Below are 112,936 nucleotides of genomic sequence, written 5' to 3' on the forward strand. Positions count from 1 at the left end.
AGGAAGAGATGCGCCGCGCCATTAAGCTTAACGCCAATCTTATTGGTATAAACAACCGGAATTTAGCGACTTTTGCGACCTCTCTTGATACAACATCGAGGCTCGCCGCGCTGGCGCCGGCCTCCGCGCTGCTTGTCAGCGAAAGCGGAATCAACAGCCACGCCGACCTCGTTCGGCTCGCTGGCGACGGCGCCAAGGGGTTTCTCGTTGGAGAAAGCCTCATGCGCCAGCAGGATGTAAAGGCCGCAACAAAAGCGCTCCTCCACCCTGTTTCCATTGCCTGATTCCTTTTCGCCTGTTGACGGCCCCCAAGAACAACCATAGAACATCGTTGTCGTTTTGTTCTTCTGTCGTTTCGGGCGTGCAAACAGCCTTTGGTTGAATGCCCACCGTCAGAGGAACCTGCAACGGGCTTGGGTCCGGGGAAAATCTCCCTGGAGTCGCGGTCCGCAAAAAGAAGTGCGAGGGCGGAAATGCTCACCAAGAAACAACATGAGCTGCTGGTTTTCATCAATGACCGGCTCAGCGAGACCGGCGTCTCGCCATCCTTTGACGAGATGAAAGAGGCGCTGGATCTGCGCTCCAAATCCGGCATCCACCGGCTCATCACGGCGCTGGAAGAACGCGGCTTCATCCGCCGCCTGCCGCACCGCGCCCGGGCCCTTGAGGTCCTGAAAATGCCGGAAGACGCGAAACCGAGTGTCAAACCGAGCCCTGCGCAAAAGGGCTTCCGCCCGGCCGTGGTGTCGAGCCCTGATTTTCAGCGCGGGCGCCCCTCCACATCAACCAGGTCCCCACAGGTCTCGGCGGCCGCAGCCGGCGTTGTCGATCTGCCGGTTCTTGGCCGCATCGCCGCCGGCACGCCGATCGAAGCCATCCAGCATGAAGTGGACCGCTTCTCAGCCCCTGAAGCCTTTATCGGCAAGGGCGATCATTACGTGCTCGAGGTGCAGGGCGAATCCATGATCAACGCCGGCATTGAGGATGGCGACTTTGTCGTCATCAAGCGCTGCTCCGACGCAGAGAACGGCGCTATTGTCGTCGCCCTCGTGGATGATGAGGAAGCCACCCTGAAACGCTTGCGCCGCAAGGGCGCCTCCGTCGCGCTCGAAGCCGCCAACCCCGCCTTTGAAACGCGCATCTATGGTCCGGATCGCGTCGCGGTGCAGGGCAAGCTTGTCGGGCTGATGCGTCGCTACAATTAGCGCGCGCCCGTCCAAGGCCTTATCCCGCGCAGTTCATTGGCGGACTGAACCTTAAGTCTTCCATCGGGCTCAATCCAGAGCGCATGGGCTCCGCGTTTCCAGGCTGAGCGGCGGTCGATCAGAAAAGCTTTGCAGGCCCGCCAGTCTTTGTTGCTGACCGGGAAAAAGGCGACCACCAGATCGGCGCGCTGGCAATCTTCTGCAAGGCTCGCCTTATCGCTCACAAATGCGGCGGTGATATGGGCGCGGTCCTTGATGTCGCCAGCGCAACCCGCCGCGTCGCAGGTGAAAATCTCCGAGATCGCCTCGGGTCTGACGCGCTCGATGTCTAAGCCCGCCGCCTCTTCCCACATGCTCGCGGCGAATTTTTCCCGGCGCGTGGAGTGAACGAAGAGCGTCGGCTCACCCTCTTCGTTCTGCGCAACAACGCCGGCGTTAAGTCCTGTCGGAGAGACGAATAGCAGCGGCGGGCGCGCATGGGCGACCAAGAGAGCGGCAATCGGGATCGCGGCGAGCCCCGCCAGCCGCCATGGCGCGCGGGACAGGCACAGCCAAAGCCCGCCAGCCGTCAACGCCAGCATGGCCGATTGCGGCCATTGCGGCGTCGTGGAGACGGCCCCTTCAAGTCCGGACACCCAGCTTGCGATATTGAGGACAACTTCCATCCACCAGGCGGCGATGCGCCAGGCCCATGCATCGAGACCAAAGGGCGTGAGGACGAGGGCAAGAACGGCGAACGGAACGATCAGGAACCCCATCAGCGGCATCGCCGCCATATTTGCCGGCAGCGAATAAATCGCAACCCGGTTGAAGTGAAACAGCGCGTAAGGCGCTGTCGCCAACGCCGCGATAGTGTCAGTCAGGGCCAATGCAATTAGGTATGTGCGCAGACGCGACGCCCATGACGGATCAAAGGCCGGTTTTGCACGGGCGCTGAACCATTCATATGCGGCGATCAGCGCCGTCACGGCCGCGAACGACATCTGAAAGCCGGGATGGAAAAGCGCTTCCGGTGTCGTCAGGAGAATAATCACCGCCGCAATCGCGACATTGCGCAAGGACAACGCGCGCCGGTCGACAAGGATCGCGAGAAACATGATCGCCGCCATGATGAAGGCGCGCCGCGCTGACCATCCGCCCCCGGACAATATGAGATAGAAAAGACCGGAGAGGAGCGCCGCCCCCGCCGCCCATTTCTTGATGGGAAACCGCAAGGCGACGGGTTCGATCGCGGCGAGGCCAAAGCGCACGGTGAAAAAGACGAGCCCTGTCGCAAGACCCATATGAAGGCCCGAAATCGCAAGCAAATGGGCGAGCCCGGCATCGCGCAAGGCGGCTTCCGCGCGGTCCGAAATCGCCCCGCGTTTGCCCGTGACGATCGCAGCGAGGATCGCCCCGCCTTCCTTGTGGTTGCGCGTCGCCTCAATAATGCGCGCGGCGAGATTGACGCGCATGGTTTCAATATCGGCCGCCAGCAATTGCCTGAAGCTCTTCTCCGCCGCCGGATCGGCAACCGGCGCCGACACGGCGATCCCGACGGCGCCGATGCGCTGAAAATAGAGCTGGCGCGCAAAATCAAACGCGCCGGGCGCAACGGGCGGCGGCGGCGGAGACAATCTTGCGCGAACGCTGATGAGATCGCCGGGCCGGGCGTCAAAGCCTTCGCCGCGCCAGGTGATGCGCGCCCGCGCCGGCGTTTCATCAGGCGGGAGATCTTCAATGCTGTTGAGCGCGACCACATAACGCCTTTGGCGCTCGCTTTCCTCAACGGAAAGAAGCCGCCCGGTGGTCTCCACAATGCCAAGCTCGCGGCCAAGCTGCGGCGCGGCCACTTGCGCCGTGCGCCAGTCCGCGGCGACAAAACCGAGCGTCACAAACATGAGCGCCGTCATCGCGCGTTGAAATGAGCTTCGCCACAAGGAAAGGCAAACGAGAAGAACCAGCGCCGCGGCGCCGATGCGCCAATCCGGTTCCGCCTTGAGCCCGAAATAAAGCCCGGCGCCGAGCCCGATCGCTGCGGGCGTCCACAGGGAAAGGCGGGCGAAGTCCAGGGCCGCCCAGCGCTGTAGCGCCCGCCATGAAAGAAACGCCATGCGCGACAGGGGCGGCGCTTCGGCGAAGGTCTCACCATGCGCTTGCGTCTCAGGACCGGTTTTCGCCAGTTCAGCGACCATCCGTCATCGCCCCGCCAATGCGCCCCCCAAGTCCGGGCATAGGCGCCGGAGCCCCCTCATGCTATCCCGCGCCCGCCAAACCGAAACGCAACAAGAGGAGCCGGTCTTTTTAGTATGGCCGATAATCAACAGCCTGTCGTCACCCGCTTCGCGCCCTCGCCCACTGGATATCTGCATATTGGCGGCGCGCGGACGGCGCTTTTCAACTGGCTCTATGCGCGCGGGCGCGGCGGCAAGTTTCTGCTGCGCATCGAGGACACGGATCGCGCCCGCCACAATGAGGCGGCGGTTGACGCCATCATTGACGGGCTCAAATGGCTGGGCCTCGATTGGGACGGCGATCCCGTATCGCAATTTGCACGAGGCCCGCGCCATACGGAAATCGCGCAACAACTCCTCGCGGAAGGCAAGGCCTATCGCTGCTACCTGACGCCGGAGGAACTCACCGCCGCACGCGACAAGGCGCGTGAGAACAATGTCCGGTTTGAAAGCCCGTGGCGCGACGCCGATCCGTCGAGCGCGCCTGACGCACCCTATGCCATCCGGTTCAAGGCGCCGCGCGACGGCGAGACGATTGTCGAAGACGCTGTGCAGGGGCGTGTCGCCTTTCCGAACACGGCGCTCGACGATCTCATTATCCTGCGCTCGGATGGCGCGCCAACCTATAATCTCGCTGTCGTCGTCGACGATCACGATATGGGCGTGACCCATGTCATTCGCGGCGACGATCATTTGAACAATGCGGCGCGCCAGACACAAATCTATAAGGCGCTCGGCTGGCCCCTGCCTGTCTTCGCTCATATTCCGCTGATCCATGGCAGCGACGGCGCGAAGCTTTCAAAGCGGCATGGCGCGCTGGGCGTCGAGGCGTACCGGGATGACGGCTATCTGCCGGAAGGGCTGTTCAACTATCTCCTTCGCCTCGGCTGGGCCCATGGCGACGAAGAGATCATCTCTTATGAAAAGGCCAAGCAGCTTTTCGATCTCAAAGGCATCAACAAGGCGCCTGCGCGGCTCGACCTCGACAAGCTCAACCATGTGAATGCGCATTACATTGCGGCGTTGAGCGACGAAGAGTTTGTACGCTGGGCGACGCCGTTTCTTGAAAAGGCCGGGGTCGATCTGACAGCGGAGAACAAAGCCCGGCTTGAGCGTTCAGCGGCGTTTTTGAAAACACGCTGCGCGACGCTGGCCGATGTGGTTCCGGCGTCGGAATTCCTGTTTTTGGAGCGTCCCCTCAGCGTGGAAGGCAAGGCCGCAAAACCGCTCCGCAAGGAAGGCGCGCCGGAAATCCTTAACGATCTTAACCAGGCCCTCGAGGATGAGGCGATTTGGGCGTCGCCGGAGGCCCTGGACCGGACGCTTCAGGCCTTCGCCGCGGCGAAAAACGTGGGATTCGGGGTCGTCGGTCCGCCGGCCCGGGCGGCGCTGACCGCCGGGCGGCCTTCGCCGGGGCTAGGCGAAGTGCTATACGGGTTGGGTAGAGTCGAATCGCGCGCCAGGCTTGGCGATCAGGCTGGCTGACGCGGGACTGGAAACCCTTGATTAAACTGGCTAGTGTGCGCCGCAAAATGCGTTGACGCGCTGCGAAAAGAAAAGGCTATATCCATGAAAAGTGATCTAAAACAATCGGATACGGCGAGCTTCACGGTCAATGGGGTAACCGCTGAACTGCCCGTTTTTAAAGCGACTCACGGGCCGGATGTGGTCGATATCAGGGCCCTCTACAAGCAAACCAAGGCGTTCACATTCGACCCCGGCTACACCTCAACGGCGAGCTGTGAGTCAAAGATCACTTTTATCGATGGCGATGAGGGTGTGCTCCTGTATCGCGGCTATCCCATCGATCAGCTCGCGGAGAATTCCGACTTTCTGGAAGTCGCTTACCTCCTGCTCAATGGCGAGCTACCGAGCAAGGCGGAGCGTCAGCGCTTCGACACCTCCATCACGCACCACACCATGGTGCATGAACAGCTGAAGAATTTTTACTCAGGCTTCCGGCGCGACGCGCATCCCATGGCGATCATGGTTGGCGTCGTCGGCGCGCTTTCCGCCTTCTACCACGACTCAACGGATATCAACGATCCTTATCAGCGCCGGGTCGCGATCCACCGCATGATTGCGAAAATGCCGACCATTGCAGCGATGGCGTATAAATACTCGATCGGTCAGCCTTTCGTCTTTCCACGGAACGATCTCGATTTCACGTCAAACTTCATGCGCATGTGCTTCGCCGTGCCAGCCGAGGAATACGCTCTCAACCCCGTCCTTTGCGATGCGCTCGACAAGATCTTCATTCTGCATATGGATCACGAGCAGAACGCATCGACGTCGACGGTGCGGCTTGCCGGCTCGTCCGGCGCCAACCCATTCGCCTGCATCGCCGCGGGCATCGCGTCGCTGTGGGGCCCGGCGCATGGCGGCGCCAACGAAGCCGCGCTCAACATGCTGGAAGAAATCGGCTCGGTCGATAAAATCCCTGAATATATCAAGCGCGCCAAAGACAAGGACGATCCGTTCCGCCTGATGGGCTTCGGCCACCGGGTCTATAAAAACTACGACCCGCGCGCGAAAGTCATGCGCAATGCGTGTCACGAAGTGCTTGACGCACTTAACGTCAAGGATGAGCCGCTTCTCGAGGTGGCGATGGAGCTCGAACGCATCGCCCTCGAAGACGAGTATTTCGTCGAGAAGAAGCTCTATCCGAATATCGACTTCTATTCCGGCATCACGCTTCGCGCGCTCGGCTTCCCGACGGACATGTTTACGGTCCTGTTCGCTCTTGCCCGGACCGTCGGCTGGATCGCGCAATGGCGCGAAATGATTGAAGATCCGAACCAGAAGATCGGCCGCCCTCGGCAGATCTATACTGGAGCCCCGAAACGGGATTATCTCGATCTCGACAAGCGCTAAGGGCGAAACCGGGCGATTAGGGAGAAGATGCGAGGATGCTTTGGCTGGCCTTGCATATGTGGGCGCTTTTGCTGGCGGCTTTTGTCATCGGCCTCGCTGTAGGCTGGTGGATCTGGGGCCAGCGTCAGCGCCCGCCTGCTCCCGCCGCGACCGGCGAAGCCGCGCCCAAAACGCTGGAACTGGGGTCCCTCGATCTTGACGGCGAGCCAACGCCTTCCAGCGGCCCCAACGCGATTTAACGGAGACACTGATGATCCCCCGCTACACCCGTCCGGAAATGGCCGCGATCTGGTCAGATGCGTCCAAATACCGGATCTGGTTCGAGATCGAGGCCTATGCGGCCGACCGGCTGGCGGAACTGGGCGTCATTCCGGCAAGCGCCGCGAAGACGATCTGGGAAAAAGGCGGCAAGGCCGAGTTCGACGTCGCCCGCATTGATGAGATCGAGCGCGAGGTGAAGCATGACGTCATCGCCTTCCTGACGCATCTCGCTGAATTCGTCGGCGAGGACGCCCGCTTCGTTCACCAGGGAATGACATCTTCGGACGTGCTCGACACATGCCTTTCCGTGCAGATGACCCGCGCGGCGGATCTTCTGCTTGGGGATATGGACCGGGTGCTCGCGGCGCTGAAGAAACGCGCCCTTGAGCACAAGAACGATGTCTGTGTCGGGCGCAGCCACGGCATTCACGCCGAACCCACAACCTTCGGCGTCAAACTTGCGGGCTTTTATACGGAGTTTGAGCGCGGCAAGAAGCGGCTCGAGGCCGCGCGCGAGGAAATCGCCGTCTGCGCCATTTCCGGCGCCGTCGGCACTTTCGCCAATATCGACCCCTCGGTTGAAGAATATGTGGCGGAGAAGATGGGCCTCAGCGTCGAACCTGTCTCGACGCAGGTGATCCCCCGCGACCGCCACGCTGCTTATTTTGCGGCCCTCGGCGTCATCGCCTCCTCGGTCGAGCGTCTTGCGGTCGAAATCCGCCATCTTCAGCGCACCGAAGTGCTCGAGGCCGAGGAGTTTTTCTCCAAGGGGCAAAAAGGCTCCTCCGCGATGCCGCACAAGCGCAATCCGGTTTTGACGGAAAACCTCACCGGCCTCGCGCGGCTTGTGCGCATGTCGGTGATCCCCGCCATGGAGAATGTCGCGCTCTGGCATGAGCGGGACATCTCACACTCCTCCGTTGAGCGGGGCATCGGGCCGGATGCGACGGTGCATCTCGACTTCGCGCTCAACCGGCTCGCCGGCGTCGTTGAGAACCTTGTGGTTTATCCCGAGCGGATGCTCGACAATATGAACAGCCTTAACGGCCTCATCTTCTCCCAGCGCGTGCTGCTGGCGCTGACGCAAGCCGGGGCCTCGCGCGAGGATGCCTATTCCCTCGTTCAACGCAACGCCATGCCGGCCTGGCGCGGGGAAGGCCTCTTCCTCGATAATCTCAAGGCCGACATGGATGTGACGACGCATTTGTCCGAGACTGATCTCGAAAAGCTTTTCGACCTCACCTACCACACCAAGAATGTGGATGTGATTTTCAAGCGGGTCTTTGGTTAGATCCGTGGATCGTGATCCCCCGCGCGCTTTGGGCGCGTTGCAGTGAGCCTGCGCGGTCCCCATAAAACGCCTATGACACAAGCAGTTCAGACCTTCGGCGGCGATCGGGACAGGCGTTCCTGGGCGTCGGCCATGGCCCGGGGCGCGGCCCATAAATGCCCGGAATGCGGGCGCGGAAAGCTCTTTTCCGGCTATGTGAAAACGAAGCCCCAATGCGAGTCTTGCGGCCTCGACCTGTCGGGTCATCGCGCGGACGACGCCCCGCCCTATATTACGATCATCATCGTCGGCCATGTGATGATTCCCCTCGCCCTCGCCGTGAAGCAGCTCTTCGATCCGCCGATCACGCTGCAATTTGCGATCTGGCTGCCGCTGATCACCCTCGCCTCCTGGGCTTTGTTGCCGGCGTCGAAGGGCGCCATGATCGGACTGCAATGGGCGAATCGCATGCATGGCTTTGCAGGCCCCGACGCCGATCCGGAAGCGGATGTTTAACGCTTGCTAAAGGCGAAAAAGCGCGGCGATGGCTTGACACCCCAAAGACCATGAGTATGGTCCGCGCTCATTTTGCGCGAATAAAGGTCCCAAGGAGCGACCCATGGCCAAGCCAACCACCGTCAAAATCCGGCTGAACTCCACAGCCAACACGGGCTATTTTTACGTGACCAAGAAGAACACCCGCACGATGACGGAGAAGCTCGTACTGAAAAAATACGACCCCGTCGCGCGCAAGCATGTGGAATTCAAGGAAGGCAAGATCAAGTAAGATCGGCCCTCCTCACCGGAATGAAGAAGCCGCCCTCGAAGGCGGCTTTTTTGTTGTCTTTTCAAGGTTTTTAGAGGGTTACGCCGCGCTCTGGATCACGCGATTGCGCCCGCCATTCTTGGCTTCGTAAAGCGCTTCGTCGGCGCGTTTGATCAGCTTCTGGGCGCTGTCGTCTTCCGGTCCGTTTTCGGTTGACGCAAGGCCGATGGAAACGGTGACGTTCAGTTCATCGCGGCCATTGTTGAACATGAATTTCGAACCGGCGATTTCCTGGCGCAGACGCTCGGCGACGACAGACGCGAAGGCGAGATCCGTATCCGGCATGGCGACCAGGAATTCCTCCCCGCCATAGCGGCAGGCGAGATCGATGCCCCTTATCGCTCCTGAGATGCGTTCGGCGAACTCTTTCAACACAAGGTCGCCCATATCGTGGCCGTGCTTGTCATTGACCTCTTTGAAATGGTCGATGTCGAGAATCATCACGGATAGCGGACGGCCGGTCCAATAGGCGCGGTCGAACATCGCCGAGAGATGACTTGCGAGATAGCGGCGATTGTAAAGGCCGGTCAGCTGGTCGGTGACCGCCATTTCAAGGCTCACCTGGAAGGATGAGCGCAACTGGTCCACATAGCGTTTCCGGCGCAACTGGGTGGAGACCCGGGCGGTGAGCTCGTTCTTGTCCACAGGCCGGGTCACATAGTCATTGACCCCGATATCAAGGGCGCGCACGAGCTTTCTGGTGTCCCCGTGGCGCACCACAGCGAGGATCGGCGTCAGGCGCGTTTCCTCAAAAGACCGGATGGTTGAGCACAGGCGCAGCGGGTCCATGGCCTCAATGGAGAGATTCACCAGGATCAGGTCGAACTCGCCTGAGCGGGCGCGGCTGAGAGCAATCTCCGGATCGGCCTCGTGAACGACCTGATAGGCGTCATCATCCAGCGCCGCGATCAGGCGCGCCGCCTGGTCTTCATTATCATCGATAAGGAAAACGCGGGTCTCGCCCATTTCCGCATCGGGATCGATCTTGCCGACAATGCCGAGATCTTTGCCGGTGGCGTAGCGGGCGCGCAGCTCATCGGTCATCATCTTGAGACGCGTCAGCGAGCGCACGCGCGCAAACAGCGCGAGGTCTTCAACGGGCTTTGTCAGGAAGTCATCGGCGCCGGCTTCCAGACCGGCGACGCGATCCGCCTGCTGGTCGAGCGCGGTCACCATGACGACGGGAATGTGCATGGTTTCAGGATTGGCCTTGAGCTTCCGGCAGGCCTCGAAACCGTCCATACCGGGCATCATCACATCGAGCAGGATGATGTCAGGCTTTTCGGCGGCGGCGAGGTCAATCGCTTCCTGACCGGAATAGGCGCCGAGTACGTCGAAATACTCCGCCCGAAGTTTCGCTTCGAGCAGTTTGACGTTCGGTTCCAGATCATCGACGACCAATACGCGCGCCGTCATGCAGCCCCCATGGCTTTAAAGGGTTATTAAGACCCCTACAGCCTAGTCCAAATACCTTTTCACTTTCTCAAGAAACGTCGCCACGGAGATCGGTTTTGCGATATAATCTTCGCAACCGCCCTGACGGATCCGTTCTTCGTCGCCTTTCATGGCGAAAGCCGTAACGGCGATCACCGGAATATCGGCGAGATCGGGACTGTTCTTGATTTCACGCGTGACCTCGAGCCCCGAAACTTCGGGAAGCTGAATATCCATCAAAATGAGGTCCGGATGATTGTCTTTCAGCGCTTCCAGCGCTTCCGGCCCGGTGCGGGCCTCCAGCGTCTGATAGCCGTGGATTTCCAGAAGATCCCTGAACAGCTTCATGTTCAGCTCGTTGTCCTCAACGATCAGCACCGTTTTCGGTTCCGCTGAATAATCAAGCTTTTCCATGGCCGACATAGTACGCCTTTTTGTCCGTCTTTCGGGGCCCGAACGCGAATCGGCCCCTGAGATGGAAAGTTTTGCGCAAAAGGTCTTAATTGATTGTTTATCCTGAACGCCCCGGAGCCTTCTCCGGGCGGATTTTAAAGGGTTTTCGGCCTCTAAATGCCTGAAAATGATGAAATTCCCGGTTTTTGCCGCGATTGCGGCGAGACGCTGACGGTGACCGGGGGCGGCGCGCGCCCACGCTGCGCCCGCTGCGGATCGGTGCGAATCACCGCGCATCCGGAGATTTTCGAGCTTTCCATCGCCCATCTCGATTGCGACGCCTTTTATGCGGCGATCGAAAAACGGGACAATCCCGAGCTTGAGGACCTTCCCGTTATTATCGGCGGCGGGGTCCGGGGCGTCGTCTCAACCGCCTGCTATGTGGCCCGGACCTATGGCGTCAAATCCGCCATGCCCATGTTCAAGGCGCGCGAGGCCTGTCCGAACGCCGTCATCATCAAGCCGAATATGGCGAAATATGCCGAGGTCGGCCGCGCCGTCAGACAGATGATGCTGGACCTGACGCCGCTCGTCGAACCGCTCTCTATCGATGAAGCGTTCATGGACCTGACGGGCACATCGCGCGTTCATGGCGGGCCGCCGGCGTTGACGCTCGCGAAGCTTCAGGCGCGCGTTAAAGACGAGCTTGGCGTCACCGCGTCCATCGGTCTTTCCCACAACAAGTTCCTCGCGAAGATGGCGTCCGATCTCGACAAGCCGCGCGGCTTTTCAGTGATCGGCAAGGCGGAAACCAAATCCTTTCTCGCCCGTCAGAAGGTGACGATGATCTGGGGCGTCGGCAAAGCCATGGCGACGAAGCTGGAACAGGATGGCGTCGCCACTATCGGTCAGTTGCAGACCATGGATGCGGGAACGCTCGCCAAACGATATGGCGAAATGGGCCTCAGACTCGCCCGCCTCTCGCAGGGCGACGACAAGCGCGCGGTAAAACCTGAACGCGAGACCAAGAGCGTTTCCTCCGAAACGACGTTCAACGAAGACCATCGTGACGTGAAATGGCTCGAAGACGTTCTGTGGGAGCTTTGCGAGAAAGTCTCGGCGCGGATGAAAGCTTCCGGCTTTGAAGGGCGCACCGTGACGTTAAAGCTCAAATCTTCCGATTTCAAAACCATTACCCGGCGGACAACCCTCGACGCGCCCGCCAATCTCGCCCGCATCGCCTTTGCGGCGGCCAAGCCCATGTTGCACGACGCGGCGCAGGGCAAAGCCTATCGTCTGATCGGCGTGGGCTTTTCCGGCTTGTCTTTCGCCGGCGAAACGGCGAGCGCGCCGGACCTCTTTGGCGACGGCAACGAAAAAATCGCCAAAACCGAAAAGGCCATTGATGCGATCCGCGAAAAATTCGGCAAGAACGCCGTGCAGGCTGGCCGCGCATTGCGGCGGGAGCGTTAGCGCCGCCCGCCCCGCAACTAGGCGAGACGGGCAGGCGCAACACACCCCAAATAAATTCACACTGTCAAAGAGCCCGGACCAGACGAGCTTTCGCTCCCTAGCCCATAGCGCCCTCAAGAGTCTGTTTGGGGATTGCGTTCTCTTATCTGCGAAGACGAACGCAGTTTCGTCGGACTGCATGACGGCGCAAAAGCCATCATAAGCGGGCCCGGGAAGTGGTGGATAACTTTGCACCAACGCTCAAAAAAGCGGCCGAATTCAACAGATGTGAGGTATTTTTCGCCTTATGGGGGTGACGCTGTTTTCCCGATTGCGCCTTTGACCGGACGACCTCGGCGCCATTCCTAAAACATCGAATTGTCATGGAGGGTCGACACCACGACAGGCTGCCCCACGCCCCAGTGTTCAGCGAATTTTCCATTCTCCATCCGGAAAATGTGCATGCCGGCGTTTCCTTCGGACTCTGGCGTCGCTTTGAAATGGATATGCATCCAAACCAGATCACCGTCGGCGCCCGCGCGTTTTATATCGCCATGCATTTCCGGAAAGCGCTCGAGCTGCGCTGCAAAATAACGAAGCAATCCGTCCTTTCCATCGGGCACACGGGGAGAATGCTCGATATGCCCTTCCGCCACACATTCTTCGCCAAACTGGTCGACGTTCAATTCGACCTCAAGAATTTCCATGCAACGGACAGCTTTTCTGAGATTCTCCTGTTCCATCGCTTCGCGCGCCAGAATGTCGGCGTCGCTCATTTTTGCGAAAGCGGCGCCGTTTAACCCCAGGGCAATAGAACCAAAAACGCAAATTGCGACGGCGTGAGCAGCATGATTTTTCATGTCATCTTTTTCCCGGTTTGAACTAAGCAATGTGCATTAAGCCGAAGGCGCAATGCACCGTCAACGCTCACCAACTGAACGGGGAGCCAGATAGGCGGCCATCCATTTGTCTTGAACGCATGAAGGATCGGCGCCGTTACACCACGCGGTCCAACGCGTCGCCCGTCTCGAAAAACGCATCGATATTAGCGAGAACCCGCATCGCCATGGCCGAGCGGCTCTCCCACGTCGCAGAAGCGATATGCGGCAAACAAAAAACATTCGGCAGGGAATAGAGCTCTTCACGAATAGGGTCGGGTTCGGTTTCAAACACATCAAGCCCGGCCGCGAAGAGACGTCCGGACTTCAACGCTGAAATCAGCGCCAGCTCATCGATCACCGGGCCGCGGGAGATATTGATGATCACCGCCGAGGGTTTCATCTTTTCAATTGCGGCGGCGTCGATCAGGTGATGCGTTTGCTCTTTCAGGGGGCAATGGAGTGAGATGATGTCTGCTTGTTTCAAAAGCTCGTCGAAGGAAACAGCGCGGGCGTTGTATTTTGTATCGATCTCCGCCGAGGGACGCGGCGTGGTGTAAATAATATTGAGATCGAAGCCTTGCGCCCGCTTCGCCACCTCCTTGCCGACATTGCCCATGCCGATAATGCCGAGGGTGCGCCCTGTGACGCGCTGGCCCCATGTTTCCGGCGTCAGCATCCCGCGGCCTTCGCCGGTGCGCGCAATATCGAGCCCTTCGCGAAAACGACGGCAGGCGGCGATGATGAGCCCCATCGTCGTGTCAGCAAGACAGGCGGTTGTCACTTCCGGCGTATTGGAGATGGCGATGCCGCGGCGCTCCGCGGCCTTAAGATCGATATGATCGACGCCGACGCCGATGGAGGCGATCAGCTTCACGCTGTCCGGCAATGCACGGATAAGCGCATCGTCCATGTCATCGAAAGCGGTGACGAACACTGCTTCAGCGCCTTGCGCCAGGGAAACGAATTCATCCGGCGCGGCGACGCTTTCGGCCGGCTCGCGCACCTCATATTTGGCGCGGAGCATACCGGCCAGAGCGCCCGGCAGCTGACGGGGGCTGGCGATCATCCTTTTGTCCGTCATGTCGGCTTCCGGAGCTCCTGTTCACGTTTTCAGGGCCACCATGTACGAAAAACCCCCGAAAATCCAAGCGACTGGCGCAGAAGGACCCGCTGCGTTAGACTATTGAGGGGCATGCATGCGCCGCTTTAGCCCGGAAGGGCTGGCGCGGCGGGGTGAGGCGTAAATGCGGATACTTCTTTGGGCCTTGGGCATCCTGGCGGTCATCGCCGTCGGACGCATGGTCTATCATCTTGTTCCGGCGTCCGGCGCCATGGCCAAGCTCGAGACTAAACTCGTCGACCAGTGCCGCCATGTGGAGATCGCGCCGGGAACGGAAGATGTCACCATCGATCCTGACCTCAACCTCGCCTTCATCTCCGCCGCTGACCGCCGCGCCTGGTACAACGACACCGGCGCCGAAGACGTCAATCCGCTGAATGGCGTTTACGCCATGAGCCTCGACGGCTCCGACGCGGTGCGACGCGTCTCTCCGGCGATGGACAATTTCCTGCCGCACGGGATCAGCCTTTGGAAAGGCGCAGACGGAACCAAGCGGCTTTTCGTCGTCAATCACCCGACAACGGGCGAAGAAATCGTCGAAATCTTTGATGTGGATGAAGTGGGCGAGCTCAGTCATCTCGACAGCGTTTCTTTCCCGGCTATGTATTCGCCTAATGACGTTGTCGGCGTTGGGCCACTGCAATTCTACGCGACCAATGACCGGCGCTTTGAAAGCGGCCCCTTGTCCGCCTTCGAAGCCTATCTGGCGCTGCCGCTTACTGATGTCGTTTATTATGACGGCACTGAAGGCCGTTCTGTGGTCGGCGGCCTCACCTACGCCAACGGCATCAACAAGTCCGCTGACGGCGGCACGGTTTATGTCGCAGAGCTGTTAAAGCGCCGCATCGGCGTTTTCTCGCGCAATCTTGAAAGCGGCGCCTTGAAGCGCGTGAAAAACCTGCGCGTCAACACCGCGCCCGACAATATCGAGGTTTCGCGAGACGGCGCTTTGTGGGTGGCCGGTCATTCAAAGATCTTCGATTTTATCAAACATGCAGAAGATCCGGAGGCGATCGCACCGTCGCACGTTATTCGCCTCAATCCGCGCAACGGCCTCGCCTCGGATGTCCTCATCTCCGTCAACGGCGAGATCAATGGCTCGTCTGTCGGCGCCGTGTGGGACAACACGCTGATTGTCGGCGCCGTCTTTGACAGCCATGTGGAGGTTTGCCCGATGCTGGAGATTCTCCTGCGCGGGCCCACCCCCAACACGTCAGGCAATACGCACTAATTACCCGGCGAAAATCGCGTCGATCCGGCGCTGGGCGATGGGGTGATAACGCGGACGGGCGCGTTCATAGACGGCGCTCGCCCATTCCCGGCGGCCATTATCCACTAGCGTCTGATAAAGCGGGTAAATGAATTTACCGCGTCCGACCTGCATCAGGAACGCATCCAGCGGTTCGAAGGCAGGTTCATAACCGGCCTTGATCGACGTCTGGTACCAGACATTCGCGATCTCGGCATTCTGCGCGGTTGAGAGTGAAAAGCGTTCATCCAGCGCCGCCATCTGGTCGACTGAAATATTCTCCGGCAGGGTGCGAATGAAATGCAGCCACTCATGGGTAGTCCAGGCGCCGGTCACCAGCCCGTCGACATCGCCGCCGCCGAGCCAGGCGTTCATCTGCGCCGTCACCTTGTCAAACGCGTCCGATTGCGGGTCCTCGATGGTGTCGGGAAATCCCGGCTCGTAAACCCAGGCGTTAATTTCGGCCTGGCTTACAGCGTCAGGGTGATCCGCCCACAGATTATCCTCGAAGTAAGCGAGGAAGTCTTCTGTCGTGATCGACTGGAAAGCAAAATGGTCGAAATAGTCTTTCAAAAACGCATCGAACGTGTCGCGCCCGAAGCGCGTTTCGAGAAACTTCAGAAAGAACATGCCGCCGGCATAGGAAACATCCGAGAACGCGTCATCGGGATGACCGAGATCGGCCGGCATCTTGAGCGCCGTCAGTTCAGGGCGCGCAGCCGCGGCGACATCCTCCATCAAGGATTTCTTGTCGAGGGAGCGCTCCATTGTCGCCCGTTCCTCGCCATAGAGCGCTTCCATGGTGCGGTTCTCCACATAGCTCGTGAAGCCTTCATTGAGCCACGCGTCGCGCCAGGTGGAGTTGGTGACAAGATTGCCGGACCATGAGTGCGCCAATTCGTGGGCGACCACATTGGTGAGGCTCTTATCCCCGGCGATGAGCGTCGGCGTCATGAAAGAAAGCCGCGGATTCTCCATGCCCCCGAACGGAAAGCTCGGCGGCAGAACGATCTGGTCATACCGGCCCCAGCGGTAAGGCCCGTATAGCGCCTCAATCGCCTCCTCCATCTTCGGCGTGTCTTCAAACTCTTTGGCCGACGCGTCGAGAATATAGTCCTCCGCATAAACGCCCATGCGGTCACTGATCGCCTTGAACTCGATATCGCCGATCGCCAGCGCCAACAGATAGGACGGGATCGGCTGCGACATGCGGAAAGAATAATCGCCGTCGCGGTCGCCATCCTCGTCCTGACGCGCGCTCATCACGGCGAGAAGCTGCGGCGGCGTCGTGATATGCGCGTCATAGGTGATGCGCACCGCGGGCGTGTCCTGCAACGGGATCATGGTGCGCGCATGGATCGCCTGAAGCTGCGTGAAGAGATAGGGATGCTCGTTGCCCGCCGTCTGTTCCGGCGACAACCATTGAATGCCTTCCGCGTCCGGGCTGGTGGCGTAGGTGACGCGCACCTGATCGGCGCCTTGCGGCAATGTAATTGCGAAGCGTGAGCCCAACACGTCATCATCAGGCCCCATGGTGTAGCCGGCGGTGAGCCAGTCGCCGCCCACATGCGCCTCCACCATTTCAATCGAAAGGTCATTGGCGTCGAGCACCAGGGTGTCGGCGCCCGTTTTCTCCCGCTCGAAATCGAGCGTCGCCGCGCCGGAGATAACCTTGGCGTCAAAGTCCACATTGAGGTCGAGGTCCACATGGGTGACCCGGACTTCGTTGTAATTGGCGTAGGTGAATTTGTCGGCGGCGTCGTCTGCTGTGGCGGCGCGCCAGACGGCTTCGGCTTCCTCGCCGGGCTCGGTCGAGCTTGCATCGTCTTCGATATAGGTCGTCTCGCCTTCGGTCTCGCCGCCTCTTGAACAGGCCGCCAGCACGGCGAAGGAGGCGGAAAGCAGGAGAAAACGGGGGAGAGTCATGAGGGGAGATCCTTGTCCGTTACAGAACTTTGGCTGAATTGGCGCGGACCCTACCGGGGCTGCCGGAGGGGGGCAAGCGCCCTACTCCGCGGCGGTTTCTCCAACACGGCCGTAATCAAGCCAGTCTGCAATCGGCGTGACGTCTCCAACGACAGGTTCGGCTAAAGGTTCAATCAATTTGAGCCCATTCATCGCGTTCGCAAAGAAAACGACGCCATCACGGCTCGAAGTATTGAACACGGCGAACGCCTTGAACTGCTCATTGTCGCCCCAGTGGAAATAGATTGGGGCATCACCTGACAGTTGAACACCCCAGCCCAGCGCCCATGAAATATCGTCATCGTCTGTCGGCGATTGCGGGCGCAGCATGTCGCCGCGCGCATCTTCGCTCATCCCCGCCCCATCGCACAGGTGAACAAGAAAGCGCGCATAGTCTTCCGCATTGGTGAGCACTGAATAGGCGGCGCCGGCGCGCGGCGATGGTTTCACGGCGCGTCCCTTTTCCTTGCCGCCGTCTTTGTCATGTCCGAACGCAAACGCGGCAGTGCCCGACGCGGAGAGTGATGTTTTCGCCATCACGTCGCCCAGGCGTTGTTCGAAAAGGTCGTCGAGACTTTGGCCGGTTTTTGCTTCGACGAAAGCTTGCAGCAATTGGTAAGCTTCGCCGGAATAGCCGAACTTAGTGTCCGGCGGATATTTGAACGCGATCTCGCCCCATGTCTCCTGGTCGAGCGGATCGCTCGCCCAGTTTGGAAAGCCGGAACGGTGTTCAAGAATGATGCGCGGCGTCAGCTTGGCGTAAGCGTCTTTATCCGTCACGCGCGGATAGTCGAAACTCGCCGCCAGCGGTTCGTCGAGATCGATGACGCCCTCATCCGCCAGTTGATTGACGATGACCGAAAAGATCGTCTTGGTCAGCGAGGCGCCTTCGAAGATGGTGTCGGCGTCGACCGCCTCACCGGTCTCGACGTCATCGACGCCGTAATAAGCGATGTCATCAAGCTGGCAATCGTCGATAGTTGCGATGGCGAGCCCCGAAACATTGGCGGCGGACATGAGGGACGGAATGTCTTCCTTGTCCGCCTGTTCTTGCGCGCACCCCGCCAGCGCAATGGCAACCGCCATGACGCCATATGTCACCAAAACTGTGTTTCGCATTCGCCGCCCCTTTTGTCTCAGCCCTATTGGTAGCGCAGCCGGAGGGGCGAGCAACTCGCTTCGTCGCGTCGGGAGTGCGTTTCGACGCCTATTCCTTAGCCTCCGTCTCCAGCGCCAGCGCGTGAAGCTCGCCGCCCATGCGTCCTTTGAGGGCGCGATAGACAAGCTGATGCTGTTGCACGCGCGACTTGCCGTTAAAGGCCGATGAGATAATACGCGCGCGCCAGTGGTCATTATCGCCGGCGAGGTCTTCCAGTTCGATCTCGGCGTCGGGCAGCGCCTCAAGGATCAGCTTTTTGATGTCGTCTCCGGCCATGGGCATGGGTGTCGTCTCCTGCTTTAGCGGCCCCTTCATGTAGTCAGGCAGCGCAGATTCAAAAATATCAGACAAATCAAGGAGCGACAGCGCGTCCCTGTTATCGAGGAGCAGGTCCGGCCCGCCAAAACGGCCGATTTTGGACGCCTGCACACCCGCCATGGCCGCCTTGAGCAAGAGCGTGTCGGCGGCAGCCGGCGCCGCGGCGACAAGGTAGCGCCCCTGATCCTCACCGAACCAGAAGGCGGCCTTGCGCGCTTTCACCGGCGTTGTGAGATTGAGGCCGCGTCCCGCGGCGAGCGCCATTTCAGCGGAAGCGACGAGGAGGCCGCCATCGGCGACATCGTGACAGGCGGTCACAAGCCCTTCATCGATCAGCTTACGGACCAATTTGCCGGTCTTGCGCTCAAGCTCCAGATCGACCGGCGGCGGCGCGCCTTCTTCCCTGTCAAAAAGTTCGCGCAGATAGAGCGACTGGCCAAGCCAGCCCCGCGTCACGCCAATGGCGATCAGTTCTTCACCGGCTTCCGCGCCGCCGACGCGCACAGCCTTCGTCACATCTTCAAGAACGCCAACACCGCCAATCGCCGGCGTCGGCGGGATCGCAGCGCCGTTGGTCTCGTTATAGAGCGACACATTGCCGGAAATGACCGGATAGTTGAGCGCCTCACAGGCCTCGGCCATGCCTTCAATGGCGCCGACAAACTGCGCCATGATTTCCGGACGTTCGGGATTGCCGAAATTGAGACAGTTGGTGATGGCGAGCGGCGCGGCGCCGGTCGCACAGATGTTGCGATAGGTTTCCGCCACCGCCTGCTTGCCGCCCTCATGGGGATCGGCCTTTACATAGCGCGGCGTCACATCCGTCGTGATGGCGAGCGCGCGGGCAGTGTCATGAATGCGCACCAACGCGGCGTCGCCGCCCGGCAAAATCACCGTATCGCCCATGACGGTGTGATCATATTGCTCCCAGATCCAGCGGCGCGAGCAGAGATCGGGCGTTCCCATAAGCTTGGCAAGCGCGGTCAGCATAGTGTCGCCGCCCGGCGCATCGGCGAGCGACAATTGCTCCTCGCACTGTTCTACTTCTGCAGTCTCGACCATGCCGCCGGCCGCGAGATTGCGCGCCGCCTCCTCAAAGCCGGAAAAGCTGACGCCTTCCGGTTTCGAGCGGGCGTAAATCCGCGCCTCTCCGGCCGTGACGGTCATGCCGATCGCATCGACAAGGTCGCCGTCTGAAAGCCGGTCAGCGATCAGCGCATCGGCGATGGTTCGCATTTCTTCTTCGGACTTGCCCGGCGCCCGGAGGACCGCCTCGGCCTCACGATAGGAAACGGCCGGATCAGCGAGCGGCGCCGGTTTCGGCTGCGGCTCATAAGGCCGGTCGTAATTCGGCGCGTCGTCTGCAAGCGGCGGCACCGGCATATCGGCGACGGTCTCGCCCTGATGTTTGATGACGAGACGCCCGCTATCGGTCGTCACGCCGATCACCGCGAAATCGACGCCCCATTTTTCGAAGATCGCGCGGGCGGCGTCTTCCCGGCCCGGCTTCAGCACCATGAGCATGCGTTCCTGACTTTCAGAAAGCATCATCTCATAGGCGGTCATGTTTTCTTCGCGCTGGGGCACATGATCGAGATCGAGCTCAAAGCCGCCGCCGCCTTTCGCCGCCATTTCAACGGAAGAGGACGTCAGGCCCGCTGCGCCCATATCCTGAATGGCGACGATGGCGTCAGACGCCATCAGTTCAAGACAGGCTTCGAGCAACAATTTCTCCGTAAACGGATCGCCCACTTGCACCGTGGGGCGTTTTTCTTCCGAGGCGTCATCAAATTCGGCGGAGGCCATGGTGGCGCCGTGAATGCCGTCGCGGCCGGTTTTCGAGCCGACATAGACGACCGGGTTTCCGGCGCCGCGGGCGGCCGAATAGAAAATCTTCGCTTTTTCGGCGACGCCCACGGTCATGGCGTTGACGAGGATGTTGCCATTATAGCCGGGATGGAAATTGGTTTCGCCGCCAACCGTCGGCACGCCCATGCAGTTGCCATAGCCGCCAATGCCGGAAACGACACCACCAACCAGGTGACGGGTTTTCGGATGGTCCCATTCGCCAAAGCGCAGCGCGTTCATATTGGCGACCGGTCGCGCGCCCATGGTGAAGACGTCGCGCATGATGCCGCCGACGCCGGTTGCAGCCCCCTGATAGGGTTCGATGAAGCTCGGATGGTTGTGGCTTTCCATCTTGAAGATGGCGGCGAGCGGCACACCGTCTTTATCCGTCCCAATGTCGATGACGCCGGCGTTTTCGCCCGGCCCGCAAATCACCCAGGGCGCCGATGTCGGCAGTTTCTTCAGATGTCGGCGCGATGATTTATAAGAACAGTGCTCCGACCACATGACCGAGAACACGCCGAGCTCCACGAGATTGGGCTCGCGGCCCATATGTTCCTTGATGCGCTCATACTCATCAGGCTTCAAACCGTGGTCGGCGACGATTTCCGGGGTGATCGCGGTCATAAGGGGCCTTGAGAATTCCTGTTCACTGACAGGCGCTTCCATAGGCCGGTTGGCTCCGAGAGGCAATCTAACGCCTCTCTGGAGGGCCTATTTCCCCTGCTCCAAAACGGCATTCACGATTTCAAGGCATTCCGCCCCGCTCGCCTGTTCGGGGCAGATAATTTCCTGCTCGATCTCGCCCGGGCCATTCAGCACCAACCAGAGCGCGGCAAGGACCGTGACGCCGCCCGCGCCGGTGACAACACCCGTCAGAAACGAACGGTGTTTATGAAGATGATCCAGCAAGACCGTCAGCGCGGGGCGCCCCAAACTTTCCCCAGCTTCATGAGACGTCTCATCCGACAGCGTCATCTGCCGGGCGGTGTCTGTTTCATCGCGACGCAGCCGATAGCCATATTTGGGCGCTGTCTCGATTATCCTGTAGGGCCGGCTGGTGTCGCCAAGCGCCCGCCGCAGCTTCGAAATCGCCTGGGTCAGCGCCTCATCCGAACCCTCATCGCCCCAGACATCGTCGAGCAGCGTCTCGCGGGAGACCGGCCCCCCGGCGCTGGCGAGGCGCATCAGCAAATCGCCAAGCCGCGGCTCCAATAGCTGCCTCTCGCCATTGGCCTCAAGCTGGCGCGCCTCGGGATGATAAATCGCCCCGCCAAGGCGCAAGGCCCCGTAAGGAAGGGCGGGTTTCATCTCAGGCGCAGGCAGATCCGTGACGGTCATGAATATCTCGAAACATCTCTTCAGGACTTCAGGCGCGGATTTTGGCCAAAGTTTGCCAGAATCAACCTCCACCCCCAAACAGCCAAGGATAGGTCAATGAAAACAGGGAACCAACCCACCCTCCGGCGCCGCATCGCGTGGCTCCACCGGCTCGCCGCACTGTGTCTGGCGTTTTCGCCCATCACGGCCTGCGCCGCCGAGGACGCCGCCCCCGCCATCGAGTCGGATCAAAAAGCGCAACGCATTGAAGCGGCGAAAGCTAGATTAGAGGAAATGGGCTTCAAGGGCGTGATCGCCATCGCCTATGAGGGCGAACCGCCCGTCTATGCCGGTTTCGGCGAAGGGGCCGCCAGCGGCGCGCCTGACGAGACGACCCAGCTCGACAGCGGTTCCATAACAAAGACCTTCACGGCCGCCGCCGCGCTGAAACTGATCGACGAGGGCAAGCTTCAGACGTCGGACAGGCTGAGGGATTTCTTCCCGGATGCGCCCGCGGACAAAGCGGGGATCACGGTCCACCAAATGTTGACGCATTCCGCCGGGCTGCCGCCGGCTGTGGGTGAAGATCTCGACTATCTGGCGAAGGACGAATTTTTGAAACGCGCCTTTGCGGCGCCGCTGCTTTTTGAACCGGGCACCGCCTACGAATATTCCAATGTCGGCTATTCGCTGATCGCCGCCATTATCGAACAGCTCAGCGGCAAAACCTATGAAAGCTATATTCGCGAAGATTTGCTCGGCGATATTGAAACGCCGGATATTGGTTATGAGGCGGTGTTCGACCCTGCCCGCTCGATGGTGACGGCTGACGGCGAAACCATCGACAAGGCGAGCTGGGGCGGGCGCTCTCACTGGGCGTTGATCGGCAATGGCGGCATAATCATCACCGCGAAAGACATGATCGCCTTTCGTCGCGCCTTCACAGCGCGCAGACTGCATTCGAACGCCGCCGTCAATCTCGCGCAGACGCCCATGGTCCGCGAGGGCGAAGGCGCGCCGACCTTTACGGGCTACGGTATGGTGGTCGACGATCACCCGCAATTCGGCCGGGTCTATTGGCATAATGGCGGCAATCCGCATTTCATTTCCAACTGGTCGGATTTCGCCGATCACGGCGTGATTATTTTCGCCTCTTCCGATGGCGTGGAGATGAATGGCGACATGGCGGTTGAAGCGATCGCAGTAGAATTGCTGCTAACTGACCAAGAATAGGACAGTTTTTCAGGGCCGGACATGGGAACCAACGAACGGCGCTCATGTTCGGTCATCATGGACAATTCCAAACCCAGATTGAAGATCCTTACGCTCGCGATGGTTTCAGCGGCGGTCGCCGCTTGCGGCGAACGGGGCGGCGATGAAAAGCTCGACGCGAAAGTAGAGCCTGCGCCGGAAGACAAACCCGAAATGGCCGAAGCGGCTCCCGGCGAATGGTTTTACAAGGACAGTAACGGCTATCCATGGGCGGGCTTTGGTCCGCCGCGCAGCGAAGCGCTTTTTGTGATTGCCTGCCGCCAGGGACAGGTCGTCTTTCAACACGCCAATCGTGATGTCGGCGAGATTTCAGTCGAATTCGCTGACGGCGCCCAGACAGTGATGATGGAGGCCAATGGCGACGGTCTGCCCATGAGTGAAGGCGCGCTGCCTGCCAATGATCCCTTCATTCACAAGCTGGCGCAATCGCAAGGGCCGCTTCGGGTGTTTGCCGGCGGACGCGCCATGACCATGCAGTCGGATGTTTCCTACCGGCGGGTCGCACGGTCTTGCATTGACGGCGTTTAGGCGGCGTTCGAGGCCGCGGCAGCGAGATGCTCCGCGATCTTTGACGTGAGCGTCGCCGGAGAGACGGGCTTGGGCACATAGTCATCCATCCCGGCGGTCAGGCATTCCTCACGGTCGCCTTTCACCGCATGGGCCGTGACGCCGATGATCGGTGTGTGCGCCATCCCATCAGCCTCAATCCGGCGAATCTCGGCGGTCGCTTCATGCCCGTTCATCTCGGGCATGGAGACATCCATGAGAACGATCCTGGGCTTCAGCGTCTTGAACTTTTCTACAGCTTCCCGGCCATTCACCGCCATCTCGTAGCTGTAACCGCTCCCTGTCAGGATATGAGAGATCACGAGCCGGTTGACTTCATTGTCTTCGGCGACAAGCACATCGACGCGCTTATCCGTTTCAGCCGCCGCGGGCGCGGGCGTGTCCGATATTTGCGGCGCGGCTGTCGTTGTTGATGTGGCTGTTCCGTGAAGCGCGCCTGATATTGCCCGTTGTAAAACCGAAGAACGCGCCGGTTTGGTGAGATAGGCATTCACGCCGATATCCGCAAAGTGATCGCCCGCGCTCGCCTGATCCACCGAGGTGAGCATCACGATGGGCGTCGAGGCGATCTGTTCATCATGACGAATGAGCTGAACCGCTTCGGCGCCGTTCATGGCCGGCATGTGATAATCCATAATCACCACATCGAAAGGCGCATTCCTCTTCGCCGCCTCCCGCAAAAGCGTCAGCGCTGCGGCGCCGCTTTCGCAGGATTGGGAGGGACAGCCCCAGGCCGCGGTCTGTTCTTCCAGAATGCGGCGGTTCACGCCATTATCGTCAACAATCAGCACGCGCGCGCCAGCGGCGTCTTCATATTCTTCCGTTTCCGGCAGATCTTTCGTGTTCACCGCAAGAGCGATGGTGAACCAGAATGTCGATCCTGCGCCAGGGGTCGATTCAACGCCGATCTCACCGCCCATAAGTTCGACCAGCGCCTTGGCGATAGCGAGACCGAGCCCCGTGCCTTCATGCGCGCGGGTCGATGAATTATCAGCCTGGCTGAATTTTTCAAAAATATCCGCCCGTTTGTGCTCCGAGATGCCGACACCCGTATCGACGATGGAGAATTTCAGCGCCACCCGTTCTTCATCCGCCTCGGAAGCCGGCGAAACATCAATCAGGACATATCCCTTGTCCGTGAACTTGACGGCGTTGCCGGTGAGATTGATCAGAATCTGGCGCAACCGTCCCGCATCGCCGACAAAACTGTAAGGCAGCTTTGGATCGACCCTGACCGCAAGCTCTACATTCTTTGTCGCCGCGCGCGCCGCGATCAGCGCCGAGACATCTTCAACCACATCCGCAAGAATGAAAGGCGCAGGGCTCAGTGACGCCATGCCTGCGTCGAGTTTGGAAAAGTCGAGAATATCGTTGATAATCGTCAGCAAGGCGTCGCCCGATTTGACGATGACGTCGACAAATCCCTTTTGCGTCTCTGTGAGTTTCGTGCTGGCGAGAAGATCGGCCATGCCCATGACGCCGTTCATGGGTGTGCGAATTTCATGGCTCATATTCGCCAAAAAATGAGTCTTGGCGCGTTCAGCCGATTCAGCCGCTGTCAGTGCATTGGCCAGTTGCCGCGTATGATCGTCGATGCGGGAGAGAAGGTTTGTGAAAGTGGAATAAAGAACGCCCACTTCGTCCTTACGATCAGCGAGGTCATCGACAATCACAAGTTTTTCGGCGTCGGCGTCGTTCATGATCGCCGTCAGCTTTTCAATGGGATGGATCGCGAGTTTACGCAAAAGCACACTGACGATGGCGATAAAAATTAACGCCGCGATTGCCAGAAAAACAAATGTTGAAAGGATCGTGCGTTGTCCAATAACTGTGATGTCGCAAGGGGTCCGCGCCGTCAGCATGGCGATAGCGGCGCCATCAACACCAATGATCGGCGCGGAGACAGTGACAAATCCGTCCGCCCTGACGACAGACTTCATCGCAGCCGCCGCCACGGGCTTCCCCATAAGCGGCGTCACTTCCATTTCAACACGGGTCTGTTTTTGCAGATCGGCGACAAACGCCTCGTTGATAATGCGTCCGGTGAGAATATGGCCTATATAAGCGCCGCTTCCATCGGTATTGGTGACAGGCGCATAAGCAACAAGCATCAGGCCGGCGCTTGTTTCGATCACCGACTGCACCGCATCCGTTGGCGTCAAAGACGCCTGGAACCCGCGCCAGCCGCTAAATCGAGACGGCGCATAGGCGTTGATGCCGACTTCATGTTCCATCGCCCCGTCTATGGCGACGCCGTCGATAAGGGCGCCGTCTTCACTCAAATACACATAGATGTTGAGGCCAAGTTCCTGAAGCAGGGACAGGGGCAATTCCTCTTCGAGAAATTCAGGATATTCGCCCGTTAAAAATTCATAAGCGTCATCCCACACGCCGTAATCGCGCCGATAGGCTTCAAGCTGATTAAGCTCGCGGTCGAGAATATTTTGGGCGCGCTCAAAATTGTCTTCAGCTTTTTGCAATTCAAATGCAGTGAATTGCGGCGCGACACTCATTTGCAGCGCCGCCCAAAGCAGCGCGCAGAGTGCGGTGAACGCCATGATAAGCGCAAGCGAGACTTTTTGCGTGATGCGCATGACTCTCCCCGAAAGAGATCGATACATCTACGCAGAATAAATTAACCGAGGCTAAACTTTTGCCCGCAGATTTCTGAAAATTGCCGGTGATTGTGTCCCGAAAAGGAACATCCTGTTATGGTCGGCGATAAAGATAATCATCAGGCAGACCGAGCCGCCGGGAGGCTGTCGCCGCAGGGCCCGATCGCAGGACAAGACGGTCAGCCCGCCGGGCCATGCGCTTAACGACCCTGCCTTCGAACGGCCTCAGCCCATACCGCCTGTCGAGACCCAGAATACTGCGGATGTTTCCCGGAACGAGCTCGACCGCGGCGCGCACCAGAGAATGCTGGGCGATCTGCGCCGGTTGAGGAAAGGCTTCGGCTTTTTTCATGATGGTCAAGAATTCAAATACGATGTCGGAGGCCTCAAGCTTTGAGGTCATGACATCGAACAAGGCCTCCTGCCCTGCGAGCGATCGCGGCGCCGCCGAAGCGCCGTAAAGCGCTGCCGCCTTGACGCTTTCTGCGTAATAACGATTGCGGTCAGCATCGCTTAAGGGGAAGGCGTAGGCGCTGTAGGCTTCGAGGAAACCAAACGCCGCCGTCGCCTGCACCCAGGTCAGAAGCTCCGGATCGTTTGCGTGATAGGGTGCGCCTGACGGGGTTACGCCCGATATCCGGTCGTGGACAGTATTGATGCGCGCGATCATGGTTTCCGCTTCGCTGCGCGCGCCATAAACCGTAATCATGGCGGCGAGCCCGGTCCGTTTCAGCCGCCCCACCGGATCTTTCCGGAAATTTGAATGCTCCCATACGCCGGAGCGCACGCGCGGTTCAGCGAGTTCCAGAATGACCGCCGCAACGCCGCCGATAAACAGCGTCACCGGATTTTTGAAAATCCGCCAGGAAACGGAGTCCGGAGATGATAGCGACGCCTCACCCGCCGGCGCGGAAAAGTCAGCGCGCGCAAGCGCGCGATCATCAAGATAAACCTGCGCCGCCCGGTCGAGGCGGTCCTCAACTTTGCGCCGGATCTTCGACCTCAACTCTGCTACTGGCATGCATGCTCCTGATGAACCAGCGCCATCATGAACGCCTATCGTAGCAGGAAAATGACAGAAACAAGACCGGCCGGGGGCTTTTTGCCTATGTCTCCTGCCTATGTCTCCTGCCTGTGTCTCCGGCGGATCACATCTGCGCGCGGCAAAGCCCCATATGATTGCCCCCGCCGCCAATATGCGCGAACAAGCGTCTTTCAAGTGCAGAGGCAATCGCAGAGGGCCGCATGAAAATACAGGATAATGTGAAAGACTATTACGGAAAGGTGCTGACCTCTTCGGCGGATTTGCAGACCGACGCCTGTTGCACAATCGCGGACACGCCTTCCTATTTAAAAACATTACTCGCCAATATTCACCCCGAAGTGCGGGCGAAATATTATGGCTGCGGCCTGATCGCGCCGCTGGCGCTTGAAGGCGCACGTATTCTCGATCTTGGCTCCGGCTCGGGCCAGGACGCCTACGCACTCGCCCAACTCGCCGGGCCCGATGGCGACGTGATCGGTGTTGATATGACGCCGGAACAACTCGCCGTAGCGCGGGAGCATCAAGGCTGGCATGCGGATAAATTCGGCTACGCCAATGTCCGCTTTCTTGAAGGTGATATCGAACGTCTTGGCGATCTCGATCTCGCCCCCGCCTCTTTTGATGTCATTGTCTCAAACTGCGTGATCAATCTGGTTGAAGACAAGGAAGCGGTTTTCCGCGCTGCGTATAAGCTCCTGAAGCCTGGCGGCGAATTCTATTTCTCCGATGTCTATGCAGACCGGCGGCTCGCCGAGGACTTACGTCACGACCCGGCGGCGCAGGGCGAATGCCTTGGCGGCGCGCTTTACTGGAACGATTTTCTGAACATGGCGAAGCGCGCCGGTTTCGCCGACCCGCGCCTTGTCACCGATCGCCCCCTCGCCATCAACAACGCTGATTTGCGCGAAAAACTGGAGCCCGCAAAATTCCATTCCGCAACCTACCGCCTGTTTCGGATCGACGGGCTGGAGCCGGCCTGCGAGGATTATGGACAGGCGGTTGTTTATAAGGGCGGCGTCCCTGAGAGTGAAAAAGCCTTCACGCTCGACAATCACCATGTCATTGAAAAAGGGCGAGTCTTCGCCGTGTGCGGCAACACATTCCGCATGCTGAAAGAATCACGCTTTGCGCCCTGGTTCGACTTCATTGGCGACTGGTCAACCCATTACGGCATTTTTCCGGGATGCGGGACAAGCTCTCCTTTCGGCGAAAATACTGAAGAAGTCGCATTAAGCGGGGGGTGCTGTTAGGCCCCCGCTTGCCACGCGAAATGAAACAGTACGACTATTCGGCGCGTTCGGCGTAGACGGCGCGGTTCATCACCAGCCCGCCGCACTGAGGCGCATCCGTCAGCTCCGCCCAGATCGTCGCGTCCTTGCCCAGCATTTCGACCGGCGCCAGCGGCACGCCCAAGCGCCAGACCATGTTGTCGTCTGTGCGCAAGGTGATGCACTCCGCGTCGGCGCTGACCACATAGCCTTTCAGCACCGTGAAGACGGCGTCCGGCGATATCGCTTCAAATTCCGAATGAAGGAAGTCACTCGTCGTGATGCGCTGCTCTGTTTTCAGCGGCGCAGCCATGGAAACATCTGTGATTTCAGCGCAATGCGCCGGCGTTTCACGGCCTTCCGGCACCGGCTTGAATTCACGCACCTGTTCGATCTTGCCGCTCGGCTGACGGCGCAGGACGGCGCATTCCATCAGCGGCGATACGGGCTCGCCCGTCACAAGGTCTGTATTCGACGAGATCGTCACCGCTTCCGGCGCATAAGAGCGCATGGGAGATATATTCACCGGACTTGTCCGGATGACGCCGGCGTTGCGAATGCGCGCCGCAGATTTTTTCTGATAGCTCAGCCGTTCATCGTCAGCGATGTACGGCGCCGTATAGCTCACCTGAACAAAATAGGGGTCGTTCGAGGTGGAGACGTAAACCGGCTCCGCGGGTTTCGCAGGCTTCGGCGCAGGTTCGGTATATTCCGCATACCGATAAATCGGGGCGGAATAACCGCCATTATCGACGCCAAGATTGGCGCCGCCTGAAGGAACGTCCGTCGCGCTTGCGATTTCGTCCGGCACGGCGAGATGTTCGCCGGGGCGAACATAAGCGGGATCGACTCCCGTATTGGCTTCCTTGAGCGCGGAAAGCGACACATTGCAGGCGCGCGCCACCTTGGCGAGGGTTGTCGGCGCGTCGACGGCGTAAGAATGCCCGCAGCGTCCGGCCATGGCCGGCGTCGCCATCACAAGCGCGGCTGCGCCCGCGGCCCCCGCCGCGATCATTGTCCTGCTGATGTTCTTCGTCATATTCCCCCTCCGTGCCGGTCGCTCCAATATGGTTAATAACACGGATTCAGGCCCGATGTTCAATGAAATCGGCCCCATTTACGGGCTTTCGGCAAAGCCGCCGCCAGCGCCGGAATTTCAGATGTTACGCGCGATTAAGCTCTTATCCATTTGTTTTTTAATGGATTTAAGAGGGGTTTCTACTCGTTTTTGTATACTCCGCCTGCTTTCATGACAAAATCGACGCTTTCAAGCGCCGAGACATCAGACAGCGGGTCGCCGGAAATCGCGATGATGTCCGCCGCGCAGCCGGTCGAGACGCAACCAAGCTCGCCGGATTTCCCTAGGGCTTCGGCCGCAACGCTGGTCGCGGCCTGAATCGCCTGCAGCGGCGTCATGCCGAACTGGACCATGCGGGAAAACTGCTTTGCATTGTCGCCATGGGGGAAGATCGCCGCGTCTGTGCCGAACACCATTTTCGCGCCGGCCTTGACCGCCTTGGAGAAACTCTCGCGCTGAACGCCGCCAACCTGTCGCTCCTTGTCGAGCGATTCCTGCATCACGCCGTTCTTTTCACCTTCTGACAGCGTGTATTCAGTGTTGTAGATGTCCATGGACAAATAAACGCCATTGCGCTTGGCGAGGTTGATCGCCTCATTATCGAGATAACTGGCATGTTCGATGGTGTCTGCACCGGCGCGGATCGCGTTCTTGATGCCGACATTCCCATGCGCGTGAACAGCGACTTTAAGCCCCCGCATATGGGCTTCCTCGACAATCGCGGTGAGTTCTTCCAGCGTGCCCTGCGGCGCCCCGAGCAGCGTTCCCTTGGAGAAAACCCCGCCGGTAGAGCAGGTTTTGATGAGGTCGACGCCGTATTTGATATTCTGGCGCACCTTGGCGCGCATTTCCCAGGGACCCGTCGCGACGCCAAGGCCCGTCGCCTCTTCCTCCGGCGGCAGATAGTTGTTGTCGGAGCAGTGCCCGCCCACAATGCCGACCGGCGGCCCGGCGGCGAAAATGCGCGGGCCCGGAATCTCCCCTTCATTGACGGCGTCACGCACAGCCAGGGTCTCGTAGCCGTCTGACCCGGTATTGCGCACTGTGGTGAAGCCCGCCATCAACGTCTTGTTGGCGTTGTTTACAGCCCAGATGACAAAGCGCTCGCTCGGATAGCCGAGGATCGAATATCCGCCGCCTTTGGTGGGATCGCCGGTCAGATGCACATGCATGTCGATGAGCCCTGGCAGCAGCGTCTTGCCCGGCAGATCGATCTCCGTCGCCCCCTCAGGCGCCGCAAGAGACGAGGCCGTGCCAGCCTTTAAGATCTTGCCGTCTTCAATCACCAGCGCCGGAGCCTCGGTGAACCGGCCCGACACCGGATCAAGCAGTCGGCCTGCGGTCAGGTAAATGGTTTCCGCCGCCGCCGGCGCCGCCGACATGAGCGAAACGGCGATCGCCGCGGCAAAACCCTTCTTCATAAAGCCCCCGTCTTTCATATTTTGATTGTTGATGGCGGCATCGTCATCATTAACCACGAGACGCGTCAACCAGAAAAAGGGCGCCTGTCTACAAGTTGTGAACGCCGGTTAAACTTACTTTCAAGCTTTTTTCCGATCCGGGAAAGGTCCTCATTCGCGCGCCAACTGGCGTCCGGCGCCATCATTTCATTTTTAACAATTACCAGCCGCTTAACCACGTTTCCTTACTTCCTTTTAACGTCAATCCCCGCAATCTGGCGTGTGCATCAGTAGCGTTTCGGGGAGTTCCCTATGCTGGTTAGAGATACCGGTGTAGTCGGCGAAGATAAATCGGCGAAGCGTTCGCCTTTCGATCTAAGACCGACGATCAAAAGTTTCGCAGGCAACAGAGATGGCAACATCTTCTTTCTGTTCGCCTTCATGGCGACGGTCCTCTTCCTGTTCGCAGGCGGCGCCGTCGATTACACCCGATGGAATGCGGTGCGCGCTGACATGGTGGAATCCATGGACGCCGCGTCACTGGCGCTCGCGCAGTTAAACGCAACAGATCCTGACCTGACCGACGCCCAATTGAAGGAATATGGCCGCAAGTTTTTCGAAGCCAACTTCAACTACGAACACACGCTGGAGCCGGGCTGGAACATCGAATTCGGCCTCGACAACAATGCCGTCATCATCACCTGCATTACCGGCAAGATTGAAACCTATCTTCTCGGCGTTGCGGGCATTCACGATCTGGATATCGGCAAATGCGTCGAGATCACCAAGAAAGGCTCCGGCCGGGTTGAGCTTGCGCTTGTGCTCGACGTGACGGGCTCCATGGGCTGGAACGCCAGCGGTGACGATCAGACGAAAATGTATCGCCTCAAAGAAGCCGTCGAAACCATGCTTGACGTGATGTATGGCGAGGAGGACACCACAGGAAATATCAAGATCGGTGTTGTTCCCTTCAACGCTTATGTGAATGCAGGCGGCGCATCGAGCTGGTCGAATAGCTGGGCCGATACAAACGCCGAGGCGTATTATCACGGCGCGCGTTTCATCCATGTGGGTGAGGACGGCGAAGTCGACGTGACGCGCAAGGTGAACCACTTCGATCTTTTCGATTCGGTGGCCAATGTCTCCTGGCAGGGCTGCGTTGAAGCGCGCCCCTACCCGCTCGATGAGCTTGACGTTTCGCCGGGCGGCTCCATGTCCATATCAGACATCAACGCGGCGATGGACATTCCATCGGCTTATTCCGGAAGTTCTAACCCACAGGATGTGCGCAATTACGACGCCTTTGACGACGCGCCGGACTATTCCGTTGCGAATGCTGTCCTGACCGACGCTAATAACTCCAGATGGGTGCCCAGCTTCCACGGCGATGAACCTGATTGCGACGCCGACTGGAATGGCCGCTGCCCCTATTATCACGGCGATTCCTACTGGACCGACAGTGAGACCTTCAACATTAGCGGGTCGCCTTTCACGCAAGCTTACTGGCGGAGCTGGTTCACCGACCCGGCCTATGACGGCCAGTCCGATTCCTATTACAATCAGGACTTCGTCAACGATGAAGAATATATCGGCCTCAATGGCGGCGAGCCCACGGGCCGCTACGCCAAGATCGTTGCGGAGTTCCGTACGCTGGGCGGTTCCGGGTTGTCTGCTTCGCAAATCGCATGGCGCGATTACATGCAAAATCTTGGCGTCAGCGATTGGTATGACACCGACATCACGGCGAGCGACGACAGCAGCGAGGCGGATTCGGACGAATATATCCTTCGCAACGCTTATGTCGGCTGGTGGGACAGTGCGACAGAGACCTACAAATACAAATATGATCAGTCTCCGTCCGTAACCAGCAGCAGAGGCCCCAATCTCAACTGCCCGCCGGCGATCCTGCCGTTGACTGAAAGCCGCTCGACGATTGAAACATATGTCGACAGCCTGACGCCGAACGGCAACACGGACTCCGCCCATGGCGCAGCCTGGGGCTGGCGCATCCTGTCGCCAGAGGCGCCTTTTGAAGAAGGCATCGGCCCCGGCGATCCTGACTATGAGAAATGGCAGAAGGCAGTCGTCATCATGACGGATGGTGAGAACACTGTCGGCTATCGAGACACGCACACTGGCTCATCTCTCGGGCTTTACGGTTTCGCCAGCGAAGAGCGCATGGGCGACGGTATGAATACAACCGGCGAGATGGTGGACGAGATCGACAACAAGCTCTTGCGCATCTGTCACCGGATGAAGGAAGAGGGCTATCTGATCTATACGATCATGTTCGATCTCGACAGCTCTTCGACGGAAGCCGTGTTCAAGGCCTGCGCCACACGTCCGATCGGACCTTATTTCCAGGCCGCAGCGGATGGCGAGGACCTTGAAGAAGCGTTCGGTGAAATCGCCGCCGACCTCGTGAACCTGCATATCAGTAAATAGGGAAGCTGGAGCCATGTTCTCAAAGTCACGGCTCAATTGGGCGGAGCGCAAAGCGCGGCGGGAATTCGGAAAGGATTCCCGCGGCTCGACTGCGGTCGAATTTTCCATCATCGCGCCGATCTTCCTGATGATGATGTTCTCGATCTTTGAAGTCGGCTGGTTCTTTTTCGCCAACTCCGTTGTCGATGCGACCGTCGGCGATGCGGCACGCCGCATCAAGACGGGTCAGGTGCAAAAGTCTTTCGGCGATCTCGATGACAAGTTCGATGAGATGTATGAGGATATTTGCGACGTCCTCAGCACCTTTGGCGATTGCACAAACCGCCTGACGATTGAGGTTGACACCTACGCCTCCTTTTCGGCGCTTGCAGCGGATACCTCGCCGGCGACATGCGCCGACGCCCCGCCGGATGACGTTTCCGCCATTCCTTTCAATCCAGGCGGCGAGCTTGAGATCGTCCGGCTCCGGATTTGCTATCTCTATACGACATTGAACCCGGCGATTGGCCTCAATCTGTCCGAACCGGGCACCAATAAGCGCCGGCTGATCTCCACATCCATTTTCCGGAACGAGCCTTATGAGCTCAATGACCGCGACGATTGATCGAGGCTTCCCCATGATGATCCGTATCAGAAATACAGTCACAGGGCTTCGCCGGAACGAAAGCGGTCTGGCGGCGACGGAATTTGCAATGCTGCTGCCGGTGCTGGTGCTGCTCTTTTTCGGCCTTGTGGAAGCTTCCACGGCCATGACGGTAAACCGCAAGGTGGCGATTTCCGCAAACACGCTCGCAGACCTCACCGCCCAGTCGGAGTTCCTGATCGATGACGATATGGACGATCTCTTTGACGGGGTGAAATCGATTGTCGAGCCCAACGATTCTTCCGGCATGTCATTGCGCCTTGTCTCGGTCGTGCGGGATTCCGAAGGCGATCCGATCGTTCATTGGAGCCGCGCTTCTGACGGCACAACGCCCTATACGGCCGGCGACTATTACACGACTCTCGACAATGAAGACGTTCTAAGCAGCGTCGGTTCTCTGGTCGTGGTCGAGATGACCTATACCTATGTGCCAAGCATCACGAACCATGTGATGTCGACGCCGATCGTATTTGACCGGACGACAATCCGCTGGCCGCGCGTATCCACCAAGGTGCAGCTGTGTGACGACCCGAATGACGACGGCGAACCGGATAACTGCACCAGTTAGCGCATTAGCGTGTTAGCGGCTTGTATTTGATCCGCTTCGGCACATCAGCGTCGGCCCCGAGCCGGCGCTTTTTGTCTTCCATATAGTCTTCGAAATTGCCTTCGAACCATTCCACATGGCTGTCGCCTTCAAAGGCGAGGATGTGGGTGGCGATACGGTCGAGAAACCAGCGGTCGTGTGAAATGATCACGGCGCAGCCGGCGAAATCGTCGAGAGCGCTTTCAAGTTCTCGTAATGTGTCCACATCGAGATCGTTTGTCGGTTCGTCGAGCAGGAGAAGGTTGGCGCCCTCGGTCAGCATCTTGGCGAGCTGTACGCGGTTGCGCTCCCCGCCTGACAGATCGCCGACTTTTTTCTGCTGATCGCCGCCCTTGAAGTTGAACCAGCCGACATAGGCGCGAGACGGAATTTCCCGTTTGCCAAGCTGGATCACGTCAAGCCCGCCGGAAATCTCCTCCCAGACATTGTGCTTGGGATCGAGATCCTCACGGCTTTGATCCACATAGCCCATCTTCACCGTGTCGCCGACGCGCAAGGCGCCCTCGTCCGGCGTTTCCTGGCCTGTCAGCATGCGGAAAAGTGTTGTTTTGCCCGCGCCGTTAGGGCCGATCACGCCGACAATGCCGCCCGGCGGGAGTTTGAAGGAAAGCCCGTCAAACAGCAGCTTGTCGCCGAACCCTTTTTTGAGATCTTCAGCCTCGATGACGACGCCGCCAAGACGCGGCCCCGGCGGGATCTGGATCTGGGCTGTGTTGATGTCTTCTTTCGAAGCCTTGTTGAGAAGCTCGTCATAAGCGTTGATGCGCGCCTTGGATTTAGCCTGCCGGGCTTTTGGGCTGGCCTTGATCCATTCCGACTCGCGGTCGAGAGACTTTTGCCGATTGCTCTCTTCGCGCTTTTCCTGCTCCAGGCGTTTGCGCTTCTGTTCGAGCCATGAGGAATAATTGCCCTCGAACGGAATGCCCCGGCCTCGGTCGAGTTCAAGAATCCATCCCGTGACATTATCGAGAAAGTACCGGTCGTGCGTGACGAGCACAACGGCGCCCGGAAATTCGCGCAAGTGATGCTCCAGCCAGGCGACCGATTCTGCGTCGAGATGGTTGGTCGGTTCGTCGAGCAACAAAAGGTCAGGCTTTGACAATAGAAGCCGCGCCAGCGCCACCCGGCGTTTCTCGCCGCCGGAAAGCTTTTCGACCGGCCAATCGCCCGGCGGACAGCGCAGCGCCTCCATCGCCATTTCAATTTTCGAATCAATGTCCCAGCCGTCAGCCGCATCAATCTCTTCCTGCAGCTTCGACATCTTCTCCATCAACTCGTCGGTGTAGTTTTCGCCGAGCTCCATGGAGACAGCGTTGAACTCATCGATCTTCGCCTTGATCTCGCCAACGCCCTCCATGACGTTTTCAAAGACGTTTTTTGCGTTGTCGAGCTCCGGCTCCTGCGCCAGATAACCGACTTTCGCACCGTCAGCGGCGTAGGCCTCGCCGTTAAATTCCTTGTCCACGCCGGCCATGATCTTCAGCAGCGTCGACTTACCCGCGCCGTTGACCCCGACGACCCCAATCTTGGCGTCCGGAAAAAACTGTAAGTGTATGTCTTCCAATATCTTTTTGCCGCCGGTGAATTGTTTCGACAGGCCCGACATGAAGTAGATATATTGATATTTCGCCATAAATAGCCTTGAGGCTCCTTGAGGGTGTTTTCGTTGCAGGAGGGGAACAGCGCCGCGTCTTATCCCCGAAAGCTCGTCATTTCAACGCAAACCAGCGTTTTCGATCCGTCCCACATCGCCTATATAGTCATGGACGGGCGGTTTTTGCTCCGGCGGGGATAACAATAAGACTGGAATGGGGAAGTACGAACATGGGGTATGTTGATAAGACACTGGCCGGGGGCGAAGAGGTCATTCACCGCGCCAACTTCAACTGGACCTACAGTTTTTTTCCCATGATGTGGTTTGCGTTGGGCGCTGCGTCACTGGCGTTGATTTTCTACATTCAGTTCGCCGCGGGGCGTCCTTATGAATCGCTGAAAGTGGCGTGGTGGTCGGCCGGCGTCGCGGGCGCATGCGGCTCGCTGATTCTGATCAATCACCTCATCATTCTGATCACAACAGAAATCGTCGTGACGACCTATCGCTTTGTTTACAAGACCGGCCTCATTTCGCGGAACACGCAGGAAGTGAGCCTCAACAAAATTGAGGAAATCACCCTGCATCAATCCATCTGGGGACGGCTGTTGAGTTACGGCAAGCTGGTCCTGCGCGGCACGGGGGTCGGCGTCATTGAACTCCCAGATCTCGACGACCCGATCCACCTGCGCAGGATTATCGAGAACGCGAAGTCAGCACTGCGCGCCGATCAACGCGAGCGCCGCCGCATCAATGACGACGATGACGATTAAGCGCGTCTAGTCTTCCAACGCGCTATAGGCGATGGCTTTGACGCCGAAGCGCGCCCGCGATGGCTTGATGTATGGATTCGGCTGCGCCTGAGACAAGGTGATGTAACCGACGCCAAGCTCAGTATTGATGGAAAACCAGGTGTCCCAGTAACCGGCCCATCCCCAATCGCCGGCGGCCGCGACCTCACCAGTGTAACCGGGCTCCAGCACCACCGATCCGCCAAGACCGAAGGATGTGCCGGACGCAAGCCAGTAAGGCGGCCGCGTTTCTTCGGGTGTGTGATCCGAAGTCATCAGGCGCACGGTCTGCGGGGACAGTATGCGCGTACCGTCAAGCGTTCCATAGTTCAACAGCATCCGCATGAAGCGCGTGTAATCGTGGACGTTGGACAACAGCCCCGCGCCGCCAGACATGACGCCGAACGGGACGTCGTTAATCCCCTGGGCCAGATCAGTTCCGCCGGAGCGCACCATCTCGCCGTTTTCATCAAACTCAATGACGAGGGCGAGGTCTTCGAGATCCGCCTCATCCATGAAGAATTCAGTCTCCGTCATGCCGAGTGGTTCAAAGATATTCTCGCTTAGATATTGATCCAGCGGTGTGCCGGTCGCGACTTCAATGAGGCAGCCAAGAACGTCAATCGAATAGCTGTAATCCCACTTCGTCCCCGGATCCTGGAGCAGCGGCACCGCGGCGATCTGGTCGATGCGCTCGCACAAGGTTCCGTCGGTGTTGAAGAGATTGGCGTCGAAATACGCTTTCTCAAGGTCGGTATTCTGCGTGAAGCCGTAGCCGATGCCCGCCATGTGGGTGAGCAGGTCATGCACCGTAATGGGGCGGGACGCCGGCCGCGTCTCGAACTCGCCATCGCTGTTTAAATCCCGGGACGTCGCGACACGCGCATCATTATAGCTATCGATATAAAGCCCCGCCGGATCGTTGAGGTTGATGATCCCGCGATCCACAAGCTGCATGACAGCGACGGAGATGATGGGTTTGGTCATGGACGCGAAGCGAAAGCGCGTGTCCAGTGTCATGGGCGTATCATTGAACGGGTCCGCCTCGCCCACTGCGGTTTGATAGGCGACACCGTCGCGCGTGACGACCGCGGCGACGAAACCTGCGCGCACGCCCTCGTCGACTTCCTTCTGAAGCACTGCGTCAATGCGCTTGAGATGGTCCTTGTCGATTGCGTTTTGCGGCGCCTCAACAGAAACGACGCGCCCGGTGTTTTCCGGGGCGCAGGCCCCGAGTGTGAAAAGCGATCCGATGGCGATCGCCTGCAATGCGTGTTTGGTGAAGTTCCTCATGAGGTCCCCTCCTCTATGGCGCGTTATTCTCCGAAGCTCTGTTCAATAATGGCTTCGAGCGCCTGTTGGTCAATTTCGTCAAACATAGCCTTTTGATCGCTGTCAACGTCGAAGACCGCGATCAGTCCGCCCTTCTTGTCGAGAACCGGCACGACGATTTCGGATAGCGAGCGCGCGTCGCAGGCGATATGGCCGGGAAAGGCGTGAACGTCTTCAACGCGTTGCGTCTTGCGCTGCGCCGCCGCCGCGCCGCATACGCCCTTTCCGAAAGGAATGCGCAGGCAGCCCATTGTGCCTTGGTAGGGGCCGATCACCAGTTCTTCCGGCTTTTCCGGATCGACCAGATAGAACCCCGTCCAGAAATAGTGGTCGAAGGCGTGATGGAGAATGTTCGAGACCGTCGCCATGCGCGCGATCACATTCGCCTCGCCGTCAATGACGGCGGCGATCTCTTTCGCCGTCTCTTTATAGCGGTCTTTTTTTGCGTCTTGTTCCATGGATCAAACTTCGGGCGAGGCGATAAGAATGGCAAGGCCGATGAGGGTCACAAGCGCGCCAGCCATGACTTGCGGGGCGACCCAGCCGGAACCGGCCAGCCCTTCCATCAAGATCACATAGCCTGGCGTCAAAAGCATATAGGCGTTGGCTTTCGCCGCCGGGATGCGCAAGAGGCCGAATTGCAGGAGAAAATAAGATCCTGCGGTTGCAACGGTGCCAAGATAAAAGATGCACACCCAGACAACCGAAGGCAAATGCCCCCAGTCTGTCTCCAATAACGCCGGCGCGCCGAAGACCAACAAACAGACGCCCGCGCCGATCGCGGACCAGAGGGCGAAAACTATCGTCGACTCGCCGCGGTTGAATTTTCTGACCAGAGGATTGTGCAACGCGTGCGCCAGAACCCCTAACAAAAACACCAACTCCCCTTTGCCAATGGCGAAGGAAAGAATGGCGTTGAGGTCGCCGCGGAAGATCACCCAGATTGCGCCAAGCGCGGCAAGGGTGAGGCTTCCCAAGACGGTCACGCCAGCTTTCTGGCGCAGGATGAAAAAACTCAAAATCGCCGTCATCAGCGGCATGAGCGTAAGAACCGCGCCGGTGGAGACAGAGCTCGTCAGACGCAACGCCACGAACATAAGGATAAAATAAATCCCCATAAGCCCGCCCAGAACAGGAAAGCGCCACAAGGCTTTCGGCCGCATGATGGCGCTTCGTTCCGCTGCTGGCGTAAACAGAAATGCAAGAACGCCGAGGAGCGGGATGGCGATCACGTAACGCACGGCCGTCAGCGCCGCCGGATCGATATGCGGCGCGGCGCGCTTGCCGATAAAGAACGAAATGGAGATCAGAAAAGCGAACAGGGCCATTGCAAGATGGCCCTGCATCCGCGGGCCAATCGCCGTCACGGCTTTTTGCGTTTCAACGCTCATGCACCGATCCGGAAGGCAAGACGGCACGGCCCCGCTTCGACTGCAACTTCATCGCCCCGCTCCAGCGGGCCGACCCCTTCCGGGGTGCCGGTGAAGATAAGATCGCCTGCTTTCAGCTCGAACTGTTCTGACAAGGCGACAATGATGTCTTCAACCGACCAGATCATTTGCGCCAGCGGCGCATCCTGGCGCGTCTCACCGCGGACAATGGTTTTCAGGCGGCCCTTTGAAAGATCGCCAGCGTCGACCGCCGGTATAATCTCTCCAACCGGCGCAGACGCGTCGAAAGCTTTCGCGGTGTCCCATGGGGCGCCGGCGTCCTTCGCCCTCGCCTGATGGTCGCGGCGGGTCAGGTCGCATCCCGCTGCGTAACCAAAGATCGCGTCCCGCGCGCCCGCCGCATCCAGGTTCTTGCCGCCGGATTTCAACGCAACCACAAGCTCCCCTTCAAAATGGAGATTGTCCGTCGCCTGCGCATAAGGGATCACCGAGCCATCGGCGGCAACCGCGTCCGCAGGCTTTGTAAAAAACACCGGCGGCTGGGCTTTCGGATCACCGCCCATCTCGCGCACATGATCGGCGTAATTGCGGCCGATGCAGAAGATGCGCCGCACCGGAAACAGGCGGCCATCACTAACACGGACTGAAGGTCTTTCCTGTGGCTCAATCACATAATCCATGGGCCCCTCCTAACGCGCTCAGTAAAGCGTCGCCATGCCCACGGCGATCAGTGTTACGCCGATAGCGGAACCGGCGAGCGGAATAATGAACCAGAAGGCGCGCGACATCAGCACATAAGAGGCGCCAAAACCGACAATGGCGACGCGCACCAACATGTCAGCCAGAATGTCCGGACGGACAAGCCCACAATAAGCCACGGTAAGCGCATAAAACATGACGCCGACGCTGTGAGAGAAATGAAAGCCGAGATAGGACAGCCAGAAATTCTTGACATCCCTGCGCATGGCGATGCGCGTTTCCATCAATTGCGGCAGCAAGTCTTTATTGGCGGGCGCGAACTTTTCAGGCTGCTTTAAATCCGCAACCGTCATGCGCAAATGCAAAGCGCCAAGCAGAAAGAAAACGCCGGCGCCCGTCGCGATCAGCCATTGTCCGAAACTGTCGCCCGTCATGCGGCCGGGCCTTTGAAAACGCGTTTCGTCGAGGCGGGAAACTTCACCAGCAGCGAGGCCGGGCGCACCGGCCGCTTTTCAAATCCGCCGCCGCAATTGGGGCAGACGCCTCCAAGGGCGTTTTCAGCGCAGTCGGGACAAAAGGTGCACTCGAAAGTGCAAATACGCGCGTCCGCTTCCGGCGGCAGGTCCTTGTCACACCTTTCGCAATTTGGTCTCAGCTCAAGCATGATCCGTTTCTTTCTTAGTCTCAAACCCTGCCGGGAGCGATTTGACGTAAATATCCTGCTGCGGGAACGGAATTTCAACGCCGGCTTCTGCAAACGCCTTGAAGATCGCAAAGCGCAGCTCAGTGCGGACGGTAAGGCCCTGGGAAATGTCGGCGAGGTAAGCGCGAATCTCAAAATCGAGAGAGGACGCGCCGAAGTCCATCCAGGTGACGAACGGTTCAGGATAGGAGACCACCAGAGGGTGATCGCCGGCGCATTTCAACAGGATCTGTTTTACCTGCTCGGGATCAGAACCATAGGATACGCCGACCGGCACCGTAATCCGGCCCAGCCGGTTCTTGTGCGTCCAGTTCGTCACCGTTGACGAGATTAGTTCGGAATTCGGCACAATAATCGAAGACCGGTCGAACGTTTCAATTTCTGTCGACCGCACGCTGATCTTTTTCACCGTTCCCTCGCCGGAAGGCGTCACGATCCAGTCGCCCACTTTGATCGGCCGTTCAAAAAGCAGAATGAGGCCGGAGACGAAATTGTTGACGATGGACTGAAGACCGAAGCCGATGCCCACGGAAAGCGCGCCGGCGATCAGCGCAAGATTGCCAAGATCGAAACCAAGCGAAGAGATAGAGACGAACAGCGCGATGACAAGCCCGCCATACCCCATGAGGGTAATCAGCGAGTTCTGCACGCCGACATCCGCCCGGGAATGGGCGAGCGGTCCGCGTTGCACGGCCCGCTGGATAAGTTTGGTTGCGCCCATGATGGCGACAAAGACAATAATGGCGGCGAAAAGCTTCGCCACGGACGGAATGTGAACGCCGCCAATGTTGAAGCCGAACAGGGCCTGCCCGGCGAGATCACGAACCGTGCCGGCGGGCGCTCCGAAAAGGACCAGCACTGCAGGCGCCAGAGCGATCATCAGCAAGGTGTTGATAAGGAGCCGCGACCAGAAGCGGTAATTGGCGGATTCGGCCTCATCGGTTTTGTCCGTCTCGACAGACAGGCGATTGCGCAGGGCGAGCGCCAATTCCGCCAGGATCGCCCGCATCATCCAGGCAAGGCCAATGAAAAGCGCCAGATAGACAATGCGCGTGGCGATGAAATGCGCCAGCGGCACGTAACCGGTTAGCGTCGCCGCCACAATGATAATCGCGAGCGCCCGTCCGGTGCGGCGCAGGAGCCGCCAGCCCTCGCCGCTTTTTTCGTCCTCAACGCGCCAGAGCCGTGTACGGCAAAGAAGGAAAAGACAGACTGCAATGGCGACCGCCGCGACAGCATCGGAAACAAGCAACAACGCATCCGTGGCGCGGGCCGCAACGCCAATCGCAGATAACAGCGTGTTTAATGAAAAGATGATGACGATGGCGAGGGCGAGGCGGCTTACGGCGCGTCCGCGATCCGCGTCGATCGACGCGATGCGCCAGCCGGGTGATGCGGGCGCAAAGAAGCCGGCGGTGAAGCCGGAGACAATCAGGATCGACAGGACGCCAATCCAGAAGGCGCGGGCCGCCGCCTCTCCCTCCGGCGTCAAAACGCCCTGTGCGCGCAATGTCTCGATGATGATCAGTCCACCGATGACGCCGGGGACTGTTCGCGCCGCCATTTTTAGAGCCGCGACCACGACCCGCCGCGCCGGGCTCGGTTTGCGTTTTTCAACCGCGGTCGAGAACGTACTCGAAATCCAGCGGTTCACCGGCCCGAAGATCATCAGGGAGATGACAAGCGCGCCGAGAATAAGCGCCAGCGAGCGCCCATAGGCGCCGTCGCCACGGCGAGTCTCACCCCAGTTCGAAAAATAACGGCCGATACGGCCAGCGACATCGCTCGTCGAATTCCAGGCCTCAGCCCAAAGATGCGACTCCAGCGGAGACGCGCCCCGCTCTGTCAACGATGCGTAAAGGGCCCCGACCTGCGCACCTGACAATCGTGTCAGCAATTCCCCGGATTCAAAAATATTGGCGAGAACCCGCGTGCGCTCGCCATTAAGGCGCGCGCGCTGCCCTGCAAGCTGGCTGCGCTCATTTGCAAGAATGTCGCTTTCCGGCGGATCGTTTTCGCCGGGGGCAGGTCCAAGAAGGTCTATCTGTGCGTTTACCGCCTCCAGCTCCCGTTCAATGGCGGAAAGCCGGCCGCGGCCATCCACACGCAAGTCGCGTAGCTGCTGTTCCAAAGCTTCCGGGGCGCTGACTGCGTCTTCATTGATCTGCGCGCGGATGCCGGCGATTGCCTCGGCCGCCGCTTCGATCTCTGCGGCGCGGCTCGACTGGGCGGCGACAGGGACCGCCGCCGTCAGTACGAACAGAAACGCCGCGAGGCAGGCGCAAAAAGACCTCATAACCACTTCTTCATCCTGAAATATGCAAGCAAACCGACGCCAATCAGGACGCACAAGCCGACAACGATCCAGAACGCGCTGGCGCTTTCAACGCCCGGCATGCCGCCGACATTGATGCCGAAAAGGCCGGTCAGAAAGCCAAGCGGCAGAAAGATCGCCGCCACCACCGAAAGCACCATCATGTTCCGGTTCATTTCCTCGGCGCGCTGATCGGTAAGCTGATCCTGCAGAACCATCGCCCGCTCGCGCGCGGCGTCGATGTCTTCGGTCATGCGCGTCACCCGGTCGGCGACTTCGCGAAGTTCAATCTTCGCCACATGATCGAACAGCGCGGACTCATCCGCCGCCAGGCGATTCAATGCATCGCGTTGGGGTGCGATGAAGCGCCGGAACAGAACCGCCGCCTGGCGCGTATCGGCGAGCTTGGCGCGCAAGCCAGAGCCATTGCCGGTCAAAATCTCTTCTTCAAGATTATCGACCTCGTCTTCAATTTCGAGGACATAGGGCTCGGCGCGGTCCGTCAGTTTCGCCGCAATGCGGGCGAGCAGCGCGCCCGTATTGGCGATGCTTGCCCCGGCGTTGATGTCAGCCCGCACATCCTGCGCCGCCTTCAGCCGTCGCCGCCGGGTCGTCACCATCATCTTTTCATTCAACCAGACGCGGATCGAAACCATATCCTCCGGCTCTGCGCCCTCATTCAGATTGACGCCGCGAAGATTGACGACGAGCCCCTTTTCAAAGCCCGTGACCCGCGGACGCGTCTCATCGGCAAGAAGCGCCGACGCCGCTGCATAGGGAATATCACGCTGTGCGGCGATCCATTCCCGCGCCTCTTCATTGAGCATGTTAAGATGGAGCCAGATGAAATCATACTCGCCAGCGTGGGACACGACATCCTCCCAGCGCATTTCCGCCGCCGTGTCATCCTTGAAGCCGAAACCGAAGACAAATGGCGGGCCCGCATCTGCTTCGCCGCGGTCGACCTGGTTTGCCGTGCTGGTCATATATGGCCTTAAAGAATTTTCTGGCCGGTTTTCGCCCAGTCGTCCAGAAAAGCCTTGAGGCCTTTATCCGTAAGCGGATGATTGACGAGGGATTTCAAAACCCCGGGCGGCACAGTCGCCACATCGGCGCCGGCCAGCGCGGAGTCCTTCACATGGTTGGGCGAACGGATCGACGCGGCGAGAATTTCCGTCCTGAAATCGTAATTGTCGTAAATCACGCGAATATCGCGGATCAGCTCCATACCGTCGACATTGATATCGTCGAGACGGCCAATAAAAGGCGAGATGAAGCTGGCGCCGGCTTTCGCCGCGAGCAACGCCTGGTTGGCCGAGAAACACAAGGTCACATTGGTGTTGATGCCGTCTGATGTCAGCGCCTTGCAGGCGATGAGCCCGTCAAAGGTCAGGGGAAGCTTCACGACCACATTGTCTGCGATCTTGGCCAGCGACTTGCCCTCGCTGATCATCTTGTCAGCCTCGATCGCCGTCACTTCGGCGCTCACCGGGCCCTGCGTGAGCGCACAGATTTCCGCCGTCACTTCCCGGATATCGCGGCCAGACTTCATGATCAGGCTCGGATTGGTCGTTACGCCGTCCACAAGGCCGGTGGGCAGGAGGGCCTTGATTTCGCTGATTTCGGCGGTGTCGACGAAAAACTTCATGAGACGGCGTTCCTTCTAAATTCGCTGGGGCGATGTCTACTAGAGCGCGATTCCCTTGTCAGCAGTCGCGGGCGGTTTTCTCAAGGGCTGGCGGCGGCCATAGGTGAGGCAGCGCCAGCCCCATTCCAGCGGCCCGAAACGGAACCGGGAAAGCCACCACAGGGAAAAGGCGAGCTGGGCGATCCATATAACGATCATCACGAGATAGATCTGCGCCCGGTCCATCGCGCCAAAGAGCCCGAGCCCCACCCCGCTGAAGATCAGGTTCGCAATGATTGTCTGGCCGATATAGTTCGAGAGCGCCATGCGTCCTGCGGCGGTAAGCGCGCGGAACGGCAAAGACGATGATGCAGCCTTCCAGAGCAGAAAGAACATGCCCATATGGCCGATCACCATCGCAACGCGACCGATCTGTTGGAAAGTGGCCCAGGTCCACAGTATGGGAGAGAAATCCGCTTCCCAGCGCTGCGTGACGGCAATGATGCGCAGCGTCAGCCCAACCGCATAACCGCACGCCGCGAGACTGAGATAAAACCGCGTGCTTCGTTCTCCCGTAATGATGCGCCATTGATAAAACGCCATCCCGATCAGCATCATCATAAAAGCGTCGGCGGACCACCAGAGCAGGTCTATCACACCGCTATAGGAGGCGACGATTGCGGCGTTGCTGGAATAGACAGTCGCAATATCGCCTGTGCGGCTGGCGATTTGCTCATCAAGTTGTTCTTGCGTCGCCCAGTTGCCCGCAACCTGTTCGCGCCAGTCGGCAAGAAGCGCCTCCTCTCCCTCCGACAAGGCCTCTCCTGCATTCTCGCGCGCCTCGATTCCCAGCGCGATATTGCCTTCGACGGTTTGCAAGGCCTCACCGACGAAACTGTTCAGGGTTAACCCGGCGAGAATGACGCCGGCGATCAGGATGAGTTTTGCGGGCTTTAAAATGCGAAACGGAAAAATGACGAGTCCCGCCATGGCGTAGATCTGTAAAATGTCGCCGGGCATCAACAGCGCCAGCGCATGGAAGACGCCAAAGACCAGCAGCCATAAGGTTCTGCGGTAATAAAGGTCTGCTATGCGGATCGGGCCGTCGGGATAAAGTGCGCGGGCGGTGAAGAGCATGACGCCGGCGCCGAACATGAGCGAAAAAAGCCCTCTCATGGCGCCCTCGACAAACACCGTGGAGACTGTCCAAAGCCCGTAATTGAGCGCACCCTCGCCGCCCGCCGCTTTCGGGTTGGAAAAGGCGATTTCGGGAAGGGCGAAGCCGATAATATTGATCACGAAAATGCCGAGCACGGCGAAGCCGCGCAGGGCGTCCAGCGCGTCAATACGGGCGCTGGCGGTCGCTGGGCCCGTCAGGGACTGGTCCGGCTGGTTCATGGAGCTCCCCCCTCCTCATTGCACGCCTGCGGCGGCCTGCAATTTACGCCCGTTCATTTGCTTTTTCTATCAAGCACTTCACCGGTTCTATCAGCGCGTCGAAATATCCATCACCATAGCGCGAGAGGGCGACATAAAGGGCTTGTTTTCCCCTGCGGAGGTTGAGATATGGGGCCCTCAAAGGCGCGCCCGCCTGCCCGGAAAAGACCCCGGAAATGGCGGTGGCGCGCTTGTTTTTACACGCCGTTTCGCCATGCTGGCGGGCCAGTCTCGGCTGGGTTTGAGAACGGTTCGATATCGGGTTCCAGGGTTATGGCCAAGATTACGCCGGAAAACAGTTCAGTCGTCGTCCGCTTTGCGGGCGACTCAGGCGACGGGGTTCAGCTCCTCGGCTCGCAATTCGCCGAGTCGACAGCGCTCGCCGGCGCCGACTTTTCAACCTTCCCGGATTTCCCGGCTGAGATCCGCGCGCCCGTGGGCACGACCTTCGGCGTGTCAGCGTTCCAGATCAATCTCGGCGCCCGGCGCATCTCGACCGCCGGCGACCAGCCGGACGTTCTGGTCGCGCTCAACCCGGCGGCGCTGAAAGTGAACCTGCCGCTCCTGCAAAAAGGCGCGGTCATCATCTTGAACACCGACGCGTTCAACGCACGCAACTTCGCCAAGGCGCATATCGCCGCCGATCCGCGCGAGACCGGCGAGCTTGACGATTATCAGGTGATCGAGATTGCGATCTCCACCCAGACCCTCGAAGCGGTGAAGCCGCTCGGGCTGTCGAAGTCCGACGCAGAACAGTGCAAAAATTTCTGGGCGCTGGGCTCCGTGCTCTGGATGTTCGGGCGCGACCGCGATCCCATCGTCAAATGGGCGCAGGCGAAATTCGCCAAGAAGTCGCCGGAGATTCTCGCCGGCAATCTCGCTGCGCTGGACGCCGGTCACGCTTATGCGGAAACCGCGGAGCTTTCCGCCGAGATCCCGCAATTCGTCATCGGCGAAGCGCCCATGGAAAAGGGCGAATATCGCTCTATCACCGGGGCCGAGGCGATTTCGCTTGGATTGGCTGCGGCGGGCGAGCTCGCCGATCGTCAGATCGTCTTTTGCGGCTATCCGATTACACCGGCCTCATCGATCCTCCATCATTTGTCAAAGATGGGTGATCTCGGCGTCGCCACGTTCCAGGCCGAGGATGAAATCGCGGCGTGCTGCGCCGCCATCGGCGCCTCTTATGGCGGCGCCATCGGCGTCACCTCGTCCTCCGGCCCCGGCATCGCGCTCAAGACCGAAGCCATCGGCCTCGGTATGGCGACGGAATTGCCGCTTGTTATTGTGAACTCCCAGCGCGGCGGCCCGTCCACAGGCCTGCCGACCAAGACGGAACAATCCGATCTCTATCAGGCCGTCTACGGACGAAACGCCGACGCCCCCCTGCCCGTTATTGCAACCGCCGGTCCCGGCGATTGTTTCGATGCGGCGATCGAGGCGACGCGGGTCGCGATCCGTCACATGACGCCGGTCTTCCTTTTGACTGACGGTTATATCGCCAATGCCGCAGGCCCGTGGGAGCTGCCGGACATGGCCGATTACGAGCCGATTCTGTCCAATTCACCGCCCAAGCCTGTGGACGATCCGGTGGAGCTCAAAAAAGCGATCTGGAACCGGGAAGATGCAAGCTATGGCCGGCCCTGGGTCGCGCCCGGAATGGAAGGCCTCGCGCACCGCATCGGCGGTCTCGAAAAGGACATCGAAACCGGCGATATTTCCTATGACGCCAAAAACCATCAGGCCATGGGCGAGCTACGTGCAAAAAAAGTCGCCTCCGTGGCGGACTTCATTCCCGATCAGGACGTAGAACAGGGAAACACCAAGGGCCCGCTTGTGGTCGTCGGCTGGGGCTCGACCCATGGCGCGATCTGGCGCGCGGTGCAGCAAGCGCGCGAAGAAGGCCTCGACGTGGCGCAAATTCATCTGCGCTGGCTCAATCCGCTGCCGAAAAACCTTGGCCGTCTCCTCGCCGATTATGACCGGATACTTCTGCCGGAAATGAATTTCGGCCAGTGCGCGACGCTCCTGCGCGACAAGCTCGAGCTCGATGTCGTGCAACTGAACAAGGTTTCCGGCCAGCCTTTCAAGATTGTCGAAGTGCTCGGCGCCATCCGCGAGAATTATCCCGGCGCGAAACAGGCGGCGGAATAAACCATGTCGGTGCGCGCCATACTTTCATCTGCAACAGTCTTCGCCCTGATGGCGATGACCGCGCCCGGATACGCGCAGACCTGCCTCGACCACGATTATTCCGACCAAACCGAATTTTTGATCTCGTCCAGCAGTCAGAACGCCGCCTACAGAAACTTTCTCCTCGGTGAACGCGCGATGTACTGGACGCGCGATGTCGGAAGACTGATCCGCTCCTTGCAGGCAAACCCGGATGAATGGCGCGCCACAGGCAATATTTGGTCAGCCAATGCCGTTTCAATCGAGTTTACGGATGGCGGTTTTCAATGCAGCGCCGCCATTGACGATGAAGATCTTTACGCCAACGCCGCTGACGGCGGCGGACAGTTTGTGCGCTCCCTGCGCCGCTCCGAACGCAACCAGATCATGAGCCAGCTCAACGATATAACACGGATGTCGATCCAATGAACGCTCCCCTCACCGCCAAAGATTTCGCCACCGATCAGGAAGTGCGCTGGTGCCCCGGCTGCGGCGATTACGCCATCCTGAAATGCGTGCAGAAGACGCTCGCCGACGTTGAAGCGAACCCGGACAAGACTGTGTTCGTTTCCGGCATCGGCTGTTCCTCGCGCTTTCCCTATTACATGAACGCCTATGGCTTCCACACGATCCATGGGCGCGCGCCAGCATTCGCCACGGGTCTGAAAATCACGAACCCGGAACTCGATGTCTGGCTCGTGACCGGTGACGGCGACGGGCTGTCTATCGGCGGCAATCACTTGCTGCATGTGCTGCGCCGCAATGTGGATATGCAAGTGATGCTGTTCAACAACGAGATCTACGGGCTCACCAAGGGGCAATACTCCCCGACCTCGCGCCCCGGCACGCGCTCGCCCTCGACGCCCACAGGCTCCATCGATGCGCCGGTGAACCCGTGCGCTTTTGCACTCGGCGCCAATGCGCGCTTCATCGCCCGTGGCATCGACACGGACGCGAAAAACCTTTCGCCGGTGCTCAAAGCCGCGCGCGAGTTCAAGGGCGCGGCCTTCGTCGAAATCTTCCAGAACTGCATTGTCTATAACAAGGACCGGTTCGAGGATTTCGTCGCCAAGAAAACCGCCGCAGACACCCAGCTTCATGTTGAACACGGCAAGCCGCTGCTCTTTGCGAAAGGCGCCAAGGGCCTGAAGCTCAACACAAAGACATTAGCGCTCGAAATTGTCGATGTGGGGGAGAACGCAACGCCGGTGGAAGACGTGCTCGTTCATGACGAGACAAATCTCGCGCTCGCCAATCTTCTGGTGCACCTGCCCATGGGCGAGTTTCCCATGCCGCTCGGCGTGATCTATCGCAATCCGGCGCAAAGCTTCGACGACGCTTTCTGGCAGCACCACCCGACACAAGGCAAACGCACCGGCAAAGTCGCCGACGCGTTGCGTAAAGGCAGCGTCTGGAAAAAAGGCTAAGCGTTCCAGCACGCTCGGCTTGCCGCTGTAGTACAACGCTTCAACGCAAATGACTCCTCGCCTCTCTTAGCCTCGTGTGATGATGATCGCGGGACAACAGAGTGGAGGCGACATGTGGGTCATTTATCGGCTGGCGGTTGCAGGCAGCGCTTTTCTGGGCCTTTTCACGGCGGGCGCCCATGCGCGTGAGCTTGCTGGACAGCCGATCGCAAAGGAAAAAGCGGCGCAGCTTGTTGAAGCCGTCGGCGGCGCCGAGGTCTGGAGTCAGTCTAAATCCTTTATGGTCCGCGAAACCGTTTATCTCGCCAATGGAGAAACGGCTGATCTCGTCGTCAAGCGCAATCTCGACGACATCACACGCTGGATCAGTTTAAGCGCCGAAAGCTTTGAGTATGAAGAAGTCCTTGATGTTGCCTCCGGATGGAGCGGACGAGATGGAAACGCCGCCGCCTATACTCCGGAAGAACTCGCCGCTGAGCGCCGCGGCCTGGAACAGTCTCCCTATTATGTTTATCACCGGCTGGCGAAAAACGACCCCATGCTGCGTGTGGAGTGGCTTGAGGAAGAGAACCGTCTCAACATCTATGAGGGTTCCGAACGCTTATTGTGCTGGTTTTTCCTCGATGGCCGCGGCAACCCCATGAGCTGGGCCAACATCTATAATGAACGGGAAAACCGCCATAATTATGGGCCGCTGGTGGATGTCGGCGACGCCAATTTTCCAAAATGGGGAGCGGCTGCGGATGCAAGCTGGCGCTTTGAATATCTTGAAGCGGTATTTTCCGATCAAACCGTGAAGATGCCGGCTCTTTAGCCGGCCACCCGTGCAAAAATTAACGCGCCAACGAACAGAATAATCAGCAGCAGGAAGAAACCGCCAGACAGATAAAGCGGCCAGCGTGCGGCGAAGCGCGTCAGCACGCCTTTGGGCAAGCGGCCTCCTGCAAGAAACCCGACTGTCGCGGCGGCCAGCGCCAGCGCCTCCCATTGGAAAAACGCCGATATCCGGTTAGAGCCGCGCGTAAAGCCGCTGCCCGTCGGCTCCAGCGTCAGATAGGCGAAGACGCCCTGCACCGCGAGCGCCACCCAGATGATGGCGCAGGTCCAGACCACAAATGTCACAAGAGAACGCATCGTTCAGTCACCCTGCCAATAGGCGGAATAGGCGTCGCCCGTCCAGTAGATCAGCACCGATGACGCGCCCTCCTTGCCGATGAGGATCGCGTCGCCTTTCAAGGCTGGCGGCGGCGTTCCGCCCGCGCCTTGCCCCGCCGGCCCTGTATGCAGGCTCCACCAGTCAATCGAGTCGAAATAGGCCGGCGTCAGATGCGCGCCCATACGGCCGGTCATGCCGACAACCTGCCCCCATGTTCCCGCGCGACAAAGAAAAAGCCCGCGCTTGCCATCAGCTTTTCGAATAACCGGAACCGCCTGATCGTGCGCGTCGTCAGCGTCGAAGTCGCCGCCGAGCTCCACTGGCGTGAGATAGGGCGTGATCTGATAAGTCTGATAATCGAGCCCGCAATCGCCCATCATCTCGATTAGCTCCGGCGTGACTTTGCGCAGCTCAGTCATGGCCGCGACTTCCGCCGCTTCTTTTTGCTTTTCCTTGTCGGTCTTCGGCCAGGTCATGCAGACATTGAATTTGAGATAATTCATCCGCGCCTTTTCACCGGGCGCAAGATCGGCCAGCCCCATATCCTCAATGGTGAGCGCGCCGCGGCCCGGCTGGTTTTCCGGATTGACGCCGCCCGCATCGTTCGGACGATAGCCGCCCGTGCCTGACAGCGCCGGATCGAAACCGAACAAGCGCAACCCCTGTGGCGCGTTAACATCACCTTTGTTGGCGCCAGTATTGTCCGCATTACGGAAATGCCAGCCATAAAGCTGTCGCGGATTCGGAGCGCCGCGCAGGGGCGGCGTCATCTGCGTCAGGTCGAGGCCGTTTTCATCATTGAGGCGAATATCCCAGCCATGAGGCGCGCGTTTTAACTGAAAGGTCCATTCCGGTCCTTCCAGATATTCATTGAAATCTCGGTTCCCGGCGACTTCGCGCGACGATAACAACATGGCGCTGCGGCCTTCGGAAGGCTCGCAGGGTTGGGCGTTCGCGGATGAAAACGCCGCCACGGCAAGCATGGCGGCAGTGATGAAGATTCGCATTGGGTGTCTCCCCCTCCCGTTGCGCTACGCTTTCAGCACAGCCTCCGTCGCCTCTGCGAAAATGTCGAGCCCTTCGCTCAGCATTTCGTCGGAGATGACCAGCGGCACAAGCGATCTGAGACACTGCGCATAAGCGCCGGCGGTCGTCATGATGAGACCGCGCTGGCGCGCCTCGGCGAGGATGGCGCCCGCGATATCGCCATTGGGCTGTTTCGGATCGCCGTCTTTCACGAATTCAACGGCGCACATGCCGCCGACCCGGCGCACATCGCCGATGACGCCCTTGCCGACACCTTCGCCGAGCTCGCGCCAGCGTTTTTCCGTTTGCGCGCCGATTTCTTCCGCACGCTTCAACAGTCCCTCTTCTTCGATGATCTCGAACACAGCGAGCGCAGCGGCGCAGGCGACCGGATTGCCGCCATAGGTCGATCCCATGGAGCCCGGCACTACCTTGTCCATCAAGTCGGCTTTACCGACAAGCGCCGACAACGGCAGTCCCGCCGCGATGGATTTCGCCACGCACAGGAAGTCGGGTTCGACGCCCATATGTTCAAAGGCGAAATATTTGCCCGTGCGGCCCATGCCCGACTGGATTTCGTCGGCGATCAAAAGAATGCCGTTGTCGTCGCATTTCTTGCGCAGGCCCTCGAGGAACTCTTTCGGCGCCGGGTTGAAACCACCCTCGCCCTGCACCGGTTCGACGATCATCGCCGCCACTTCATTGGCGTTGATCATGGTTTTAAAGATGTGATCGACGCTCGCCAGCGCATCCTCGACCGAAACGCCGTGATAGGCGTCCGGATATTCCGCGTGGAACACCGCCGGCACATAAGGCCCAAAGCCGACCTTATAGGGTTTCGACTTGCCGGTGAGCGTCGTCGCTAAAAGCGTGCGGCCGTGAAACGCGCCGGAAAAAGCGATGACGCCCGGGCGGCCCGTAATCTGGCGCGCGAATTTCACCGAATTCTCGACGGCCTCGGCGCCGGAATTGAACAGCGCGGTTTTCTTTTTTGTCGGCCCCGGCGCGACGCGGTTCAACTTTTCGCAGACTTCCACATAGCTTTCATATTGCGCGATACCGAATGCGGTGTGGATGAAGTTTTCTGTTTGCTGCTTGACCGCCTCGACAACTTTCGGATGCGCATGGCCGACATTCAACACGCCAATGCCGCCGATAAAGTCGATATAGCGCTTGCCCTCCACGTCCCAGAGTTCGGCGCCTTTGGCGCGCGCCGCATAAATTCCCGATTTCGACGGCAGGCCCACTGGGCAGGCCTCGTCGCGCCGCGATTTCAGGCTTTCATTGGTGGCGAACTCGTTTCTTCCATGATCCATGGGACGCTCCGGTTTTTATAGAATTTTATGACCTTTCCCATGGGCTCTAGCATGATCGACAGTAAAAGAAAGGGGCGAAAGCCTAGGCTTTTCAGTCTTTTTTGGGGGCGGACAAAAACCAGATGGCGCCGGTCCCGACTATGGCGTCATAGATTGCGCAAACGAATGCGTACCAGGCCGGGCTATGTTCCGATTTCATCACCAGATGGAGGAGATCGACGCCGCCATGGGCGAGGATCAGCACGCCAAGGAGCCAGACCCGGCCCGATTGCAGGATAGCAAGGCCCAAAAGAAGGAAGACGAGCGCCGTCAGCCCCTCGACCACCAGGGCCGAGAGCGCAGCCTTGAGAACGATCCCGCCCGGGTCGATCCCGCCAAGGGCGAAGCCCACATAAATCCCGGTCATCAGGGCGAGCTGGCCATAAATCCAAAGGCCGCGGCCGCGCACGGACAGGCTCGCCGTCACCCCGAGCGCCGCCCCGGCCAGCGCGAGCGTGATCAAAACCAGAAAAACAGTTGTCCCCATCAGGACACTCTAGCCGAGTTTCTGGAAGCGCAACAGCTGCGCGCCCAGCCCACCTTTCCGATGCGTGAAAGCAGCTGTGATCGCTGGTTGACGGTTACAATCGCGGCAGCCACATCCCCATCGTCGCTGCAAAGGACCCCAGCGCCGTCACGCCAGTCGCCGCCAGCACGACCAGCGCAGCGGCGAGCTTCAGCCCGGCGCGCCTTGAATCCTGCGCGTGGAAATACAATTGGAGCACGAGCAGGGGTATCGCCATCTGTGCGAAATACATGAACGTCAGGAAGGGTCCTTCAAAAGTTTCAGGATCAATCCCGATGCCGCCGGTCGTCATGAACCAGAACATGAGGCCGATGCGGAAAAACCAGACGGCGCTCGCCACCATAAAAAGGCGCATGGCCCAGCGGCGGTGCCGGTCGATCTGCCGGGTCATGGCAAACCGAACGGCGATGGCGGCGCAGATCCAGATCAACACTGCGTCGAGGCTGATGGCGATATGCCCGATCATCCCGCCCGGGACGCCGCGCGTCCACACGAGGTGAAGGCCGGCCGCGCTCGTCACCGCTGCGGTCACCACATAGATCCGTCCGAGATATCTGTGAAAGGCCGGGAAGCGGTTGCGAATTTGCGGCGTAAGCTGCAGGGGGCCGCCGCCGATGATGACGATCGCGATCAAGACGTGAAATGCAATGGCGAGATTGCCAATCAGGTCGCCAGCCACATAGCCCTTGGGCAAGGCCGTGTCCGCCAGACCCGGATATCCGTTTTGGGCGAGGGCGGGAATGTAAGACGCCGCAACGTAGTAAACAAAAATCGACTGTCCCGCAGCCGCCGCCAGAAACCACAAAACGCCGGAAAATCCGAGTAATCGGTGCGGCCACCGCCCGGATTGGCGCGAGGCCGCATGGCCGGCCGAAGACGGCATGGCCGGAGAAGTCTCAAACAGGGTCGTCACAACAAAGGCTCCTTTTCTTTTTCGATAGCCAGGGTCTTTCGGCTCCCGGCCGGCGCGCACGAAACCGCCCGAAGGCGCGGTGAATCAGGGACTTCGACCCCTTGAACGGACCGTTTCGTCGCTTCCGCGCTTTCGGCGTCCGCACGCATCGGATATGAAGGCAGGCTGGCGGGCGCGATCTCGCCGATTTGGAAAACGGCCAGTATTTTTAGGCAAAACGGCGATTATCTCGCCAAAGCGAACATTGCCCGGGTCAGGACGAGAGGTGACGCCATGGAAGGATTGCTTCGACAAAACGGTCTGGCTGACGTTTGGGCTGGCGCGTCTGCTCTCCTGGCGAAGCGCGCAACGGCGAAGCTGGGCCCCGTCGCGCCATACGACATGCTGTGGTGGATTTTCACCGCGTCGGTCACGCTCTCCCTGGCCTCGGAGTATGCCGGCGACATAGGCGCGCCCCTCACCTACATTCTGGCCATCGGCGGTTCGGCTGGTTGCGGCTGGCTCTGGCTGCTTTCGCGCACGCTTTTCCGCGCGGAAAAACTGATCGCGCGCTGGAATATCTTTGCCGTCGCCGCAATCATCGCCGTTGAATCATACTGGACCCTAACCGGCGTCTCCGCGGCATCGGGTGAAATCCGCCGCATCGCCGCCAATGCAGCGTCACTCATCTGCATCGGCGCGGTCGTGCTGGTCTTTGTCGAAGTTCTTTCAGGATACAGCGCCACGCTGCCGAAACACGAAAGGCGTTTCCGGCAGCTATTCACGTTGATCTTCGGCGCCATGATCATCGTGACATTTCTTTGGGCCATGAACGCCAGTGAGGCCAGCATCGGCGCGCAATGGGCCGAGGCAACGCTTATTGTCTGCGCCGCCATCGCTGTCATCGGCGCGAGACTCGCCGTCTCGTTCCGCAAACGCCATCCGCTGCCGGCGCCTGGTGCGCGAAAAGCGGCGCCCTCGCCCGCCGCCAGTGACAAGGGACTGGCCCAGCGCATTCTCCACGCCATCGAAGCGGAGCGGCGTTTTGCAACGCCCGATCTCAAAATCGCCGACCTCGCCGCAAGCCTCGGCGAGCAGGATTACAAAGTGACGCAATGCATCACTGGCTTTCTCGGCTATCGCAATTTCAATCACTTAATCAATGCGCGCCGCATCAACTATGCCAAGGACTTGTTGTCCGATCCGGCTCATGACGACCGGCCGATATTGTCGATCGCCTTCGACTGCGGCTTTAACTCAATCGGGCCCTTTAATCGCGCGTTCAAAAGCCATGTGGGCATGACGCCGCGTGAATTCAGAAATGCAGCTTCAGGAGAACGGCGAGGGCCGCCCCGGCGTCAGTATTTCACCAACACGGCCTGATCGCTCCTGTCCGGGTTGCGAACCCGTCTAGAGGTCAATGTCAGGGTTCCGGGCTCGCAAGCCATCGTCCACTCGCCGCCGCCGCCCACATAGGATTGGGCGCCGAAACCTTCATTTTCGACCGTGATGCGGGCCGGCTCATAATCCGGCGGGGCTGTAACAAAGCCTTCCAGATCGTTGCCCTTGATGTCGAATTTGAGAACGCCGCCTTCGACAGTCCATTCTCCATAATGACGATATTTGAAATATCTCACGGTTGTATCCTCGCCCCGGATCGTATGCGGATCATCGATCGTAAAATTTCCGCCTGCGCGTATCGTTATAATCGGACCTTGCTGGGCGTAGGTGCTTTCCACATCGCCCTCCAGTTCATCGAAGATCGCCGGGACCGAGCCGCGAAAGCGAAACTCGTCCTTCACATTGGCGGCACGAAGCTTTTCTTCCGCTGCAAGAAAGTCATCCATTTGATCGGGCGGGACCATGCCCCTGGCCGCCTCCAGCGCCTCAAGCGCCCCGGCCAGCGGATCGTCCGCCACGTCGGCGGGCGTCGGGCGCTCTATCCAGACGCCGATCTGACAGGCGCAAGTCATTCCGTCGCTATTGTCCATTGACAGTCTCGCGGAGAGATTGTCGCCCGACGGCATGATCGCCGCCACAGTCATTGGAGATGTCGGCGTGTTGATCTCCTCCGTCCCGGTAATACGCCGCCAGTCCTCATCATAGTGCCCGCGTATGGCGAGTTGCGCCTCGCCCGCATCAACGAGCAGTTTCGGCGCGCCGCCATCGGGAAGCGAAACTTCGCGCAACTGGACGGAGAGCGGCGGGCCTTCAATGGCGACGTCGCATGCGCGCGTGAGATCCTGCGCTTCCGCTTCCGCCTGAAACGGCAAATCGCGTCCATCCGGCATGGTGATCGTCTGGTCCGCTTGCGCGATCGCCCAGTCGAGCCAGCGTTCAGGCGGCAAGATTTCGGCGGCTCTTTCCGCTCGGGTCAGGTAGTCATCGCCGCCGAGCCCGACGGAGAACACCCATTCCGGATTGAACGCCTGTTCTCCCCAGAAAAAGAAAGGTTGCGCATCATAGGAATGCTGGGTCAGCGGGCATGATTTCTGCCGAGTGAAAAAATCTTCGATCCAGCGATCGCGTTCAGTAACGCCGCTGACAACCTTGTGGGCAAGCCATTCCGCAGACCCTTCAGTCCACCAATGGCGATCCTCGTTGCGGCGGGTGTAATAGCCGCTTTGCATCGTGTGCATCCATTCATGGGCAAGTACGAACCGGCGCTCGCGATCATTTACAATCCGATCGGGGAAGACCACGATGATGCAGAGGCCTTCCGGCAATCGCTTTAAGTCTTCGGGCCAATCTGACTCGGCCGGATCGGCTTCGGCGTCATCACTCAGTTTTGAAACAAAGTACTGCGCGAGCGTGACGCCTTCAGTTTCTCTGCCTTCTCGTCTTGCTTCATCGACTTCGTCGCCCTCCGCGCCGCCGCTGGCGCAATCTGTAAAGGCCAATGTGGAGCCGAAGGTGTCTTGACGGGTTTCAATCAAGAGGACGGGACGGCTGGGCGGTCCGGGCGCTTCCGTCAAGTAGGATTGCATGTCCTCAAGCCGCGACTCCAGAGAACGCAGCGATGAGAGCGTCGCATCCGGAAGCCGCCGCGCGCTGCGTTGCCGCAATCGCCATACCTCCTGACGCCCCACGGAGATATCAGTTTTGTAGGCATGGCCGACCGCATAGATTTCATCCAGCAAGGCCTCATAATCCGCCATCTCTTCAGCTTCATCGGGCTCGGGCCTCGTTGGACAGGCGCCTTCCACCGGCGCGGCAATCGCCAGACTTGCAAGCCCCGCGAACACACGCGCCCAATGCCTGGACGTTCGGGGGTTCGCGGTTCGGGCTTTTCGACCATTTGCGCCGCTTTGCATTCGCATCTCCCGTGCTGAATGCGCCATAACATAGGGGAATCCATGCCCCATACCAAATAACCGTCATCGACGTTGCGCCAGACTGCATCTTGGGCTTCCGTCTGAGATAACGCGCATTAGAATAAGTTCATGTTTGCAAAATTCTTCCACGAGTTGAAATCCGCCGGCCTGCCCGTCTCCTTGAGGGAGTATCTCACTCTCATGGAAGCCATGGACGCCGACCTCGCTAGCCGCAAGGTTGAGGATTTCTATTATCTCTCCCGCTCCGCGCTGGTGAAAGACGAGCGCAATCTCGACAAGTTCGACCGCGTTTTCGGGCATGTCTTCAAAGGGCTTGAGAGTGTCGGCGAAGAGATCACGGCCGATATCCCGGAAGACTGGCTGCGGCTGATGACCGAGCGCTATTTCTCTGAAGAGGAGATGAAGGAGATCGAGGCGCTAGGCGGCTGGGACAAGCTGATGGAGACGCTCAAGGAGCGCATCGAAGAACAAAAAGAACGCCATCAGGGCGGCAATAAATGGATCGGGACCGGCGGCACGTCGCCCTTCGGTTCCGGCGGCTACAATCCTGAAGGCGTGCGCATCGGCAATCAGGGAAAACGCCAGGGCCGGGCCGTCAAGGTCTGGGAAAAGCGCGACTACAAAAATCTCGATGACAATATGGGGCTCGGCACCCGCAACATCAAAATGGCGCTGAGGAAGCTGCGCCGCTTTGCACGCGAAGGCGCCGCGGAAGAATTCGATCTCGACAGCACCATCGACGCAACGGCGCGCGCCGGCTATCTCGACATCAAGCTGCGGCCGGAGCGCCGCAATATGATCAAGGTGCTGCTGTTCTTCGACGTGGGCGGATCAATGGATCCGTTCATCAAGATTTGCGAAGAGCTGTTTTCCGCCGCGCGGGCCGAATTCAAGCACATGGAATATTTCTACTTCCACAATTGCCTTTACGATTATGTCTGGAAAGACAACCGCCGCCGCTGGACGGAGAAAATTCCCACATGGGATATCCTGCATAAATATCCCCACGACTACAAAGTGATCTTCATCGGCGACGCGTCCATGTCGCCATATGAAATCACTGTGCCGGGCGGTTCTGTCGAATATTTCAATGATGAAGCCGGCGCCGTCTGGCTGAAACGCGTCACCGATATTTATGAGCGGGTCGTCTGGCTTAACCCGGTGCGCAAGGACAGTTGGGATTATGTCCCGTCGACAAAACTCATGCGCGAATTATTGGGCGAGCGCATGTATCCGTTAACGCTCGGCGGCATCGAAAAGGCCATGGCCGAGCTGAAACGCTAAAGCCTTAAATCGCGGCCGCCAGCCGGAACCGCTTGGCTTCGTCAATGGCGTCAGACGCCATGACGCGAAGGGAAACAAGCAGGGTCGCGCGCGCTTCCTGTTTTCCGGGAGCCGCCCCGATCATGTTTTCCGCCTCTTCGCAGATTTTGCCGAGGCTCCACGCGCCGACGCCGCGCGCCGCGCCTTTGAGCGTATGGGCCGTGTTTTTCCAGGCCTCGTCCGTCTGGAACACGTCAAACTTCTCCAGAAGCAGACAGACCTGCTCGGAAAAAATTTCGAGAATCTCGTCGCGCAACATGTCATCGCCAACGACGTATTTTTCGAGATGGTCAAAATCGATCATTCCGCCTGCCGTCATGTCTCGCTCACTTTTCACTTCTACGAACATGACAAGAATGTAAGCGACAATTGCTACAAGGCGATTAAAATTTTATCCGTCATGTTTAACAGGTTGTAAAGAAAACGCCGCCGACGCGGGTAAAGCGCCGGCGGCGTCTCATTTTGAAACGGTCTGGCCTGAAAACAGGCGTCAGCCGCGTCTTAGTTTTGCGGGTCTTCGTCAGCGGCTTCGTCTGCTGCTTCCTCAGCCTCGTCCATGGCCTCGTCAGCCGCTTCCTCGGCGTCCGCCGCCATTTCTTCCATTTCGTCGCTGGCGGCATCCATCATTTCGCCAGCATCCTCCGCCGCGCCTTCCATGGCGTCAGCGGCGTCGTCCGCCATTTCATCAGCCGCCTCCATGGCGTCATCCGCCATTTCGCCGGTTTCATCCATGGCCTCGTCCATTGCGTCGCCAGCGTCATCCATGGCTTCGCCCATATTGTCGCCGGCATCGCCCATGGCTTCGTCGGCGGCCTCAGCGGCGTCGCCCGCCATATCGCCAACTTCATCCGCAGCATCGCCCATCGCATCAGCAGCGTCATCCGCCACGTCCTCGATAGCCTCGCTCGCGTCCTGCATCGCCTCTGGCGCGTCGCGGCCCATCAGCTGCGTCAATCCAATAATAACCGCCAGCGCAACCGCGATGACGAGAAGAATTCTGAGCATGGTTAGCCCCTTCCTTATGCGTTACTTCGCCCGATGTTTTTTACGCGTATGATTACCCCCGCACGCCCCGTACAATTTCCCTCGAATGTGTTTTCTCGCGCGGTCAGTGGATTTTATCCCCAATCCGGAGCGCCGTAAATGCCGCCTCTCAGGTCCAAGATTACGGATTTGACAATAATTCCGGGCGCTTGGACATTACGCCCACCCCAAGACCGCATAGAAAGCGGGTTTGGGGCCGTATGCGCAGTTCCGCCGGCCAGGAGACCACATGACCGAGACGTCCGTTTTTCTTGGAAAGAGCGAAAAACCGGAAGCCCTTTCCCTTAAATACGCCAATCGCCATGGTCTTATTTCCGGCGCAACCGGAACCGGTAAAACCGTCACGTTACAGATCATCACCGAAGGGCTGTCCGCCGCGGGGGTGCCGGTCTTCGTCGCTGACGTGAAGGGAGATCTTTCCGGCATCGCCGAACCGGTCGAGATGAAGGATTTCCTCACGGCGCGCGCGGAAAAGATCGGGCTCGACCCGTATGAGCCGAAAGCTTGCCCGGTGTGCTTTTGGGACCTCTTCGGCGAAAAGGGCCATCCTATTCGCGCGACCGTATCGGAGATGGGCCCGTTGTTGCTGTCGCGGCTGCTCGATCTCAACGCCACCCAGGAAGGGGTGTTAACGCTCGCCTTTCGTCTCGCCGACGATGAAGGCCTCCTCCTCCTGGACTTGAAGGATTTGCGTGCGCTGCTTGTGGATGTCGCCGAGCGCGCAAAAGAACTGTCAGCAGAATATGGGCATGTGTCCCGCGCCTCTGTCGGCGCCATTCAGCGCCGCCTGCTCGCGCTTGAAGAACAAGGCGCCGAGGAATTTTTCGGCGAGCCGGCGCTCGAGCTGACGGATTTCCTGCGCACCGATGACGAAGGCGCGGGGATCATCAACATTCTCGCCGCTGACAAGCTCATGCAGACACCGAAGCTTTATGCAACGTTTTTGCTGTGGCTGCTCTCCGAACTTTTCGAAGAGCTTCCGGAAATCGGCGATCCGGAAAAGCCGAAGCTCGTTTTCTTTTTCGACGAAGCCCACCTTCTTTTTGATGAAGCGCCCAAAGCGCTGCTTGAAAAAGTCGAACAGGTTGTGCGCCTGATCCGCTCCAAAGGCGTCGGCGTCTTTTTCGTCACGCAAAACCCGCTCGACGTGCCAGACAGCGTCTCCAGCCAGCTTGGCAACCGGGTGCAGCACGCCCTTCGCGCCTTTACGCCGCGCGAACAGCGCGTGGTCAAAGCCGCGGCGGAAACCTTCCGGCCGAATCCCGCCTTTGACACGCTCGAGGTGATCACCCAGCTCGGCATCGGCGAGGCGCTGGTCTCGACCCTTGAGAGCAAGGGCGCGCCGGGCGTCGTCCAGCGCACGCTGATCCGCCCGCCGTCATCTCGCATGGGGCCGTTGACCGCCGCCGAACGGAAAAGCGTCCTGCGCTATTCCGACATGGCCGACAAATATGACGACATGGTGGACCGTGAATCCGCCTATGAAATTCTGAAAGAACGGGCGGAGAAACGGGCCGAAGCTGAAGAAAAGGCCCGCGAAAAAGAAGCGAAGCAAAAGACATCCAGGCGAAAAACCACCCGTCGTCGCTCCAACCGCCAGACCGTCAGTGAAGCCGCCTTCAAGACCGCTGCGAGGACGCTTGCCCGCGAGCTTGTGCGCGGCGTTCTCGGCAGCCTGAAGCGGCGCTGATATGGCGGATGAAACTCCGCCATCGGAAGAGCGCACCTTTCTTGTCGTCATTGGCGGCACGGCGCTGATGGGATTGGCCGCCATAGGCCTGAGCTTTGTTTTTAAAACGCCGCTCGGCCCGCAACTCGTGCTGGACATAAACGCCATTTTGATCGGCGTCATCGCAACCACGCCCCTTGCCGCTTTTCTCTGGTGGTTTTCCAATACGACGCTGGAGCATTTCGCGTCTTTCCGCCGCTCCCAGATCAAGTTCTTTTCTGAAATCGGCTTTTCCTTCACGCCGCGCCGCATCGCCTTGATGGCGCTGGCGGCGGGAATTTCAGAAGAGTTGTTGTTCCGCGGCGTTTTGCAAACATGGGGCGCCGGTTTTGCGCCGGAAGTGCTGGTGATTGTTCTCACCAATATGCTGTTTGGCATGATGCACATGCGCACGGCGCTTTACGCCGTCATCGCGGGCCTTGTCGGCATGTATCTCGGTTTTCTTTACATGCTGACCGACAATCTTCTGGCGCCGATCGCCGCCCATGCGCTCTATGACGCCGTCGCCCTCGAATATACGCGCCGCGCCGTATCTCACTATAATCTTGAAACCGGCGCCGAGCTTTAGAGCGCTTAAAACCACTCTAAATTTTGTATTGTCGCGTTTTCGAACCGCAAAACCATTCACACTTTTGCTGAAAACGCTTTAGCTGCGCATGGCGCTTTCCAGCGGTTCTTCCGTCACCGGATAACCCATATCGTCCGGAATGGTGAGAAACCGCGCGCCGTCCCGCTCAACAATGCGCGGCTCGACAAGACGGATCGTTCTTTCTTCTGCGAAGCGGAAAACATCGCCGGATGAGGCGCTCACATTCAACAGCTCCACATTGCGCGATGTCGGAAAGATCATTTTCCGCTTCCCCGTGTCGCGGTCTGCCAGCATGGCCGATGGCGGCGCCCAGACAACATCCGTCGCCTCGACGCCATCGGCTTCAGCGATTTGCGACGCCGGCGCCCGCGCCGCAAAGAACCAGGTGTCGTATCGGCGATGACCAACGCCGGCGGGCGGGCGCCAGCGCGCAAAAAAACATAAGTCATCAAGCGCGAGACGAAGCCCCTCGCCCTCAATCATCTCAAGGAAAAGCGCGTCATTCTGTTCGACCCGAGACCGCCATGATGCAAGCGCCAGCGCCTCGTCGGCGCCGATCATCATGTCGCCGCGCCGCGCCAGCAACAGGCCCGTTTCCTCAAACGCTTCGCGGATCGCCGCCACCCGCGGCGCGAATTGGTCATCCAGCGTGTTATCCACGCCGTCACAATGATCCCGCCAGTTCTGCGCATGGTCGCCAGCGTCTATACGTCCGCCGGGAAACACCATGGCGCCGCCGGCGAACGCGATATTGGCGTGACGCACAACCATCAGCGTTTCAAAGCGGGGCTCGTCGCGCAAAAGGATAATTGTCGCCGCAGGGATCGCATCACTCATCGAAAAGGCCGTCCTTGCGCCTCATATCAGGGTGTTCTTTCCGCGCGCCCGTCAGCCGGATGGCGGCAAAACCGCCAAGCATTGTCGTGATGATCGCGCCCGGCCACAACAGCCATGACAGCGGATAGGAAAAAAGCGTTATCACAGCGGCGAGAAAAATCGCAGCGGCGCCCAGCGCGCCCAACGGCGCCCAGCGCCTGCCAATGATCAGCGCCAGCGCCGCCGCGACAAAGGCGCCCGCGAGCCAGCCGGCGAGCAGGAGTGCGCCATAAACAGCCGCTCCGGGGGCTGCCCCAAGCAGCGCCGCCCCGCCGCCTTCCACTGTTTTTGCAGCCGCGAGCCCCACAATAACGGCGACAATGACGGCGGCGAGCGATCTCAGCATCGAATATACCCTTTCCCTTGCCTTTTAGCCCTTCCCGCGAAATGGAAAAGACCACAAAACAGCGCTATCCAGTCTTCATGCGGCCCGCCATTCTCAATCCCCTCTTTGCCGACATCACGGTGCTGACCGGCGTCGGTCCGAAAATCGCCGCCTTGATCGGCCGCGCTGCGGGACCGCGCATTGTCGACCTTCTCCTGACGCCGCCATCGGGGTTAGTGGACCGGTCTTTCCGCCCGAAAGTCGCCGATGCGCCCGAAGGCCGCATCGTTACGCTGGAGATCACGGTTGACCATCACGAGCCGCCGCCGAAAGGACGCCGGCTTCCTTATAAAATCACCTGTTCGGATGAAACCGGCTTTTTAACGCTCGTATTTTTTCATGCGCGTGCGGATTATCTGATAAAGCAATTGCCCGAAGGGGCCCGCCGTCTTGTCTCCGGCAAGGTCGAGGAATTCAAGGGCGCGCGTCAGATGACGCATCCCGATTATATCGCGGATCCGGAAAAGCCGGGCGAGATGCCGTTGCACGAAGCGATCTATCCGCTCACCGCCGGGCTGTCGGCAGCGGTGATGCGCAAGGCGGCGATGCAGGCTGTCGATCGGACGCCCGATCTCGATGAGTGGCAGGAGCCAAACTGGCTGGCGAAACATCACTGGCAAACCTGGAAAGACGCGATTGAAACCGTACACGCGCCATCGGCGCAGGAGGAATTATCGCTCCTCTCCCCGGCGCGCCAGCGGCTCGCCTATGACGAACTCCTCGCCAATCAACTGGCGTTAGCGCTCATTCGCAAGGCGCGCGTCAAAACCAGGGGACGCGCCATCAAGGGTGACGGCAAGCGCATTGCTGTCGCCAAAAAGGCGCTTCCCTTTTCACTAACCGGCGCGCAAACCGAGGCCCTCAAGGAAATCTTCGCCGATATGCGCTCCAATGAACGCATGGTGCGGCTTCTTCAGGGCGATGTGGGGTCCGGCAAAACCATTGTCGCCTTCTTCGCCATGCTCGGCGCCATCGAGGCTGGCGCGCAAGCCGCGTTAATGGCGCCGACGGAAATTCTTGCGCGCCAGCATATGGAATCGCTTGCCGACCTTGCCGCCGCAACCGGCGTCACAATGGACATTCTGACGGGACGCGACAAAGGCGCCGTGCGCGCGGAAAAACTCGATCGCCTCAAGAACGGCGAAATCAATATTCTGATAGGCACACACGCCCTCTTTCAGGAAGACGTCGCGTTCAAGGATCTGGCGCTGGTCGTGATCGATGAACAGCATCGTTTCGGCGTACGCCAGCGCATCGCACTCACGCAGAAAGGTCCCAAGCCGGACCTCCTTGTTATGACGGCGACGCCGATCCCGCGCACGCTGGCGCTCACCGCCTATGGCGATATGGAGCACAGCCGCATCACCGAGAAACCGCCGGGACGCAAGCCCGTGGACACGCGCGCCATTCCCATGAGCCGCCTTGATGAAATGATCGCGGCGGTGAAACGCGCAGCGGCGGAAGGCAATCAGGCCTATTGGGTGTGCCCCCTGGTCGAAGAGTCCGACATCATCGACCTCACCGCCGCTGAAGAGCGTTTTGAAAGTTTGAAGGCGGTGCTGGGTGATCGCGTCGGACTGGTGCATGGACGCATGTCAGGACCAGACAAAGACGCCGTGATGGAAAAATTCTATCGCGGCGAGTTGTCGGTGTTGATCGCAACAACGGTGATCGAAGTTGGCGTCAATGCGCCCAACGCGACGATCATGATTATCGAACACGCCGAACGTTTCGGCCTCGCCCAGCTTCATCAATTGCGCGGCCGCGTGGGACGCGGCGACAAAAAGTCGAGTTGCATCCTCCTGTACAAACCGCCGCTCGGCGAAACAGCCAAAGCTCGCCTGAAAGTGCTGCGCGACACCGAGGATGGATTCGTGATCGCCGAAGAGGATTTAAGACTTCGCGGCGCCGGTGATTTTCTCGGCGCGGCGCAATCCGGATTTCCCCGCTTTCGCCTGGCGGATATTGCCGTACATGGCGAACTGCTCGCCGCCGCCCGGGACGACGCTAAAATGATTATCGACCGCGACCCGGAGCTCAGAACGCCCCGGGGCGAAGCCCTGCGCACCCTGCTCTATCTTTTCAGCCGTGATGATGCGGTTAAACTGTTGAGCGCCGGTTAGGCTTTTTTGGCGCCGAAGAGGCGCTTGCGCAGCGGGTTTTTCTCACCGCGCGCTTCATCCGCCAGCGCTTCGAGTTTACGCGCCGCTTCGGCGCCGTCCGTATATTCCGGCGTGACAAGCCCCAGTGAAAAGACGACCTTCGCCGCTTCTTCCACGGTCATTTTAAGAACGCGCAGATCCTTGCGCGGCACGAACAACAGAAAACCGGAGGTCGGGTTCGGCACCGTCGGGATGAAGATCGACGTCAGACGCTCACCCATATCGTCAAGTTGCGCGCGCACTTCGCCTTTGGTCTCGCCCACAACGAACGCCATCACCCAGGCGTCCTTGCGCGGATATTCCACCAGCGCAACTTCCTTGAAAGACCGGTCTGACTGGCGCAGCGCCGTTTCAAAAACATTTTTGAAAAAGCCGAACACATTGCGCACAACCGGAACGGATTCAAACAGGCGCTCACCCGCAGCAATGAAGGACCGGCCGATAAAGTTTTTCGCAAAAATCCCGATCAGGATGATGACGATGAAAGCGAGCAGCACCCCGACGCCAGGGATCACCTGAACGACCGTTTCATAGTTCCCGGCGGGCAACGTACGTTTAACAAAGGCGTCCAGCTTGGCCATCGGCCCGGTGAAAAGGAGATAAAAAAGCCAGATGGTGATGCCGATAGGCGCGACGACCGCGACACCGGCCAGAAAATCCGACCACAGCCCCGCAAGAAAGCTCTGTTTTTTTGGCTGAATCAACGGCCGGTCACCGCCCAGCGGGTTCCGCTTTGCTGACGATTCCTTTGATTTTTCTTCGTTTTCGTCGTTCATGTCTGTTTTCTCTGACCCGTGGGGCGTGTCCCGCGACTTCATCATATGCGCAGCCTTCAGCCCTTACGCAAGAACAGCCTGCAAACGCGACAGTTTCAAGGCGATCTCGATTCATGACTGAAAAGAGGCGGCCGGTTGATCTTCTCCCCCCGGGAAAGGATAAGATCGAACAGCTATCAAAACCTTGATGGCCGCCGGAAATGTTAACATCGAGATAACGGACCCCCTCATGAAGCCTGTTCGCAAAGTCGTCATTCCCGTCGCCGGCCACGGCACGCGCGTTCTGCCCGCCACAAAGTCGACACCGAAAGAACTCTTGCCGCTAGTCGACCGGCCGCTGATCGACTATGTGGTCAATGAAGCGTTCGAGGCGGGCATGGAGCATGTGGTGCTCATCACCGGCCGCGGCAAAGGCGCCATTGAGGATTATTTCGATCACGCCTTCGAACTGGAAGCCGGGCTTGAAGCGAAAAAGAAAACCGAAATTCTCAAAAGCGTTCAGGGCGTCATCCCGAAAGCCGGCGCACTCTCCTATACCCGTCAGCAGGCGCCGCTGGGTCTTGGCCACGCTGTCTGGTGCGCACGCGACATCATCGGCGACGAACCTTTCGCGGTCTCTCTTCCTGACGTGGTCATTGACGGCGCGCCGGGATGTCTCGCCCAGATGGTGACGGAATATGAAAAGACCGGCGGAAATATCATCGCCGTCGAACAAGTCGCGAAAGAAGAAACCAACAAATATGGCGTTGTCGCCCCCAAAGGCGAACGCGGCGGACGCCTTTTTGAAATGTCGGGCATGGTGGAAAAGCCGGCCCCTGCGGTTGCGCCATCCAATCTCGCCATCACCGGGCGCTACATTCTTCAGCCGGAGATTTTCAAGCTTCTGGAAACAACGCCCCGCGGCGCCGGCGGCGAGATCCAGCTCACTGACGCGATGGACGCGCTGATGAAATCGCAGTCGTTCTACGCCTATGAATATGAGGGCCAGAGCCATGATTGCGGCGACAAGCTGAGCTGGCTCAAAGCAAATGTTACGCTGGGCCTGAAACGGCCTGAGTTTTCAGCAGCTTTCCGCGCTTTCCTCAAAGAGTCTCTTTAGTCCGGCTCAGCGCCTGGATCAGCTCCTAAATTAGCTCTACGTCGGCGACGCCATTGATGCTGCGCAAGGCGCCGCGCATGGCGGGGGTGCAGGCGGCGACGCCCGGCAAGGCAAGGTCGACCTCCCGGCCCGTTTCCGGCAGGCGCATCACGACGACCACAGAGCCGCTTTCCCGTGCGCTCGCGGGCCGCACAGAGGCGAGCCGGCGTTTTAATCCATCCAGTGCGTCCGGCGATGTCACTGACACCCGCAACTGAGACACGGTCGCCGCCGCCGCCTCATCAAGTTTGCGCATGGTCTCACAGGTAAAGCGCACATCACCGTCCCGTTCTTCCACGGTGAGGCCCACAAGAACGAGTGAGCCCGACTCCATCAGATCGCGGGAAGCGTTCAAGGTCTCGGAAAAGACAGTGATCTCGAATTCACCGCTCTGATCGGAGAGCTCAACCCAGGCGAATGGCTTGCCGGTTTTTGACCGGCGGAAACGGACCGTACGGATGACCCCCGCCATTTGCACCGCCGCGCGGCCGACTTTTGCGCGCGCCTGCGCCTCTGTATAGGTGATTACATTGAGCCGTTTCAGTTCTTTCTCATAGTCGTCGAGCGGGTGGCCGCTGAAATAAAAACCGACGGCGCTGCGCTCTTCATCAAGGCGCACCTGCGGCGTCCATTCTTCAGCCGCCGGCAGCTTGGGCTTGGCGAGCGCCGGCGCATCGTCGAGCGCAAAAAGCCCACCCTGATCGCTTTGTTGTTCTTCCTGATAAGCGGCCGACGTGCGCAAAAGCAGCTCCGCCGAAGCAAAGGCCTGCGCGCGCGACGCACAAAGCCCGTCCAGCGCGCCGGCGCGGGCGAGATTTTCAAGCGAGCGTTTGCCAATCTGTTTCAGATCCACCCGTTCGGCGAAGTCGATCAGGTCCTTGAAAGGGCCATTTTTCGCCCGTTCGTCGGCGATATGGGCCATGGCGCCTTCGCCCACATTTTTCACCGCGGACAAAGCATAAACGATAGCGCCGTCCTTCACGGAAAAATCCGCTTCCGAATAATTGATATGCGGCGGACGAACCTCAAGCTCTGTGCGGCGCGCCTCTTTCAGGAAGATGGCGAGCTTGTCAGTGTTGGCGCGGTCGAGCGACATGGAGGCGGCGAGCAGTTCCGCTGGGTAGTTGGCCTTGAGCCATGCAGTCTGGTAGGCGATGTAAGCATAGGCGGCGGCGTGGGACTTGTTGAACCCGTAGCCCGCGAATTTCTGAACAAGATCGAAAATGGACGAGGCCTTCGCGGCGTCGACGCCTTTTTCTTTCGCGCCGTCGACAAAACGAATGCGCTGTTTGTCCATCTCCTCCTTTTTCTTCTTGCCCATGGCCCGGCGCAAAAGGTCCGCCTCACCCAGCGAATAGCCGGACAGGATTTGCGCGATCTGCATCACCTGTTCCTGATAGATGATGACGCCGTAAGTTTCCTTGAGCACGTCCTCAAGCAGCGGATGGAGATAATCGGGTTTTTGAAGCCCCTGTTTGCGCTCGATATAAGTGGGAATGTTCTCCATCGGGCCCGGGCGATAGAGCGAGACGAGCGCGATAATGTCTTCAAGAGTATCGGGCTTCATGGCGCGCAGGGTGGAGCGCATGCCCGTGCTTTCCAGCTGGAACACGCCCGTCGCTGCGCCCTCGCCCAGCATCTCGAAGGTGGATTTGTCGTCGAGAGGGATCTCATCCATTTTGAGATCGACGCCGCGCTCGGCCGCATAGCCGACAGCGCGGGCGATAACGGTGAGCGTCTTCAGCCCCAGAAAGTCGAATTTGACGAGGCCCGCCGGCTCCACCCATTTCATGTTGAACTGGGTCGCGGGCATGTCGGAGCGCGGGTCGCGATAGAGCGGCACCAGCTCGTCGAGAGGCCGATCGCCGATCACCACGCCAGCGGCGTGGGTCGAGGCGTGCCGGTATAGCCCTTCGAGCTTCAGCGCCTTTTCGATGAGCGCCGCCACGGATTCATCTTCATCGCGCTGTTCTTTAAGTCGCGGTTCGGTTTCCAGCGCCTCGGCGAGGGTCACCGGATTGGCCGGATTGTTCGGCACCAGCTTGCAGATGCGATCCACCTGGCCGAACGGCATGTTGAGGACCCGCCCCACATCGCGCAGCACCGCGCGCGCCTGCAGCTTTCCGAAGGTGATGATCTGGGCGACGCGATCGCGGCCGTATTTTTCCTGAACGTAGCGGATCACCTCGTCGCGCCGGTCCTGACAGAAATCGATATCGAAGTCCGGCATGGAGACACGTTCGGGATTGAGAAAGCGCTCGAACAGGAGACCGAAGCGCAACGGGTCGAGATCGGTGATGGTGAGCGCCCAGGCGACGAGCGAGCCCGCGCCCGAACCGCGACCCGGCCCGACGGGAACGTCTTCGCGCTTGGCCCATTTGATGAAGTCGGAAACGATCAGGAAGTACCCCGGAAACCCCATCCTGTTGATGATGTCGAGCTCGATCTTGAGACGGTCCCAGTACTCGCTTTCATTAGTGGCAGGTTCATTGGCGCGCAACCGCGCCTTCAGCCCCTCGCGCGCCTGACGTTCAAGCTCTCGCGCTTCGGCCGCCGCGGCTTCCTCGCCTTCGCCGGCGAAACGCGGCAGAATCGGATCGCGAAAACGCGGGCGATAGGCGCAGCGCTGCGCCACCTCCACCGTGTTCTCAATCGCTTCGGGCAGATCGGCGAAAAGCGCCGTCATCTCTTCCGCTGTTTTGAAATAATGATCAGGCGTGACTTTGCGCCGGTCGTCCTGATGAACATAAGCGCCCTCGGCGACACACATCAGCGCGTCATGCGCCTCATGATCGTCAGGCGCGGGGAAGAAAGGCTCATTGGTCGCGACTAGGGGAAGGTCCAGATCATAGGCGAGATCGATCAGCGCTTCCTCGACGCTTTCGTCATCACGGTCGGCGTGGCGCTGTAGCTCCACATAAAGGCGCAGCGGAAACATCCGCGCCAGCCGCTCCAGCGCGTTCCGCGCCTCCTCCTTGCGGTCTTCGCGCAAGAGCCGGTCCACGGGTCCGTCATAGCCGCCCGTAAGGCAGATCACATCGTCAGTGTGAGCCTCCAGAAAGTCGAGGCCGGCGCACGCCCCCTCCTCAGAGCGGGAGCGCAAAAACGCCTCGCTCGTGATCTTCAGAAGGTTCTGATAGCCGGCCTCCGTCTGGGCGAGGAGGACGATGGAGGGCTGACGCCCGCCCCGCGAGGTTTGAAGCCCGAAATCGGCGCCGTCGAAAGCCTGTTGCAGGCCGACAATGGGCTGGACGCCGGCGCCGGCAAGGGTCACCGAAGCCTCAAGCGCGCCGAACAAATTGTTTGTGTCAGTGATCGCGACTGCGGGCATCCCGGCCTCAAGGCAGAGATCCTTCACCCGGCTGATGGGGATCGCCCCCTCCGCAAGGGAGTACGCCGAGTGCAGATGCAGATGGATGAATTGCGCCGTCATGGCGGCTCCCGCGTTCGTCTGACACCAATGTAAAGGAACGCGGATTACGCCCCGAGCAAGACGCTCCAGAACTGGACAGCGCCAATGACCATGATGAGTACGCCGAGTCCGACGACGTCGCGCAAGCTTTCGTTTTCCATAAGACGCTCCCGTTGTTGAGTTCGTCTTTTGTTCTCTATTCCCTTTTTGTTCTCGTGTCCAGTAAAAACCGGCGGGAAAATTTCCCCGCCGGCTGAAATCAAAAATTCATGCTGAATTTTCAGTTGCTTGCGCGCTCCAGAGCGGCGACATCCGCGCCGCGAATGGCCTCAAGATTGGCGGTGATCCTCGCCGCCGGCCAGTTCCACCAGGCGACGGCGATGAGCCGGTCAATGGTCTCATCGTCAAAGCGACGCCTTATGGTGCGGGCCGGGTTACCGACGGCGATCCCATAGGCGGGCACATCCGAAGCGACGACGGCTTTAGAGCCGATGATGGCCCCGTCGCCAATCGTGACGCCGGGCATGATCACCGCGTCGGCGCCGATCCAGACATCGTTTCCAATGACAGTGTCGCCGCGCAAGCCGAGCTTCCAATTGTCATCCCTGTCCTGCCAGCCCTTGCCGAAAATGGCGAAGGGATAGGTCGACAGCCCATCGAGGCGATGATTGGCGCCGTTCATGATGAACTGGACGCCGGAGGCGATGGCGCAAAACCGGCCGATGATCAGCCGGTCGCCCAAAAACTCATGGTGGTAGCGGACGCAGCGTTCATAGAACTGCTCCGGTCCATGCACCGGATCGTCGTAATAGGTGTACTCACCGATCTCGACATTGGGCTGATTCACAAGCGGCTTTAAAAAGCCAACCTGGGGATAGCCGTCCATGGGGTGAAGTTCACTGGGGGCAGGCCCGTGCTGGGCCCGTGTTTGAAGGTCAGACATAAAAACTCCGGTCGGAAAGAGGGAAAAAGCGCGCGCAATCGCTCTCTAAAAAGCGTCGCGGCGGCGTTTCGGGGTGTTCCGGCCTAGTTGTTCACTGTCCTGATAATCCTTCTTTTGTGGCGGGGTGCTTAGCGCACTTGGCGGGGAATGTCTAATCGGCCTTTTCGGACGCCGTTTTATTGAGCCCCAGGGTCACGACGAGCTGTTCGTCCTTCACCGCAACATCCTTCAAAAAGAGATGCGCCGCGGATTTCGCCGCGGTGTCGGGCTCCAGCACGTAAAGCGGCCGCGTCCGGTAAAATTCCCGCAAGGCGACGGAAATCGCTTCATTGGCCTTGTTGGCGTAGGCGTCGGGAACGCCGCCAAGCTGCATTCTATCCACGACCGGGTCTTTCAGAAAGAAGGCGCGCTGCTCCGCGTCATAGCGCACGCCGCCGGACATGTCCGCGGCGCCGGAAAAGGAAAGCTCGCGCCCTGCAAAAGTCGTCGCCACGACGACATCAACGCCGCCAGCGACGCGGTCCGCCCCTTCGACAAGATCAATGCGTGGGTTATCGAGCGTCACATCGAAAACATAAAGATGACGCCCCTCATAAGGCAGCCGCGAATCAAGTTGTCCGCGCAAGTCGTCTTCAGAAAACTGGAAAACGTAATCGCGGCCGGACAGCGCCCAGAAAGCCGCAGCGCCAATCAGGCCAAGAACGACAAGGATGATAAAACCGAGTCTCATTAGAACCGTCCATAATCAATCGGTTTCGTGCGATCGACAAAACCGGTCTTCGCTTCCATGGGATATTTAAGGCCCGTGGCGCAGTTGAAAAGCACAACCCGGTCGGATTTCGAAACGCGGCCGTCTTCCAGTGATTGTCTGTAGGCGGCGTATGTGGCGGCGCCCTCCGGGCAAAGCAACAAGCCTTCTTCGCGCGCAATGGCGTCGCGCGCTTCGAAGATGTCGTTTTCTTCAACCGCAACCGCAAAGCCGTTCGATGCGCGCACCGCGCGCAGGATCAGAAAATCGCCTACAGCGATGGGCACGCGAATGCCAGCCGCCGCCGTCCAGGCGTTCTCCCAAAGGGGCGCGTGTTCCGCGCCCTCCTCCCAGGCCTTGACGATCGGCGCGCAGCCCGCGGCCTGCACCGCAATCATTTTCGGCCGCTTCGGTCCGATCCAGCCGATCGCTTCAAGTTCGTCGAACGCCTTCCACATGCCGATCAGGCCGGTGCCGCCGCCAGTGGGGTAAAAGATCGCGTCCGGCAACTCCCAGCCGAATTGTTCGGCGAGCTCGAGGCCCATCGTTTTCTTGCCTTCGATGCGATAGGGCTCTTTCAGGGTGGAGACGTCGAACCAGCCGGCCTTTTCCTTGCCCTCGCCAACAATCTTGCCGCAATCATTGATAAGGCCGTTGACGCGATAAACGTCGCCGCCCTGTAATGCGATTTCTTCGACATTCACCTCGGGCGTATCGTCGGGACAAAAGATTGTCGTCTTCATGCCCGCCGCCGAGGCGTAAGCGGCCATGGCGGCGCCCGCATTGCCATTGGTCGGCATGGCAAGATGATCCAGCCCCAACTCTTTCGCCATGGAAACCGCAAGCGCAAGTCCGCGCGCCTTGAACGAGCCCGTCGGCAACCGTCCCTCATCCTTGACGATAATTTCGCCGGTGACGCCTGCCGCTTTTTCCGTGTGCTTGAGCCGAATGAGCGGCGTCATCACTTCGCCAAGCGTGATGCGGTTTTCCAGCTTTACAACGGGCAGAAATTCGCGATATCGCCAGAACCCGTCTTCACGCTCGCGCAGGGCGTCCTTGCAGGCAAGGCGTTCAAGCGCCGCAAGGTCGTAGCGCACCAGCAAAGGCTTTCCCGCCGCCGACAGCCCGTGTACGGCTCCCGCCTCATAGCGTTCGCCCGTATAGGAACATTCAAGATGGGTGACGAAACTCATTCATTTTCCTTCTTCGTCGCGGATAGTCTTCTCTTCACTCAGATCGGAGATATGGACATTGTGCGCTTTCCAGTCGTCGCCGAATTTTCTCAAAATCGCACTGATCACAATATCCTTTTCGCCAAGAGAGCCCGTCGCTTCCAGATAGGCCACATGATCCGTCAGCATTGAAAAACTGGAAAACGCCAGCTCCAGCGCTTCATCTGTGTCACGTTCAACATAAAGGGACAGAAGTTTATGAACGCCAGCGCGAAAATATGTGCGCCGATAAACACCGTCCGGGGTAATCAAGTTGAAGGGTTCCGCGATTAAGAGCGTCAATCCTTCAATGTCTTGATCATTCCACAAACGCTCAACTTCATCGAGCGCCTCCATCACGCCAGTAAGGTTGTCCCGCTCAAGATCGCGCGCCTGGACCGGGCCCATAAAGATCAGCACAGCCAGCGGGACAAGAAAGGCAAAACACTTATGCATCGCCATTCAGTTTAGTTTTCAAGCTTCTGGCGCGCCTGAGAGAAATTCGGATTGAGATCCAGCGCTGTCTGATAGGCTTCCTTCGCCTTTTCAGACATCTTCTGTGCGTCATAAGCAAGGCCGATATTGTACCAGGCGGCCCAGGGCTTGGTCAGATCCGTTTCAAGCGACTGCTGATAATCGGCAAGCGCTTCGTCATAGCGGCGCATCAGGTAATAGCTATTGCCGCGATTGAGATAAGCCTCACCAAGCGACCCGTCGATATCAAGCGCCTTGTTGAAGTCACTGATGGCCGCGCCGACGTCGCCTTCGCGGTTTAAAATGATGCCGCGATTGACCAGTGTTTTTTTCCGGTCGCTACGCGACATGCTGTTGTCGTTGAGCGCATCGTCGCAAGGATTGGTGTCTCGCGAAAAATCATTGCGGGCGTTTTCGTAGCAAGATACGGCGTCCGTGGCGCCGATCGTCGTGACCGACATCTGCGCCATGGCCGGGGACCCAAAGGCGAACATTACGCAAACAAGACCAGTGGAGAGTTTCATGAGAGGGCTCCTATTTGCACATATGAGCAGTGTAACCGCACATGGGGGCCATAAGAAGAAAAAGCTCTGTTCCTTTTATCTTGATATCCGGGCCCTTGAAGCGCCTTGTGCGATGCAGCATGTATGAGCCTCAGGCCCTAAAAGGCAAGCAAAAGGAGCAATCCCATGACTTCACCGCTAAACGCCGTCATCACTGGCTCCACCTCCGGCATCGGGCTCGGCGTCGCAACCGCCTTTGCAGCCGAGGGCTGGAACATAATGCTCAACGGCTTCGGCGACGCCGGCGAGATCGAGGGAATCCGGGCTGGTCTTGAGGACAGATATGGCGTCAAGGTTCTTTATAACGGCGCCGACATGACCAAACCCGAGGAGATCCACGCCCTCATGGCGGAGGCCGAAACCGCCTTCGGGCAAGTTGACGTTCTTGTGAACAATGCCGGCATTCAACATGTCTCGCCGGTAGAGGATTTTCCGGAAGCAAAATGGGATGCGATCATAGCCATCAACCTGTCCTCCGCCTTTCACACAACCAAGGCTGTCTTCGCCGGCATGAAAACCCGCAAATTCGGGCGCATCATCAATATCGCCTCCGCACACGGTCTTATCGCCTCTCCCTTCAAGTCCGCCTATGTGGCCGCGAAACACGGCATTGTCGGGTTTACAAAGACGATTGCGCTAGAAGGCGCCGAACACGGCGTCACCTGCAACGCCATCTGTCCCGGCTATGTAAAAACACCGCTGGTCGAAAAACAGATTCCCGATACGGCCAAAGCGCGCGGCATGACTGAGGAAGAGGTCGTTCAAAAAGTCATTCTCGACGCCCAGCCTACAAAACAATTTGTCACCGTCGAACAGGTCGGCGCCCTCGCCGTTTTCCTGTGTTCTGACAACGCCGCCCAGATCACCGGTGCCGCGCACCAGATCGACGGCGGCTGGGTCGCGCATTGATGACCGAAAAAAAACGCATCAACCTCGCCTTTCAGGGCGGCGGCGCCCATGGCGCCGTCACCTGGGGAGTCGCCGATCGCCTGCTGGAAGACGACCGCATCGAGATCGAGGCGATTTCCGGATCAAGCGCCGGCGCCGTGAACGCCGCCGCTGTCGCCTATGGGTTGCATAAAGGCGGCGCCAAAGGCGCACGCGACACCCTGGACCTTTTATGGAAACGCATCAGCGCCGCCGGCGAGGTTTACAGCCCTGTGACGGCCGGCCCGTTTCCGCTGACAAGCGGCGCCGCCAGTATCGCAAGCGCCCTCACCTATCAGTTCTTTGACGCGGTGACGCGCACTTTTTCACCCTACCAGTTCAATCCCTTCGATGTGAATCCGCTGCGGCGCATTCTCGTTGGTTGCATCGATTTTGACAGCCTCAAACACTGCAAGGTGACGAAACTCTTTATCGCCGCCACCAATGTGCGTTCCGGCAAGGTCCATGTTTTTGAAACCAAGGACATGACAACCGATGTCGTCTGCGCGTCTGCTTGTCTGCCTTTCATTTTCAAGGCGGTCGAAATCGACGGCGAGGATTATTGGGACGGCGGCTATATGGGAAACCCCGTCCTGTTTCCGTTTTTCTACGAGGCCGTCACATCCGATATTGTCATCGTTCATGTTAATCCCATCGAACGGGACGAAGTGCCTGTCACGGCGGCGGACATCATGAACCGGATCAACGAGATCAGTTTCAACTCTTCGCTGTTGCGGGAATTGCGGGCGATCAATTTCGTTCACAAACTGCTCGATGACGGCTGGATCAAGGAGGAATATCGCGACCGGCTGCGCAATATCCGTATCCACTCCATTCGCTCCGATTGCGCGCTGGAAGATTACGACATCTCCAGCAAATTCCGCACGGACTGGGCCTTTCTGTCGGAGCTGAAAGAAAAAGGCCGGAACATCGCCGATCTCTGGCTCTCTGACAATTTCGATCTCATCGGAAAAGAATCATCCGTCGACCTTCAAGAGATGTTTTCTTCCGGACAGCGTAACAGCACAAACGAGAAGTCTGCGCTCTGATCGGAAAGTTCCCTGCAACGCTTGTTAATTTCCGTTCATGACCTGAAAGTCATGACCAAGGCTTAACTACCAACGCGCGCTAACATTCTTAATTACTCCTTGCACGACGCAATTAAATGCGTCGAACTTAAACTCACAAAGGAGGCAGTTATGTTACGCAAGCTTATCCTTGGCGCATCTGCGCTCGCAATTGCGCCGCTGGCGGCGAACGCTCAAGAAGTCATGGCGCCGGAAGCGGATATTTCCACGAAAGCGGCCACAGCGATTATCGACGCAACACAAGTCGAGACGCGCGATGAGGCGAAGCTATACGCTGAGTCGGAGTTTCTTCAGGCCGATCAGAATGACGACGGCAAGCTCGATCAGGCCGAATTCGTGGCCTATGCCGCCGCGCGCGCGCCGTTAAACGACCCGGCGCTCAGCATTCCTGACGAAGTCGTTGAGACTGAACAGGCGACGCCGCCGGCGACCGCCAGCGCAGAAGCTAGCGTTGAAGAAGCGGCGACCGCCGAAGAACAATTCGCCGAGATCAGCAAAGGCGATGAAGAAATTTCTCACGACGAGCTTGTTGAGGCGCGCGTCGCCCAGTTCGACGAAGCCGATCAGAATAAGGACGAAGCGCTTGACGAAAGCGAACGCATGAAATTTGCGGCGCTGACGAAACTTAAAGCGCCCGAAAGCATCCTCTAACCCAAGCCATTAAAAGAGCCCGCCGCCGTCAAGCGGCGGGCCTTTTTCTTTTAAAACTCGCCGCGCAGGGTGAGTTTGATGTTCCGGCCAGGCAACGGCGCCACATCCTTCAGGAAGGATGTTGACAGCCGCGCCTCTTCATTCGTGACGTTATCAGCGCGAAGCTGGACCGACAGCCCATGATCCTCGCCGCCCGGCCGCCAGGTCGCGGCGAGGTTGACGAGCGTATAGCCGTCTGTCGGCAGTTCGTAATCGGCGATGCGATCCTGCTCGGCCGCAATTTCCACTTCACCGCGAAGATCGATATGCGAAGACCTCGCCTCAAGGCCGAGAACGGTCCTTAGCGGCGGAATGCGCGGCACGTCGCCGCTATTTTTGAATTTCGCCCGCACATAATCGACTTGCGCCCGCGCAGAGACGTCAAAGGCGCCGGTGGAGAAGAGGTCGGCGTCCGCCTGCGCTTCGAAGCCTTTGAACACGGCGTCATGAGCGACGAACTCGAACACCGGCAACTCGTCTTCCTCATCGCCATTAGGAATGAGGGCGACGAAGTCTTTATAGTCGGTGTAAAACCCGTTCACGGTAAAGGACAGCGGACCATATTCGCCGTGCAGCGTCGTTTCGACGCCGCGCGCCGTTTCCTTGCCCAGGGTCGGATCGCCAACTTCATAGGCGTTGGTGGCGAGATGGGGCCCGTTGGAGAACAGCTCCTCCGGCGCCGGCGCGCGTTCTGTGCGCAAGAGATTCACGCCAAAGAACAGATTCTCACTTGGCTCGACGCCCGCCCCTGCCGAAATGCTGTAGGCGTCGAAAGAGCGGCTCAGCCCGACGCTCTCCGCCTCGGTATCGGTGTGCTCGTAACGGCCCGAGACCTGGGCGTGCCAGTTTCCGGTTTCATATTCGCGCACCGTGAAGACGCCAAACTGATCGGTGATGTTCGGCGGCGTAAAGGCTTCGTCACCGATCGCCTCGAAATTACGGTGCTTGTACTGGAAACCTGTGGCGCCGCGGAAATTACCGAATTCCTTTTCCAGAAATTCTATGCGGCCTTCATAGCCCTTGTTATTGAACGTCGTCCCGATTTCGTCGCCTTCCAGCTCCTGGTGAGTGTAATCAGCGTAGCCGAAACGGATTTTGGTTGTGTCGATGAAAAGGAACGGCTTGTTGAATTCGCCCATGAGGTCGTAGCGTTCCTGTTCGAGGTCGATATTCACCGCCTCTTCGCCGTGCTCTTCCTCTTCGTGATCGTGATCTTCTTCGCCTTCCTCTTCCTCATGGTGATGGTGACCAGGCACGCCATAAAGCGACCGCGCAATCTTGGCGGAAACGCCAATGAAGCCGTCAGGGAAGATTATGGAGCCGCCTACCGCGCCGCCTTTGGCCTCAATAGCCGTGTTGGGAACGGCGCCGAAGGCTTCTTCCTCTTCTTCATGCTCGTGGTCGTGATCTTCGTCTTCATCTTCATGTTCTTCAGCTTCTTCCGCAGCGCGGAAAATGTCCGACTCGGCAAATCCCGGAATGTCGTAATCATCATTGTCGCGATAATAGCCTTCGCCATGAAAGACGAAGCTCGTATCACCGCTCCGGCCGAGCAGCGCATCGAAGCCGCCGGCCGCCTCAACGCCGTCATTGACGGAGGAAAGGCTGGTCCGGAGCGCGCCGTCAATTCCGTCTTCGGGCTCATGATCGGGGATGCGGCCGTCAAAAACATTGACGACGCCGCCCGCCGCCGAACTGCCGTAATAAAGCGTTGCAGGACCGCGCACGATTTCGATGCGTTGCGCCAAAGCCGGGTCTACCGCAACGGCGTGGTCGTCACTTACCGTTGAGGCGTCAATCGATCCAATACCGGCATCGAGGACGCTCACGCGATCGCCCCCGAGACCGCGAATGATCGGGCGGCTCGCCGCCGGTCCAAAGAATGACGAGGAAACGCCGGGCTGCTGACGCAACAACTCGCCAAGAGAGGCTTCACCGCGTGAGGCAAGCTCCTCGGCGGTCAATACATCGGCGGCGATGATCGATTCATGTTCGGGGTGGGCGATAGGCGTGCCGGTGACGATGATCTCATCATCGGCGTGGTCGTGATCTTCATCCTGCGCCAATGCAAATTGCGGCGCGCAAAGTCCAAGCGCCGCGGCGCCGGACAACAACAGTTTCTTTTTCACGGGTGGAATCCCTTCAAGCTCTAGGCGCCTCACGCATTCAAACGCGAGACCTGACAATCAAGACGCAACAATTTCGGATTGTCTAAAAGCTTGGGGGGCCGCGGGGTTGGGCTGCGCGAACGGCAATGGCGGCGCGTTCCGTCTGCACGATTTGTGCGCCAGCACGCCAGACGGCGACGACGACGACCAATACAAAGGCTGCATTCGCAATGGCTTTCTCGCCGCTATGAGTAACATGGGAGAGAACGCAAACCTGTCCGTCATGGTCGTGCGGACCGTCGCCATATTTTGCGGCATGGGCTGAGATGATGACTTGAGAGGCAAGAAGCGCGATGACCGCAGCGATCAACGCTGCGCCAGCTCTGGAGCGACAGATTGTCAGCAATCCTGTCTTCATTCAGTCCTCAACCCGCCGGAATCATCCCCGGCGGGTGTAACTATATCACACGCCTGAACGCCATGCCAGCCGGGATCACCCCCGCCCGTAAATGATCCAATAAACGCCCGCAACCCCACCAGCACCCCCAATAATGTTGCCGAGCGTGACCGGGATGATATTGCCTGCAAGCCCCATAACACCGCCTTCAGCGCCGGCGAGCAGCCCAACGGGAATAAGGTAAAAATTGGCTATTGAGTGCTCAAAGCCAAGGGCCACAAACGCGGTAATCGGAAACAGGATTGCGAGAATCTTGTCGGTGACGCTGCGCGCGGCAAAGCTGAGCCAGACCGCGAGACAAACCAGCGCGTTGCAGAGCGCGCCGCGCAGAAACGCCTCGGGCGGCGACAGGGCGAGCTTGGCTTCGGCGATTCTGACCGCGGTGGCGGCAGTCCCTTCAGGTTCGAGAACACCGCTATAATAGACAGCGACAGAAAGCGCGACGCCGCCAACGGCGTTCCCGATATAGGAAACGCTCCAATTGCGCAGCAGCGCCGCCGTCGAAATGCGTCTGTCCGCCCACGCCATGACGATCAGGTTATTACCGGTAAACAGCTCGGCGCCGCCGACAACAACCAACACGAGCCCAAGAGAAAACGCAGCGCCGCCCAGCAGCCGCGCCACGCCATAGCCCACGCCCTCATTGGTGACGACCACTGTGTAGAAAGCCGCGCCGAAACCAATGAACACACCCGCCAGCACCGCAAGCATGAATAGCTTTAAGAAGGGAAGCTTCGCCTTGGCGACGCCAACAGCTTCGATTCGTTTCGCGATTTCAGCCGGCGCATAGGCCTCGACGCCAGTTGCGTTGACGGCGGCCGGCGCCGGTCTCTCCGTCTCAGCGCTCACTTCTCATCCTCGATGATAGACCCCTCGCTATCATCCTCTTCGGCCGGGATGGCGTAGCCGCCTGAGAGCCAGCGATGAAGATCCACATCGGCGCAGCGCTTGGAGCAAAATGGGACATAGGCCTGAACCGCTGGCGCATTGCAGATCGGGCAAGGCGGCGCCGCCTTTCCTCCATTGTCATTGCTCGGTGAGGTCAAAACTCCGGTCTCCGGTTTTATCGTCGGTTAGAATGTCAAAGCGCGGTCCATAGCGGTCCGTCAACCGCGCGCACCATATATCGTTTTCAGAAAGATACCCCGCAAGCGCCGCCCCCGTAAAAAGCCGGAAATGCGCGGCCGGGGCGGAACGCAAACGCCGCTCCAGCGCAGCAACAGCCATTTTCGCGCCGGCCTCCAGGGTGAAGCGCCGCCCGGCCACCGGCGCCGCCGCATCTTCTTCGGTAAACCGATCGAGAAGCGACAGCGCCTGATGCGGCGCGGTAAAACTGTAAAGCCCGGAACGAGAGAAGCTCGCCGCCCCGGCGCCGTCGAGCCGCACGATCATCTTGCGCAAATGCTCCTGAAAGCGTTTGCGCCCGGCGTCGCCCGGAATATCCGGAAAATCGATGACGATATGCCCGCCAATATTGCGCAGCGAAATCTGGCGCATCGCCTCCCCGGCCGCCGCAAAGGCGATCTTTTCGCGAAGACGCGCCGGCGAAGATGCGGAAAGCCCGCCGGTATCGACATCAATCGCCGTCAGCGCCTGCGCTTCGTCGATGACAAGCCGTCCACCGCCTTGCAACGACACAATCCGATCAAACGCAGCGTCGAAATCCTGATCAGCGTTGAATTTCGCAAACAGCGAAACGGGGTGGCTCTCATGACGGACATTCTCAAAACCGGCGGCTTGAAGCGCACGCAAGGCGGCGCCGTCATCGACCAGAATTTCGTCAGCCGCCTCCCCGATGATTTGCGCAGCCTCGACAACAGCATCCGCAACAGGCGGCAGACGCCCCGGCATCCCTTCCTTCAACGGAGCAATGAAGCGCAGCGCGGCGCCTTTCGATTGGCGCGGCGGCGCCTTGATCTCCACCTCGACCAAGGCGCCGTCAATGCAGTGGGCTTCGTTGTTCTTCTTCAGCGCCAGAAAGGCGTCGGCGCCCCCGGTCGTTTTAGGGCCAAGATCGACAAAGGCCGCGTTCAAACTTTTATCGACGGTCTTCACGCGCCCGGCGAAACGGCGGCCGGCGCGCGGAAAATTGTCCAGCGCCTCATCGCCGCGCGCAGAACCGAACCAGAATTTCCAGACTTGATCGTCAACCAGCAATGCGGCGCAGGTCTCCGCAACGCCGCATTCAATGATCAGCCGTTTCATGACTTGCGCCATCCGGCGCCGATGAGAAGGTTCGCCGCTTCATAAACCGGCAAACCGACAACATTCGGATGCGATCCGATGATGGAAACGATGTGCTTGGCGAACAGCCCCTGAATGGCGTAACCGCCGGCCTTGCCGTTCCATTCGCCGCTGGCGATATATTCTTCGATCGCCGCCTGATCGAGACGGCGCACCTTCACGCGGGTCTCGACAACGCGCGCAATAATCTCTCCGCCAGGCTTCGCGACCGCGACGCCAGAAAAAACGCGGTGCGACCCGCCGGACAAAAGCGCCAGGCAGTCGCGCGCGGTCTGGTCGTCTTCCGCTTTCGGCAGGATGCGCCGGCCACAGCCGACCACAGTGTCAGAACCGAGAACGAAGGCGTCAGGACGTTGCTTTGCCACCGCCCCGGCTTTGCCCTTGGCCAGACGCAAAGCGAGGTCGCGCGGCAGCTCGCCCTTGCGCTCGGTCTCGTCAATGTCAGCGGGGATAATTTCGTCGGGCGCCATCCCGATCATCTCGAGCAGGGCTTTGCGCCGCGGGCTCGAACTCGCAAGGATCAGCGGCGCGGGGGACGTCACAGGGCTTACTTGAATCGGTAGGTGATGCGGCCCTTGGTGAGGTCGTATGGCGTCATTTCCACGAGCACCTTGTCGCCCGCGAGCACGCGAATGCGGTTCTTGCGCATCTTGCCCGCCGTATGGGCGATAATTTCGTGATCGTTCTCGAGCTTCACCCGGAAGGTCGCATTCGGAAGGAGTTCCTCCACCGTGCCTTCAAACTCGAGTAGTTCTTCTTTCGCCATTCGCTCCTCAACCAACAAATATCGCCGGAATCGCGCTATGAGCGCGCCGGCTGCGGCGGGAACATGGTTGGCTGCGCGCTGAAAATCAAGGTTTTTTATAGATTTCCGGGAATCGGCGGGCGAGCTTCGCTTTCAACTCGTCCCGGACCCGGCCATAGGCGGCGACGATCGCGTCGCGCCCGCCCCGCTCTTCCGAGGGGTTCTCAATATCCCAGAACTCTATCGCTGCGCGAGGCAACAGCTTGCGCGCCTCCACGGCGGCCTCCGGCGTCAGCGCCACGACGACGTCGAAGTCGGCGAGGTCCACTTCGCTGAGGGTCTTGGGCTCATGGCCGCTCATGGCGACGCCGAGCTGGTCCATGACAATCTCCACAAAAGGGTCAAGACCGCCTTCATAGACGCCGGCGGAATCGATCTTGAGCCGGTCGCCGGCTTCAAGACGCAACAGCGCGGCCGCCATAGGCGAGCGCACGGAGTTCATATTGCAGGCAAAGAGCACTGATTTCGTCATCTCTCGGGGCTCTCCGCTAGCGCATGTGGAAACTGCAGATCAGGGTGAACAAGCGCCGCCCTGTATTGTCGTCGACTTCGATTTTGTCCTTCAGCCGTTCGGTCAAGATTTCTGCGCCTTCATTATGCATGGCGCGGCGCGCCATATCGATGGTTTCAATCTGCGCGGGCGCCGCATTGCGGATCGCGTCGTAATAACTTTCACACAACATGAAATAGTCTTTGATGATCTTGCGAAACGGCGTCATGGACAGATGCACCTGGCCCAACGCCTCTCCGCCTTCAAGGCGAACGTCAAAGACCAGCCGCCTTTCGACATTGGACAGATATAGCTCGAACGGACCGCCTTCAACGCCGACAGGGCGGAAGTAATTTTCCTCCAGCAGATCGTAGATCGCGACTTTGCGTTCGTGCTCAATATCGGCGGTCGCAGGCGCAAGGGAGCGCTCGTCAAGCTCGATCTTGACGATGTGAAACTTCTCCCCGCCGTTCTCCGCTCCGGCCATGTCTCTCCCGAATCGCTGCCCCCCTTCTTAGCCGCCGGAACGGGCGGCGTCACGTGGGCCCGGTCTAGTCCGCTGACCCCTAAAGGCTCTCCGAGCAGATGACGGGGATTTCATCCGGAACGAATCGAATCGCGTCATGTTTTCTTAATTCCGTAATCATAAAGGGCCTGGCATGGACCGCAGATTTCTTTCCGGCGCGGCAGCGCTCTTTGCTATCACCGGCGCAAACGCCGCCGCCGAGGAACCGGGCGAGATGCCCGATATCGCCGCCGCCATGCTCGACGCCGCTGCCGAAAGCGGCGACCCGGCAGAGATCGCCGCCGTCGCCAAAGCGGTGAAGGCCGTCTTCCCCGATTACGCGGAGGCCATCGACGCCTCGGCGCAGACCCGCATCGCCGAACTTGTTCCGGCTGAAGCCACCGCCGAAGAAAAGGCTGAGGATGCGCCGGCGGGCGGCCTCCTCGCCGTCAAACCATGGGACGGTAAAATCAGCGCCTCGGGACTTCTTTCCACCGGTAATTCGGAAAACGCCGCGGTGGGCGTCGCGATTGACGCAGCCCGCACCGACGGCGACTTCAAGCACAATATCAAAGCCTATTTCGATCTTGGCGAGTCGAACAACGTCACCAACCAGAAACGCTGGGGCGTTTCCTATAAGCTCGATTATAATTTTACGGACCATACCTACGCCTATGGCCGCATCTCCTATGTGGAGGATGAATTCTCCGGCTTCGACTATCGCCTCTTCGCCGGCGCCGGTCTGGGTCACTATTTCCTCAAGTCGGAAGACCTCACCTGGAAGCTCGAAGGCGGCCCCGGCTATCGCTATTCGCCTATCGACGACACGCGCGACATCGAAAAAGAAGTCGCCCTTTACGCCGCCAGCGAATTCGACTGGCTGATCCGCGAGGGAATTACGTTCGAACAGGATTTTGAAGTCACCTGGACCTCGCCCACGACGACTTTCCAATCCGTCACCGCCCTCACGACGCAGCTCTGGGGCGATATTTCAACCGGGCTCTCCTTTGAGTACCGCTATGAGACCGACCCGCCGCTGGGCCGGGAAAACACCGACACCATCGCCAAGGCGTCGCTGATTTACGGGTTCTAGACAGGCGCTCTTGGTTGAGCCTTTCGGGCGCATGGCTTAAGACCTCGCCATGGCCGAGATTGTTGTCGCCGCTTTTTATAAATTCACGCCCCTGCCTGATTATGCCGAAGATCAGCCGGGACTGTTGGCCTGCGCGGAAGGGCATGGCGTCAAGGGGACGATCCTGCTCGCGGCGGAAGGAGTGAACGGCACAATCGCGGGCTCGCGCAACGGCGTCGACGCCGTTCTTGGCGCCCTGAAAGCCCTTCCCGGTTGCGCCGATCTCGACTGGAAAGAGAGCTATACGGACGACAATCCGTTTCTGCGCATGAAGGTGCGCCTGAAAAAAGAAATCGTGACGCTCGGCGTCGGCGATGTCGAACCGCATAAAAGTCATGAGCGCTATGTAGAGCCTCATGACTGGAACAAGGTCATCTCCGATCCCGACACCATCGTCATCGATACGCGCAATGATTATGAAGTCGGGATTGGCGCCTTTGAAGGCGCGATTGATCCGAAGACAGCATCGTTTCGTGATTTCGCCGCATGGTTCCGCAAATTCCGCGAAGAAAACCAGTTCAAAAAAGTCGCCATGTATTGCACGGGCGGCATTCGCTGTGAAAAGTCGGTGGCGTTTCTGCGGTCCGAAGGCGTTGAGGATGTGGTGCACTTGAAAGGCGGCATCCTCAAATATCTCGAAACCGTGCCGGAAGAAGAAAGCCTGTGGCGCGGCGAGTGTTTCGTCTTCGACAGCCGCGTTTCCGTCGGCCATGACCTCGCGCCCGGCTCCTACGATCAGTGCTTCGCCTGCCGCCGGCCGATCACCGAAGAAGACAAGGCGTCGCTGCATTATGTCGCCGGCATTTCCTGCCCCCATTGCGTCGATGAATATTCCGAAGAACGCCGCCGGGCCTTCGCCGAGCGCCAGAAGCAAATTCAATTGGCCAAGGCCCGTGGCGAGCAGCATTTAGGCGTGAAGATGGTCTCACGCACCGATCATCCCCGCGAAAGCGGGGATCCAGAATGATTGCTTAATGGATTCCCGCTTTCGCGGGAATGACCGGAGAGGGTGTTAATTCATACTCGGCCTCTTAGATTAGTCGCATGAATGAAACTCCTATCCTCTATTCCTTTCGGCGCTGCCCCTACGCCATGCGGGCGCGGATGGCGGTAGCCGAAAGCGGTGTGACAGTGCGCCTGCGCGAAATCCTGCTGCGCGACAAACCGGAGGAAATGCTCGCCGCCTCCGCGAAAGGCACGGTCCCGGTGCTGGTTAAGGGCGAACGCGTGATCGACGAAAGCCTCGATGTGATGATGTGGGCGCTGGCGCAAAACGACCCTGAAGACTGGCTGGCGCACAAGGATGATGCGCTCATCGCCGAGAATGACGGGCCGTTCAAACACCATCTCGACCGCTATAAATATTCAACGCGCTATGAAGACGCCGACGCGGAGGAACACCGCGCCGCGGGTTTTGAGTTTTTACAGAAACTCGAAGCGCGTTTGGCGGATAACGAACATCTCCATGGCGACAAGCGAGGCTTCAGCGATATCGCGATTTTTCCCTTCGTGCGCCAGTTCCGCATCGCCGACAAGGACTGGTTCGACGAGAGCGCCATCACCAATGTTCAGCGCTGGCTGAAGGGGCTGATGGAATCGGACCTGTTCAAATCCGTGATGGAGAAATATCCGTTATGGAAGGAGGCCGGGGAGGAAATCAGCTTCCCTTAACTTGGTCTCCGGCCTCTTCTAAATCGCGCCATAGCGAAAATGGGTGACGATCTTGGTTTTCAAGATAGTAAATCCAAAGCTTTTGCATAAACTTATGCCCTCGTTCAGCATAAGAGTTTAGCGCTTCGTCTTCAAAAAACCTTCTTTTTCTGCTGTTAGGGCGAGAAGATCGACGCACAACTGACAAAAGAATCACGTTTGCTAACTCGACGCAATGATCGGCAATATGTTGATAAGTCGCGACCGAAGACGGGCTCAGTATTGGCTCTATAGGATGATAAGGGACATCCTCCTCAATTTCAGAAAATATATGCAGAAAGGGCGTAAAGTAACTCGGGTGCTTAGTAGCACCGAGATAACGTCCCGTTTGACTTTTCCAAGCCATGTGTTCAGGCCGACTATCTTCTAGATTAGGCACTTCCTCGAGGAGAAACTTTTCGATGATTTTCCGGACTTTTCCTTTAGACAAGTACGCATGCCAGAATTTGTTCGCCTTATCGTGTGTATCTGCCTCATAAAATGGTACAGCGATCTCTCGATCTATCCAGATCGCGGCAGCAAGTTCTAAAACTTCAGCAGTAGATGAAGAAATGATGTCCGCTTGGGTACCATAGCCGTTGTCAATTAGATCAATAATCGACCTGATATCTAATGAAGCTCTACTCGTTAATGAAAATTGAGATTGCAAAAAGCGCCGCGTGATTTCATTCTTACCTTCCGGGAAGTCACTCAGCACCTCCGTTGAGGTAAAAGACAGAATTGAAAGGTAGTTCACACATTCTATCGCAAGCCGCCTCCATGGCGCCATTGCTTCCTTAAATCCTTTTACTGCCGCTACTTTCTTGTTTTCATCTTCGTAAAATGTGCCAATAGCTATTCGGCCATTTTCTACGGCGACCCCACACTCTTGGGCCAGCTTAGAATATATGTTCTCTAGTTCATCGTTATCCACAAAGATTCTCTTCAGGCACTATGTTAGCTTGTCTAGTCAACTACTCCTTCAACCGCACCCTGACTGATTTCGCATGCGCCGGAAGGCCTTCAGCGTCGGCGAGGCGCGCGGCCTGAGGACCGAGCTTCGCGACCGCCGCTTCATCGCAACCGATGATCGACGTCCGTTTCATGAAGTCGAGCACCGACAAACCCGACGCATAACGCGCGGCGCGCGCAGTCGGGAGAACGTGGTCGGGTCCCGCCACATAATCGCCAATGGCTTCCGGCGCGTGACGGCCGAGGAAGATCGCGCCCGCGTGACGGACTTTGTTCAAGAGCGTTTCCGGATCATCGACGGCGAGCTCAAGGTGCTCTGGCGCAATGGCGTCGGCGAGCGCCGGCGCTTCGTCCAGCGACGACACGATGATGATGGCGGAATTCTCCGTCCACGCCGCCTCGGCGATCTCCCGGCGCGGGCTTTCGGCGAGCTGCCCTCTCACCGCCGCTTCGACCGTGTCGGCGAAACCGGCGTCATCGGTGATGAGGACGCTCTGCGACGACGGATCGTGTTCGGCTTGAGACAAAAGGTCAGCGGCGATCCAGTTTGGCTCGCTTTTTCCGTCGGATATGACGAGAATTTCCGACGGGCCGGCAACGCTGTCGATGCCCACCTGTCCGAAGACCTGCCGCTTCGCCTCCGCCACATAGGCGTTGCCGGGCCCGACGATTACATCCACGGGCGCGATGGGTCCGGCGCCATAAGCCAGCGCCGCCACGGCCTGCGCTCCGCCGATGCGATAGACCTCATCAATGCCTGCGCGCTTTGCGGCGGCCAGCACCAATGGATTCATTTCGCCTTTCGGGGCCGGCGTCACCATGGCGAGGCGGGAGACGCCCGCGACCTTCGCCGGAATGGCGTTCATCAGGACCGATGAAGGATAGGCGGCGCGCCCGCCCGGCGCATAAAGCCCGGCGGCGTCGACGCATGTCCAGCGCCAGCCCAGCGTCACGCCCTGATCGTCCGTATAACGAACATCGGACGGAATTTGCTTTTCATGGTAAGCGCGGATGCGCGCGGCGGCGAAATCCAGCGCTTTCAGATCGTCCTTGTCACAGGCCGCTTCCGCAGCCTCAATGTCTTCGGGCGTGACGCGTAAATTCGCATCGCTCAACGCAAAGCCGTCAAACTTCTGTGTGTAGGATTTGAGGGCGTCCATGCCGTCTGCACGCACGGCCGCGATCACCTCGCGCACAACGGCGCTCACATCGGCGCCGCCGTCACGGTCCTTTTTCACAAAGGCGTCGAACGCAGCGGCAAAATCGATCGTAGAATTATTCAGTCGTAAAACCATTGTCAGTCTCTACACTCCTCCCTCGTTTACGGGGGAGGTGTCGAGGCCGCAAGGCCGAGACGGAGGGGGTTAACCCCCATCCCCCGCTTCGCGGGTACTTCCCCCGCAAGCGGGGGAAGAGAATTACTCTTTATGTTCAGGCTTGGCGCGGGTCCGCCATGGCTCCGAAATATCGGAGATATAGGCGTTGACGCTCTCGACTTCGAGGCGCACGGCCCCGCCGCCGGCGAAATCGAGGACAATCGTCCCCGCCCCGTCCTCACCGGCTTCAAAACTGATCGCCAGAAGCTCCACCACGGCGTCTTTGGCGTTGGTGCGCAAATGCTGGAACTGGGCTGACTTAACATCATCGAAATGAAGCCCTGCACGCACCCGGGCGAAAGGCCCGTGCTTGCGGTCGGCGGCGCATTCCCAGCAGAAACGATTGGCGACAATGGCGAAGCGCCGCTCCGCCGGCAGAAAAGCGAAATCGCCGAGCTTGGCCACCGCATCCTGCAGGACCGCGGACATGATCCCGAGATCCTCCGCATCGCCCGCCATGAGCCGCAGAGGTTTGTAGTCCTTCAGCGAAGCCAAAACCGCCTCTCCTATTCCTTCACCCGCTCGATGAGCGCGCCGCATGCCTGAAGCTTTTCTTCCAGACGTTCAAAGCCGCGGTCAAGATGATAGACGCGATTGACCATGGTCTGGCCCTCAGCGGCGAGGCCGGCGATCACCAGCGACATGGAGGCGCGAAGGTCCGTCGCCATGACGGGCGCACCCTTGAGACGCTCAACGCCGCGCACCGTCGCTGTCTGTCCGTCCACGGAGATTTTCGCGCCCATGCGGCCAAGCTCCGGCGCGTGCATGAAGCGGTTTTCGAAAATCGTCTCCTTGATGGTCGAAACGCCGTCCGCCGTCGTCATCAGCGCCATGAATTGCGCCTGAAGATCGGTGGGAAAGCCGGGGAATGGCTGGGTAATGATGTCGACGGCCTTGCAGCGCGCGCCATTACGGCGAACGCAGATGCCGGTTTCCACTTCCTCCAGCTCAACGCCAGCCTCTTCGAGCGCCGCCCAAGCCGCGCCCAGCAGATCGGCGCGCGCGCCAGCCAGGGTTAGCTCGCCGCCGGTTGCGGCGACCGCCATCACATAGGCGCCGGTTTCAATCCGATCGGGCAACACGCTGTGTTCAGCGGCGTGGAGCCGCTCAACGCCCTCAACGGTGATTTTCGAGGTTCCCGCATCCGAGATTTTCGCGCCCATGGCGTTGAGGCAGTCGGCGAGATCGGCGATCTCCGGCTCGCGCGCCGCATTCTCGATCACGGTGTCGCCCTTCGCCAGCACGGCGGCGAGCATGGCGTGTTCAGTGGCGCCGACAGAAACGAAGGGGAAGGTCACATGGGCGCCGTGCAAGCCTTTCGGCGCCTCGGCGAGCACATAGCCCTCATCGAGATCGATCTTCGCGCCCATGGCCGTCAGCGCTTTGAGATGCAGGTCCACCGGACGGGCGCCGATGGCGCAGCCGCCGGGCAGAGAGACCTTCGCCTTGCCCTCGCGCGCAAGAAGCGGGCCCAGGACATTGAAACTCGCGCGCATTTTCCGCACGAGATCATATGGCGCTTCGGTGGACGCGATCGTCTTTGCATGGAGCGTCAAAGTCGAGCCGTTGAAATCCACGCTGGCCCCGTGCTGCTCCAGAAGCCGCAGCAACATGTCCACATCCGCAAGACGCGGCACATTCAGAAGCGTCAGCGGCTCATCGGAAAGCAGCGCCGCCGCCATCACCTTGAGCGCCGAGTTTTTCGCGCCGCTGATGGGCAGCGTCCCATAGAGCGGCCGGCCGCCAATAATCGCCAGTTTATCCATTACTCTTCTTTCGTCTCTTTCACGCCGCCAGTGGATCCTGTTTCCGTCGCATCCGAGGCTTTGCGCCGCCGCAGATTGGCGCGCAGGGCCTCGGCAAGGCGCGCCTCGCGGTCTGCGCTCTTTGCGCCGCTCTTGGCTTTGCCGTCCGGCTTTTTCGGGGCGGCCGTCTGGCGATCCTGCGATTTATCCTCATTTTCCGGCATGGGGCGCGACTTAAAGGCCCTGCCGCCCGATCCGTCAAGCGGCGCTGTAGCCGGGGCTTTTCGCGGCGGCGGAGGCCGGTTAGAGAGCTTACATGACCGCTGATCCGACCCTCTCGGGCAATCTCGCCGGGGCCCGCTCCTATGAGACCGCCGTCACGATGACGCGGCAGGCGCTGCCTGAGCATATCGACGAGCTCGGCCACGTTAACAACGCCGTTTATCTCATCTGGGCGCAGGACGCCGGCACCGTCCACTGGCGCGCAGTCGCCACCGAGGAGATGCAGCGGGACCTGGTCTGGGTCGCCCTGCGCCATGAGATCGACTATCGCGATCAGGTGGTCGAGGGCGAAACGGTGGAAATCCGCACCTGGCTGGGCCGCGTCTCCGGCCCCCGCTTCATCCGCCATATCGACATCAGAAAGCCGGGCGCGAAGCGCTTTTCCGCGAAAGTCGAAACCGACTGGTGCCTCATTGACGCGAAAACCCGCAAACCGAGGCGGGTCGGGCCGGACATCCTCGATCTGTTTGGGGTGACGCCGGACTAAGCCGGGAAATGAGCCGGGGAAACTGGTGCTGCCGGAGAGAATTGAACTCTCGGCCTCTCCCTTACCAAGGGAGTGCTCTACCCCTGAGCTACGGCAGCATCCTCAAGGCCCAAGGCCCCGAAAAGAGGCGGCGGTATAACGCGGCGCGCGCAGCTTGGGAAGCCCGCCAGAGGCTAAAAAGCCGCCATCCCAAGCCGAAGCTCGGGATGGCGGATACGCAACGACTTGGGACCTGTCCCGTGAGCTAGAGCGGGCCGCCGCTCCACGGGCCGGTGATGGCGAAGGTGACGCCCGGCGTCTGGACGTTGACGAACAGCGTCGATCCGGAGGGGTCGAAACAGGCGCCGCACCATTCCTTGTCGCGGTAGTCATCTTCCGCAATCAAAAGGGTCGATTTGCCCGCCGCTTTGATGTCCGCCGCCGACAACTCAATATTATTCTTGGCGAGAATGAACGGGGCGCCCGACGGGGTCAGGCCCAGCAGGCGCTCACCGAAGCCGAAAGAGTCTTCGACGCCGCCGCCGTCTTCGCACAAGACGATGCCGCCGCGCGGGCTGACCGTCAGGTTGTCGGCATTGTTGCCGGCGAGCGGATTGCTCGACACATAGATACAGGTCAGCAAGTTGCGCACCGGGTCGAACGCCCAGACGCCGCCCTGCCCGCGGCCCGGACGGCCGGAGCCGTCAACGCCGGCGGCCGTATCCACGAAATAGATGAGACCGTCGGCTTTCGAGTACCAGCACCCTTCGCCGCGGCTCATGCGAATGCCGCCTTTTGCATGCGCCTGCAGGAACGGCCCGCTCGCCTCGGTGCTGACGATGTCATCCGAATATTGAGCCGGATCCATGTCCGGATCCTCAATCAACACCCATTCAAGCTGATAGCAATCGCCGATGGACGGATTGTTGATATCAACATTGTCTTCACCCACGACTTTCGCCGCATAAAGCGTTCCGCCTTTTTCAAGCGCGCCAAAGCGATGCTGCGGATAGTCGGGCACATATTTATAGAAGCTCGACGCATTGCGGCGGTCTTCGGTCAAATACACATCGCCCGTATGCGGATAGACTGCCACAGCCTCGTGCGCCATGCGGCCCATTTCGACGATCGGTTGTTGCGAGCGCTTGTTGCCGTTCCATGCGACTTCGAAAACATACCCATGCTTCTTGCCGCCGAGCGGTTCCAGATTGGTCGTCGTTTCTTCGCAACTCAGCCAGGTGCCCCACGGCGTCGGACCGCCGGCGCAGTTGGTCAGCGTGCCGCCAAGGCTCGGGATAGTTTTGTAATATTCGCCCCGGCGCAGAACGATCGTCGTCGTTCCGCCGGAAATGCCTTTTGGCGCACCCTGTTCGGCGCTGACCGCGTCATCATAAATCGCGCGCGCGCCGATAAGCCCGAACGGATTGCCTTCAAGATCGTTGACGACGCCGTTTTCGTGGTTGCGGATCAGCATGGTCAACTGGCCGCGCTGCTCGACGACCGCCATGCCGTCATGGCGCGGCGGCGTCGGCTGTCCGTTATTCATGATGTCGCCTGTCCAGCCCATGGAGCGGTAAGAAAAACCATCGGGCAATTGCAGCAACGGAAGACCGGTGGACTGATCCAGCTTCGGCGAGATCGGTCCGTAAGGGCTCGCAATCGGTTCAGCATAGGACGTAACGCCACCCTGAAACGCTGCGAGGCCGCGCAGCGGCGTTGCGATGGCGGCGGCGCCGGCAAGCGCCGCGCCGCTGCGCAACATATCCCGGCGGCTCAGCCCGCGATTAATGTTCGGTGCGCTAATCATAGACATAGATTCTCCTATCCTGCCCGCGCATACGGGCATGGCAGCGCATCAGGTGCGCTAATTTGTTTGTGTACGGATTTTTTACGCTACTGCACTATCTCTATGCGGCGATATTTTCAGGAATATGACACGGCGACGAAAGCGGGAGAGAAACCGGCTTTCTCGGGAAAAATTTTCTAAAAAAGCGCAAGCATTGCATGTCCATAAAAACCGGACGCGCAATGCTTGCGCCTGATGAATGAAAGAAAACGAATCGCTGCGTTCAGGCCATCATCTTTTCGATGGGCAAAACGAGAATCGCGCTGGCGCCGAGTTTTTTCAATCGCTCCAGCGTGTCCCAGAAAACGCTTTCGCGGCAGACGGCGTGAATGGCGACCTTGTCCGGATTGCCGGCAAGCTCAAGCACGGTCGGCGCATCCACGCCGGGCAGAAACTCCGTGATCGCCGGCACGGCCGAGCGCGGCGCATTCATCATGATGTATTTGGCGTCGCGCGAGGTGAGAACGCCTTTAATGCGCTTCAGCAAGGCTTCGAACACCGCGAGCTTTTCCGGTGAGAACGCATTCCGGTTGCGGATCAGGATCGCTTCGGACTCAAACACAGTCGCCACAGGCTTCAGGCCATTAGCGTCAAGCGTCGCCCCGGTAGAGACAATATCGCAGACAGCGTCCGCGATTTTAAGACGCGGGGCGACCTCGACCGAGCCTTTCATCATGACGGCCTTGGCGTCGACCTCTTCGCGGGCCAGCCAGGCGCGCGTCAGCGCCGGATAGGAGGTGGCGATGCGCCTGCCTTCCAGCATGGCGGCGCCGTCAAAGGTCCATTCTTTCGGCGCCGCGAGCATCAGCCGGCAACGGGCGAAACCGAGGCGCATGACCTCCTGCGCCGGGGCTTCATGACTTTCATTGAGCAGCTCTTCTTCGAAGACATTCTGACCGACAATGCCGATGTCACAGGCGTCATCAGCAACGAAGGCGGGGATGTCATCGTCGCGCAACAAAAGAACGTCGATGGGAAGCTCCTGCACACGGCCGTAAAGCTTGTCACGCCCACGCGATATGGTCAGACCGCAGCTTTTTAACAGTTCGAAACTGCCGTCGGACAAGCGGCCCGATTTCTGAATAGCGATGCGCAGCCTTTGCTCACTCATTTTCTGCTCCTGATTTTCCAGCCATGCGATCGAGCACAAGCCTGTATCCCTGATGATTTTCCTCGCGCAGAAACCGCGCAACCCGGCCGACCGTTGTGGTTGAGGCGCCGGTCGCGGCGGCAATATCCCGATAGGAAAGCTTCCCCTCATCTAGGAGGCGCGCAATCCGCCAGCGCTCTGCGAAAGCCGCGAGTTCCCCCGGCGTCGCCAGATCCCTGAGAAACCGCGCCGCCTCTTTCCCGGATTTCAGATGCGTGAAGGCGTCGAACAGGGCGCGCTCGCCGCCTGTTCGGCCTGGCGCCGCGGAAGGTCCGCCGCCTCTGGGTTTTACAGATACGGCCATTGCCGCCTCCTGTATCTCTGTGTTAGCACGCTAATACACTCGAGACAACAAGAGTCAAGAGGCGGGAACGCCCACTTGCGCTATTCACATCAGGAAAAGTCAGCCGTCATTGGCGGCAAGCTGAGGACCGGCGCCGAGCCACTTTTCAAGAGCGGCCGTCACCACGTCTTTTTTCATGGGCTTGGTCATGAAATCATCCATGCCGGCGGCGAGGCAGCGCCGCCGGTCATCCTCAAGTACATGCGCCGTGGTGGCGATGACGGGACAACGGGAAAGCCCCGCGGTCGTTTCATGCTCGCGAATGGCCATCGTCGCCTGAAGGCCATCCATGACGGGCATGGAGATATCCATCAAAACGAGCGCAGGCGTTTCGGCCTTATACCGCTTCACCGCTTCAGCGCCGTTTTCCGCAACAGCAATGTCGAACTGATCTTCATCGATAAATTGCGTCAGCACCATGCGATTGACGGGATTATCCTCAACAATGAGGAGCTTCGTCTTCTCGGCGCCGGAAGAAGCTGCACTTAGGGCGGGCGTTTCGTCCCTGGCGTCTGGCGCAGCCGTCTGCCGCAACAGTTTCGGCGCCTCAGCGGTCAGCGACTGTGCAAGCGCGTCCATCAACTGCGAAGGACGCACGGGTTTGGAAAGATAGGCGTCAACACGAACATTCGCCGCAGCGGCCACAGCAGGCGCATTGTCCACCGACGACAGAATGAGGACAGGGATGGCGCCGAATTTCGGATCGGCCTGGATGCGCGCGGCCAGTTCGGCCCCGTTTTCGCCCGGCATTTGGAAGTCGAGCACGAGGGCGTGATAAGGGTCTCCGTCGCTCACAGATCGTTCAAGAGCAGCCATGGCGCGGACAGGATCGCCCACCACCGTCGAGCGAAAGCCCCAGCCGTCAAAAAGCTCCTGCAGAATGCGCCGGTTGACCGCATTGTCGTCGACTGCAAGCAGCCGCACGCCGGTGAACGCAGACGACGCCGTTTCCGGCATGGAGCGGATGGAGTCATCTACCGGCACGGTCAGCGCCACCTGGAATTGCGACCCCTTGCCCACCTGGCTTTTCGCGGTGATCGTCCCGCCCATCACTTCGATGATATTCTTGCAAATCGCGAGACCAAGCCCTGTGCCGCCGAATTTGCGCGTATGCGATGCGTCCGCCTGTTCAAACTTTTCGAACATGCGCGGGATCATGTCTTCGGGAATGCCCACGCCCGTATCGCTGACATTAATAACGAGATGGATATCGGACCCGCTTCGCTGGCCTGTAAGTTCGATCAATACATAGCCATGTTCGGTGAACTTGACCGCGTTGCCGATAAGATTGCCGAGCACCTGACGCAGACGCGATTCATCGGCGATGACGCCTTCAGGAAGGTCCGGCGCATAGCGAACGATAAGCTCGATGTCCTTGTCGAGCGCCGGCGCCTGCATCATCATGGCGACTTCATTGACAGTCTGGCGCAGGTTGAAGGACTGCGCGGAAAGCCGGAACTTTCCGGCCTCCAGCTTGGAAAAGTCGAGCACGTCGTTGATCACGGTCATCAACGCATTGCCCGAAGAAACAATGATGCCGGCCAGTTCTCGCTGCCGCTTGTCGAGATTGGTGTTCATCAGGACTTCGGCCATACCGAGAACGCCGTTCATGGGCGTGCGGATTTCGTGGCTCATGGACGCCAGAAACTCCGACTTCGCCACATTGGCGGCGTCGGCGGCGATACGCGCATTCATCAGTGGGCGGACCAGCATGCGATGGATGACGAAGCCAAGCACCAGCACCAGCAAGATCGCGGCCGACAACGTCGCGATGATCGCCGACTCACGAAACTCGGACAGGCTGTGAAACGCGGCCGTCTTGTCCACGGAAAGGCCCAGATACCAGTCGACCGCAGTTAAAGAGGGAATGCGGTGAAAGATGACAATCTTCGGCGTCTCAAGCTCATCGAGATACTGCACCTCATTTGAGATGACCGGACGCTGACCGGGGTAAGCGGCCCCGATATCCTGCGATACGAGGGCGCGGTCAGGATGGGCGAGAATTTTGCCGTCCCCGCTCACCAGAAAAGCGTGCCCGAGCCCACCCATGTCGGTTTGCGAGAGAATTTCGCTTAACGAGTCCGTGGAGAAATCGGCGCCGACAACCCCCAGAAGTTCGCCGTCGCGATAAACCGGCCCCGCGACGGTGATGGTTTCCACCTTGGTCGTAATGTCGAAATAAGGTTCGGTGAGCGTCGTCTCGCCGGCCAGCATCGCGGCGGCGTACCACGGGCGGGTGCGCGGATCGTAGTCCGCAGGCAGCGTGTCGTCGGGCGGCCAGATGTGATAGACGCCGTTCGCCTCGCCGAAATAGGTCCAGATAAAGGTCTTTTCATAGACCGGCTTGTGCACGATGTGCGTGGCGTCCTCGCCGTCGAACCTGTCCGCAATCGACTGCGCCATCCCCTCGGCCAGCGTGATTCGCTGGTTCAGCCAGTTATCGGCGCCCCAAGCGGTCGTGGCGCCGCTGGTCTGGAGATGTTTCTCTAGCTCCTGACGCCGGAACTGGCCCTCTGAGAGGTGGTGATAGAAGGAAAAAACACAGAAGACGAAAATGACGGCGAAAGCGCCCGCAGCCAGCGCAGCGCCCATGAGCCGGGCGCCTGACGGTGCGTCCCGCCGGTCCGTTGCACCCTTCCCTGTCGCTGTCATATCGCCCCATAAACTGACTGGTGTAGCGTCAGCCTAGCGGTCCAGGGTTAACGCCAGTTTGCCGCATGGCCGCAATCGCCGGGAAAAACCGTTTAGGACGCCTCGTCCATGACGGCGGCCGGTCCTGGCCTCCCTGGACTTCCGCGCTGGGAGGCGGCACTTGACGGCGGCGCTGGACGGCTGGCGGAGGAGCCCAAAAAATGGGCCAAAAGGCGGGATTTCACGGCTTGCAGTCCGCCAGCCTTTCCACTATAGACCGCCGCTCAATCAGGAATTCCCCGCCGCCCCGGGAGCCGAACAAGGCTCGCCGCCGCGGCGGTTTTTGCGCGAAGGACGCCTAAACCGATGGCACAGACCGACGTTTTTTACTGTGAACCCCGCAAAAAGACAGGCACGGGCGGCGCCCGCGCTGCGCGGCGCGAAGGCTGGATCCCGGCCGTCCTTTATGGCGGCGGCGCAGACCCGGTGGCGGTGAGCCTTAAATCCAACGAAGTGAACAAGGCTTACCTCAACGGCCGCCTGCTCGCGCATCTGGCGAAAATCGACGTGCCCGGCGAAGACGGTCAACAGCCGGTTATCGCCCGCGACGTTCAGGTGCATCCGGTCAAGGGCCACCCGGTGCATGTGGATCTGATGCGCGTTGACGAGAAAACCCGCATCAACGTCGACGTTTCGGTGCGCTTCATCAATGAAGAACAATCGCCGGGCCTTAAAAAAGGCGGCGTGCTCAACGTTGTTCGTCACGCAGTGGAAGTTTACGCGCCGGCGACCGCAATCCCGGAAGTGTTTGAAATTGACGTCACCGGCCTTGATGTGGGCGATGGCATTCACGCCTCCACAATCTCGCTGCCTGCGGGCGTGACCTTCGTGATCACCGACCGCGACTTCACCATCGCAACCATCGCCGCTCCGTCGGCGCTGCGTTCGTCTGATGACGAAGGCGAAGACGCGACGGAAGGCGAAGAGGGCGAAGAGAAGGAAGAAGAAGCGAAAGAAGACTAATCTTCTTTGCTTTTTCTTTGCGCTTTTCCGGCCCCGGCAGATAACGGAGCGCGTCATGCTGCTTCTCGTAGGGCTCGGCAATCCCGGCGGCAAATATGCGCGTCACCGGCATAATGTCGGCTTCATGGCGGTTGACGCCATTGGCGATGCAAACGGCTTCGGCCCGGCGCGGACCAAGTTTCAGGGTGAACTTCGCGACGGTTCGCTGGGCGGCGAAAAGGCGCTGATCCTCAAACCCCAGACTTATATGAACGACTCCGGTCGCTCTGTGGGCGAGGCCCTGCGCTTTTACAAACTCGATCCCGCCGATGTGATCGTCTTTTATGACGAGCTTGACCTCGCGCCGGGAAAGCTCCGCATGAAGACTGGCGGCGGCGCGGCGGGTCATAACGGCATCCGCTCCATCGATTCCCATATCGGCAACGATTTCAGGCGGGTTCGAATCGGCATCGGTCATCCGGGCGACAAATCCCGGGTCACAAACCATGTGCTCGGTGATTTCGCCAAAGCCGATCAGAACTGGCTGGAGCCCCTGCTCGACACTATCGCAAGTGAAGCGTCTTATCTGGCGGACCCGGACAACAACCGCTTCCAGACCGCTGTCGCGCAAAAGCTCGCTCCGCCACGAAAGCCAGCGCCCACTACCAAAGAAAAGCTGGCCGCCGCCCCTCAAGCGACGACAGCAGATGAGCCGCCCGCCAAACCCGCCCCTAAGAACCCCTTTTCCGCGCTTGGCGATCTCCTGAAGGGCGACAAGTCCTAAAAGCTGATTTGATCCGGATCATTCCTGCCCGAACGATTGAGGTTCAGGATGCCCCCGGGAGGCCGGGATGGTCGAGCTTGAGCATCTGGCGCTGATCTGGACCGGCGTCTTCATCGCCGTCTATTTCGCGCGCAAGACCCGCATGACGCCGGTGCTGTTCTATCTTGCCGTTGGCGCTGTCTATGTGAATACGGGCCTGTTGCCGCAAGAAAGCGACGACTTCATTCGCGGCTTCGCCGAGATCGGCATCATCCTTATCATGTTCGCCCTCGGCTTTGAGGAGAACACATCAGCGTTTCTCAAGAGCGTGAAACGAAGCTGGGGCATCGCCTTTTTCGGCGCCGTCGCACCTTTCGCCGCCGCCTTCGCCGTCATTCAATATTTCTGGCAGGACCTCAATGTCGCGCTCATTTCAGGTCTCGCCATGACCGCGACCGCCGTCTCGCTCACCATGGTCTCCCTGAAAAGCGAGGGGCTGCAAAAATCCGCCGCGGCGACCGGCATCATGACCTCCGCCGTTCTCGACGACATCGCCTCGCTGGCGCTCGTCGCGATCATGGTGCCCATCGCCGCCGGCGATGCAGCGCCGTCTCTCACCGCCATTTTATGGATTGTCGGGAAGGCGGCGCTCTTTTTCGGCCTGATCGCCATTCTCGGCGCCTGGGTCTTGCCCCATGAAACAGCCGGCAAACTCATCCGCAAGCTTAAATTCCTGCAGGGTTGGGGCGTCCGTAATATCTTTACCTTTGACGATGGACGTCATGCGGTGCTGGCCGCCCTCACCCTTGCCCTTTTGATCGGCCTTGCGGCGCATGCTTTCGGGTTTCACCCGGCGGTCGGCGCCTATATGGCCGGGCTCATCCTGAAAGAAGATTTCTTTCACATCATCCCGGATCAGAGTCAGGCCGCCTACGCCAATGTTCACAAGATCGTTGAGAACGTAGCTTTCTCCTGGATCGGACCGGTGTTCTTTGTGGAGCTTGGCACAAAGATCGTCTTCAACCCCGAGCTTCTCCTCTCCGTCATTCCGCAGACAGCCATCCTCGTCGTGGCGCTGTTCACCGCCCAGGTCCTCTCCGCCGCCATCGCCGCGCGCTACACCGGCGCCTTTCCCTGGCCCGACAGCGTCATGATCGGCTTCGGGATGCTCGGACGCGCGGAGCTCTGTTTCGTCGTTCTCGACATCGCTTTCGTGCAGGAGAAAATCATCACCGAAGACGTTTTCTACACGCTGATGCTGACCGCCTTCTGGCTTAATGTCGCGGTGCCGGTAACCATTGCGCTCTGGAAGCACTATTATTCAGGCGAGAAAACCTTCGGCTTTCTGGCCCCGCCGCGGAGCGCCTCTTCCCCCTGACCGCCGCGTCCGCAGGCCGGTTTACGCCCCCCTGATTCTGGGCTAGGCCCTTCTCAAAACAGGCCAGACTTAAAGGCGATCCATGGGTTTCAAATGCGGTATTGTCGGCTTGCCCAATGTGGGCAAGTCAACGCTCTTCAACGCGCTGACAAAGACAGCGGCGGCGCAGGCGGCGAATTACCCGTTCTGCACCATCGAGCCCAATGTCGGCGATGTGGCCGTGCCAGAACCGCGCCTGAAACAACTGGCCGAGGTCGCCGGCTCGAAAGAGATCATCCCGGCGCGCATGCAGTTTGTCGATATCGCCGGCCTCGTTAAAGGCGCGAGCCAGGGCGAAGGTCTTGGCAATCAGTTTCTCGCCAATATCCGCGAAGTCGACGCCGTAGTTTATGTCCTGCGCTGTTTCGACGACGATGACGTCACCCATGTGGCGAACAAGATCGATCCGATTGCGGACTTTGAAACAGTTGAAACCGAGCTGATGCTCGCCGACCTCGAAAGTCTCGAAAAGCGCCGCCTCAATCTTGAGAAGAAAGCCAAGGGCCAGGACAAGGAAGCCAAGGCGCTGATCGTCCTTGTCGACAAAGCGCTCGAAGAATTGCGCGAAGGCCGCCCGGCCCGCAACGCCGACATCGCAGAGGATGACAAGAAGGCCTGGGCGGGCCTGCAATTGCTGACCTCAAAGCCCGTTCTTTTTGTCGCCAATGTCGATGAAGACAGCGCCGCGACCGGCAACGCCTATTCGAAACATGTTGAGGAATGCGCGCAAAAAGAAGGCGCCGCCGCCGTCGTGATTTCCGCAAAAATCGAATCCGAGCTGGCTCAACTATCCGATGAAGAACAGGCGGAATATCTCGACACGATCGGGCTTTCCGAGCCGGGCCTCAACCGTCTCATCAGCACCGGTTTCGATCTCCTCGGTCTCCAGACCTATTTCACCGCCGGCCCCAAGGAAGCGCGCGCCTGGACCGTCAAGCGCGGCGCCACGGCGCCGCAGGCCGCCGGCGTCATCCACACCGATTTCGAGAAAGGCTTTATCCGGGCCGAAACGATCGCCTTTGACGATTATATCGCGCTCAAAGGCGAACAGGGCGCAAAAGAGGCCGGCAAAATGCGCCTTGAAGGCAAGGAATATATCGTCAAGGACGGCGATGTGATGCATTTCCGGTTCAACACCTAGAGCCGGACAGGCGCGAGACCTGTTAATACTCCGTTCACGGTCTTTTTTACCCATGGTTAAGCCGCATCAACTACAGTTGCGGCCCATGACAGTTGTTCAGACAATCGACCGCCGTCAGGCGCAGCGCTTCCAGGCGGATTTCAACATCCGCTTTTCCATCAATGGCGGCGCGGAGATTGTGAGCAACACGCTCAATTTCACATCGCGCAGCCTCGCCATCCGCAGCGACGTCCTCGCCCAGAAAGGCGATCGGATCGCCATTCATTTCGCGGGACTTCCAGCCATCGAAGGCGAGATCATACGCGTCTTTCCGGAAGGCTTCGCCGTCTTGCTCGGCCAGGAATCGCTGGCGCTGATGGCTCATTCCCACCCGGACTGCACTGAGAGCGCGTTCCACGCCGCCGGAGCCGCCGGCCCTGTGGAGACCGTGACAAGCCCCTTCATCCGCACCGCCTCTGACGTGCCGTCCCGCGCGCTCATCTCATCCGGCGTCGGCTATCAACCTGGCTATAATCGTCACTTCCTGTCGATCATCACGCCCGAAGCCGAAGCGCTGGAAAATATCTCCACGATCTGGATCAGCGCCGACGGCGTGCGCTGGACCGCCAACGCCCTCAAATTCGAGCGCCGCAACAATCGCGGCATTGCGGTGATGAGCCTCAATGACTGGCAAGCCTTTATGGGCGCGGCCTATGGCCTCAAAATCAGCGTCATGACCGAAGACCGTCATGAATGGACGCTCGAAATCGGCGCCGAGCCAATCGCGGAGCATCTTGAGGCGCTCTCGCCGATGAAAATGGCCGTCAACGCTTAAGAAAGCGTCCCGCAACAGCATCCAGCTTTTTCATAACTTCAGGGTCGCGCGCCTCGGGCGGCGTGATTACCGCCATGTCGAGCGCAGTTTCAACCCCAAGCGGCGACGGCGTCCGCGTCGGCCCTAAACGCGGCGCGAGATCAGCGATCAGACGCGCGGCATTCGCCGTGTTCTGCTTCAGCGTCTCAAGGATCAGGCCCACTTCCACCGGTCCGTCATGCTCACGCCAGCAATCATAGTCCGTCACCATGGCGACGCTAGCGTAAGGCAGCTCCGCCTCGCGCGCGAGCTTGGCCTCCGGCATGTTTGTCATGCCGATCACATCGCACCCCCAGGAGCGATAGAGATGCGACTCCGCCCGCGATGAAAATTGCGGGCCATCGATGCAGATATAGGTTCCACCCTTTTTGTGCGGAACGCCGATCGCCTTACAGGACGCATCGAGGGCGTCCGCCAGCGCCGGACAAACCGGGTCCGCCATGGAGACATGGGCGACGAAGCCGGGGCCGAAAAAGCTTTTCTCCCGGCCGCTTGTGCGGTCAATGAACTGATCGACAATGACGAATGTTCCGGGCGCCAGCTCATCGCGAAACGATCCGCAGGCGGACACCGAGATCAGATCAGTGACGCCGGCGCGTTTCATGGCGTCGATATTGGCGCGGTAATTGACATGGGAGGGCGGCAGCTTGTGCCCTGCGCCATGGCGCGCCAGAAAAACAACATCGACGCCGCCCAGCTTCCCCTTCACCAGCGCATCGGACGGCGCGCCCCAGGGCGTTTCGATCTCAAGCCGATCAGCGCCTTCGAGCGCATCCATGGAATAGACGCCCGATCCGCCAATAAATCCGAGAACGCGTTTGTGAGTTGTCATTCGATCGCCGCCCAGTGAAGATCAGAGCCAAAGACATCGCATAGCACTGAACGAGGAACGGTCAAGCGAGGCGCTGACGAATGGGAGTTTCACTTTTTCTGGCGCTAAGTCTGGGGGCTATGGCTTCGCCCGCGTTGGAGACAGTCCGAACTGGGTATCCCGAATATGGGCTCGCCGAGGGACCTGATGGCGTCTATGTCAGCCGATCCACAGGGGCGTGGGGCAAAAGCGAGCGGGAAGAAATCTGGGTTTACCCGCCGGGAGACGGCAAACCGCGCCGCCCGGCATGGGCGCTAGCTGACGCCAGTGAGTCAGACTTCTTTTTCGATCAGGCGTCAGCAACGGGTTATTTTGTTTCTGACCGCGGCGGAAACGCAGATATCTGGCGCATCGATTGGCGCGATAGTGCATGGACCACAGCCGAGCGTTTGCCCGCACCGGTGAATTCTGACGGTGCAGAATACAGCCCCGTCATCAGGAAAGATAACGAACTGTGTTTTGCTTCGGTGCGCTATGGCGGCAAAGGACAGGGCGATCTCTATTGCGCCAGACAAGAAGGCGATGCGGATTGGCATGTAGAACCGTTGACTGAATTGAATACGCCGACGGGAGAATGGAATCTCGGCTTCTCCGCAGACGGCGACACCGTCATCTTCGAAGCGTCGGGCCGGGCCACAAACAAAAGTCTACCCGGCGACCTTTATCTCAGCAAACATTCTGACGACGGATGGTCAGCGCCAGTCCCCCTCTCCCGGCTCAACGCAGGCGGCAGCGAACTCATGGCGCGGTTTCTGAACGACGGCTCGCTGAGTTACACGTCGTCCAATGACGGGGACGCCGATATCAAACGAGCTGCCGACACTGATCTTCAGGTTTTGCAGCCTTCCCTGGCGGCTATCGCCCGATCTTCAGGCGACCTGGTGCTGCTGAACCCGCAAACGCTGGCGGTGAATGAGCGCATCCATGTGGGTGCCGGTCCACATGACATCGCTTCAAGCGCCGATGGGCGCATAGCCGTCGTTCCCTTGCTGGGCGTATTTCCGGCGCCGCACGACGACCCGATAGATCCCGACCGGCTTCGCTGGAAAACCGTAAAAAGCGACGGCTACGCAGTTATTGATCTCATTACAGGCGAAATGACGCGACATGAACTAGAGAACTGTCCGCGCCCGCATGGCGCGGCGATCGCCGCGCAGGGGCAAAGAGCCTGGATCACTTGCGAAACACGCGGCGAGATCAGGGAACTGGACCCGGCGACCGGCGACATTCTGCGCACGTTCCACCCCGGGAAAGGCGTCCATAAAGTCATGCTGCTGGAAGGTTTGGGACTCTTGGCCGCAACAAATCCGGACTCCGGTGAAGCCTATCTTATCGACCTCAAGACCGGCGATATTGACAGCTTCAAAACCGGACGCGGCGCCGAAGGACTTGCGGCCTCTTCCGATGAAAGCACTATCTGGGTCGCCAACAGCTTCGACAAGACGCTTTGTTCCATTGACGTCGCAACGAAAGAAATTGTCCGCTGCATGTCTACCGGCGGTGCTTTTCCCATTGCTCTGGCGGTCGATGATGACAACCAGAAAATCTGGGTGCTGCGCAACGCCTCATCCGACCTGATTTCGCTCTCGACTCAATCAGGAGCCACCCTTGATGATATAACGCTGCCGTCCAGACCGTTAGGGCTGGCCTTCGACAAAAGGCATGGCCGGATTTATGTCACGTTGCCCCGGCGTAATGAGGTCCTCCGGATTGATGCGCAGACAGGCGAAACAGACGCAATCAAAGCCGGAGTAATGGAAGGCGACGATCTGGACCTAATCCCCGCAGCCGCCTTTGATTCATCCTCGGATACATAAAAAAACCCGGGCTACCTCGCCCGGGTTTTTGTTCACGTACGCTGTGGCGTTCTAATGCTGGTCCGCCCAGACCTTGCGATAGGACCAGTAGAGAATGCCGGCGAGGATGACGAGATAGATAATCGTCATAACGCCGAGCGCCTTGCGCGCTTCCATCTTCGGCTCCGCGGCCCACATCAGGAATTCGGTGACGTCCTTGGCGTATTGCTCCACCGTTTGCGGGCTGCCGTCGCCATATTCGATGATGCCGTCAGCAAGCGGCGGCGCCATGGCGAGCACGCCGCCCGGCGGCACGGAAACGCCTTCGACCGGATGGCCGTCATGCATGTATTCCGGCTTCATGACCTGCGCCATGTCGCCCGGGAAGTAAGGATTGTAATACTGGCCCGCCGCCATCTCGACGGTCGAGGGCGCATCTTCATAGCCGGTCAGCAGGCTGTAGATATAGTCAGGTCCGCCGCTGCGCGCCTTGGTGATCAATGACAGATCCGGCGGCAACGCATTGTTGTTGGCGAGGCGGGCAAGCTGTTCATTGGCGTAAGGCCCCGGAATGTGGTCCGAAGGCACTGCCGCGCGCTGGAACATGTCGCCGCTGTCATCGGGACCATCGGTGACCTGATATTTATACTTGTCCGCAAGCGCCTTTACGACCGGATTGTCGTTCGGGTTCGAGCAATCGATGTTGTCGCCAAAACCTTCCGGACATCTGTCGAGATAGAAAGGCCCGCCCTTCTGACCGAGATTGCGGAACGCCACCAGATCCAGGCTGTGACAGTTCGAGCAGACCGTTTCATAGACCTGATAGCCGCGCTGAAGCGCATTCTGGTCGAACTTCCCGAACGGGCCTGAGAAGTGCCAGTGCTGGTGTTCGGGATGTTTCTCACTGCCGCCGGCGGCGAGCGCCGCACCGGAGCCAGCGGCGGCGGCAACAAGCGCAACCATCATAGTGCGGGTGATCGTCATGATATTCATCTCTTTGAACGTCCCCTATTCCGCAGCCGCCGGCGCGCCGGGCGCTGCGGACGTTTCAAGTTTCGGCGCCTTGTGCAACACGGCCTCGGAAATCGAGCGCGGCAGCGGCTTCGGTGTCTCCAGAATGCCGAGCAATGGCAGGATGATGAGGAAGAAGGCGAAGTAGTACGCCGTCGCGATCTGCGCCCACATCACATAGACGCCTTCCGCCGGTTTGCCGCCAAGGAAGCCAAGCGCGAGACAGGCGATGACAAACAGTACAAACCAAAGCTTCGCGATCGGGCGATAGCGCATGGAGCGCACCTTAGAGGTGTCGAGCCATGGCAGCACGAACAGGATCAGGATCGACGAGAACATCGTGATCACCCCGCCAAGCTTCGCCGGGATCGGCCCGATATCGAAGGTGATGGCGCGCAACATCGCGTAGAACGGCAGGAAGTACCATTCGGGCACGATATGCGCCGGCGTCGAAAGCGGGTTCGCCTCGATATAGTTGTCGGCGTGACCAAGGCTGTTCGGGTTAAAGAACACGAAAGCCGCAAACAGGATCAGGAACACCACAATCGCGAAGCCGTCCTTCACCGTGTAGTAAGGGTGGAACGGCACGGCGTCTTTCTTGACGTCCTTGATTTCAACGCCAGAAGGATTGTTGTTGCCTGACGTGTGGAACGCCCAGATGTGCAGCGCCACAACGCCGAAGATCGCAAACGGCAAGAGATAGTGCAGCGAGAAGAAGCGGTTCAGCGTCGGATTATCGACCGAGAAGCCGCCCCAGAGCAGTGTGCGGATCGATTCGCCGACGAGCGGGATCGCCGAGAACAGGTTGGTGATCACCGTCGCGCCCCAATAGGACATCTGCCCCCAGGGAAGCACGTAGCCCATGAACGCCGTCGCCATCATCAGGAGGAAGATCACAACGCCCAGCATCCAGACGACCTCGCGCGGCTCCTTGTAAGAGCCGTAATAAAGCCCCCGGAACATATGGATAAAGACAGCGAGGAAGAACATCGACGCGCCATTGGCGTGCACATAGCGAAGCAGCCAGCCATAGTTCACGTCGCGCATGATGTGTTCGACACTGGCGAACGCCATGTCCACATGCGGCGTGTAGTGCATGGCGAGCACGATGCCGGTGATGATCTGGATGACGAGACAGACGGCGAGAATGGCGCCGAAGGTCCACCAGTAATTGAGATTTTTCGGCGTCGGAAAATCCATGAAATCGACGCCAAAGCGAACGATCGGCAGGCGCTTGTCCAGCCATTTCTCGATGCCGGTCGACGGCTTGTAGTTGGAAACGTGGCTCATTGTTTCTCGCTCTCCTAGCCGATCTTGACGACAGTATCGGTCACAAACTGGTAAGGCGGCACGGGAAGATTTTCCGGCGCCGGACCTTTGCGAATGCGGCCCGCGATGTCGTAATGCGATCCGTGGCAAGGACAGAACCAGCCATTGTAATCGCCGCGGTTCTCACCGGCGCTGGTGCCGAGCGGGATACAACCGAGATGGGTGCACACGCCCACAAGGATCAGCCATTCCGGACGGGCGACGCCATCGGATGCGGTGACGCGGGCGTCATCGGTTGCTTCAGGCGCGCCGGACAAATTGTCGTTTCGGGCGACATCGTCCTTCAGGGACGACAGAGGCGTTTCTTCAGCTTCGGTGATCTCAGCCGCCGTGCGATGACGAATGAAGACCGGCTTGCCCTGCCACATCACCTTGATGGCCTGACCGACTGGCACCGACGAAAGATCGACTTCCTTGGTCGACAGCGCCAGCACCGAGGCGTCGGGATTCATCTGATGCACCAGCGGCCACAGGACCGCGCCAGCACCGGCGGCCGCCGTGGCCGCGCCAAAAATATGGATAAAGTCGCGGCGGGTCGGTTCGCCGTCTTCGCTCACGTCGGATGTCGTCATGTCCGTCTCACGCCCTTGGAAATGTGTGCCCCGGAAGGAAAGAATCGCGGGGGTGTTTGACATGTCCTATGTACAAAGTCTAGGCGACGAGGCGCTGCGGCCTAGCGTCGCTATGAGCCAGCCACAGCGCCGGAATTTCTTGGAAAAACAGCTTCATGCGCCTTGCCCTTTACCAGCCGGATATTCCCCAGAATGTGGGCGCGGCGATTCGCGCCGCAGCCTGTTTCGGCGCCGGGATGGACGTGATTGAGCCCTGCGGTTTTCCGCTTGATTCGCGCGAGGTCCGGCGGGTGGCGATGGATTACGGGACCGAGGCGGCGGCCCCGCGGGCGCATTCGGGCTGGACGGCGTTTCTGGAGAGCGTCGGGACCGGCCGGCTCGTCCTCCTCACCACCAAGGCGGACGAGACCATCTGGGATTTCGATTTCCGCCCCGATGACATCATTCTCATGGGCCGGGAAAGCGCCGGCGCCCCGGACGAGGTCCATGACCGGGCGGACGCGCGGCTCAAAATCCCCCTCGCCCCCGGGGCGCGCTCTCTTAATGTGACGGTCGCGGCGGCGGTGGCCCTCGCTGAAGCCCGGCGGCAGGTGGGATGGTCTGACGCGGGTTAAGTTGATCCGGCGCAATGAAACCGGCCTCAACTCCGGCGATGCGGCGCAAGTGTTTTTAGTGGAGCTTCCAATGTCCGATTTCGAAGAAAAAAAACAAACCGCCAAAGCCTGGTTTGAATCCTTACGCGATCAGATTTGCGCCTCTTATGAGCGCCTGGAGCGCGAGGCCGGCGATCTTTACGCGGATATGGAACCGGGCAAGTTCGAGATCACGCCATGGGAGCGCGGCCCCAACCAAGGCGGCGGGCAAATGGGCATACTGAAAGGCCGCGTCTTCGAAAAAGCGGGCGTCCACGTCTCCACCGTCCATGGAGAATTTTCAGAAGAATTCCGCAAACAAATACCCGGCGCCGAAGAGGACCCGCGATTCTGGGCTTCAGGGATTTCGCTGATTGCGCATACCCGCAATCCCCACGCGCCCGCCGCGCATATGAACACGCGCATGATCGTGACCACGAAATGGTGGTTCGGCGGCGGAGGGGACTTGAACCCGATGCACCCCGCCTATCGCGACGAGGGTCATGAAGACGCGCAAGCGTTCCACGCCGCCTATAAAGCCGCCTGCGACGCTCACGATGCGGAATATTTTCCGAAATATAAAAAATGGTGCGATGAATATTTCTACCTGCCACACCGGAACGAACCGCGCGGCGTCGGCGGCATTTTTTATGACCGGCATAATTCAGGCGACTGGGACAAGGATTTCGCCTTCACCCAGGATGTGGGCAAGGCGTTCCGCGACATCTATCCGGCGCTTGTCGCCAAACGCATGGACCAGCCCTGGACCGATGACGACCGCGAAAAGCAACTGATCCAGCGCGGGCGCTACGCCGAGTTCAACCTGTTATATGATCGCGGCACGACCTTTGGCCTCAAGACCGGCGGAAATGTGGATTCCATCCTCTCTTCCCTGCCGCCGGAAGCCAAATGGCCATAAGGACCTTTCCGCCGTCATCCCGTGCGCGACGCAGCACTTAGTGATGCGTCGCTGACACGGGATCTCCTTTCTCACGAGATCCCGCTCTGCGCAGCAGCATTGCATGCCGCAGCGCGTCCGGGATGACAGTCTCCTTGAGCTGTTGGAAAACCCTGATAAGTAAGGAAAATCCGACGCCGCCCTTAAAGGAGCGCCAATGCCGGCCATGGCCGACATGTTTCGTCTGACGATGCTGCGCGCCCTTTTCATTCTGGCGGCGGCGATGGTTTGTCCGTCCGCCGCCTTCGCCGCCGGGGCGCTCAATATCGGCGTGCAGCTCGAACCGCCCAATCTCGACCCCACCAGCGGCGCCGCGGCGGCGATCGACGAGGTTGTTTACGCCAATCTGTTTGAGGGCCTGACCCGCATCAATGAAGACGGGTCCGTTTCGCCCCTGCTCGCGGAACGCTGGACCGTTTCCGATGACGGACGCGTTTATGATTTCAAGCTGCGCGAAGGCGTCACATTTCACGACGGAACCGTGTTTGACGCGGATGATGTTGTCTTCACCCTGAACCGCGCCAAGGCGCCGACATCCACCAACGCGCAACGTCCGATCTTTGAGATGATCGAAGAGGTGCGCGCGACCGGCGCCTATACCGTCCGGATCACACTGAAAGAACCGCTCGGCGCCTTTCCAACCTATCTCGGTTGGGGCGATGCCGTCATCGTCGCGCCGGAAAGCGCTGCAACGAACGCCAGCCATCCGGTCGGCACGGGGCCGTTCAAATTTTCACGCTGGCGCAAGGGCGCTTCGGCGACTCTCGTTCGCAACGAAAACTATTGGGGTGACCGCTCGAACCTCGACCAGATCAATTTCATTTTCATTCCTGATCCGACGGCCGCTTTCGCCGCCCTCATGGCGGGCGATGTTGACGGCTTTCCCAACTATCCGGCTGCGGAAAATCTCGGGCTCATCGAACGCGACGATCGTTTCAAGATCGTCACCGGCACCGGCGAAGGCGAAATGATTCTTGCGATCAACAACGGCAAGCCGCCTTTCAACGATATCGCCGTGCGCCGTGCGCTCAATCACGCCATCGACAAGAACGCCGTCATCAAGGCGGGACTTTTCGGCTTCGGAACTTCCATCGGCAGCCATTTTCCGCCGCATCACCCTGCCTACGAGGATCTGACGGGCCTTTATCCCTATGACCCGGCGGAGGCGAAGCGCCTTCTCGCCGACGCAGGCTATCCAGACGGTTTCAAAACCACGCTCGCGCTGCCGCCGCCCGCCTATGCCCGGCGCGGCGGCGAGGTCATCGCGGCGCAGCTTGAAGCCGTCGGTGTCAAGGTCGACATCCGCAATATCGAATGGGCGCAATGGCTCGACCAGATCTTCGCCAACAAGAATTACGACCTCACCATCGTCTCGCACACAGAGCCGCTCGATATCGATATTTACGCCCGCGACGATTATTATTTTCAGTATCGCAGCGACGCCTTCAACAACGTGATCGCAAAACTCCGTGGTGAGAACGATCCGGCGCAGCGTGACGCGCTGCTTCGCGAGGCGCAAAGGATTATCGCGAAGGACGCCGTGAACGTGTTCATCGCATCGGGTCCGAAAATCGCCGTCTGGTCGAAAGACGTGACCGGCGTCTGGGCCAATGCGCCGGTGCAGGCGAACGACCTCACTCAAGCGGACGTCGCCGGCCGTGCGCCGCTCACGCCAGGCGCCCATGGAACAAGCAGTCTGCCGCTCTGGCCCATTTTCGTGTTCATTGCGGCCGCCTTTACCCTTGTCGCCATCTTCGCAAAGGCGAGCCC

At 59.3% G+C, this 112,936-nt stretch carries 106 protein-coding genes and 1 tRNA gene (2 of these 107 cut by a window edge); 43 read left to right on the plus strand and 64 right to left on the minus strand.

Annotation, left to right across the window (positions count from 1 at the left end):
- Both trpC and lexA read left to right on the plus strand, forming a co-directional pair.
- Positions 1 to 284, plus strand: partial view of an indole-3-glycerol phosphate synthase TrpC gene (gene trpC, locus ACFC5L_RS10380; protein ID WP_375203013.1) — the 3' end only. The gene continues 514 nt to the left of window position 1, outside the view; only the last 284 of its 798 coding nucleotides appear in the window; its start codon lies off the left edge, out of view; its stop codon occupies positions 282 to 284.
- 189 nt (positions 285 to 473) lie between these two features.
- Positions 474 to 1,205, plus strand: coding sequence for a transcriptional repressor LexA (gene lexA / locus ACFC5L_RS10385; RefSeq protein ID WP_375203012.1), 732 nt, complete (start codon positions 474 to 476; stop codon positions 1,203 to 1,205).
- Here lexA and ACFC5L_RS10390 read toward each other — a convergent pair.
- Complete coding sequence (locus ACFC5L_RS10390; protein WP_375203011.1) at positions 1,202 to 3,379, minus strand: ComEC/Rec2 family competence protein; 2,178 nt, start codon at positions 3,377 to 3,379, stop codon at positions 1,202 to 1,204. The two genes, lexA and ACFC5L_RS10390, sit on opposite strands and share 4 nt — an antisense overlap.
- Positions 3,380 to 3,493: 114 nt before the next feature.
- Between ACFC5L_RS10390 and gltX the strand changes: the two genes are divergently transcribed.
- The 6 genes from gltX (at position 3,494) to rpmG (ending at position 8,610) form a co-directional block, all read left to right on the plus strand.
- Positions 3,494 to 4,903: a glutamate--tRNA ligase gene (gene gltX, locus ACFC5L_RS10395; protein WP_375203010.1), complete on the plus strand. Its 1,410-nt coding sequence runs from the start codon at positions 3,494 to 3,496 to the stop codon at positions 4,901 to 4,903.
- Positions 4,904 to 4,987: 84 nt separating this feature from the next.
- Positions 4,988 to 6,292: a citrate synthase gene (gene gltA / locus ACFC5L_RS10400; RefSeq protein WP_375203009.1), complete on the plus strand. Its 1,305-nt coding sequence runs from the start codon at positions 4,988 to 4,990 to the stop codon at positions 6,290 to 6,292.
- Positions 6,293 to 6,327: 35 nt separating this feature from the next.
- Positions 6,328 to 6,531: a hypothetical protein gene (locus ACFC5L_RS10405; RefSeq protein ID WP_375203008.1), complete on the plus strand. Its 204-nt coding sequence runs from the start codon at positions 6,328 to 6,330 to the stop codon at positions 6,529 to 6,531.
- A gap of 11 nt (positions 6,532 to 6,542) precedes the next feature.
- Positions 6,543 to 7,844, plus strand: a complete 1,302-nt coding sequence (gene purB / locus ACFC5L_RS10410; protein WP_375203007.1) for an adenylosuccinate lyase — start codon at positions 6,543 to 6,545, stop codon at positions 7,842 to 7,844.
- 72 nt (positions 7,845 to 7,916) lie between these two features.
- Positions 7,917 to 8,339 carry a DUF983 domain-containing protein gene (locus tag ACFC5L_RS10415; protein WP_375203006.1) on the plus strand — a complete coding sequence of 141 codons (423 nt, stop codon included), beginning with the start codon at positions 7,917 to 7,919 and terminating at the stop codon, positions 8,337 to 8,339.
- 103 nt (positions 8,340 to 8,442) lie between these two features.
- Positions 8,443 to 8,610 (plus strand): 50S ribosomal protein L33, encoded by a 168-nt coding sequence (gene rpmG, locus ACFC5L_RS10420; RefSeq protein ID WP_375203005.1) that lies wholly within the window; start codon positions 8,443 to 8,445, stop codon positions 8,608 to 8,610.
- Between the two features lie 78 nt (positions 8,611 to 8,688).
- Here the strand turns inward: rpmG and ACFC5L_RS10425 are convergent, their stop codons facing one another.
- A complete protein-coding gene (locus ACFC5L_RS10425) occupies positions 8,689 to 10,065 on the minus strand; it encodes a PleD family two-component system response regulator (protein WP_375203004.1) in 1,377 nt (458 codons plus the stop codon).
- 42 nt (positions 10,066 to 10,107) lie between these two features.
- Complete coding sequence (locus ACFC5L_RS10430) at positions 10,108 to 10,506, minus strand: response regulator (RefSeq protein WP_375203003.1); 399 nt, start codon at positions 10,504 to 10,506, stop codon at positions 10,108 to 10,110.
- A 147-nt stretch (positions 10,507 to 10,653) separates the two neighbouring features.
- On the opposite strand from ACFC5L_RS10430, the gene ACFC5L_RS10435 reads away from it, so the two are divergent.
- Complete coding sequence (locus ACFC5L_RS10435; RefSeq protein ID WP_375203002.1) at positions 10,654 to 11,949, plus strand: DNA polymerase IV; 1,296 nt, start codon at positions 10,654 to 10,656, stop codon at positions 11,947 to 11,949.
- A 344-nt stretch (positions 11,950 to 12,293) separates the two neighbouring features.
- Here the strand turns inward: ACFC5L_RS10435 and ACFC5L_RS10440 are convergent, their stop codons facing one another.
- Together ACFC5L_RS10440 and ACFC5L_RS10445 are read right to left on the minus strand one after the other, a co-directional pair.
- The gene (locus tag ACFC5L_RS10440; RefSeq protein WP_375203001.1) at positions 12,294 to 12,704 is read right to left on the minus strand and encodes a nuclear transport factor 2 family protein; all 411 of its coding nucleotides are present in this window, start codon (positions 12,702 to 12,704) and stop codon (positions 12,294 to 12,296) included.
- Positions 12,705 to 12,924: 220 nt separating this feature from the next.
- Entirely contained in the window at positions 12,925 to 13,890 is a 966-nt protein-coding gene (locus ACFC5L_RS10445) for a 2-hydroxyacid dehydrogenase (protein WP_375203000.1), read from the minus strand.
- 163 nt (positions 13,891 to 14,053) lie between these two features.
- Here ACFC5L_RS10445 and ACFC5L_RS10450 point away from each other — a divergent pair, with 163 nt between their 5' ends.
- A complete protein-coding gene (locus ACFC5L_RS10450; RefSeq protein WP_375202999.1) occupies positions 14,054 to 15,160 on the plus strand; it encodes an SMP-30/gluconolactonase/LRE family protein in 1,107 nt (368 codons plus the stop codon).
- Here ACFC5L_RS10450 and ACFC5L_RS10455 read toward each other — a convergent pair whose 3' ends face one another.
- From ACFC5L_RS10455 to ACFC5L_RS10470, 4 genes are all read right to left on the minus strand, one after another.
- Positions 15,161 to 17,104, minus strand: a complete 1,944-nt coding sequence (locus ACFC5L_RS10455) for a M1 family metallopeptidase (protein WP_375202998.1) — start codon at positions 17,102 to 17,104, stop codon at positions 15,161 to 15,163.
- 81 nt (positions 17,105 to 17,185) lie between these two features.
- Positions 17,186 to 18,262: a serine hydrolase domain-containing protein gene (locus ACFC5L_RS10460; protein ID WP_375202997.1), complete on the minus strand. Its 1,077-nt coding sequence runs from the start codon at positions 18,260 to 18,262 to the stop codon at positions 17,186 to 17,188.
- Positions 18,263 to 18,350: 88 nt separating this feature from the next.
- The gene (purL, locus tag ACFC5L_RS10465; protein ID WP_375202996.1) at positions 18,351 to 21,095 is read right to left on the minus strand and encodes a phosphoribosylformylglycinamidine synthase subunit PurL; all 2,745 of its coding nucleotides are present in this window, start codon (positions 21,093 to 21,095) and stop codon (positions 18,351 to 18,353) included.
- A gap of 87 nt (positions 21,096 to 21,182) precedes the next feature.
- The gene (locus tag ACFC5L_RS10470) at positions 21,183 to 21,809 is read right to left on the minus strand and encodes a winged helix-turn-helix domain-containing protein (RefSeq protein ID WP_375202995.1); all 627 of its coding nucleotides are present in this window, start codon (positions 21,807 to 21,809) and stop codon (positions 21,183 to 21,185) included.
- 96 nt (positions 21,810 to 21,905) lie between these two features.
- On the opposite strand from ACFC5L_RS10470, the gene ACFC5L_RS10475 reads away from it, so the two are divergent.
- Positions 21,906 to 23,021, plus strand: coding sequence for a serine hydrolase domain-containing protein (locus tag ACFC5L_RS10475; RefSeq protein WP_375202994.1), 1,116 nt, complete (start codon positions 21,906 to 21,908; stop codon positions 23,019 to 23,021).
- A gap of 21 nt (positions 23,022 to 23,042) precedes the next feature.
- Positions 23,043 to 23,588 carry a hypothetical protein gene (locus ACFC5L_RS10480; protein WP_375202993.1) on the plus strand — a complete coding sequence of 182 codons (546 nt, stop codon included), beginning with the start codon at positions 23,043 to 23,045 and terminating at the stop codon, positions 23,586 to 23,588.
- Here ACFC5L_RS10480 and ACFC5L_RS10485 read toward each other — a convergent pair.
- Both ACFC5L_RS10485 and ACFC5L_RS10490 read right to left on the minus strand, forming a co-directional pair.
- The gene (locus ACFC5L_RS10485; protein WP_375202992.1) at positions 23,585 to 26,221 is read right to left on the minus strand and encodes a hybrid sensor histidine kinase/response regulator; all 2,637 of its coding nucleotides are present in this window, start codon (positions 26,219 to 26,221) and stop codon (positions 23,585 to 23,587) included. The two genes, ACFC5L_RS10480 and ACFC5L_RS10485, sit on opposite strands and share 4 nt — an antisense overlap.
- A 115-nt stretch (positions 26,222 to 26,336) precedes the next feature.
- A complete protein-coding gene (locus tag ACFC5L_RS10490) occupies positions 26,337 to 27,263 on the minus strand; it encodes an oxygenase MpaB family protein (protein WP_375202991.1) in 927 nt (308 codons plus the stop codon).
- A gap of 224 nt (positions 27,264 to 27,487) precedes the next feature.
- Between ACFC5L_RS10490 and ACFC5L_RS10495 the strand changes: the two genes are divergently transcribed.
- Positions 27,488 to 28,537, plus strand: a complete 1,050-nt coding sequence (locus ACFC5L_RS10495; RefSeq protein WP_375202990.1) for a methyltransferase domain-containing protein — start codon at positions 27,488 to 27,490, stop codon at positions 28,535 to 28,537.
- Between the two features lie 34 nt (positions 28,538 to 28,571).
- Here ACFC5L_RS10495 and ACFC5L_RS10500 read toward each other — a convergent pair whose 3' ends face one another.
- On the minus strand, positions 28,572 to 29,594 hold the full coding sequence (locus ACFC5L_RS10500; protein WP_375202989.1) for a LysM peptidoglycan-binding domain-containing protein: 1,023 nt from the start codon (positions 29,592 to 29,594) through the stop codon (positions 28,572 to 28,574).
- Positions 29,595 to 29,773: 179 nt separating this feature from the next.
- Entirely contained in the window at positions 29,774 to 31,054 is a 1,281-nt protein-coding gene (locus tag ACFC5L_RS10505; RefSeq protein WP_375202988.1) for a Xaa-Pro dipeptidase, read from the minus strand.
- 291 nt (positions 31,055 to 31,345) lie between these two features.
- Here ACFC5L_RS10505 and ACFC5L_RS10510 point away from each other — a divergent pair, with 291 nt between their 5' ends.
- From ACFC5L_RS10510 to ACFC5L_RS10520, 3 genes are read left to right on the plus strand one after another with little or no spacing between them, the layout of a single operon-like run.
- Entirely contained in the window at positions 31,346 to 33,478 is a 2,133-nt protein-coding gene (locus ACFC5L_RS10510) for a pilus assembly protein TadG-related protein (RefSeq protein WP_375202987.1), read from the plus strand.
- Between the two features lie 13 nt (positions 33,479 to 33,491).
- On the plus strand, positions 33,492 to 34,082 hold the full coding sequence (locus ACFC5L_RS10515; protein WP_375202986.1) for a TadE/TadG family type IV pilus assembly protein: 591 nt from the start codon (positions 33,492 to 33,494) through the stop codon (positions 34,080 to 34,082).
- Positions 34,057 to 34,689 (plus strand): TadE/TadG family type IV pilus assembly protein, encoded by a 633-nt coding sequence (locus tag ACFC5L_RS10520; RefSeq protein ID WP_375202985.1) that lies wholly within the window; start codon positions 34,057 to 34,059, stop codon positions 34,687 to 34,689. The genes ACFC5L_RS10515 and ACFC5L_RS10520 overlap by 26 nt, the downstream gene beginning before the upstream one ends.
- 4 nt (positions 34,690 to 34,693) lie before the next feature.
- On the opposite strand, the gene ettA is transcribed toward ACFC5L_RS10520, so the two are convergent.
- On the minus strand, positions 34,694 to 36,361 hold the full coding sequence (gene ettA, locus ACFC5L_RS10525) for an energy-dependent translational throttle protein EttA (RefSeq protein ID WP_375202984.1): 1,668 nt from the start codon (positions 36,359 to 36,361) through the stop codon (positions 34,694 to 34,696).
- Positions 36,362 to 36,552: 191 nt separating this feature from the next.
- Here ettA and ACFC5L_RS10530 point away from each other — a divergent pair, with 191 nt between their 5' ends.
- The gene (locus tag ACFC5L_RS10530) at positions 36,553 to 37,092 is read left to right on the plus strand and encodes a PH domain-containing protein (RefSeq protein WP_375202983.1); all 540 of its coding nucleotides are present in this window, start codon (positions 36,553 to 36,555) and stop codon (positions 37,090 to 37,092) included.
- Between the two features lie 6 nt (positions 37,093 to 37,098).
- Here the strand turns inward: ACFC5L_RS10530 and ACFC5L_RS10535 are convergent, their stop codons facing one another.
- The 10 genes from ACFC5L_RS10535 to ACFC5L_RS10580 are packed head-to-tail and all read right to left on the minus strand — an operon-like array spanning position 37,099 to position 46,574.
- Positions 37,099 to 38,403, minus strand: coding sequence for a serine hydrolase domain-containing protein (locus ACFC5L_RS10535; protein WP_375202982.1), 1,305 nt, complete (start codon positions 38,401 to 38,403; stop codon positions 37,099 to 37,101).
- Positions 38,404 to 38,426: 23 nt separating this feature from the next.
- On the minus strand, positions 38,427 to 38,900 hold the full coding sequence (locus ACFC5L_RS10540; RefSeq protein ID WP_375202981.1) for a GAF domain-containing protein: 474 nt from the start codon (positions 38,898 to 38,900) through the stop codon (positions 38,427 to 38,429).
- A 3-nt stretch (positions 38,901 to 38,903) separates the two neighbouring features.
- Positions 38,904 to 39,833, minus strand: a complete 930-nt coding sequence (locus ACFC5L_RS10545) for a DMT family transporter (RefSeq protein ID WP_375202980.1) — start codon at positions 39,831 to 39,833, stop codon at positions 38,904 to 38,906.
- Entirely contained in the window at positions 39,830 to 40,513 is a 684-nt protein-coding gene (locus ACFC5L_RS10550) for a fumarylacetoacetate hydrolase family protein (protein WP_375202979.1), read from the minus strand. The genes ACFC5L_RS10545 and ACFC5L_RS10550 overlap by 4 nt, the downstream gene beginning before the upstream one ends.
- A gap of 18 nt (positions 40,514 to 40,531) precedes the next feature.
- Complete coding sequence (locus tag ACFC5L_RS10555) at positions 40,532 to 40,966, minus strand: LIC_13387 family protein (protein ID WP_375202978.1); 435 nt, start codon at positions 40,964 to 40,966, stop codon at positions 40,532 to 40,534.
- A complete protein-coding gene (locus ACFC5L_RS10560) occupies positions 40,963 to 41,196 on the minus strand; it encodes a DUF1272 domain-containing protein (protein ID WP_375202977.1) in 234 nt (77 codons plus the stop codon). The genes ACFC5L_RS10555 and ACFC5L_RS10560 overlap by 4 nt, the downstream gene beginning before the upstream one ends.
- Positions 41,189 to 43,531: a mechanosensitive ion channel domain-containing protein gene (locus tag ACFC5L_RS10565; RefSeq protein ID WP_375202976.1), complete on the minus strand. Its 2,343-nt coding sequence runs from the start codon at positions 43,529 to 43,531 to the stop codon at positions 41,189 to 41,191. The genes ACFC5L_RS10560 and ACFC5L_RS10565 overlap by 8 nt, the downstream gene beginning before the upstream one ends.
- Complete coding sequence (locus tag ACFC5L_RS10570) at positions 43,528 to 44,535, minus strand: zinc transporter ZntB (protein WP_375202975.1); 1,008 nt, start codon at positions 44,533 to 44,535, stop codon at positions 43,528 to 43,530. The genes ACFC5L_RS10565 and ACFC5L_RS10570 overlap by 4 nt, the downstream gene beginning before the upstream one ends.
- Positions 44,536 to 44,543: 8 nt before the next feature.
- Positions 44,544 to 45,197: a fructose-6-phosphate aldolase gene (fsa, locus tag ACFC5L_RS10575; protein ID WP_375202974.1), complete on the minus strand. Its 654-nt coding sequence runs from the start codon at positions 45,195 to 45,197 to the stop codon at positions 44,544 to 44,546.
- 39 nt (positions 45,198 to 45,236) lie between these two features.
- On the minus strand, positions 45,237 to 46,574 hold the full coding sequence (locus ACFC5L_RS10580; protein ID WP_375202973.1) for a DUF418 domain-containing protein: 1,338 nt from the start codon (positions 46,572 to 46,574) through the stop codon (positions 45,237 to 45,239).
- Between the two features lie 312 nt (positions 46,575 to 46,886).
- On the opposite strand from ACFC5L_RS10580, the gene ACFC5L_RS10585 reads away from it, so the two are divergent.
- The 4 genes from ACFC5L_RS10585 (at position 46,887) to ACFC5L_RS10600 (ending at position 51,026) form a co-directional block, all read left to right on the plus strand.
- Positions 46,887 to 48,767 carry a 2-oxoacid:acceptor oxidoreductase subunit alpha gene (locus ACFC5L_RS10585; RefSeq protein WP_375202972.1) on the plus strand — a complete coding sequence of 627 codons (1,881 nt, stop codon included), beginning with the start codon at positions 46,887 to 46,889 and terminating at the stop codon, positions 48,765 to 48,767.
- A 3-nt stretch (positions 48,768 to 48,770) separates the two neighbouring features.
- Positions 48,771 to 49,214: a hypothetical protein gene (locus ACFC5L_RS10590; RefSeq protein WP_375202971.1), complete on the plus strand. Its 444-nt coding sequence runs from the start codon at positions 48,771 to 48,773 to the stop codon at positions 49,212 to 49,214.
- Positions 49,211 to 50,212, plus strand: a complete 1,002-nt coding sequence (locus ACFC5L_RS10595) for a 2-oxoacid:ferredoxin oxidoreductase subunit beta (protein WP_375202970.1) — start codon at positions 49,211 to 49,213, stop codon at positions 50,210 to 50,212. The genes ACFC5L_RS10590 and ACFC5L_RS10595 overlap by 4 nt, the downstream gene beginning before the upstream one ends.
- A 112-nt stretch (positions 50,213 to 50,324) precedes the next feature.
- Positions 50,325 to 51,026: a hypothetical protein gene (locus tag ACFC5L_RS10600; protein WP_375202969.1), complete on the plus strand. Its 702-nt coding sequence runs from the start codon at positions 50,325 to 50,327 to the stop codon at positions 51,024 to 51,026.
- Here the strand turns inward: ACFC5L_RS10600 and ACFC5L_RS10605 are convergent.
- The 5 genes from ACFC5L_RS10605 to ACFC5L_RS10625 form a co-directional block, all read right to left on the minus strand.
- Positions 51,023 to 51,346: a hypothetical protein gene (locus ACFC5L_RS10605; RefSeq protein WP_375202968.1), complete on the minus strand. Its 324-nt coding sequence runs from the start codon at positions 51,344 to 51,346 to the stop codon at positions 51,023 to 51,025. The two genes, ACFC5L_RS10600 and ACFC5L_RS10605, sit on opposite strands and share 4 nt — an antisense overlap.
- 3 nt (positions 51,347 to 51,349) lie before the next feature.
- Positions 51,350 to 52,375, minus strand: a complete 1,026-nt coding sequence (locus ACFC5L_RS10610; protein ID WP_375202967.1) for a hypothetical protein — start codon at positions 52,373 to 52,375, stop codon at positions 51,350 to 51,352.
- 24 nt (positions 52,376 to 52,399) lie between these two features.
- Positions 52,400 to 53,710, minus strand: a complete 1,311-nt coding sequence (gene gabT / locus ACFC5L_RS10615) for a 4-aminobutyrate--2-oxoglutarate transaminase (RefSeq protein WP_375202966.1) — start codon at positions 53,708 to 53,710, stop codon at positions 52,400 to 52,402.
- A 91-nt stretch (positions 53,711 to 53,801) separates the two neighbouring features.
- Positions 53,802 to 54,236 carry a hypothetical protein gene (locus ACFC5L_RS10620; protein WP_375202965.1) on the minus strand — a complete coding sequence of 145 codons (435 nt, stop codon included), beginning with the start codon at positions 54,234 to 54,236 and terminating at the stop codon, positions 53,802 to 53,804.
- Between the two features lie 94 nt (positions 54,237 to 54,330).
- Positions 54,331 to 55,188: a DUF2306 domain-containing protein gene (locus tag ACFC5L_RS10625; RefSeq protein WP_375202964.1), complete on the minus strand. Its 858-nt coding sequence runs from the start codon at positions 55,186 to 55,188 to the stop codon at positions 54,331 to 54,333.
- A gap of 273 nt (positions 55,189 to 55,461) precedes the next feature.
- Between ACFC5L_RS10625 and ACFC5L_RS10630 the strand changes: the two genes are divergently transcribed.
- Positions 55,462 to 56,550 (plus strand): helix-turn-helix domain-containing protein, encoded by a 1,089-nt coding sequence (locus ACFC5L_RS10630; protein ID WP_375202963.1) that lies wholly within the window; start codon positions 55,462 to 55,464, stop codon positions 56,548 to 56,550.
- On the opposite strand, the gene ACFC5L_RS10635 is transcribed toward ACFC5L_RS10630, so the two are convergent.
- Entirely contained in the window at positions 56,526 to 58,412 is a 1,887-nt protein-coding gene (locus ACFC5L_RS10635; RefSeq protein ID WP_375202962.1) for a hypothetical protein, read from the minus strand. The two genes, ACFC5L_RS10630 and ACFC5L_RS10635, sit on opposite strands and share 25 nt — an antisense overlap.
- A 198-nt stretch (positions 58,413 to 58,610) precedes the next feature.
- On the opposite strand from ACFC5L_RS10635, the gene ACFC5L_RS10640 reads away from it, so the two are divergent.
- Positions 58,611 to 59,786 (plus strand): vWA domain-containing protein, encoded by a 1,176-nt coding sequence (locus ACFC5L_RS10640; protein WP_375202961.1) that lies wholly within the window; start codon positions 58,611 to 58,613, stop codon positions 59,784 to 59,786.
- 4 nt (positions 59,787 to 59,790) lie between these two features.
- Here the strand turns inward: ACFC5L_RS10640 and ACFC5L_RS10645 are convergent, their stop codons facing one another.
- The gene (locus tag ACFC5L_RS10645; RefSeq protein ID WP_375202960.1) at positions 59,791 to 60,144 is read right to left on the minus strand and encodes an Hpt domain-containing protein; all 354 of its coding nucleotides are present in this window, start codon (positions 60,142 to 60,144) and stop codon (positions 59,791 to 59,793) included.
- Positions 60,145 to 60,326: 182 nt separating this feature from the next.
- Positions 60,327 to 60,830 (minus strand): hypothetical protein, encoded by a 504-nt coding sequence (locus tag ACFC5L_RS10650; protein WP_375202959.1) that lies wholly within the window; start codon positions 60,828 to 60,830, stop codon positions 60,327 to 60,329.
- 268 nt (positions 60,831 to 61,098) lie between these two features.
- On the opposite strand from ACFC5L_RS10650, the gene ACFC5L_RS10655 reads away from it, so the two are divergent.
- Both ACFC5L_RS10655 and ACFC5L_RS10660 read left to right on the plus strand, forming a co-directional pair.
- Positions 61,099 to 62,559 (plus strand): helicase HerA-like domain-containing protein, encoded by a 1,461-nt coding sequence (locus ACFC5L_RS10655; RefSeq protein WP_375202958.1) that lies wholly within the window; start codon positions 61,099 to 61,101, stop codon positions 62,557 to 62,559.
- A 1-nt stretch (position 62,560) separates the two neighbouring features.
- On the plus strand, positions 62,561 to 63,166 hold the full coding sequence (locus ACFC5L_RS10660; RefSeq protein WP_375202957.1) for a CPBP family intramembrane glutamic endopeptidase: 606 nt from the start codon (positions 62,561 to 62,563) through the stop codon (positions 63,164 to 63,166).
- Positions 63,167 to 63,244: 78 nt separating this feature from the next.
- Here ACFC5L_RS10660 and ACFC5L_RS10665 read toward each other — a convergent pair whose 3' ends face one another.
- Both ACFC5L_RS10665 and ACFC5L_RS10670 read right to left on the minus strand, forming a co-directional pair.
- Positions 63,245 to 64,024 carry an NUDIX hydrolase gene (locus tag ACFC5L_RS10665; protein WP_375202956.1) on the minus strand — a complete coding sequence of 260 codons (780 nt, stop codon included), beginning with the start codon at positions 64,022 to 64,024 and terminating at the stop codon, positions 63,245 to 63,247.
- A complete protein-coding gene (locus tag ACFC5L_RS10670; protein WP_375202955.1) occupies positions 64,017 to 64,409 on the minus strand; it encodes a hypothetical protein in 393 nt (130 codons plus the stop codon). The genes ACFC5L_RS10665 and ACFC5L_RS10670 overlap by 8 nt, the downstream gene beginning before the upstream one ends.
- Positions 64,410 to 64,486: 77 nt before the next feature.
- On the opposite strand from ACFC5L_RS10670, the gene recG reads away from it, so the two are divergent.
- On the plus strand, positions 64,487 to 66,571 hold the full coding sequence (gene recG, locus ACFC5L_RS10675; protein WP_375202954.1) for an ATP-dependent DNA helicase RecG: 2,085 nt from the start codon (positions 64,487 to 64,489) through the stop codon (positions 66,569 to 66,571).
- Here recG and ACFC5L_RS10680 read toward each other — a convergent pair.
- A complete protein-coding gene (locus ACFC5L_RS10680; protein WP_375202953.1) occupies positions 66,568 to 67,386 on the minus strand; it encodes a DUF502 domain-containing protein in 819 nt (272 codons plus the stop codon). The genes recG and ACFC5L_RS10680 overlap by 4 nt on opposite strands.
- A 229-nt stretch (positions 67,387 to 67,615) precedes the next feature.
- Here ACFC5L_RS10680 and galU point away from each other — a divergent pair, with 229 nt between their 5' ends.
- A complete protein-coding gene (galU, locus tag ACFC5L_RS10685) occupies positions 67,616 to 68,485 on the plus strand; it encodes a UTP--glucose-1-phosphate uridylyltransferase GalU (protein WP_375202952.1) in 870 nt (289 codons plus the stop codon).
- 25 nt (positions 68,486 to 68,510) lie between these two features.
- Here the strand turns inward: galU and dnaE are convergent, their stop codons facing one another.
- The 6 genes from dnaE to ACFC5L_RS10715 form a co-directional block, all read right to left on the minus strand.
- Positions 68,511 to 71,957: a DNA polymerase III subunit alpha gene (gene dnaE / locus ACFC5L_RS10690; RefSeq protein WP_375202951.1), complete on the minus strand. Its 3,447-nt coding sequence runs from the start codon at positions 71,955 to 71,957 to the stop codon at positions 68,511 to 68,513.
- A 259-nt stretch (positions 71,958 to 72,216) separates the two neighbouring features.
- A complete protein-coding gene (locus ACFC5L_RS10695) occupies positions 72,217 to 72,879 on the minus strand; it encodes a CatB-related O-acetyltransferase (protein ID WP_375202950.1) in 663 nt (220 codons plus the stop codon).
- Between the two features lie 151 nt (positions 72,880 to 73,030).
- Positions 73,031 to 73,609, minus strand: a complete 579-nt coding sequence (locus ACFC5L_RS10700) for a DUF1439 domain-containing protein (RefSeq protein WP_375202949.1) — start codon at positions 73,607 to 73,609, stop codon at positions 73,031 to 73,033.
- Entirely contained in the window at positions 73,609 to 74,820 is a 1,212-nt protein-coding gene (locus ACFC5L_RS10705; protein WP_375202948.1) for a threonine synthase, read from the minus strand. Before ACFC5L_RS10705 ends, ACFC5L_RS10700 begins: the two co-directional genes overlap by 1 nt.
- Positions 74,821 to 75,300 (minus strand): hypothetical protein, encoded by a 480-nt coding sequence (locus ACFC5L_RS10710; RefSeq protein ID WP_375202947.1) that lies wholly within the window; start codon positions 75,298 to 75,300, stop codon positions 74,821 to 74,823.
- Positions 75,301 to 75,305: 5 nt separating this feature from the next.
- The gene (locus tag ACFC5L_RS10715) at positions 75,306 to 75,836 is read right to left on the minus strand and encodes a tetratricopeptide repeat protein (protein WP_375202946.1); all 531 of its coding nucleotides are present in this window, start codon (positions 75,834 to 75,836) and stop codon (positions 75,306 to 75,308) included.
- A gap of 165 nt (positions 75,837 to 76,001) precedes the next feature.
- Between ACFC5L_RS10715 and ACFC5L_RS10720 the strand changes: the two genes are divergently transcribed.
- From ACFC5L_RS10720 to ACFC5L_RS10730, 3 genes are all read left to right on the plus strand, one after another.
- Complete coding sequence (locus ACFC5L_RS10720) at positions 76,002 to 76,784, plus strand: 3-hydroxybutyrate dehydrogenase (protein WP_375202945.1); 783 nt, start codon at positions 76,002 to 76,004, stop codon at positions 76,782 to 76,784.
- Positions 76,784 to 77,851: a patatin-like phospholipase family protein gene (locus ACFC5L_RS10725; protein WP_375202944.1), complete on the plus strand. Its 1,068-nt coding sequence runs from the start codon at positions 76,784 to 76,786 to the stop codon at positions 77,849 to 77,851. Before ACFC5L_RS10720 ends, ACFC5L_RS10725 begins: the two co-directional genes overlap by 1 nt.
- 150 nt (positions 77,852 to 78,001) lie before the next feature.
- Positions 78,002 to 78,541, plus strand: a complete 540-nt coding sequence (locus tag ACFC5L_RS10730) for a hypothetical protein (protein WP_375202943.1) — start codon at positions 78,002 to 78,004, stop codon at positions 78,539 to 78,541.
- A gap of 50 nt (positions 78,542 to 78,591) precedes the next feature.
- Here ACFC5L_RS10730 and ACFC5L_RS10735 read toward each other — a convergent pair whose 3' ends face one another.
- From ACFC5L_RS10735 to ACFC5L_RS10775, 9 genes are all read right to left on the minus strand, one after another.
- Entirely contained in the window at positions 78,592 to 80,709 is a 2,118-nt protein-coding gene (locus tag ACFC5L_RS10735; protein ID WP_375202942.1) for a TonB-dependent receptor, read from the minus strand.
- Between the two features lie 82 nt (positions 80,710 to 80,791).
- Complete coding sequence (locus ACFC5L_RS10740) at positions 80,792 to 81,106, minus strand: hypothetical protein (protein ID WP_375202941.1); 315 nt, start codon at positions 81,104 to 81,106, stop codon at positions 80,792 to 80,794.
- A gap of 75 nt (positions 81,107 to 81,181) precedes the next feature.
- Positions 81,182 to 81,994 carry a formate/nitrite transporter family protein gene (locus tag ACFC5L_RS10745; RefSeq protein WP_375202940.1) on the minus strand — a complete coding sequence of 271 codons (813 nt, stop codon included), beginning with the start codon at positions 81,992 to 81,994 and terminating at the stop codon, positions 81,182 to 81,184.
- Complete coding sequence (locus ACFC5L_RS10750) at positions 81,991 to 82,191, minus strand: DNA gyrase inhibitor YacG (RefSeq protein WP_375202939.1); 201 nt, start codon at positions 82,189 to 82,191, stop codon at positions 81,991 to 81,993. The genes ACFC5L_RS10745 and ACFC5L_RS10750 overlap by 4 nt, the downstream gene beginning before the upstream one ends.
- Positions 82,172 to 83,350, minus strand: coding sequence for a ribonuclease E/G (locus tag ACFC5L_RS10755; protein ID WP_375202938.1), 1,179 nt, complete (start codon positions 83,348 to 83,350; stop codon positions 82,172 to 82,174). The genes ACFC5L_RS10750 and ACFC5L_RS10755 overlap by 20 nt, the downstream gene beginning before the upstream one ends.
- Complete coding sequence (locus tag ACFC5L_RS10760; RefSeq protein WP_375202937.1) at positions 83,347 to 83,931, minus strand: Maf family protein; 585 nt, start codon at positions 83,929 to 83,931, stop codon at positions 83,347 to 83,349. Before ACFC5L_RS10760 ends, ACFC5L_RS10755 begins: the two co-directional genes overlap by 4 nt.
- A gap of 5 nt (positions 83,932 to 83,936) precedes the next feature.
- Positions 83,937 to 84,155 carry a translation initiation factor IF-1 gene (gene infA / locus ACFC5L_RS10765; protein WP_104830882.1) on the minus strand — a complete coding sequence of 73 codons (219 nt, stop codon included), beginning with the start codon at positions 84,153 to 84,155 and terminating at the stop codon, positions 83,937 to 83,939.
- Positions 84,156 to 84,240: 85 nt separating this feature from the next.
- Positions 84,241 to 84,666, minus strand: a complete 426-nt coding sequence (locus ACFC5L_RS10770) for an arsenate-mycothiol transferase ArsC (RefSeq protein WP_375202936.1) — start codon at positions 84,664 to 84,666, stop codon at positions 84,241 to 84,243.
- Positions 84,667 to 84,682: 16 nt separating this feature from the next.
- On the minus strand, positions 84,683 to 85,171 hold the full coding sequence (locus ACFC5L_RS10775) for a UPF0262 family protein (RefSeq protein ID WP_375202935.1): 489 nt from the start codon (positions 85,169 to 85,171) through the stop codon (positions 84,683 to 84,685).
- Positions 85,172 to 85,343: 172 nt separating this feature from the next.
- Here ACFC5L_RS10775 and ACFC5L_RS10780 point away from each other — a divergent pair, with 172 nt between their 5' ends.
- The 3 genes from ACFC5L_RS10780 (at position 85,344) to ACFC5L_RS10790 (ending at position 87,992) form a co-directional block, all read left to right on the plus strand.
- The gene (locus ACFC5L_RS10780) at positions 85,344 to 86,282 is read left to right on the plus strand and encodes a DUF481 domain-containing protein (RefSeq protein WP_375202934.1); all 939 of its coding nucleotides are present in this window, start codon (positions 85,344 to 85,346) and stop codon (positions 86,280 to 86,282) included.
- A 49-nt stretch (positions 86,283 to 86,331) separates the two neighbouring features.
- A complete protein-coding gene (trhO, locus tag ACFC5L_RS10785; RefSeq protein ID WP_375202933.1) occupies positions 86,332 to 87,288 on the plus strand; it encodes an oxygen-dependent tRNA uridine(34) hydroxylase TrhO in 957 nt (318 codons plus the stop codon).
- 77 nt (positions 87,289 to 87,365) lie between these two features.
- The gene (locus tag ACFC5L_RS10790) at positions 87,366 to 87,992 is read left to right on the plus strand and encodes a glutathione S-transferase (protein WP_375202932.1); all 627 of its coding nucleotides are present in this window, start codon (positions 87,366 to 87,368) and stop codon (positions 87,990 to 87,992) included.
- Here the strand turns inward: ACFC5L_RS10790 and ACFC5L_RS10795 are convergent.
- The 5 genes from ACFC5L_RS10795 to ACFC5L_RS10815 form a co-directional block, all read right to left on the minus strand.
- On the minus strand, positions 87,979 to 88,944 hold the full coding sequence (locus ACFC5L_RS10795) for a hypothetical protein (protein WP_375202931.1): 966 nt from the start codon (positions 88,942 to 88,944) through the stop codon (positions 87,979 to 87,981). The two genes, ACFC5L_RS10790 and ACFC5L_RS10795, sit on opposite strands and share 14 nt — an antisense overlap.
- A gap of 40 nt (positions 88,945 to 88,984) precedes the next feature.
- Positions 88,985 to 90,277, minus strand: coding sequence for a histidinol dehydrogenase (gene hisD, locus ACFC5L_RS10800; RefSeq protein WP_375202930.1), 1,293 nt, complete (start codon positions 90,275 to 90,277; stop codon positions 88,985 to 88,987).
- Positions 90,278 to 90,400: 123 nt separating this feature from the next.
- The gene (locus ACFC5L_RS10805; protein ID WP_375202929.1) at positions 90,401 to 90,853 is read right to left on the minus strand and encodes a DUF2948 family protein; all 453 of its coding nucleotides are present in this window, start codon (positions 90,851 to 90,853) and stop codon (positions 90,401 to 90,403) included.
- An 11-nt stretch (positions 90,854 to 90,864) separates the two neighbouring features.
- Complete coding sequence (murA, locus tag ACFC5L_RS10810; RefSeq protein WP_375202928.1) at positions 90,865 to 92,124, minus strand: UDP-N-acetylglucosamine 1-carboxyvinyltransferase; 1,260 nt, start codon at positions 92,122 to 92,124, stop codon at positions 90,865 to 90,867.
- A complete protein-coding gene (locus ACFC5L_RS10815; protein WP_375202927.1) occupies positions 92,124 to 92,327 on the minus strand; it encodes a hypothetical protein in 204 nt (67 codons plus the stop codon). Before ACFC5L_RS10815 ends, murA begins: the two co-directional genes overlap by 1 nt.
- Before the next feature lie 92 nt (positions 92,328 to 92,419).
- On the opposite strand from ACFC5L_RS10815, the gene ACFC5L_RS10820 reads away from it, so the two are divergent.
- Entirely contained in the window at positions 92,420 to 92,872 is a 453-nt protein-coding gene (locus ACFC5L_RS10820) for an acyl-CoA thioesterase (RefSeq protein ID WP_375202926.1), read from the plus strand.
- 23 nt (positions 92,873 to 92,895) lie between these two features.
- Here the strand turns inward: ACFC5L_RS10820 and ACFC5L_RS10825 are convergent.
- The 5 genes from ACFC5L_RS10825 to ACFC5L_RS10845 all read right to left on the minus strand — a co-directional run bounded on the left by ACFC5L_RS10825 (position 92,896) and on the right by ACFC5L_RS10845 (position 98,842).
- Positions 92,896 to 92,970, minus strand: a tRNA-Thr gene (locus ACFC5L_RS10825).
- Between the two features lie 146 nt (positions 92,971 to 93,116).
- A complete protein-coding gene (locus ACFC5L_RS10830) occupies positions 93,117 to 94,658 on the minus strand; it encodes an alkaline phosphatase PhoX (RefSeq protein WP_375203287.1) in 1,542 nt (513 codons plus the stop codon).
- A gap of 262 nt (positions 94,659 to 94,920) precedes the next feature.
- A complete protein-coding gene (gene hisG / locus ACFC5L_RS10835; protein ID WP_375202925.1) occupies positions 94,921 to 95,808 on the minus strand; it encodes an ATP phosphoribosyltransferase in 888 nt (295 codons plus the stop codon).
- Positions 95,801 to 96,151, minus strand: a complete 351-nt coding sequence (locus tag ACFC5L_RS10840; protein ID WP_375202924.1) for a YerC/YecD family TrpR-related protein — start codon at positions 96,149 to 96,151, stop codon at positions 95,801 to 95,803. Before ACFC5L_RS10840 ends, hisG begins: the two co-directional genes overlap by 8 nt.
- A gap of 99 nt (positions 96,152 to 96,250) precedes the next feature.
- The gene (locus ACFC5L_RS10845) at positions 96,251 to 98,842 is read right to left on the minus strand and encodes a hybrid sensor histidine kinase/response regulator (RefSeq protein WP_375202923.1); all 2,592 of its coding nucleotides are present in this window, start codon (positions 98,840 to 98,842) and stop codon (positions 96,251 to 96,253) included.
- Positions 98,843 to 99,187: 345 nt separating this feature from the next.
- Between ACFC5L_RS10845 and ACFC5L_RS10850 the strand changes: the two genes are divergently transcribed.
- From ACFC5L_RS10850 to ACFC5L_RS10870, 5 genes are all read left to right on the plus strand, one after another.
- A complete protein-coding gene (locus ACFC5L_RS10850) occupies positions 99,188 to 99,844 on the plus strand; it encodes a 50S ribosomal protein L25/general stress protein Ctc (protein WP_375202922.1) in 657 nt (218 codons plus the stop codon).
- 55 nt (positions 99,845 to 99,899) lie between these two features.
- Entirely contained in the window at positions 99,900 to 100,607 is a 708-nt protein-coding gene (gene pth, locus ACFC5L_RS10855; RefSeq protein ID WP_375202921.1) for an aminoacyl-tRNA hydrolase, read from the plus strand.
- Positions 100,608 to 100,674: 67 nt separating this feature from the next.
- On the plus strand, positions 100,675 to 101,964 hold the full coding sequence (locus tag ACFC5L_RS10860; protein WP_375202920.1) for a cation:proton antiporter: 1,290 nt from the start codon (positions 100,675 to 100,677) through the stop codon (positions 101,962 to 101,964).
- Positions 101,965 to 102,046: 82 nt separating this feature from the next.
- Complete coding sequence (gene ychF / locus ACFC5L_RS10865) at positions 102,047 to 103,144, plus strand: redox-regulated ATPase YchF (RefSeq protein WP_375202919.1); 1,098 nt, start codon at positions 102,047 to 102,049, stop codon at positions 103,142 to 103,144.
- A gap of 85 nt (positions 103,145 to 103,229) precedes the next feature.
- Complete coding sequence (locus ACFC5L_RS10870) at positions 103,230 to 103,958, plus strand: hypothetical protein (RefSeq protein WP_375202918.1); 729 nt, start codon at positions 103,230 to 103,232, stop codon at positions 103,956 to 103,958.
- Here ACFC5L_RS10870 and ACFC5L_RS10875 read toward each other — a convergent pair.
- Positions 103,948 to 104,829 carry an S-methyl-5'-thioadenosine phosphorylase gene (locus ACFC5L_RS10875; protein WP_375202917.1) on the minus strand — a complete coding sequence of 294 codons (882 nt, stop codon included), beginning with the start codon at positions 104,827 to 104,829 and terminating at the stop codon, positions 103,948 to 103,950. The genes ACFC5L_RS10870 and ACFC5L_RS10875 overlap by 11 nt on opposite strands.
- 80 nt (positions 104,830 to 104,909) lie before the next feature.
- Here ACFC5L_RS10875 and ACFC5L_RS10880 point away from each other — a divergent pair, with 80 nt between their 5' ends.
- On the plus strand, positions 104,910 to 106,685 hold the full coding sequence (locus ACFC5L_RS10880) for a hypothetical protein (RefSeq protein WP_375202916.1): 1,776 nt from the start codon (positions 104,910 to 104,912) through the stop codon (positions 106,683 to 106,685).
- A 51-nt stretch (positions 106,686 to 106,736) separates the two neighbouring features.
- On the opposite strand, the gene ACFC5L_RS10885 is transcribed toward ACFC5L_RS10880, so the two are convergent.
- From ACFC5L_RS10885 to petA, 3 genes are read right to left on the minus strand one after another with little or no spacing between them, the layout of a single operon-like run.
- A complete protein-coding gene (locus tag ACFC5L_RS10885; RefSeq protein ID WP_375202915.1) occupies positions 106,737 to 107,648 on the minus strand; it encodes a cytochrome c1 in 912 nt (303 codons plus the stop codon).
- Positions 107,649 to 107,672: 24 nt separating this feature from the next.
- On the minus strand, positions 107,673 to 108,965 hold the full coding sequence (locus tag ACFC5L_RS10890; RefSeq protein WP_375202914.1) for a cytochrome b: 1,293 nt from the start codon (positions 108,963 to 108,965) through the stop codon (positions 107,673 to 107,675).
- A 14-nt stretch (positions 108,966 to 108,979) separates the two neighbouring features.
- The gene (petA, locus tag ACFC5L_RS10895) at positions 108,980 to 109,576 is read right to left on the minus strand and encodes a ubiquinol-cytochrome c reductase iron-sulfur subunit (RefSeq protein ID WP_375202913.1); all 597 of its coding nucleotides are present in this window, start codon (positions 109,574 to 109,576) and stop codon (positions 108,980 to 108,982) included.
- A 155-nt stretch (positions 109,577 to 109,731) separates the two neighbouring features.
- On the opposite strand from petA, the gene ACFC5L_RS10900 reads away from it, so the two are divergent.
- The 3 genes from ACFC5L_RS10900 to ACFC5L_RS10910 all read left to right on the plus strand — a co-directional run.
- On the plus strand, positions 109,732 to 110,190 hold the full coding sequence (locus tag ACFC5L_RS10900) for a tRNA (cytidine(34)-2'-O)-methyltransferase (protein ID WP_375202912.1): 459 nt from the start codon (positions 109,732 to 109,734) through the stop codon (positions 110,188 to 110,190).
- Positions 110,191 to 110,260: 70 nt separating this feature from the next.
- Positions 110,261 to 111,127 carry an oxygen-dependent coproporphyrinogen oxidase gene (hemF, locus tag ACFC5L_RS10905; protein ID WP_375202911.1) on the plus strand — a complete coding sequence of 289 codons (867 nt, stop codon included), beginning with the start codon at positions 110,261 to 110,263 and terminating at the stop codon, positions 111,125 to 111,127.
- Between the two features lie 205 nt (positions 111,128 to 111,332).
- Positions 111,333 to 112,936: the 5' portion of an ABC transporter substrate-binding protein gene (locus ACFC5L_RS10910; protein ID WP_375202910.1), read on the plus strand. It continues 946 nt past the right edge of the window; only the first 1,604 of its 2,550 coding nucleotides appear in the window; its start codon is at positions 111,333 to 111,335; its stop codon lies beyond the right edge, outside the window.

This window comes from Hyphococcus sp. (assembly GCF_041986965.1).
In the GTDB taxonomy this organism is placed as follows: Bacteria; Pseudomonadota; Alphaproteobacteria; order Caulobacterales; family Parvularculaceae; genus Hyphococcus.

Bases quoted from the DNA above. Each gene is read 5' to 3' on its own strand.
- ACFC5L_RS10870 (WP_375202918.1), top strand. From the start codon at position 103,230: ATGACAGTTGTTCAGACAATCGACCGCCGTCAGGCGCAGCGCTTCCAG.
- ACFC5L_RS10540 (WP_375202981.1), bottom strand. From the start codon at position 38,900: ATGGAACAAGACGCAAAAAAAGACCGCTATAAAGAGACGGCGAAAGAG.
- ACFC5L_RS10485 (WP_375202992.1), bottom strand. From the start codon at position 26,221: ATGCGCATCACGCAAAAAGTCTCGCTTGCGCTTATCATGGCGTTCACC.
- ACFC5L_RS10665 (WP_375202956.1), bottom strand. From the start codon at position 64,024: ATGAGTGATGCGATCCCTGCGGCGACAATTATCCTTTTGCGCGACGAG.
- ACFC5L_RS10700 (WP_375202949.1), bottom strand. From the start codon at position 73,609: ATGAGACTCGGTTTTATCATCCTTGTCGTTCTTGGCCTGATTGGCGCT.
- ACFC5L_RS10680 (WP_375202953.1), bottom strand. From the start codon at position 67,386: ATGAACGACGAAAACGAAGAAAAATCAAAGGAATCGTCAGCAAAGCGG.
- ACFC5L_RS10560 (WP_375202977.1), bottom strand. From the start codon at position 41,196: ATGCTTGAGCTGAGACCAAATTGCGAAAGGTGTGACAAGGACCTGCCG.
- pth (WP_375202921.1), top strand. From the start codon at position 99,900: ATGCTGCTTCTCGTAGGGCTCGGCAATCCCGGCGGCAAATATGCGCGT.
- ACFC5L_RS10415 (WP_375203006.1), top strand. From the start codon at position 7,917: ATGACACAAGCAGTTCAGACCTTCGGCGGCGATCGGGACAGGCGTTCC.
- rpmG (WP_375203005.1), top strand. From the start codon at position 8,443: ATGGCCAAGCCAACCACCGTCAAAATCCGGCTGAACTCCACAGCCAAC.
- ACFC5L_RS10505 (WP_375202988.1), bottom strand. From the start codon at position 31,054: ATGAAGAAGGGTTTTGCCGCGGCGATCGCCGTTTCGCTCATGTCGGCG.
- ACFC5L_RS10440 (WP_375203001.1), bottom strand. From the start codon at position 12,704: ATGAGCGACGCCGACATTCTGGCGCGCGAAGCGATGGAACAGGAGAAT.
- ACFC5L_RS10550 (WP_375202979.1), bottom strand. From the start codon at position 40,513: ATGGATTATGTGATTGAGCCACAGGAAAGACCTTCAGTCCGTGTTAGT.
- ACFC5L_RS10840 (WP_375202924.1), bottom strand. From the start codon at position 96,151: ATGGCCGTATCTGTAAAACCCAGAGGCGGCGGACCTTCCGCGGCGCCA.
- ACFC5L_RS10640 (WP_375202961.1), top strand. From the start codon at position 58,611: ATGTTTGCAAAATTCTTCCACGAGTTGAAATCCGCCGGCCTGCCCGTC.
- ACFC5L_RS10510 (WP_375202987.1), top strand. From the start codon at position 31,346: ATGCTGGTTAGAGATACCGGTGTAGTCGGCGAAGATAAATCGGCGAAG.
- ACFC5L_RS10495 (WP_375202990.1), top strand. From the start codon at position 27,488: ATGAAAATACAGGATAATGTGAAAGACTATTACGGAAAGGTGCTGACC.
- ACFC5L_RS10555 (WP_375202978.1), bottom strand. From the start codon at position 40,966: ATGACGGGCGACAGTTTCGGACAATGGCTGATCGCGACGGGCGCCGGC.
- ACFC5L_RS10435 (WP_375203002.1), top strand. From the start codon at position 10,654: ATGCCTGAAAATGATGAAATTCCCGGTTTTTGCCGCGATTGCGGCGAG.
- ACFC5L_RS10480 (WP_375202993.1), top strand. From the start codon at position 23,043: ATGGGAACCAACGAACGGCGCTCATGTTCGGTCATCATGGACAATTCC.
- hisG (WP_375202925.1), bottom strand. From the start codon at position 95,808: ATGAGTGAGCAAAGGCTGCGCATCGCTATTCAGAAATCGGGCCGCTTG.
- ACFC5L_RS10650 (WP_375202959.1), bottom strand. From the start codon at position 60,830: ATGCTCAGAATTCTTCTCGTCATCGCGGTTGCGCTGGCGGTTATTATT.
- ACFC5L_RS10490 (WP_375202991.1), bottom strand. From the start codon at position 27,263: ATGCCAGTAGCAGAGTTGAGGTCGAAGATCCGGCGCAAAGTTGAGGAC.
- ACFC5L_RS10705 (WP_375202948.1), bottom strand. From the start codon at position 74,820: ATGAGTTTCGTCACCCATCTTGAATGTTCCTATACGGGCGAACGCTAT.
- ACFC5L_RS10830 (WP_375203287.1), bottom strand. From the start codon at position 94,658: ATGATTAGCGCACCGAACATTAATCGCGGGCTGAGCCGCCGGGATATG.
- purL (WP_375202996.1), bottom strand. From the start codon at position 21,095: ATGACCGCGATCACCCCGGAAATCGTCGCCGACCACGGTTTGAAGCCT.
- ACFC5L_RS10390 (WP_375203011.1), bottom strand. From the start codon at position 3,379: ATGGTCGCTGAACTGGCGAAAACCGGTCCTGAGACGCAAGCGCATGGT.
- ACFC5L_RS10770 (WP_375202936.1), bottom strand. From the start codon at position 84,666: ATGACGAAATCAGTGCTCTTTGCCTGCAATATGAACTCCGTGCGCTCG.
- galU (WP_375202952.1), top strand. From the start codon at position 67,616: ATGAAGCCTGTTCGCAAAGTCGTCATTCCCGTCGCCGGCCACGGCACG.
- ACFC5L_RS10900 (WP_375202912.1), top strand. From the start codon at position 109,732: ATGCGCCTTGCCCTTTACCAGCCGGATATTCCCCAGAATGTGGGCGCG.
- ACFC5L_RS10775 (WP_375202935.1), bottom strand. From the start codon at position 85,171: ATGGCCGGAGCGGAGAACGGCGGGGAGAAGTTTCACATCGTCAAGATC.
- ACFC5L_RS10780 (WP_375202934.1), top strand. From the start codon at position 85,344: ATGGACCGCAGATTTCTTTCCGGCGCGGCAGCGCTCTTTGCTATCACC.
- ACFC5L_RS10590 (WP_375202971.1), top strand. From the start codon at position 48,771: ATGTCGGTGCGCGCCATACTTTCATCTGCAACAGTCTTCGCCCTGATG.
- ACFC5L_RS10500 (WP_375202989.1), bottom strand. From the start codon at position 29,594: ATGACGAAGAACATCAGCAGGACAATGATCGCGGCGGGGGCCGCGGGC.
- ACFC5L_RS10655 (WP_375202958.1), top strand. From the start codon at position 61,099: ATGACCGAGACGTCCGTTTTTCTTGGAAAGAGCGAAAAACCGGAAGCC.
- ACFC5L_RS10565 (WP_375202976.1), bottom strand. From the start codon at position 43,531: ATGAGGTCTTTTTGCGCCTGCCTCGCGGCGTTTCTGTTCGTACTGACG.
- ACFC5L_RS10890 (WP_375202914.1), bottom strand. From the start codon at position 108,965: ATGAGCCACGTTTCCAACTACAAGCCGTCGACCGGCATCGAGAAATGG.
- ACFC5L_RS10600 (WP_375202969.1), top strand. From the start codon at position 50,325: ATGTGGGTCATTTATCGGCTGGCGGTTGCAGGCAGCGCTTTTCTGGGC.
- lexA (WP_375203012.1), top strand. From the start codon at position 474: ATGCTCACCAAGAAACAACATGAGCTGCTGGTTTTCATCAATGACCGG.
- ACFC5L_RS10885 (WP_375202915.1), bottom strand. From the start codon at position 107,648: ATGACGATCACCCGCACTATGATGGTTGCGCTTGTTGCCGCCGCCGCT.
- ACFC5L_RS10545 (WP_375202980.1), bottom strand. From the start codon at position 39,833: ATGAGCGTTGAAACGCAAAAAGCCGTGACGGCGATTGGCCCGCGGATG.
- hemF (WP_375202911.1), top strand. From the start codon at position 110,261: ATGTCCGATTTCGAAGAAAAAAAACAAACCGCCAAAGCCTGGTTTGAA.
- ychF (WP_375202919.1), top strand. From the start codon at position 102,047: ATGGGTTTCAAATGCGGTATTGTCGGCTTGCCCAATGTGGGCAAGTCA.
- gabT (WP_375202966.1), bottom strand. From the start codon at position 53,710: ATGGATCATGGAAGAAACGAGTTCGCCACCAATGAAAGCCTGAAATCG.
- ACFC5L_RS10740 (WP_375202941.1), bottom strand. From the start codon at position 81,106: ATGAAGACAGGATTGCTGACAATCTGTCGCTCCAGAGCTGGCGCAGCG.
- ACFC5L_RS10695 (WP_375202950.1), bottom strand. From the start codon at position 72,879: ATGTCTGACCTTCAAACACGGGCCCAGCACGGGCCTGCCCCCAGTGAA.
- ACFC5L_RS10610 (WP_375202967.1), bottom strand. From the start codon at position 52,375: ATGCGAATCTTCATCACTGCCGCCATGCTTGCCGTGGCGGCGTTTTCA.
- ACFC5L_RS10430 (WP_375203003.1), bottom strand. From the start codon at position 10,506: ATGTCGGCCATGGAAAAGCTTGATTATTCAGCGGAACCGAAAACGGTG.
- recG (WP_375202954.1), top strand. From the start codon at position 64,487: ATGCGGCCCGCCATTCTCAATCCCCTCTTTGCCGACATCACGGTGCTG.
- ACFC5L_RS10815 (WP_375202927.1), bottom strand. From the start codon at position 92,327: ATGCCGGAAAATGAGGATAAATCGCAGGATCGCCAGACGGCCGCCCCG.
- murA (WP_375202928.1), bottom strand. From the start codon at position 92,124: ATGGATAAACTGGCGATTATTGGCGGCCGGCCGCTCTATGGGACGCTG.
- ACFC5L_RS10570 (WP_375202975.1), bottom strand. From the start codon at position 44,535: ATGACCAGCACGGCAAACCAGGTCGACCGCGGCGAAGCAGATGCGGGC.
- ACFC5L_RS10405 (WP_375203008.1), top strand. From the start codon at position 6,328: ATGCTTTGGCTGGCCTTGCATATGTGGGCGCTTTTGCTGGCGGCTTTT.
- ACFC5L_RS10730 (WP_375202943.1), top strand. From the start codon at position 78,002: ATGTTACGCAAGCTTATCCTTGGCGCATCTGCGCTCGCAATTGCGCCG.
- ACFC5L_RS10605 (WP_375202968.1), bottom strand. From the start codon at position 51,346: ATGCGTTCTCTTGTGACATTTGTGGTCTGGACCTGCGCCATCATCTGG.
- ACFC5L_RS10845 (WP_375202923.1), bottom strand. From the start codon at position 98,842: ATGACAGCGACAGGGAAGGGTGCAACGGACCGGCGGGACGCACCGTCA.
- ettA (WP_375202984.1), bottom strand. From the start codon at position 36,361: ATGGCGAAATATCAATATATCTACTTCATGTCGGGCCTGTCGAAACAA.
- ACFC5L_RS10620 (WP_375202965.1), bottom strand. From the start codon at position 54,236: ATGGGGACAACTGTTTTTCTGGTTTTGATCACGCTCGCGCTGGCCGGG.
- petA (WP_375202913.1), bottom strand. From the start codon at position 109,576: ATGACGACATCCGACGTGAGCGAAGACGGCGAACCGACCCGCCGCGAC.
- ACFC5L_RS10595 (WP_375202970.1), top strand. From the start codon at position 49,211: ATGAACGCTCCCCTCACCGCCAAAGATTTCGCCACCGATCAGGAAGTG.
- ACFC5L_RS10445 (WP_375203000.1), bottom strand. From the start codon at position 13,890: ATGACGGACAAAAGGATGATCGCCAGCCCCCGTCAGCTGCCGGGCGCT.
- ACFC5L_RS10450 (WP_375202999.1), top strand. From the start codon at position 14,054: ATGCGGATACTTCTTTGGGCCTTGGGCATCCTGGCGGTCATCGCCGTC.
- trhO (WP_375202933.1), top strand. From the start codon at position 86,332: ATGGCCGAGATTGTTGTCGCCGCTTTTTATAAATTCACGCCCCTGCCT.
- ACFC5L_RS10645 (WP_375202960.1), bottom strand. From the start codon at position 60,144: ATGACGGCAGGCGGAATGATCGATTTTGACCATCTCGAAAAATACGTC.
- hisD (WP_375202930.1), bottom strand. From the start codon at position 90,277: ATGGTTTTACGACTGAATAATTCTACGATCGATTTTGCCGCTGCGTTC.
- purB (WP_375203007.1), top strand. From the start codon at position 6,543: ATGATCCCCCGCTACACCCGTCCGGAAATGGCCGCGATCTGGTCAGAT.
- ACFC5L_RS10585 (WP_375202972.1), top strand. From the start codon at position 46,887: ATGGCCAAGATTACGCCGGAAAACAGTTCAGTCGTCGTCCGCTTTGCG.
- ACFC5L_RS10820 (WP_375202926.1), top strand. From the start codon at position 92,420: ATGACCGCTGATCCGACCCTCTCGGGCAATCTCGCCGGGGCCCGCTCC.
- ACFC5L_RS10860 (WP_375202920.1), top strand. From the start codon at position 100,675: ATGGTCGAGCTTGAGCATCTGGCGCTGATCTGGACCGGCGTCTTCATC.
- ACFC5L_RS10790 (WP_375202932.1), top strand. From the start codon at position 87,366: ATGAATGAAACTCCTATCCTCTATTCCTTTCGGCGCTGCCCCTACGCC.
- gltA (WP_375203009.1), top strand. From the start codon at position 4,988: ATGAAAAGTGATCTAAAACAATCGGATACGGCGAGCTTCACGGTCAAT.
- ACFC5L_RS10660 (WP_375202957.1), top strand. From the start codon at position 62,561: ATGGCGGATGAAACTCCGCCATCGGAAGAGCGCACCTTTCTTGTCGTC.
- ACFC5L_RS10515 (WP_375202986.1), top strand. From the start codon at position 33,492: ATGTTCTCAAAGTCACGGCTCAATTGGGCGGAGCGCAAAGCGCGGCGG.
- ACFC5L_RS10580 (WP_375202973.1), bottom strand. From the start codon at position 46,574: ATGAACCAGCCGGACCAGTCCCTGACGGGCCCAGCGACCGCCAGCGCC.
- ACFC5L_RS10460 (WP_375202997.1), bottom strand. From the start codon at position 18,262: ATGCGAAACACAGTTTTGGTGACATATGGCGTCATGGCGGTTGCCATT.
- fsa (WP_375202974.1), bottom strand. From the start codon at position 45,197: ATGAAGTTTTTCGTCGACACCGCCGAAATCAGCGAAATCAAGGCCCTC.
- ACFC5L_RS10875 (WP_375202917.1), bottom strand. From the start codon at position 104,829: ATGACAACTCACAAACGCGTTCTCGGATTTATTGGCGGATCGGGCGTC.
- ACFC5L_RS10475 (WP_375202994.1), top strand. From the start codon at position 21,906: ATGAAAACAGGGAACCAACCCACCCTCCGGCGCCGCATCGCGTGGCTC.
- ACFC5L_RS10670 (WP_375202955.1), bottom strand. From the start codon at position 64,409: ATGCTGAGATCGCTCGCCGCCGTCATTGTCGCCGTTATTGTGGGGCTC.
- ACFC5L_RS10720 (WP_375202945.1), top strand. From the start codon at position 76,002: ATGACTTCACCGCTAAACGCCGTCATCACTGGCTCCACCTCCGGCATC.
- ACFC5L_RS10455 (WP_375202998.1), bottom strand. From the start codon at position 17,104: ATGACTCTCCCCCGTTTTCTCCTGCTTTCCGCCTCCTTCGCCGTGCTG.
- ACFC5L_RS10535 (WP_375202982.1), bottom strand. From the start codon at position 38,403: ATGAGGAACTTCACCAAACACGCATTGCAGGCGATCGCCATCGGATCG.
- dnaE (WP_375202951.1), bottom strand. From the start codon at position 71,957: ATGACGGCGCAATTCATCCATCTGCATCTGCACTCGGCGTACTCCCTT.
- ACFC5L_RS10725 (WP_375202944.1), top strand. From the start codon at position 76,784: ATGACCGAAAAAAAACGCATCAACCTCGCCTTTCAGGGCGGCGGCGCC.
- ACFC5L_RS10755 (WP_375202938.1), bottom strand. From the start codon at position 83,350: ATGAAACGGCTGATCATTGAATGCGGCGTTGCGGAGACCTGCGCCGCA.
- ACFC5L_RS10630 (WP_375202963.1), top strand. From the start codon at position 55,462: ATGGAAGGATTGCTTCGACAAAACGGTCTGGCTGACGTTTGGGCTGGC.
- infA (WP_104830882.1), bottom strand. From the start codon at position 84,155: ATGGCGAAAGAAGAACTACTCGAGTTTGAAGGCACGGTGGAGGAACTC.
- ACFC5L_RS10520 (WP_375202985.1), top strand. From the start codon at position 34,057: ATGAGCTCAATGACCGCGACGATTGATCGAGGCTTCCCCATGATGATC.
- ACFC5L_RS10425 (WP_375203004.1), bottom strand. From the start codon at position 10,065: ATGACGGCGCGCGTATTGGTCGTCGATGATCTGGAACCGAACGTCAAA.
- gltX (WP_375203010.1), top strand. From the start codon at position 3,494: ATGGCCGATAATCAACAGCCTGTCGTCACCCGCTTCGCGCCCTCGCCC.
- ACFC5L_RS10850 (WP_375202922.1), top strand. From the start codon at position 99,188: ATGGCACAGACCGACGTTTTTTACTGTGAACCCCGCAAAAAGACAGGC.
- ACFC5L_RS10880 (WP_375202916.1), top strand. From the start codon at position 104,910: ATGGGAGTTTCACTTTTTCTGGCGCTAAGTCTGGGGGCTATGGCTTCG.
- ACFC5L_RS10710 (WP_375202947.1), bottom strand. From the start codon at position 75,300: ATGGCGATGCATAAGTGTTTTGCCTTTCTTGTCCCGCTGGCTGTGCTG.
- ACFC5L_RS10470 (WP_375202995.1), bottom strand. From the start codon at position 21,809: ATGACCGTCACGGATCTGCCTGCGCCTGAGATGAAACCCGCCCTTCCT.
- ACFC5L_RS10715 (WP_375202946.1), bottom strand. From the start codon at position 75,836: ATGAAACTCTCCACTGGTCTTGTTTGCGTAATGTTCGCCTTTGGGTCC.
- ACFC5L_RS10530 (WP_375202983.1), top strand. From the start codon at position 36,553: ATGGGGTATGTTGATAAGACACTGGCCGGGGGCGAAGAGGTCATTCAC.